The organism is Evansella halocellulosilytica (assembly GCF_002335745.1).
GTDB lineage: Bacteria > Bacillota > Bacilli > Bacillales > Salisediminibacteriaceae > Bacillus_CA > Bacillus_CA halocellulosilytica.
Genome location: NZ_NIST01000001.1, coordinates 456761 through 572103 on the forward strand (window position 1 = coordinate 456761; position 115343 = coordinate 572103).

The window sequence follows — 115343 nt, forward strand, 5'->3', positions numbered from 1 at the left end:
AAGTTCTCACAAGGCATGTATGGGAAGACAGTAAGGAAAAAGTGAGAGAGCATAGACTTTCCGCAACAGGGAAATTCCTCTATAAAAAAAGAAAAGAAACCATTGAGCGAAGCTTCGCGGATGCCAAACAGCTCCACGGGCTTCGCTACTGCCGGTTACGCAGCTTAAAGGGCGCATCAGAACAAGCGTTGATGACAGCGGCAGCACAGAACATAAAAAAGATCGCAAACCACCTCTCAGCGAGCTAAGAGGTGGTTTCGGCCATTCTTCACCATAGGGTGAGCAAATTCTTCTGACGAAAATAATAAAGAGAAACCCGCACTTCTCAAAAAGTGTGGGTTTCTCGACAATCTGAGCTTTCATTCGTGTGAATGAAAGCTTTTATTGTGCGGACACTGATTCCGTTATGTTGAATAAAGCACCTATTTTTCGCATGTTTACGGACATGGTGGACCTATGTCCGTTTACTTTAAACGTTAGCACTACTACAGTTTAAATGAGCTTTTTAATTCAACGATCCGATTAAATACGAGCTGATCATCCTTCGTTTCTTTCGGATCTACGTTAAAGTAACCGTGTCGGAAAAATTGAAATTTATTTTCAGGCTTAGCATCAGACATATTCGGTTCAACGTATCCCTTTGTGATTTCTAATGAATCCGGATTTACCTGATCGAGAAAATCATTACCATTTTCATCTAAAATAAGTGAATCATACAAACGGAATTCAGCTTCTTTCGCTTGTGAAGCCTCGACCCAATGCAATGTCCCCTTTACTTTACGTCCCGTAAAACCAGTTCCGCTTTTCGTTTCTGGATCGTACGTACAATGAATTTCAACAACATTTCCTTCATTATCTTTAATGACATCATGACATTTAATAAAGTACGCATGCTTTAACCTAACTTCATTACCAGGGAAAAGTCGGAAATATTTTTTCGGTGGGTTCTCCATAAAATCGCTTTGCTCAATGTAAATTTCACGTGAAAATGGAATTTTCCGTTTTCCCATTTCCTCGTTTTCTGGGTTAATATCAGCATCGAGCCATTCTACTTCCCCTTCAGGGTAATTCGTAATGACTACTTTCAACGGATGCAATACAGCCATCGTCCGCGGTGCTTTCAGTTTCAAATCCTCTCTTAAAAAGTGCTCAAGCATTCGCACATCAACGATATTGTCCGCTTTAGCAACACCGATTTCACGGCAAAATTGTTTAATCGATTCCGGTGTATAGCCTCGGCGTCGCAAACCTGCAAGCGTCGGCATTCTTGGGTCATCCCAGCCGTCTACATAGTTTTCATCAACGAGCTGCTTTAGTTTCCGTTTACTCATGACCGTGTTCGTTAAGTTTAATCGCGCAAACTCAATTTGCTGTGGCTGTACATCCATTTCACAGTTTTCAACTATCCAATTATAAAGGGGACGTTGATCCTCAAACTCAAGTGTACAAATTGAGTGTGTTACACCTTCGATTGCATCCTCGAGAGGGTGAGCAAAAGAATACATCGGATAAATGCACCATTCATCTCCTGTATTGTGATGAGTCGTATGAGATATTCGGTATAAAACCGGGTCACGCATATTAATATTAGGTGAGCTCATATCGATTTTGGCACGAAGGACTTTTTCACCATCAGCAAATTCGCCATTTTTCATTTGCTCAAATAATGTTAAATTTTCCTCAACAGAACGGCTTCTTGATGGACTTTCTTTCCCTGGTTCTGTTAAATTACCTCGGTATTGACGAATCTCCTCTTGGGATAGATCCTCTACGTAAGCAAGTCCTTTTTTAATAAGCAGTTCGGCTCTGTCATACATTTCACCGAAATAATTTGATGCGAAATGCAGTCCGTCCCACTCATACCCTAACCATGCAATATTTTCTTTAATTGAGTCAACAAATTCCTTATCCTCTTTTAAAGGATTGGTATCATCAAAACGAAGATTTGTTTTCCCGTTAAATTCATCAGCTAATTCAAAGTTCAACACAATCGACTTTGCGTGGCCAATATGTAAGTACCCGTTTGGTTCTGGAGGAAATCTTGTGATGACTTCATCCCGTTTTCCCGTTTCTAAATCTTTTTTTACGATATGTTTTATAAAGTTAGATGATGTGTGATTGTTTTCTGTCATCATAATTCACCTTTCTTACCGGCAGATTTCGCGCGTTTCTCATACTAGTTGTTATATCATAAATAATGCTATATATCCATGCATCAAGTATATTTCGTACAGAATATTTCCTTCCCATTCTTTTACGGTGGCATATTCTCCATTATGAGTCAATGATAGCTGATTCATTCATGAATCATTCTGATGCATCATAGAATCAATAATGGATGTTACTTTGATGTGAAAGGGTGAAAAAATTGCGTGAGGAGATCATCTTTGAATTAGAATTTTGGATGCAAATTTTAGGAGATCACAGCCGGTTTATTTATAACTCACTATCCCCTCGTGAAAGGGAGTATGCCGAAGACGCTGAACAGTTTATAAATATTTTTGATGATTTGTTAAACCGATCAAGACAGCAGCTAGATAACGAGGCATTAATGGCTTTGTTAAATGAAGCAAATGAAGAAACGAAAAGACTGAGGGAATTTAAACTATCGATCATACGGGAACATTTAGTTGGGGATATAAGTATTAACCTTCCGCCATCGTTTTTAAATCATATGGTGAATGAGCTAGACGAAGCACTCAGGCTGTTTTCATATTATGTGAAAGGAGAACGACCTCCTAAGGTCCATCCTCTTCACCATGACTTAATTTGGCTTCTTGATGCAGCTGGCCATGCCGCAGCAATTAGCGGTGATATGGATCACGTTGAATATGACCTTCGCCAAAAAAGTGACAAATTTAAAGACGAGTGGGAAGAATTTTATATAAAAGCAGTCGAAATGGCCGGTTTCCTAAGAGCGAATGTTTCGCAATTTCCTGCGCTAAAAAAATTCCACCGTGATATAGAACTTGAACTCGTTTTATTCAAAAGTTTCTTAAATGAGCTTGAGGAAATGGAATTAACAAAGGAAACACTTAGTACGTTCACACCGCTCATGGCAGACCATATGTTTAGAGAAGAATGTTATTATTTAATGAAATTAGCTGAAACGACTGATGCAGTGAACATGCCGGATTGTGACCCTACGAAACCAAGAACAGAAGACTAACGAAGGACTCATAAGTGGCTGGCTGAATTCCAACATGCAGTTTTTAGATTGGATTAAAAGCACACTTATGAGTCTTATTTTATTGGATAGAAACGTTCATACTTCTATTAAAACATCTTGTTAAAGATTACAAAACAAGCTCAATTTCTAGCATCTTGGCAGTTTGGTGCCTGGTTCTTCTGTGCCTAGCACTTTGATAGCTTATCTGTTAATTTTGTTTACTTTTATATTCACGTTCCAGCTTTTCTATCGGCAGCTTATACAATTGTGTATCTTCAATTTTATAGATACCTAATGCGAGCAGCTTTTCAATAATTTTCTCTTTTCTTTCCTGTTGATCTTGTTCCATGTTGCTTTTCCTCCCTTGAACAGTTATTCCACAAAAGAGGGCAATAAAAACCCTCTTCTTGCAAGAAGAGGGTTCTTTTACATCGTCTATTCATAACCACTCTTCTCATTTTCCGGCTTGTGCCGCAGGAATTAGCACGGTGTTTTCTTTTTCGAAAATCCGTTGCCGAGGCTTCAAAGGGCCAGTCCCTCCACCTCTCTTAATAAGAAGTAAGTATATATTTGTCTATATCTACGATAATTCATGTAAATGCTAATGTCAATCAAACGACCATGATAAAAATAGATTTTTATACCACATCATTCGACAAATATCGTCTGTGATCTAGCTAATTTCTGTCTCTAACTCTTCAATTCTTCTCTCTACATACTTCGTATCCTTTTGCGCATGAAATGTTTCGGCTTTTTCGACGATTACTGCTGTATTATATTCTGGAATTCCAGCAAATTGCTCGTAAACTCCTTTTGGAATAAGAACGTTTCCTTCCGGCCAGTAAACAGAGATATTTCCCATTTTAGTTCGATCGAATTTTGCTCGCCCATGAAACGTACCATACTTGTTGTAAACGACGATCGCTTCCCCTTCAGTAATCCCTATCTGTTTTGCATCTTTTTCATTTATTAACACGTCATACCGATCTGCATTATTGTTTGGGTCCCTTTGATCATAAATCATTGAATTAAACTGTTTTCCACGCCTCGTTGTTACATAAAAATGCCCTTCTGGTTTACGAAGTTCCGGAAGCTCAACCGGCAGCAATTGACCTCGTCCATCTTCTGTCGGACAAAAGCCATCCTCACATAACCACGCTCCGCCCCATTGAAAGACATCACCTTTATTTTTCAAATGTTGAATGCCTTCGTATTTCGGGTGAGCAAGTGCAATTTCTTCACGAATTTGCTTACACGTCTTGAAGTCAATCATATCACTGCTGTTCGGCTTTACACGCTTAGCAAGGTCTACATAAATCTCCCATTCAGATCGTGCTTCTTCGATTCTTGGACCTTCAATTTCAGGTGAAAAATAAACCATCCGTTCGGTCGAAGTAGACGTTCCTCCACCAGGCTGTTCATATCGAGTCATCGCGGGCAGGACGATCACTTCCTCTTTTGCATCTACAAGTGTCGACGTATTCAAAATAATGTCTTGATGAACACGTATGTCGACATTTTCTAAACATTCTTTAATAAATTCTGGGTTTGGCATCGTCTCTAAAAAATTCCCGCCCGACGTGTAAAATACTTTCAGCTTTCGTTCATGCTCCTCTGGCAGCATCGCATTTTCCAGTGATACCCCGACAATGTCTCCTTGCCAGTCCGGAATGTCGAAGTTCCATATGTTTTCGATTCGTTTTTTATTTTTTGGTTCAAAGTCCCCTCCCGGGAGGACGAATGGGTCTGCTCCCATTTCACCTGAACCTTGTACACCTGAGTGTCCGCGAATTGGCATGACACCGCAATTTTTCCGGCCTAGAAAGCCTCTCAGCATTGAAAGATTTGCAACTTGTGAAATGTTATCGGTCCCGAACCTGTGTTGTGTTAAGCCCATCGACCAGACAAAGACCCCGCTTTTCGACTTCGCGAGCAGCTTCGCAAATTCCATCATTCGCTCTTTCGTTAATCCTGATGACTTTTCTAACGTTCCCCACTTTTGTCTTTGAACATGCTCTTTTAGTTGTTGATAACCTTTCGTATGCTCATTAATGAACTGATGATCAATGGCTGATCCTCGTTCTTGTTTTTCCATTTCGAACCAATGCTTCATGACTCCGTTCATAAATGCAATATCTCCACCGATGTTAACTTGATAAACATCATCTGCCATTTTTGTCCCGAACAATGCACTTTCTGGTACGGATGGAACCCAGTATTTATCCATCGACGGCTCGTGGTAAGGGTTAATGACGATAATTTTTGTCCCTTTCCGTTTCGCTGCATACATATATTTCGTTGAAACTGGCTGGTTATTCGCTGCGACTGACCCCCAAAATACGAGGACATCTGTCCCAATCCAGTCCTGATAGTTACAGCTTGATGCACCAATGCCTAGTGAACGCTTTAACGCTGTTTTACTCGGTGAATGGCAGATTCGAGATGCGTTGTCAATGTTGTTCGTTCCGAGATACCTTGCCACTTTTCCTGCTACATAATAGGATTCATTTGTAATACCTCTTGCTGTTAAAAAGAAAGCAAGCTGCTTCGGGTCGATTGTGTTTATTTTATTTGAAATACGGTTTAACGCCTCATCCCAAGAAATTCTCGTAAACGTCTTTTCTCCTGGCTTGCGTGACAGCGGATAAGGTATTCTTCCGAGCTGACGGAGTTCTGAGCTGCTCAGCTTTCTTAGCTCATCGATATTTTGGTGGAGCGTTTTTTCTTTTATAGCAGGCATCGTATTTAAACGTAATACATTCAGCCTTGTTGTACATATATGAGGTCCGGCAAGCGTCTGATCTTTCAGCCCTGCAACTCCTAAAGCACAACCGTCACAAACACCTTGTGTTAAAATTCTTGTCGCATAAGGCAAGTTATCTTTATTTTCCCAAACGACTTTTGCTGTATCTCGAATATGTTTCGGCTTCACCTTTCCAAGTCCAAAAGGGACCCAGCTTGCCCAATGCTTCGGATCAGGTGATTTGGGAAGCTTCATCGGTCCCCGGTGCTCTGTTTTCCCCATTGAATATTCCTCCTCTAAACAAAACTTAGCTGCTCGCTAAAAAGCTTCTCAACAAGCGAATAGTACATGCCTAGAAACTCGTATGCTTTCGTTCAACTCTTTTGGTGAAAGTCATTATTCACGTTGTGTCATCTTATTGTCAAACGTAATTAAAGCGCTTACATTTTTAAGTTTGGTAAAATTAACTATTTCATAGCATTCATTCATATTATAACATCAATTCATAAATATGAGGGAGGTAGAGCTGGATTTGTGCTCGTATCATTCTGATTTTATATGTGCGTGCCTGACCTGAATGAATCTGGAAGGAAATGTACTTAGATTCCCTTTTTCTGTACCTCCTTTATCCTCCAAAACATAGAATTCGAAAATCGCTATAGGTCTACACTATCACTCCAGCGCACAAGTGCGACATCTACTCGTGCTGCACTTCGTTTGCATTCGTAGTGTCTTCTTTGCAGTCGGCACTACCACAACTTCCTAGGTGCCACACTGTGTGTACCTAAGGGATTTTCCGCTCCTGCGATTACTCGTTGCAAGAATAGATGAAGATTGCTTTTCCCGTTGAGTCGCCGCCTCGCGTTCTTTCGAGTACATGATGATATTTAAAAAGAAAAAGCCGACCACTGCAATGGCCGACTTTCGCTCCGGTTTATTTTTGACTGACGGTTTCTCCGACAGTTTGTCCTTGTTTGTAGACAGCTTTTGAAATAAGTGTCTGTAAGATTAAGAATAGCCCCCCGACACTCCAATAGAGTGGTAATGCTGCCGGGACACTGAATGAAAAGATCCCCATGATGACCGGAGTGATATATCCTAATACTGCGAGTTGCTTTTGCTGCTGGCTGTCCATTCCAATTTGCGAGATTTTAAATTGGACCAAGTATACAGCTCCAGCTATGAACGGTAAGATGAAGTCCGTGTCACCTAAACTAAACCAAAGGAATGAATGTTCCGCAATTTCCGGCGTTCTCATGATCGCATAATAGAAGCCTATAAGAATCGGAAATTGTATGAGCATCGGTAAGCAACCCATTGATGCAATTGGGTTAAAGTTGTGTTTTTGATAAAGCTGCATCATTTCCCTTTGAAATTTTTGCTGGCTTTCTGGATCTTTTTTATCTTTATATTTTTCTTTCAGGTCGTTCATTTCTGGCTGAATAACGCTCATTTTTTCACGCATGATCGTCTGATTTTTATACTGCTTCATCATAAGCGGCATAAGAGCTACTCGAATAATTAATGTCATTAAAATTATTGACAAGCCATAATTTCCGTCAAATAAGCTTGCAAAAAACTTAATCAAGTACGAAAACGGATATACGACGTAATGATTAAAAACTCCTGCAGTATTTGCATCGATTGGCTCAGATGATGCTTGACAGCCGCTTAAAAATAATAAACTAACGATTATCGCGAGAATGCCAAAGCGTTTAAAGAATGTGAATACAGATGATTGTTCCATTGTTGTCCTCCTTGTTTTTCGAAGTGAATAAACGCGGAGGAACGATAGTCGTCATCATCTTCAGGGGCATCCTTTCGTTTTGTCATACACGTAAGCCAAGCTTGCCGCTGATGTAAACAATTTTCTGCATCTGAATTTGCAGGCTGAGCGAGTTCTACCGTTTGTAAACTTCTTTTTGTCAGCATGCGCTGCTTTATAAAATATGATACTTTTAAATACTCAGCAACCTTTAAGCCGACAATGGTCAAAAAGATACTCATTGAAAACAATAATGGAATCATGTCATGAAATAATTCGAATAGCATCTGTATTCACCTCCTTTTATATATGTCTCTTTTTTAATCTGCTTCCTCTATCTTCGGTCATTTCTAGAGCAAAGTCAAATAGATCAAGCAATTTGGAAATATTTTAACAGCCAATTCGTATACTATACGTTTATTTTAAATACGTCATAATCTAAAGACTTTTTAAATCCGACTCCTTCAGCAACGACAATCGATGAGACGTTTTCATCATCACAATTCCATAGCGGCTGTTTTCGCTTTTCTTGACAGTACTTTATACACGCGAAAGCAACTTGTTTAGCATAACCTTTTCCACGAAAATCTTCTTCTGTTATTACCGCTAGTTCAATCTGGTCGTCTACTGCAAATGTAGATAAGCACCAACTTGCGATTGTACCGTTCTCAATGATACAATATCCAACTCCATTTTTTAAAAATTGTTCCACTGATGGCCAAGAAATGTGAATCTAGATGCTCCTATACTTGCAAGTAAGTCTTAGTTTTAGTTGTAGGGTCATCGATAGGTTTTATAAATTCTTAATAGTAAAAAAAACAAAGCAGCACCCTTTTTAAAAGGTACTGCTCGTCATTTACTTTATTAATACGTGCCCATTTCTATTGCTCTTTATTTTCAATACTTATTCCTTCTGGACGGTAGTGTAATTTTACATTTGTGATTACTTCAGTTGCCCCATCTTCGATTGCAATCTTTTGAGTTTTTTCAAGCAGCGTCAATACGTCTGCCATCGATCCTTCAACGACTGTTTCCATCGGTCCAACCTCATGCTTTAACCCTGAATCTTCAATGACCTTGACGATATGAGGCAAGATCCCATTCGTTTCCATATCCTTTCCATTTGGCAGCACTTGAAAACCAGCCATTACTGTTGTCATCATTCACCCTCCATTCAACGTTTGCTATTCTCGTTCCTTTTCAAAATGAAAATTAAACATTCAATTAACCAACCTTGAATACAATCGCACACACATAAGGTTGTACAGTTCACTCATTGAAGTGGTATATCCACACATAGAGCTTCGAAATCACACATAGTACTTCGAAACGTCCTCATTAGATCAACCTCTCCCCAAAAGTCAACCCATTCACCGAAAAGTTCGGGGACCTGGTACCCGAATATTTTTGGGTGGTTGGGTGGATGTTAAGGGATAGATGTTTTATGTAGCTTTTGATCATGCTTGATAGAAAGGGGTTTTAGTAATGAAAAAGCGTTGGTGGATTGTCGGTAGTATTGTTTTTGTCGGTATTATTGCTGTCGTTGTCCTTTCACAATTAGAGTTTGAGTATGCATACATCCCTGATGAAAGTGAACTATTGAATGATCAACGTGGCTTTTTCGATGGCTATGATGTGTGGGGTGAACGAGTTCCTTTGGATGAGTCTGCATCGCTCGCCCATTCAAATATCGATAGTCACCAGCTGTCTCCTGACGAAGGGGCTGTTAGAGTTGATGAAGAATTCATTCAATTTGGACGGGAACAATTTTATAAAGAGACTTTCAATAATGAAGAATATATGACAGATGTTCTAGGTGTGATCGATGGAGGAATTACTCTTCCGAAGATGATGAAGGCTTTAATAAAGTTACGGGGACAAGGAACAAACAATTTACAAGTTGAACTCGATAAAGACGTCACAATTGGTGATAAAACGTATAAAAAAGGAGAATTAATTGACACAGGATTAGATGTTCCAAAAGGGGCATATACACCTTTAGGAATGCCAGTCAGCTATTCAAAAGGGAAAGTACGAGTTGGAGCGAGCTGTGCCTCGTGCCACGCGACCGTTGACCGTGATACCGGAAAAGTCGTTGAAGGAGCACCGAACAATAATTTTAATGCCGGGATGCTCCTCGCTTTGGCACCTAATACAACTGCCTTTTTTCCAAATACGGAGGTCGAAGTATTAGAAGCTTATATCAATGATCAAAAACGAACGGTGAAGACGAGTAAAGGAGGCGACGAGCCGTTGCCTGATCCAGAAAAAATCGAAGCTGATGTGGACCAGACAATAGCAAGCTGGCCGAAAGGAACCTTCGACTCTACGATAGATTTAGAAAGTAACCCGACGCAAATCCCTGATTCTTTTACACTTGAAGATCACCCGTATGGTTGGAATGGATTTGCTACAATTGGACCATTTAAAGGGTTGAGTTCTTTAAATAATAATGTTCATGCGCAAAACTCAGACTTACTCGCTCAATATGAGCAAAGTAATGAACTGTTTGATATTGACAAAGAAGTGTATATTGGAACCATTTTGCAAAATGCAGCTGATGAGGAGCATCGTTATGATCCTCAATCTGGAGAAAAACCATCTGAATTTTTTGCTAAAGTCGATGATACTCCAGAAGTTCCTGGGGTGAATGAGATGGTCAAGCCACCACACTTTCCAAAAATATCATTGTTTTCACCTAACGGAACTGTCATTAATTCACCTGGGTACCACTTCGGAGAACAAATAAACGCACTATCTGCCTATCAAAATACATTAAGACCACCATCGCAAGCTAGGGGAGCAGAAAGCAGCTCTCTTGAAGGAGAAAGAGTGTTTAACGAAGCAGGATGTGCGTCTTGTCATGCCGGAGAAGCTTATACGAATAACCAGGTGATCCCTGTAGATGAATTAAAAACCGAAAAGTCAAGGGCGAAAGCATTCCGGGATACGGTGAAAATCATGGAAGAGCCGTGGGTTTATACACCGGATACACCCGTCCCTATTCCAAACGGGGCAAAAAAGATTAAAGTGCCAACAGATAAGCTCGATCGAGAGCAATTAAATCTCACATTAGCACAAGGAAACGAAGGCGGTTATAAAGTAAAAGGATTGATCGGGCTTGCGTGGTCACCTCCATATTTGCATGATGGCGGGGTCTCAGTCGGACCAGACGAATCAAAAGACTTAGGCATTCCAGGAACATTACGCAAAGCCATCGACCCTGACGCACGCAACAGCTTACGTGCACTCGTAGACCGTAACCTCCGGCAAAAGGTCATTGAAGCCAATAAACAAGATCCTTCATTGCAGCACGTTCACGTGACAGGTGAAGGGCACGAATATTGGGTAGATGAAAAAGCAGGCTTTACAGAAGCAGAAAGAGAAGCACTGATCGACTACCTCATGACACGCACCTCAATTGAAGAGTAATGTTCACAAAATTGTGCGGGACCAGGTCCCGCACAATTTGTGCTTAGCTATTGATTTTTTTATGATTTATGGTAGAGTGTTTTAGTTAGCGGAGTTCGAGACCCTCCTTCGCTATATAAACGAAAACTAGGAGATGATTCATAATGAACAATTCAATAGGTGTCAATACAAATGATAAGCAAAGTAAGCTGATCTTGCTTGTCGCGATCTTTTTTACCGCTTTATTTGTTTCAAATGTTATTTCTGCTAAGTTATTTACGATTGGCAGTATCGTATTAACTGCAGGAATTATCACATATCCACTTACTTTTTTAATTACAGATTCGATCTCTGAAGTATATGGCAAAATGACTGCAAGACGAGTCGTCCTCATCGGGTTATTAACGAACGTGCTTATGATCGGGTTTTTCTATATTGCGATTATGCTGCCACCCGCAGGATATTGGCCGATGCAGGAAGAGTTTGAAGTAATTTTAGGCGCTGTACCACGTATCGTTGCAGCTTCCTTGTTAGCGTACAGCATTTCCCAATTGTTTGATGTCCATCTTTTTCACAAAATAAAAGAAATGACACAGGGTAAACATTTGTGGCTGAGAAACAATGCAAGTACGTTAGCAAGCCAGCTGCTTGATTCGATCATTTTCGTTCTTGTTGCCTTTTATGGAACAATGCCATTTTCGGCAATTCTTGTGATGATCGGAACGCAATACGTTGTCAAACTACTCTTTGCAATAGCAGATACACCATTTATTTATTTGACCGTGAAATGGTTAAATAAAACATCAATAAAGACGAATAAGGAGGCTGTCACCGATGTCTCATGACCGCAGTAAAGAAGTTTCTCTTTTAGGTGAAGCTGGTACTCAATATAGCTTTAACTATGATCCATCTGTACTAGAAAGCTTTGAAAACCGTCACGCTTATCGTGATTATTTCGTAAAGTTTAATTGTCCAGAATTTACGAGCCTTTGTCCGAAGACGAATCAGCCTGATTTTGCAACGATTTATATTAGCTACATTCCGGATAAAAAAATGGTAGAAAGCAAATCACTAAAGCTTTATTTATTCAGCTTTCGAAACCATGGCGACTTCCATGAAGATTGCATGAACATTATTTTAAATGATCTCGTCGACCTCATGGACCCGCGCTATATCGAAGTATGGGGCAAATTTACACCACGCGGTGGAATTTCGATTGACCCATATACAAACTACGGAAAGCCAGGAACAAAGTGGGAAAAATTTGCTGAACAGCGACTTCTTCAGCATGACCTTTATCCAGAGAAAGTCGACAACCGATAATTCTTTCAATCAACACCGTACAAAGTTGTATCTCCTTCTTTGTACGGTGTTTTTTGTCTCCTCCTTCCTTCATTCCCCATATAAGCTCACAGCATATCGTTCAATAGCAGACGATTTATAACAATATGCTAGGATCTAAGTGCTAATACACGCTGAAGATCATATTTTATTCATTATTTAATTGTTTCAATTTTGTGCATTTCTGAAATTTCCGTTAAACTATGTATACTTTGAAAAAGCTCGAAAAAAGTCGAATGGAGGTGAAAAATTGATCTTAGTCACTCTTGAAGACATAAAAAACAAAGAACTTAACCAAATACAAAATATTTGTGCCGACAGACAAGTAATCTATTCTCCCTCTATTGACACGTTAAAAGAGGAACAACTTGGACACGTAGATATTCTCATTACATATGGTGATGAGTTATCACTAGAAAACCTTGAACTGCTCCCAAAATTGAAGTGGATTCAGCTATTTCAAGCTGGAGCAGAAAAGCTGCCTTTAGAGGCTATTAATAAGCGGAACATCAAGTTAACGAATATGAAAACCATTCACGCAATTCCGATGTCAGAGTTTGCTCTAGGGGTGATGTTAAGACACTCCTTAAAACTAGAAGTCTTGCGTAAAAATCAAGAGAAGAGACATTGGGATACAACCGCAACAATTGAAGAATTATCCGGTAAACAAGTAGCAATATTCGGGGCAGGTGAAGTAGGTTCAGCGATTGCAACGAAATGTAAGCTCATGGGTATGCACGTCATCGGGGTAAATCGTTCCGGACGTATTCGTGAACCTTTTCACGAAATGGAAACGTTAGCCAATCGACAACATGTCATTCCACGGTGCGATTACATTATTTTGACAATGCCGGTAACTGATCAGACTAAACACTGCTTCTCCACAGCAGAATTTACAAAAATGAAGCAGAATGCCTTATTTATAAATTTAGGAAGAGGACCGCTTGTCGATGATACAGCATTAAAAACAGCACTATTAAACAAAACAATTGGAGGCGCAGTGTTAGATGTGTTTGATGAAGAACCTTTAGATCCTAACCACGACCTTTGGGGCATCGACCGTTTATTTATTACCCCGCACATTGCGGCAAAATCACCACACTACATTAAGCGCTGCCTAGACATTTTTGAAAAACAATACGACGCATTTTTAAAGAATAAAAACCTGCAGTTCGAAATCAGCCTTGATGAAGGGTATTAGGAGGAATTCATATTATGAAGAAAAACCTTACACATTCTGTAGAACAACAACGATTAGAATTAAAACAGCGGTTAGCAGCTGGATTCCGCTTATTTTCAAGATTTGGTTTTGACGACGGATCAGCTGGCCATATCACAGTCCGTGATCCTAAATATAAAGATTGTTTCTGGGTAAACCCATACGGCATCCATTTCAGCCAAATTAAAGCTTCAGATTTACTTATGCTTGATGAAGACGGAAATATCCAGCACGGCGATGGTGAAGTGAACGGCGCTGCATTTGCCATTCATTCAGAAATTCATAAGGCTCGCCCGGATGTCCATGCAGCAGCTCACTCTCATTCAGTGTACGGAAAAGCATTTTCTACACTTGGAAAATTGTTGGATCCAATAACACAAGACGCATGTGCTTTTTACGAAGATCACGCGTTATTTAACGACTATACCGGCGTCGTATATGAAAAGTCAGAAGGACAGCGAATGGCTGACACGCTTGGCAACAAAAAAGCTGTTATACTCCGCAATCATGGCCTTTTGACTGTTGGCGGAACGATTGATGAAGCAGTGTGGTGGTTCGTTTCCATGGAACGTTCCTGTCAAGTTCAAATGTTAGCAGATCGTGCAGGTTCTCCGATTTCGATCGATCCAGAATATGCAAAACATACACATTCACAAGTCGGAACACCTGAATCTGCAAAAGAAGATTTTAAGCCTCTTTATGACCGCATTGTTAGAGAACAGCCCGATTTATTGAAATAATTTCAGTACAGATTTCAGACTAACTGTGCTCAATTCTTTACGAATCAAGAGCATTTTTGTCGAAAAACGGCGATAATACACGGTTTTCCACACTTGCTCTGTACTCAGATAGTGACACAACAAATAATCTTGTCTTAGCACAGTTGTCTTTGTCAGAGAATTCATGAATAATTAAAACTTGTGAAACTCGAAAATATAATAGATATACATTAAATACGATGGAGGAATTTACGTAATGAAAAAGAAAACGATGTTAAGCTTAATCTCATCAGCATTGATCTTGACTGCTGTTGCCTGCGGAAATGGTGATGATGCGAATGGCGGTGCTGATGAAGATCGTGAAATTGATACGATTACGTTAGCAGATGCCGGGTGGGACAGTATCCGTGTTCATAACAGTATTACGCAACGAATCCTTGAAGAAGGCTACGGCTATGACACAGATGTGATGACTGGTTCAACTGCTGCGACAATTCAAGGGTTACGTCAAGGAGATATTCAAGTCTATACAGAAATTTGGACAGACAATATTCAAGAGCTATGGGAAGAATCACTTGAATCTGGCGATGTTATAGAAGTGTCAACAAACTTCGATGACAACAGACAAGGCCTTTTCGTTCCGACATATGTCATTGAAGGAGATGAAGAACGCGGAATTGAGCCAATGGCTCCAGATTTAAGAACGGTAGAAGACTTAAAAAACTATCCTGATCTATTTGAAGACCCTGAAGAAGCTGGTATGGGGCGTATTTATGGGGCACCTTCTGATTGGGCTCTAAGCGAATATATTGAGGAAAAAGTTCATACGTACGGTCTTGAGGATACGATGAACCATTTCCGACCAGGATCAGACGCTGCACTTGTGACTACATTAGTAGATGCATATGAGTCAGGTGAACCTTGGGTTGGTTACTACTGGGAGCCGACTTGGGTAACAGCGGTCTATGATTTAACGTTGCTTGAAGAACCAGCTTTCGATCAAGAAATTTGGGATGAAAATAAAGGAACAGAATTCCCTCCAAACGACGTTGTTGTCGGTGTATGGTCTGAATTAGAAGATATTGCTCCAGAAGTAGTTGAATTTTTGAGTAACTACGAAACGAGTAGTGCATTAACAGACGAAGCATTAGCTTACATGCGTGAAAACGATGCTGAAGCCGATGAAGCAGCTGATTGGTGGATGCTTGAGCACCAGGACATCTGGATGGACTGGCTTCCTGAAGAAGTCGCAGAAGACGTATTAGCATCGTTACAATAATGGCAAGTAGGGTGGTTAGTCAGTAAGGCTGACTGCCCTCATTTCTTTAAAGTGAGGTGAAAGGTCAATGTGGTAGAGCATGTTAAAAAGCTCACACTCAGACAGATTTCCGAACTATCTGGGATCTTTTTAACAGTCTCTGTCATATAAACCAACATTGAATGATAGACTTTCCAGAACAACTAAAATTTGAAGCAGGGCAATATGTCGATCAAATCGTTTCATTTTTAAATGAAAACTTAGGTTTCTTTTTCGATGCGATTCGCTCCCTGTTTACCGTTATATTATTAAACATTGAAAATTTCTTGCTTTGGTTGCCATGGTGGCTTGTTATATTCGCTGTCTTTTTCGTCGGCTGGCGTGTCGTAAAGCTTAGTTCCGGAATTGTATATGGATTCTTAATCTTCCTCGTCGGAGCATTCGGATTATGGGAATTAATGATGATTACCTTTGCGATCGTCTTAACATCCGTCATTATCGCTTTAGTAATCGGAATTCCTACCGGGATTATCATGAGTTATAGTCGGGGTTTTTCAAACTTTATGAGACCAGTACTAGACGCGATGCAGACGATGCCAAGCTTTGTTTATTTAATACCAGCGATCTTTTTCTTCGGGCTCGGGAAAGTACCCGCTGTTTTTGCCACATTGATTTATGCTGTTCCTCCAGTCATTCGGTTAACTGAACTTGCGATTCGTAATGTTTCAAAAGAAATGGTTGAAGCTGCAGAATCTTTCGGCTCTTCAAGAATGAACTTGCTGACAAAAGTTCAATTGCCTCAAGCAATGCCGACCATTTTAGCCGGTGTTAACCAAACGACGATGATGGCTTTAGCCATGGTTGTCATCGCATCGATGATCGGTGCCCAAGGATTAGGGGAAGAAGTACTCATTTCAATAAACCGAATCGATATTGCTAGAGGGTTTGAAGCTGGAATAAGTATCGTATTTATGGCAATCATTATCGATCGAATTACGAATGGAATAGGAAACCGTTTCCAAAGAAACGAGGGACATTAAAGTATGAGTGAAAATGTAAAAATTACGGTTGAACATTTATCGAAAATCTTTGGCCCAAAACCTAAATCTGTTATTCCGATGGTGAAAGATGGTGTTCCGAAAGAAGATATATTAGCGAAAACGAATCATACTGTCGGTGTATATGACGTTTCTTTTGATGTAAAAGAAGGCGAATTATTCGTCATCATGGGCCTGTCAGGCAGTGGAAAGTCAACATTGATCCGTTGTTTAAACTTTTTAAATAAGCCGACTACAGGAAGTATTTTCGTTGATGGCGAAGATATTTCAAAATATAATTCAGCTCAACTAAAAAAGTTTCGACAAAACAAAATTGCGATGGTCTTCCAGCATTTCGGTCTATTCAATCATCGAACTGTCCTAGGTAACGTTGAATATGGCTTAGAAATTCGCGGTGTTCCGAAGAACGAGCGTGAAAAAATCGCGAAAAAGAACCTTGATATCGTCGGATTAAAAGGTTGGGAAGACAAGTACCCTGATGAATTAAGTGGTGGTATGCAGCAGCGTGTTGGTTTAGCAAGAGCACTTGCGAACGACCCAGATATCTTGTTAATGGACGAACCATTTAGCGCACTCGACCCGCTGATTCGTCGTGAAATGCAAATGGAGTTACTTGATATTCAAGAACGCCTGCAAAAACCGATCATTTTTATTACACACGATGTGAATGAAGCGTTTAAGCTTGGAGACCGCGTAGCTGTCATGAAAGACGGGCAAATCGAACAAATTGGTACTCCTGATGAAATTTTAAACGATCCAGCGAGTGACTATATTGATGAGTTCATTAAAGATATCGACCGCTCAAAGATCCTTCAAGCAGAGACGATCATGAAAAAACCAAATGCTGTCGTAACTTTGAAGGAAGGTCTTAAAGCTGCGATTAAAGAAATGAAGACGAATGAAATTTCCAGTGTATTCGTCGTAGATCGTCACCGAAAATTACTCGGCATCGTCGGGATTGAAGATGCTGTCAAGGCGTTGGAAAATGGACAAACATTGGAAGAAATCCTTCAAAAAGATGTGAAAACAACATCGAAAGATACGTACATTCAAGATTTAATTCCCGATGCAATCGAAACTAAATATCCGATTGCTGTCGTTGACGAAGATAATCGCCTCGAAGGAATTATTTTAAAAATTCATGTCTTATCAGGGTTAATATAAGAAAAACGCAAAAAGCCTTTGTAATAAAAGGTGGGTGGAGTCTTCAAAATAATTTTGAAGACTCCGCCCACTTTCTCATTTACGACTTTTACAGTCTCTTCGCTTTAGTCAGTTCTACTTAACAGTTCATAACGAATAATTTTTAATCATGATAACAATCTTTATATCACTTTCATGTAAGCGCTCTTATAAAGTCGCCCAATTTACAATAATCTGATTTTTCCCAAATTAACTATTGACCTCGCACTCCTTTTAGTTGTATCATAGTCGACAATTATTCATTACTTTGAGTCTTTGAATTGGCCAATGTAATGAGTGCCTTCAAAACAAGCTAAACAGTGAAGGTTCTCTTTTTTATCAATTTTAGTTTAGTACTTTAACGCGTTTAACTTTTACAGAAAGGAGTGGTTATGTATGAGCAGTCAATGGATTTTCCTTAGCGGCCGTTTCGTAAAGAAAGAAGAAGCTGTCGTGTCCGTTTATGATCATGGTTTTTTATATGGAGACGGGGTGTTTGAAGGGATTCGTGTCTACAGTGGTAATGTGTTTAAACTTGATGAGCATCTAAAACGTTTATACGAATCTGCACAATCAATTATGCTAGACATCCCATACACAAAGGAGGAGATGGAACGAATTATTGTCGAGACAGTAAGGAAAAACGAGTTGCAAAGTGCGTACATTCGTGTTGTTGTCTCACGAGGAGCGGGAAATCTCGGGCTTGATCCAGCGTACTGCTCACAGCCACGAGTCGTTGTCATTGCAGAAGAACTCGCTCTCTATCCAAAAGAACTATATCAAAAAGGAATTAAAGTCGGTTCTGTTGCAAGCAGGAGAAACCGTCCAGACGTATTAAGTCCTCAAATTAAATCATTAAATTATTTAAATAATATTCTCGTCAAACTTGAAGCAAATCAAGCTGGCGTTGACGAAGCGTTAATGTTGAATGACCAAGGATATGTTACCGAAGGGTCTGCAGACAATATTTTTATTGTGAAAAATGGAACGATCTATACCCCTCCTATTTATCTAGGGGCACTTGAAGGGATTACCCGGAACGCGATCATCGATTTAGCGAAAGAAAAAGGGTATGAATTAGTTGAGTCGCCATTTACCCGACATGATGTTTATGTAGCAGATGAAGTCTTTTTAACTGGTACAGCTGTTGAAGTCATCGCTGTTGTGGAAGTTGATGGCCGTAAAGTCACTGACGGAAAACCTGGTAAAGTCACAAACCACCTTTTATCCGAATTTCGCAAGCTAGTGACGAGTGATGGAGTTCAATGTTACCCTCCTTCAAAGTCAACAGCATCCGGATCACAAACGGTTTCCTAGTTAACCCCCCTTACGAGACGGACTCAACATAAAGTGCCTGGCACTGATGAGTCCGTCTCATTTTTTTCAAATGCATCAACAAAGAATTTAGGAGGAGTATGATGGTTACATTTCTACTTGCAGTTACATTACTTATTATTGGTTACCTCGTTTATTCGAAAGTCGTTGAACGTGTATTTGCCATTAATGATCAACAAGCAACACCTGCCTACTCAAAGAACGACAATATTGATTATGTGCCGATGAGCTGGTGGAAGGGCAGCTTAATTCAGCTTTTGAATATTGCTGGACTAGGACCGATTTTCGGAGCAATTATGGGAGCACTTTACGGTCCTGTAGCTTTTATTTGGATTGTATTCGGAACAACCTTTGCCGGAGCCGTTCACGATTATTTTTCCGGTATGCTTTCCCTTAGACATAAAGGCGCACAGTTTCCAACGATCGTCGGAAAATATTTAGGGAGCGGAATGAAAGTGTTTATTAACCTTACATCCATTATTTTAATGATTTTAGTTGCCGCTGCATTTACTGCAGGACCTGCTCAGTTGATTTCTGAGATTACATCAATTAGCTTCTTAGCTGCATTAGCACTTATCTTTCTTTATTTTCTCATTGCAGCAATCTTGCCAGTGAACAAAATTATCGGGAAAATTTACCCTGTTTTCGGTGCCGTTCTCATTTTTATGGCTGTTGCCATTGCTGTCGCTCTACTCTTTACCGAACAGCAAATTCCGAATTTAACGTTTTCAAATTTACATCCGGACGAGCTACCATTATGGCCACTCATGATGGTGACGATCTCTTGTGGAGCAATTTCAGGTTTTCATAGTACGCAAAGCCCGATTATCGCTCGTACGTTAAAAAAGGAATCAGATGGACGAAAAGTATTTTACGGCGCAATGGTCGCTGAAGGGGTTATTGCTCTCATTTGGGCTGCTGCTGGGATGACATTTTTCGGGAGCACAGGAGGATTAGCAGACTCTTTAGCATCTGGTGGTCCTGCCGGAGTCGTGAATGAGATCTCTACGACGCTTTTAGGCACACTCGGAGGTATTCTTGCGATTTTAGGTGTCATTCTTTTACCTGTTACAACTGGTGATACTGCACTACGCTCCTCAAGAATGATGCTGACAGAATTGTTTTCAACCGTGTTTAAATCGATTCACGGAAAAAAGAAAGTTTTACTTGCTACGATTCCTGTTACAATTCCTACCGTTTTTCTTGCAACAATTGATTATTCTTTTTTATGGCGATACGTCGGTTGGACAAACCAGCTTGTTGCAACGGTCATGTTATGGACTGCTACGATGTATTTATTAAAACAGCGGAAGGCACACTTCATTTGTGGCGTTCCAGCCATGTTTATGACAGGAGTCGTTACGACGTATATCTTTTATGCACCTGAAGGGCTGAGCTTGCCTTACGTTCCATCACTCATCATTGGCGGTAGTCTGACAATGCTCGTATTCGTGTGGTATGCGAAACAAATCATTTCTCATCGCCGTACGGATAAAGCCCACATCCCCCCAAAAGCAGCTTAATATGAATATGTAAAGCAGGATGTCTCACAGATGGGCATCCTTTTTTCTTAGCAAAAAACGTTTAATGCGCTAGTCTATGCCTATGTGAAAAAGCGTAATAAACACAAAATGACTGTTCATAATTACAGAAAATTGTAGAAAGATATAAAAGAAGTGGTTTGGATATAAATAGAAGGAGATAAAAACGAATGAATACAGCGATCGACTCAATTTTAGTTATAGGGCGGATCTTAACGATTTTACCATTACTTTTATTTATCACTCTTTTCATGGGTAAACGTGCGATCGGACAATTGCCAATCTTTGATTTTCTCATCACTATTACACTCGGATCTGTTGTAGGTGCTGACATTGCCGATCCAGACATTAACCATATTCATACTGGGGTTGCAATTATTGCACTTGCATCACTCCAACGCCTCGTTTCCTACATAAAAATTAAATATCGAAAAGTTGGTAGACTAATCACGTTTGAACCGACAATTGTTGTCTACAACGGGAAAATCATTCGGGAAAACTTAAAAAGGAACCGCTTTTCCCTAGATAATCTCCTGCAAATGCTTCGTGAAAAAGACATTTTTCAAGTGAATGATATTCATCTAGGAGTGTTAGAAGCAAATGGATCGTTGAGTGTCGTAAAGAAAGGAGAAAAAGAAGCCATATTTAAAGAGGATTTAAACATTAAAAAGACGGCGCTTGACCTCGCTTATCCAGTCATCGTCGAAGGTAGTGTTTATTCATCCGTACTTAAAGAATTATCTTTAAATGAAGTTTGGTTATTTGAACAGCTTCATGCACGAGGAATTCATGACCTTAACACGATCTTCTATGCGTCAGTAAATGACAAACATGAACTTCACATCTCGATGAATAATGAAAAAATGGATAAACACATTATGCCTCACTAATCGAGTCAATACTATGGTGATGCATAAAGCCCTCGAATTCAACCATTCAAGGGCTTCGCTCACCAACCATGAGCTGTGATTACTTCAGTAATTTCCGCCAAACGATTAACTGAATAATTAGGAGCAATACTAAATAAAAGTAAACATGATATTCCATTGTAATCACGTAATAATGAACAGCACTGAAAATCAAAATGAGTCCCATTAATATAAACACTTTATATCCATCACTTTCACTCACTGCATTAAATGAAGCTGAAAATGGAAGGACCGATTTAAATGTGGCTTTAAAACAAATAACAATATATATGGAGGCATTGATAATCACAATGAATAAATCAATGAGAATATGTGTGCCAAACATAATGATGAATACGACACTTAACAATAAGTATATCGGCAAGAACAGCCGATATAAAAATGCTTTTAATGTCCCTTTATAAATAGCACTCTTTTCACGTATCGGGGTCACGCCGTATATCCATGATCCTTTATAAGCTCCCGAAAATTTCAAACTACTAATAACAGTCGGAATCATCATGAGAGAAAAATAAATCGATAAGTGATAGTTTGTGCTGGCAAGCTCCTCAAGCGAAAGATCCCTTAAAATGTTAAACATAAATAAAAACGGTATGACGAGAGAAAAGCCTAAAGTTGGATAAACTTTTAATTTAAACTGGCGTTCATTTTTCATCATAATACTTGCAAAGTTGTAAAAAGCCCGTTCTTGTTTCGTTAGGTAGACAATGGCAGATAGTTTGCTTTGAAAAATATTTTTCCGATTTCCGTCACTGCCCCCTTGTTCTGATAGCTTCTGTAAGTTCCTTTCAAAAACAGGAGTAAGCTTACTATATAAAATAATCGATATAGGTGGGATAAGAATCCCAATTAAAGATAATGCAATCAATATGGGGTCAATGTTTCCATTAAGAAGCACTTCAAAGGTCGCTCCATACCAAATTGGTGGGATGATAAAATGCCACCATTCCAGTTGAAAGACGATATTAAAATCAACGTATTCAAACGAACGAATTAATACTTGATACCCTATCAAAATGGAAATAGATAACCCAATTTGTACGTAATTAATGATATCTTTTAATCGCTCACCATCAAAAAATTTTAGAATAAGAATATATAGCACAGCTGTCATGACAACAATAAGTAAATCAATAAAAATAATGTTAACAAGAAAAATGATAGCAAATAACGGTCCTTTGGCAAAAACACTGACGATTAGTGGTACAAGCATAATTGCTGCTGTTAAAAACAGCATATATATGAACACATGAATAACTTTGGCAGCTCCGATTGTCTTACCTGACACTGGCTTTGTATGTAAAATGTTTCGATCGCGAATATCTAGCAATACAGATGAAAAGTCAGATATCATTGTAGTCATAATGATGAACATGGAAATCCCATAAACGATACTCATTTGAAAGAGAAAATACTCACCAATAAGCATAAAAGGAATGAGAAATAGGCCTAACAGGGCATAAAACCATAATAATTTTATAAACTGGTTTGAATCATTTTGCTCTTTTTTCTTGTTTTGCTGAAACACAGTTGGCACACGACGGCGATCCATCGTCAATTTTAACTGCAATATTTTTCTCATAGCTGGATAATCAATATCCGCCTTCTTAAAGAGTGATCGGAAACGGTCGAGTATTTGTAACGATTTAAAATCATTCATATAATGAATCTCCTTGAACGACCGCTACAAATTCTTCAGCGACTCCTTTATATTCATCAAATCCAGTGAGTTCATTAAAGATTTCTTCAAGAGACCCTTCTAGATTTTTCCCCTTTAATTGTTCAAAGCTTCCATCGGCAACAATTTCTCCTCCATTGAGCAAAACAATACGATTACTTATTTTCTCGACAACATCCATAATGTGCGAAGAATAAAATATCGTTTTTCCTTGAACAGCTAGCTGAGCCAAAATGTCTTTCACAATCATCATACTATTCGCATCAAGACCGCTTAATGGTTCGTCAAGGAAAAGCAAGTCAGGATTATGTAATAAACTTGAGATTAACAGCACTTTTTGCCGCATTCCTTTTGAGTATGAAGAAATCCGTTTTTTGTATACGTCATCGATTCCTAGCAATTTAACAAGTTTTCTTGCTTTGTGGTCGATTTCCTTTGAATCCATTCCATAAAGCTCGCCAACGAAAGATAAATACTCTTGTGCAGTTAAGTTTTCATACAACTCTGCTGTTTCAGGTACATAGCCAATTCGTCTTTTATAGTCAACTGTATCCGTCGTCAGCTCTTCACCAAATATTTTCACTGACCCACCATAGTCATCAACTAGACCGAGCATAATTTTCACAGTCGTACTCTTCCCTGCTCCGTTCGGCCCGATATACCCGATAATCTGACCTTCATATACTTGTAAATCTATACTTTTTAAAATCTCTTTACTTCCAAATCGTTTCGTTAAACCTTTTAATGAAATAACCGGCTGCTTATTTTGTTCGATTACGATCACCCTCCCGTTCATTAACCATATTTTAACATAATTTTCATTGAAACTGGCTCATACATGGTTTATCGAATGGAACTTTCCAAGAGCCACTTATATTGCATGTTTTCATGTTTAAATTGTTAGTTGTCATTATATTCCATCTGTTTTATTCATTCCGGTAGTATATGAAAACAGCTCATAAACGGGAGTTTCCGCTTATGAGCTGTATTTCTTATTTAATTGATTGCTTCTTGGATTTCACTGACCATTTCAGAAACAGATGTTAGTCCGCCACCTGCTAAGTACCAATATGCAGGGTCAAGGTATATAATATTCCCTTCTTCATATGCTTTCGTGTTCATGACAAGTTCATTTTCAACGATTGATTGGCTTCCAGCATCCTCATCTTCGCCGATTGCCTGGTCACGGTCAATCACGAAAATGTAGTCAGGATCTGTTTCAACAATATACTCAAAAGAAATATTTTGACCGTGCGTAGAAGCCTCAATTTGCTCATCTGCTGGTGATATCCCAAAGTCTTCATGGATGACACCAAATCTTGACCCTGGACCGTATGCACTGACACTACCATCATTTGCTAAGATGATCAGACCGTTTTTGTCACTTTCAGACGCTTCACTATTAAGCGTCTCAATCGCTCCCTCAATATCCGCTAATGCGCCTTCAACAACATCTTCTTTTTCAAAGATTTCTCCTAAAACACGTGCATTTTTTTTGAAAGACTCTACGTAATTTTCTGTATCAACACCCATATAAATCGTTGGTGCAATATCGTTCAATTCATCATACGCCTCTGAGGATCTGCCAGAAATAATAATCAGCTCTGGCTGGATATCATAAATTTTTTCAAAATCAGGCTCAAACAATGTCCCTGCGTTTTCATATGCACTGTCTTCGAACTCATCTAAATAGTGAGGAATGTTTCCTTGTGGCACTGCCGCAATATCTGCCTCTAATTCTCTTAATGTATCAAGTACACCATAGTCAAATACGACGACGTTTTCAGGGCTTTTCGTTACAGTTGTTTCTCCTAATTCATGCTCAACAACGACTTCACCTGATTGTTCTGCTTCATCATCTGTAGCTTCAGTATCGTCAGTTGCTTCCGTTTCTTCCTCATTCGTCTCGTCAGCAGCAGTCGCGCCACTTGCGTCTTCTTCAGTCCCGCATGCCACTGCAGCCATTGTTAATAAAAGAATCATGAATAATAATGTTAATTGTTTTTTCATTTTCGTCACCCCATTATTTTTCTATTATTCTAGTTAAGTAAAATACACGCATATTCGATTACAATTTATATCTTTCACTTCAATGTCGAGATCATAAATCTCTTTTAAAACTCCGCTTTTAATAATGTCATCTGTCGGGCCTTCTTTGACAACTCTTCCGTCTTTTAGCGCTACGATGTAATCAGAGTAACAAGAGGCAAAGTTGATGTCGTGTATGACAATAACGACTGTTTTTCCAAGCTCTCTCACCATACGCTGGAGTACTTTCATAATTTGAACGGAATGTTTCATATCTAAGTTATTTAATGGCTCATCGAGTAAAACATATTCAGTGTTTTGAGCGACAACCATTGCGATATATGCCCGCTGCCTCTGACCGCCACTAAGCTGGTCGAGGTATTTGTCTTGAATATCTTCTAGCTCTAAGTAACGGATCGCTTGATCGACGTGCTCCCAATCCTCATCTGTTAAATTCCCTTGAGAATAAGGGAAACGCCCAAAGGATACGAGCTCACGAATCGTTAATCGTAAACTAATGTTGTTCGTTTGTTTTAATATGGAGACTCGCTTTGCTAGCTCTTTGTTTTTCCAGTGGTCTACGCCTTTATTATCAATAAGAACCTCTCCATCATCCCTTGAAATAAGACGGCTGACCATCGAAAGAAGTGTACTTTTCCCTGCTCCGTTCGGTCCGATGAACGTCGTGATCTTACCTTTTTGAATCGAAACAGAAATATCATCAACGACACGTTTATTTCCATATTTTTTGAAGATATTCTTAACCTGGATCATACTTTTCGCTCCCTTAATAAAAGATACAAGAAGTAAACGCCACCGATAAAGTTCACAATAACACTTAACGTCGTGGAAAATGTGAAGACCCTTTCTACGATGAGTTGTCCTCCGACTAGTGCGATAATACTGATCATAATTGATGCAAGAATCAACTGATGATGTCGATATGTCTTCATAAATTCATACGTTACATTCGCAACGAGCAAGCCAAGGAAGGTAATCGGCCCAACTAATGCCGTTGCAACAGATACGAGAACCGCGATAATAAAAAGCATTCGTTTCACTACAAAGTGATAAGGAACACCAAGATTAATGGCGTGCTCTTTTCCTAAGGCAATCACATCTAAGTATTTGAAAAACCGATAAAAGTAACAACTTACTAAAATGATGACAACAATCGAAATCGTCAGAAGATCAGTATTCACATTGTTAAAGCTTGCAAACATTCGATTTTGAATTGACATAAATTCATTCGGATCAATTAACACTTGCATAAAAGTTGATAAGTTCGAAAATAACGTTCCGAGTACGAGCCCAATTAGTAGTAGAAAATAAATATTATTTTCTTCACTCGAGAAGAGCACTTTATAAAACAGGGCAGCAAACAAAATCATAAACCCTACAGAAATTAAAAAGTTAACATTCGCATTGGTCATCGCAAAACTCATTGAACCGAACGTAAAAATAATGAACGTTTGGATGAGCATGTATAATGAGTCAAGTCCGATAATACTCGGTGTTAAAATGCGATTATTTGTGATCGTCTGGAAGATCACCGTTGAAAAAGCGATTGCCCCACCCGTAATGATAATCGCTAATACGTTAGAACCTCGTCTCGGTAGCACGTATTCCCAGTTCCCGCTCGATTGGATTGTCATATATATAACCGTGACAGCTAATGCGATGATTGTGAGTATCGTTATTTTCGCTTTATAACCCATGTGACTTTCTCCTTAGAAGCATATAAAGAAATATTCCGCTGCCAATGACACCGACTGTCAAACCAATCGGAATTTCATACGGGTAGATGATAACCCTGCCTAATATGTCACAGAAGAGAACAAAGACGGCCCCTAACAGTGCTGTATGAGGCAAATTTTTACGAATGTTATCTCCTTGAAAGATCGTTACGATGTTTGGAACGACAAGTCCGAGAAACGGAATGACACCGATTGTTAATATAACCGTCGACGTAATCATCGCCACAATGACTAACCCGAGGTTCACGACTTGTCGATAATTGAGCCCTAAGTTTTTTGCAAAGTCCTCTCCCATACCAGCGACCGTAAATTTATTGGCATAAAGATATGCAAGAAGAACGAGCGGTACACTAATATAAAGCAATTCATAGCTTCCGGTCATCACCGTTGCAAAATTCCCTTGAAGCCAAGCTGAGATGTTTTGAATCAAATCGTGCTGGTAAGCGAAAAATGTCGTAATCGACCCGATAATGTTCCCAAACATAATTCCTACAAGCGGTATGAAAATAGCATTTTTAAATTTTATTTTTTCTAGTATTTTCATAAAAATAAAGGTTCCGGCTAACGCAAATAAGAAAGCGACAAATACTCTCGTAAATGGACTAGCTGTTGAAAATACTAATAGTGAAACGAGAATGCCTAATCTTGCGGAATCCATTGTTCCCGCTGTCGTTGGAGAAACAAATTTATTCCTCGTCAGCTGCTGCATAATGAGACCACAAATACTCATACTTACCCCAGCAATAATAATACTGATGAGACGTGGCACTCGACTGGTCCAGAATATGTTTGCCTGATGCTCACTCATATTGAACAGTTGCATCGGTGTTAATTCGGTGACACCAATAAATAATGATGTCACTGAAAAGATGATTAATAGAATAATTAAGTATTTAAGTTTCATACGTTTCCCCCGCCAACGACAAAATACAGCATCTGTTTCAAAAATCGAACCACCTTGTTCATCTCGTCTATGAAACTTTGATTGAGAAACAAGGTGTTATTTATTGAAGTTTTATTGAACATTCGAAGAAGTGAAAGGTGGTGACTCCCGCGAAAAGCGTCCGTCAATAACGGATTCGACGATCTAAAAGGTTCAATCTTTAAAAGTACAGCCTATTTAGATGGTGAATTCAATTATATTAGGAAGCTGCTGCACCTTTAACTGCTTTAACTTCATATACTGATTGACTAGATTCAATAATATGTTCCGGCTTCGGCTTCCCTCGATTTTGCTTATGCATGTTCAAGTGATCGTCACTCTTCTCCCATTGCTTCCAATGCATTTCAGATTCCCAACGGATGAGAACGATTACTTCCTCTGCACCTCTTCGTTGTTTTTTTACTAACACACTTAAGTCAATGAAGCCGTCTTGGTTCTCAATTAGACCTTTGCCGCTAAATCGATCTACAACTAACTGAGAAGTACCTTCTTTGACAGTGATAGTCTTCGTCTGTACAAACATCGTTCCCCCCCATTTCATTCCAATTAAATGATTATCATTCTCATTTAATGTTAATTGAAAGTGATTCTCATTGTCAACAAGAAAAGTGGAAAGTTTTGCGTTTTCATTTTTAAAATAAGGGGTAAATCTGTTTGTTTTCTCATGCAATTCGTGAAAGAATATGAATATTGAATCGTAAAGGAATGAGAATGTCGTGAGTGAAATTCAATTAATCATTAAGCAAAAACACGCAAATAAATATAAATCTGGCTACCCGCTCCTTCTTAAAGATGCTATTGCCAATCCTGATTCATTAAAGGTAGAAGGGCAGCTGTTATACGTAACAGACGAATCTGGCAGCTTTCTTGGCCGTGGGTACTATGGCAGGCAAAACAAAGGGTACGGTTGGATCTTGTCACAAAAGCTAAATGAACAGATCGATGACCGTTTTTTTGAAAAAAAGCTAGCAAAGGCCTTGCAAAAAAGAACCCGTATATTTGATGATGTGAACACAACGGCCTTTCGTGTCTTTAACGGTGAAGGAGATGGCATCGGAGGAGTAACGATTGATAACTTTGACGGCTATTACCTTTTAAACTGGTACAGTGAAGGAATCTATTCGTTTAAACAGCAAGTCGTCCGAGCACTGGAGACGGTAACAGATTTTAAAGGCATTTATGAAAAAAAGCGGTTTAAAACAGGCGGCAAATACATAAATGATGATGATTTTGTTACTGGTAAACGTGGAGAATTTCCACTCACCGTAAAAGAAAATGGGATAAACTTCGCTGTCTATTTAAACGAAGGAGCAATGGTGGGCGTATTTCTTGATCAACGAGACGTCCGCCGTTCGATTCGTGATAAATATGCCAATGGAAAACGTGTCCTTAATACGTTTTCCTACACAGGTGCCTTTTCTGTCTTCGCTGTAATCGGCGGTGCTGAGAAAACAACGAGTGTCGACCTTGCAAACCGAAGCTACGAAAAAACAATCGAGCAATTTAGTATGAACAGCCTTGATTACGAAGCACATGACATTGTTGTTCAAGATGTCTTTGATTACTATAACTACGCTGTGAAGAAAGGATTATCGTTCGACTTGGTCATTCTTGACCCACCAAGCTTTGCTCGTTCAAAAAAGAAAACGTTCAGTGCCGAGAAGGATTATAAAGATTTGTTAAAGCAAACGATTGCGATAACAGAGAAAAACGGGGTTATTGTTGCTTCAACGAACGCCGCTAAAGTCCCAATGGAGAAATTTAAACGTTTTATCGATCAAGCTTTTCACGAATCGGGAAATAAATATAAAGTGCTTGAAGAGCATTCACTTCCAGAGGATTTTGTTGTCGCACCGCAATTTCCTGAGGGAGATTATTTAAAAGTCGTCTTTATACAGGTGCAATAGGCTTGTCGTATGAAGTGGCTAGAGCAATCTGCCTTAATAAGAAAAGCGGAAGGCGTCCGCCTATCGGCAAAAAGCGCTGCCTCTTCCTCTTCTAGTATCACTTTGAAGCTAGATCCGTAAACCCGGCAATACGCCACGTTCTGTGGCATGCCCAGCACGAAGAAAATGCCTCCTGTATAAAGGGGGGGCATTTTCCTGTTATACGCATCTAAAGGTTATATTTTTTCCAAACTAATTTAGAAGTTAAAATGCTAGATCTTCTTGATCCACGTTTAGTTCAATCAAGTTACCATCTGGGTCAGCACAGAAAATTTGTGCAAATCCACTTTTTCCGTGTCGTTTTTCAAGGATTTCAACTTCATTCTGTTCTAACCATTTAAGAACGTCAAAGTAGTTCTGAACTCTCAAGGCAAAGTGTCCTTCCCTGCTGGATAAGCTTTTATCCTGTCGAATAGTCTGTGATGAGGGGGCGACGATCAAGTGGAGTTGCTGTCCCTCTATGTCATACCAAGCACCAGGAAAATCAAAATCAGGACGCGGGATTTCTTTTAAACATAAAGTTTTCCCATAGAACTCTTTTGCCCTTTCTAAATCTGTAACAGTAAGACTCACATGATGGAGGCATTTATATTTAATCATAATCATCCCTCTTCCCTTTCAATTATTTTTGGCCTTCGTTGTTTTGTAAATCAAATGTACACAATGAAACACGACTCAACCTCTTAATCGGGGAAATAAAACAATTCGGTAACGAGATCAATAACTTTTTTAACTTTATTGCTCCGTTACTTTAAGTTCTTTTCATCATAACTCACAATCTCTAACCTAATTTTAGCATATTTCTCTATCTTTATTGATTACCCGTATAGAGGTGATAAGCTGGGTTGCGCCTAAACTTGGAGAAGTTGCGTTCATTCGAAGTGAAGTTGCGTCTAAACTAAGAGAAGTTGCGTTCATTCGAAGTGAAGTTGCGCCTAAACTAAGAGAAGTTGCGTTCATTCGAAGTGAAGTTACGTCTAAACTAAGAGAAGTTGCGTTCATTCGAAGTGAAGTTGCGCCTAAACTAAGAGAAGTTGCGTTCATTCGAAGTGAAGTTACGTCTAAACTAAGAGAAGTTGCGTTCATTCGAAGTGAAGTTGCGCCTAAACAGTATTACACCCCATAAAGGTTTATATTCACACGGGCAAAGCATGTGGTTACTAAGAATGTAATAAATAACGACCTGTGACTGCTAATTTCATAATTAGTCGATCACAGGTCGATCAGTTATTTTTAAAGCATGGAAATTGAGTCAATTTGTATCGTTTAAATCATACATAATTGAACGATCTAATGAGAATAAAAAACCTAATTAAATAACCAAATCAACTCCATTCACTTCCACACCCTCCTATGCTTTTTGGAATTGTTCTTCTTCGGTAGAATTTTTTAACGCTAATGTAGAGGATGAACCACCTGAAATTGCTTGAGATACTTCATCAAAATAGCCCGTGCCGACTTCGCGCTGGTGTCTCGTTGCTGTATACCCGTCACTCTCTGAAGAAAACTCAGCTTGCTGGAGCTTGGAGTAAGCTGCCATTCCTTGATCTTTATAGTCTAATGCAAGTTCGAACATGCTGTGGTTGAGTGCATGGAATCCGGCAAGAGTGACGAATTGGAATTTATAACCCATTTCCCCTAACTCTTTTTGGAATTCGGCAATCGTTTGTTCATCAAGCTTCTTTTTCCAATTAAATGAAGGTGAACAATTATAAGCAAGCAACTTTCCTGGGTATTTTTTATGGATCGCATCTGCAAATTTTTTCGCTTCTTCAAGATTTGGTTCACTCGTCTCGCACCAAAGTAAGTCTGCATAAGGAGCATAAGCGAGTCCTCTCGATATTGCTTGTTCAAGTCCTGGTTTCGTACGATAAAAGCCTTCTGAAGTTCGTTCTCCGGTTAAAAATGAGTGGTCATACGGATCAACGTCACTCGTGAGCAAGTTCGCTGCATTCGCATCTGTTCTTGCGATAATGACAGTCGGTACATTCATCACATCAGCAGCCAGTCGAGCAGCAATTAAGTTTCGGACCGCTGTTTGCGTCGGCTGTAGTACTTTCCCGCCTAAATGGCCGCACTTCTTTTCTGATGATAATTGATCTTCCAGATGAACACCAGCTGCTCCAGCTTCAATCATCGCTTTTGTTAGTTCAAATACATTAAGCGGTCCGCCAAATCCTGCTTCCATATCTGCAACGATTGGGGCAAACCAGTTTGTATCACCTGTTCCTTCGACTTGCTGAATTTGATCTGCCCGCTGAAATGTTTGGTTGATTCTTCGCACGACTTGAGGCACACTGTTTGCCGGGTAAAGACTTTGATCAGGATACATTTGACCTGCTAAATTCGCATCTGCGGCAACTTGCCAACCGCTTAAATAGATCGCTTTTAAACCTGCTTTCACTTGCTGCATCGCCTGATTTCCAGTAAGTGCACCTAATGCAGCGATATAATCTTCGGTTTTCATTAAGTTCCACAGTCGTTCTGCTCCCATACGTGCTAGTGTCTGCTCGACAATGACAGACCCGCGAAGGTTGACGACATCTTCACCGCTGTACGGTCTTTCTACACCTTTCCAGCGCTCCTCCTCCCACGATTGCTCAACCTTCTTCATTTGTTCTTCACGATTTCTCATCGATTATTCCCCTTTCTAATGTTTTATTACAATTATCGTTATATCATTTTGTTATATAACAATATATCTAAAAAATTACTCTAAATACGCACAGCACTCCATAGCCGCTTTTTCATCATCGTATTCCATGCCGCACGCTCTACAAATATTTTCGACGGTCGGTTCTTCTGGTAAGCGGAAAATAACGACGTCATTAACTCCTTTCGATTCTACATTCATACTGCCCCATTCATCCGTTGCTAGATGCAGCAGCTGGTCACCATAAATAAATACCGTTTCATTGAGATCTTCTTCTGTTTTTCCTGCACGGAACTTTTGTTTTACCCAACGATCGATTAACTGTTCAGCCGTCGTCATTTGCTTTGTGTTCAACGTAAACACCCTTTCCATTTAATTTATCTTCTTTGAAACATATTTTTTTAAAGTCTGGAAAAAATCACTTTTGTTTCTCGGTGATTCACGCTTTAACATCATACGCTCCGCGACTCAAAACCTCGTCACATTGTTCTACTTGGTTCTTGTTGTCCTTCTTTTTTGAACAAGCTCTTATACTCTCGCCTTCTTCGATGAAGAATCGGCTCGGTATACCCATTAGGCTGTTCTTTTCCGTCCAACACTAACTCTAATGCTGCTTGAAATGCTACAGACTCTTCGAAACGATTGGACATCGGTACGTAATATGGGTCATGAGCATTTTGTTCATCAACAACTCTCGCCATTTCCTTCATTGTGTCAATTACCTGTTCCTCTGAACAGATTTGGTGATATAACCAATTCGAAATATGCTGGCTTGATATGCGTAACGTTGCCCGATCTTCCATTAGTCCGATACCGTCAAGGTTCGGAACCTTTGAACAACCAATTCCGTGCTCTACCCAGCGGACGACGTAGCCAAGGATACTTTGGGCGTTCGTTTCAAGTTCTTGTTGTACTTCTTCCCTTGACCATGAAGGATCGATTTCGACCGGAACATGCAATAATTCTTGTAAGTAGTCAGTTTGATTTTTCCTTATGCTTTCTTGAACTGCATCAACAATGACTTGGTGATAGTGCAGTACATGTAACGTCGCTGCAGTCGGGGACGGTACCCAAGCTGTATTCCCTCCAGCGATTAAATGACCGATTTTTTGATCCATCATTGCCTTCATTTCATTCGGCATCGGCCACATCCCTTTGCCAATTTGTCCTTGTTCATTCAACTTAGACGCGAGGCCAGTTTGAACATTTGATTTTTCATAGGCGTTGAGCCATGTTGATGATTTCATATCACTTTTGCGCACCATTGGTCCTGCATAAAACGAGGAGTGAATTTCATCCCCAGTGCGGTCCAAAAATCCTGTATTAATGAAAAAAATACGGTCTTTCACCTTGAAAATACATTGTTTTAAATTTAGCGATGTTCTCCGTTCTTCATCCATTACACCGATTTTCAATGTATGTTTTGCCAAACCTAACAATTGTTCTACCCGCTCAAACAATGTATTTGCAAAAGCGACCTCTTCAGATCCGTGCATTTTCGGCTTTACGATATATACAGATCCATTTTGCGAGTTTTTAAACCGGCCATTACTAAGCAAATCATGTTTGGCAATTAAACTTGTGACCACTGTATCAATAATTCCTTCAGGCATTTCTTCACCAGAGTCATTTAAGATGAGGTCTGTTTTCATTAAATGACCGACATTACGTACGAGAAGCAGCGAACGTCCTGATAATATCAGTCGCTCTCCTGTTGCAGTCGTGTACTCGCGATTTTCGTTCAAGGAGCGATCAACAGTTTGATTGCCTTTTTTAAACTGGACTGATAGCGTCCCTTTCATCAGACCTAGCCAATTACGGTAAACGTCAACTTTATCTTCTGCATCGACTGCTGTAACAGAGTCTTCGAAGTCGATAATTGTTGATAGAGCTGATTCGATGACAACATCTTTTACACCTGCACTGTCAGCCTTACCAATTGGATGCTCCCGGTCAATTTGAATGTCAATATGCAGCCCGTTATGTTTGAGAAGGATCGAAGTTGGAGACTTTTCTGTCCCACAATAGCCGATAAATTGTCCTGGAATCTGCAGCTCGGTTAGTTCTCCTCCACTTCGTTCTACTAAAAGCTGTTGATTTGAAACAATGAAATGAACAGCATCAAGGTGACTTCCTTTTTTCAATGGAATAAACTCATCGAGACACTTTTTCGCGTATTGAACAACTTTCTCTCCACGCATCGGATTGTACTTATCTGTTTTTATCTGAGCGCCTTCTGTTTCATCAATAACATCTGTACCATATAAGGCATCATACAAGCTCCCCCATCGTGAATTTGCTGCATTAATCGCATACCTCGCATTATTTGCTGGAACAACGAGCTGTGGTCCTGCTTGCTTCGTCAACTCATCATCGAGGTTTTCTGTGCCAATCTTAAAATTGCCGATCTCGTCCTCTAAATATCGAATCTCTTTTAAAAACTGGACGTAATCGTCTGTATGACCGGAACTTTTATGTCTCATATTCCAGTCGTTTAATTTTTGCTGAATCTCCCCTCTTTTCTTTAATAGGCGTTCATTTTCAGGTGTCAATTCTTCAAGCAACGTTTGTAATCCTTGCCAAAATGAATGAGAGTCAATATCTGTCTTTGGAAGTACGTCATTTTCAATAAATGTAAACAACTGCTCGGCTACATGGATGGTACCGACTTTCACATAGCTATCCATCCTTTCCCTCCTCCATTAAAAGTTTGAATTCTTTTTTGTAATACAACAGTATTAATTTTTCTTAATTTATTATATAACAATTATTGGATAATGCAACCATATTTTTAAAATTTTTAGAAAATTTCTTGCGAAATAGGTTTTGCTAACGATATGTCTTTTTAATTAAGACCCATGTTCTAGAAAGAACTAACCATTATCCTCTAAATGTTTGAAGGTTTTTCCATAAAAACTGCAGAATGTTATAAAATGACTAATGAATGTATTAAGTTGTTTTTAAAATACTAGAAGTGTTTTTATGTTAGAGAGTGAGGAAACTGCGTTGAATCACAAAAGAAAAACGGAAAAAAACAAGGTAAAACGGAAGTACTGGCATGAATATAAGTGGATTTTATCCTTTTTATTACCTTACAAAAAGCACCTTATTTACTTGATCATATGTGGTCTATTTTTAACGTTAGGGGAAATTATCGTACCACGCTCCTTCCAAATTTTAATTGATGACCTCATTCCAACAAACGATCTTGACGGATTTTTTCAATTAATGGGCTTTGTTATTGTCATTATTATTGTGATGATCATTGCAACTGGAGTTAAAAATCTCCAGCAACGAATTATTAGGGAAAAAGCAGCAAGAGACTTACAGTATGCAGCTTTCCATAAATTACGCGCTTTAGGATTTTGCTATATTGAAGGAAATTCAACTGGTGAAATTCTTTCGTTATTAAATACAGATGTGAATGATGTCCAGAAAATCTACCGTCAATACTTTCCTAATATTATTTTATATTCAATTATGATCATTGCTTTAGGAACAATGCTATTAACATTACATGTATGGCTTACATTGCTTATTATCCCTTGTTACCTTTTGTACTATATTTTTGGGCCATGGGTAGAGCGACAGGCTTTTCTATATTTGAAAAAGTACAACGAAGATCGAGTTAAGCTGGAAAACCATGTGTATGAATCAATGTCTTCCATGCAGGAATTGCGGGCATACGGAGCATTAAGGTGGAGAATGTCTCGTTTTCTTAAACATTTTACCTCTTACAACCGGCATTGGTTACACTCAATTTTTTACGCTCATACGAGAGGTTCAATAAGGCGCGTTACTGTATATTTTGCCGTCTTACTACTGTTTTGGTTTGGGGCAGATTTAGTAAGGAGTGACGCACTAACTGTCGGTGAATTTGTGGCATTCTTTTTTTACTTTATGCTCATGATGTTCAACATTACTTTCCTTGTCACTAGTTTGACCGAGCAACAGACGTTAATGATCCAAGCATTGCGACTATATGAGTTTTATCATCAAGATGAAGAGGTGGCAGAGCTCCAAGACCCAATATCTGTACCAGAGGAACAAAGTAGGATTGAATTTAAACGAGTTCAATTTTCATACCCTAACCAACCACCTACTTTAGACAATGTGACACTAACCATACAAGCTGGACAACATGTTGCAATTGTTGGCGCATCTGGCAGTGGAAAAACGACACTCATAAAACTAATAGGAAGGTTTTACGACCCACAATATGGTGAAATTACGTTACATGGCATTCCTTTAAAAAAACTATCCCTGCAATCATTACGAGAAGAGATTGGTTACGTTTTTCAAGAAGGTTATTTGTTCGGGACGTCAGTGAAAGAGAATATTCGCTTCGGTAACCCTGACGCTTCAGATCATCAAGTCATTGGAGCAGCAAATAAAGCCTATGCTCATGATTTTATCGAAGCATTACCGGATGGCTATGATACGAAAGTAGGTGAAAGAGGGTATAAGCTTTCTGGAGGTCAAAAACAAAGGATTGCTATAGCAAGAATGTTTCTAAAGAATCCTAAGATTGTCGTTTTAGATGAAGCAACTTCTGCTTTAGATAATGAAAGTGAAGCTTATGTACAAAAGGCCTTACATGAATTAAGCTGCAACCGAACAATTATCACAGTCGCACATCGACTAACGACAATATTAGGAGCGGATCACATTTTTGTCATGAAAGAAGGTCAAGTTGTCGAGCAGGGGGTTTATGAGGAACTGCTACGTTTACGAGGCACCTTTTATGAATTAGTAAATGCTTCTCAGAAGGAGTTTAGTAGTTATGAAGGCAAATAAGAACTCTGTTAGTCAAAAGAGAAGGTCATGGTTTTGGAAAAATTACTCGAAGGTTACAGTACTTGCCAGTATCTCGATGCTTGTTCTTATCTTATACATGTTAACAAACTTTGTTATTATCGGTGTCCAAAAATGGATCATTGATGATGTGTTTATGGGGCAGCAATATGACCAACTTCATATATTACTCCTCATCTTCGCTTTGGGCTTTATCAGCTTTGGCATATTAAATCCTATAAATGCCATGACACGTGATGCCGTTTATAATAAGTTTTTACTTTCTTTGTCAACTGAATATATGACACATGTTAGTAAATTGCCTTTGCAGATTTTTCAAAAAGAAAGGATAGCCCGATACGTTTATTATTTTAGTCAAGATATACGTGGATTTTCTGAAGCGATCACCAAAGATATCCCAACTGTCATTCAACAAGGGCTGTATATCATCTTACTTATGGGAATTATTGGTTACATAAGCCCTTTGATATTATTCATTTGTGTGACATTCAGCATTCTTTATATTCTTTTAGGTCGCTATTTCAGCCCTAAAATAAAGCAAGTGAATAAACAAGTTCAAGAAGATAAAAGCAGGCTTCTAGTACATATCGAAGAAGGGATTTCCTCGACTAGAGAAGTGATTTCCTTCCAAAGGCAAAATTGGGAAAAGACACTATACGATCGCTTATTTGGCCGCTATTTCACCTCAGTCATGAAGGAAGGAAAGCTAGAAAATAAGCACCTTTTTCTAAGTGATCCAATGAGATGGGGGGCAAACATCGCAATATTAGGCTACGGTGGTTACCTTGTAATTAATGGGGATTTATCGGTTGGGTGGCTCGTCGTCATTTATCAATTTGGATCGGAATTAATGAATGCGATGCAAATGTTATTTCAATTAGTTTTGCAAATTTCGGCAAAAATGTCTTACTATGATCGCTTAAATAAACTATTTCAGCAAGAACGGCTCAGTGACGGTAATCAACAGTTAACTGAGTCGATAAATGAGCTTACTTTTTCAAATGTATCGTTTGCCTATAATAAGTCACAAGGGAATATATTAAAGGGTATTGACCTTTCAATTAGTAGAGGGCAGAAGATTGCCTTTATTGGTACAAGTGGAGGCGGAAAATCAACTTTATTACAGCTGTTGTCGAAAGATAATGTAATGATTGACGGGATGATACAAATTAATCAAACGACACCACTGCAGCATATCTCATCTTCTAGCTGGTCAAACAAAGTCCATATTGTTTTTCAAGAGCCGTACTTATTTCGGGAGTCATTAGAAACAAATATACGCTTAGGTTTAGAAAATGTGTCAATGGATCAAATTATTTCTGCATGCAAGGCTGTCCATATTCATGACTACATTATGCGTTTACCTGAGGGGTACCAAACAGTCATTGGTGAACGGGGGTTGACGTTATCCGGAGGTCAGCGGCAACGTATTGCACTTGCTAGAGCGATTGTCAATAAACCTGATATATTGTTACTTGACGAAGCAACCTCAGCATTAGATATGGAAACTGAACGGAGAGTACAGGAATCACTAGATAGTATAATGAAAGAAGGACTCATGATCGTTGTTGCCCATCGGTTGTCTACTATTGAAAATGCAGATGTTATTTATGTCTTAGATGATGGAGAAATCGTTGAATTCGGCACACATGAAAAATTATTAACGAAACATGGTGTATACGCGAGACTGTATCAACAACAAAGCAACGAAGTCGGATAGATCCTAAGTTTTCACCTACTAAACGTATATTTTCAATTAGTTCAAGGCGTTTTCTCGATTATGAGAACGTCTTTTTATTTGTCTTTACAAAGATCCTTAAGTTAAGTTTGATATCATGTGGACGACATTAAAAATTACTCCCTAAGGAAAACAGCTATTATCACACCTGTCTATCTTTAGGGAGTTCTTCGCTGCTTCTTACGATATTAGACGATCTTTATATAGTCTTACAAAATCTTCTCTAAAAAGTCTTTAGCTCGATCTGACTTCGGCTTTGTAAAAAATTCATTTGGCGGTGCTTCTTCAACAAGACGACCATCGTCTAAAAAGAGAATTCTATCAGCTACCTCTTTTGCAAAACCCATTTCATGGGTAACAATGACCATTGTTATCCCTGACTCCGCTAATGATTTCATCACTTGTAATACTTCTTTTACCATTTCTGGATCGAGCGCTGAGGTTGGTTCATCAAATAACATCGCTTTCGGTTCCATTGCTAACGCTCGGGCAATGGCTACACGCTGTTTTTGACCTCCAGATAATCGGTTCGGGTAATCTTCCGCTTTGTTCTCCAGCCCTACTTTTTTCAACAGTTCTAAAGCTGTTTTCTCTGCTTCAGCCTTTGACTTCCCTCGCACTTTCATCGGGGCGTACATTAAGTTTTCAAGAACATTCATGTGCGGAAATAAATAAAAATGCTGAAACACCATCCCAATTTCTTCACGAATTTTCATAATATCTGTTTTAGGGTCTGTAACATCTTTTCCGGAAATCAATATATGCCCTTCTGAAGGGGTTTCTAATAAGTTTAAGCATCTGAGGAAAGTTGATTTTCCTGATCCAGACGGGCCGACAATTGTGACAACTTCTCCTTCTTCAATCGTCGTCGATATATCGCTTAACACTTGTGTCTGACCGAATGATTTTGATAATCGCTCTACATTAATCACTTTGCTTCAATCTCCTCTCTAACATTTTCCCAAGAAGAGTAAGACCCATTACCATGAGATAATATATAAGACCTGCAAATAATAATGGCTCAAAGAATGAATATGTCTGGCCGCCGACGATGTACGATCTACGCATAATATCTAACACGCCAATTGTCGTGACAATCGCAGATTCTTTCGTTAAGGTAATAAACTCATTCATAAGTGCCGGTAAAATATTTTTCATCGCTTGCGGCAATATGATATCTTTCATCATTTCGCTGTATGGAACGCCAAGCGCCAATGCGGCTTCTGTTTGTCCTTTATCAATTGCTTCAATTCCTGCTCGGATAATCTCGGAGACGTAAGCTCCTGAATTTAATCCGAATGCAGCAACTGCAGCGACAAAGGCGGGGATTTCTACTCCAATGACTTGCGGCATGCCGTAATAAATAATCATCAATTGCAGTACAAGCGGTGTTCCTCGAAAAATCGATGTATAAGCATCTGCCAGCCAACGTAACACTTTCACTTTTCCGATTTTTAGCAAGCTTAAAAATACGCCAATAATAAATCCTATAATTGCTGATACTGAAACAATTTTAATCGTTACCCAAATTCCCTTTAATATATAAGGAAAGGAGGGCACGATTTGCGAAAAGTCCAAACCCATGCCCACTATCATCCTCTCTTTTTTAAAACTAAGCTGTTAAGACCTTAATTGGATTCTTAACGGCCGTAGGAGCCGTTGTCTTTACAAAAAACTACTTTTTAATCGTGAAAATGAGAGACGCTATTTAGGGAAAAACTTGAGATTCCCCTCTCTATCATCGTGCGATAGCGAATCGAATGCCTAGAAAACTTCTATGTGAAGGCATTTACATCGTCATCCCGGATTCAGTGTCCGAAAAATCATTCAAAACACTTTACGCCTCTGGCTGCTCATTATCAAACCATTTCATAATCAGTTCATCGAGTGTGCCATCCTCTTTCAGTTTTTCAATTACTTCGTTAAATTCTTCTGTAAGTTGACTTCCCTTTTCAAAGGCAATGGCATTACCGTCTTCTTCCGCTTCATTTGGAAGTGTAAAACCAACTAGCTCTGGATTTTCATCAATGTAATTGTTTGCAACCGTATCAGCAATAATCGCCGCATCAAATCGCCCTGTATGAATTTCTTGGACGAGCTCCGGGATACGATTTCTTGAATCAATCGTTACACCGTCAACTTGCTCGGCAATTTCCTCTGCTTGTCCTTCTTGAATCGATCCTAATTGCACACCTAACGTTTTTCCTTGAAGATCTTCAATCGTTTCGATGCCATTTTCTTCAGATGTGACAATCATGTGTGCCCCATAAAAATAAATCTCGGAGAAGTCAGCGTTTTCTCTGCGTTCTTTTGTCGGTCTCATCCCTGCTTGAACAAAATCAATTCGCCCTGCATCTAACGCCGGAATTAAACTATTAAAATCCATATCTACGATTTCTAGTACGTAACCTAATTCTTCTGTAATCGCATTTGCGAGATCAACGTCAAAGCCGATGATTTCTTCACTGCCCTCTGTTTCTACGTATTCAAATGGCGGGTAATCTGCTGAAGTTCCCATAACTAATGTATTTTCATCACCATCTTCGCCACAAGCGGTTAAAAATGCAGTTGCAACCAATAACGCTATTAAATATACATATGATTTCATTTTAATTCTTCCTCTCTGTATGCTCTTTATGAATTTTTATTATAAATTATTAATTTTTATTCATAAAAAGAATTCTATCATGCATTAATAAATTTACAACCCATTTATAAAAAGTTTAAATTTTCAGTTTTCAATAACCTTATTAATTCATACTTGAATCTAAGAATCTATGTATTACGAGAATAACAAATGCCTTTATCGCCAAGCATACTAACAGGTGAGAGGAGTGTATAAACATAAGTACTCATGCAATATATGTTTGTATTATCCATTTTGCTGTTCATGCATAATATTTGTATATAAATGAAGGAGATTCGACAAATGCCAGGCACTTGTCGAATCTCCTTTTGTTAATTTTTTATTTAATACTTTGTAAAAATTTGAATCTAATATGATCATCATTTTCTGTCAAAAAAATGTACACACTAAAAAAAATTAAAATTTTTCTATCCCTTGTCCTGACAGCGTGTAACGATATTTCAATAAAATTTATGTTTTGACATTTATTTTCGTTTCGTTACCATAAAGTTTGTAAGAAAAAAATTTAACAAATTTAATATTAACCCAAAGGGGGTTGTTACATGAACCCAAAGGATGATCAAGCAAAGGCTTCAATTGATCATGCAAAAGATCTCGTCATCGAGTCACTTGCAGAAACGATGGATTTATACGGAGTCACTAGAAGCGTTGGAAATTTATACGGCACAATGTACTTCGAAGAAGATATGACATTGGATGAAATGAGAGAAAAACTCGAAATGAGTAAGCCTAGCATGAGTACTGGTGTCAAAAAGCTTCAAGAATTTGATATCGTCAAAAAGACATTTAGTAGAGGCAGCCGAAAGCATACGTATGTTGCAGAGAAAGATTTCTTCCGTTTCTTTAACAAATTTTTTACACAAAAATGGGAACGTGAAGTAAAACTGAACATGGAAGCGATTGAGCGTGCCCAGCAGAAACTGGTAGAGGTCATTCATTCAGAAGATACGTCTGATGAGCTGAAAAATGAAGCTGTTAACATTTTTGAACAACTAGAACACTCAAAGCCTTATTACCATTGGCTGAATGAGTTAGTGAACGGCATTCGTACTGGTAAAATATTTGAAGCCTTTCCTGTGAACAAAGAGGAATAATTTAAAAAAACACGTTGAACGGAACAACAATAAAAACGATGTTGTCCTAAGAAGACGTGTTTGCAAAGACAAAAGACGGAATATTGGTAACAGAAGAACAGATCACTGCCACTGTTAATGCCACATGAACGTGACCGAAACTAACCAAAAGCAGGATAAAAAGAGATTCGACAAGTGCCTGGCACTTGTCGAATTACTTTTATTTGAATAATCATTTGTTACGTGGCAAAACCTATCGATAGTAAAAGACACTTTGGAGTGATGTACATGCATAAAGACCGCATTATGGAAATTTTAGATTCTCCCGATTTGATTGAAGTTACGTACAAAGGAACCCCGATCTTCATTGAACAAGTCGACGAAGACTTGAAACAAGCAAGAGTCTATCCACTCGATGACCCTGCAAAACATTTCGATGTTGAAATCGAACGTTTACAGGAGTGAGATTATTCGACAAGTGCCTGGCACTTGTCGAGTTTTTCTTTGGCGAGCTTGATTTGCTGCTGGACTTGCTCTGGTGCTGTGCCTCCTTGACTATTACGGGCACCGACTACTTGCTCATGAGCTAATACTTCATAAATATCGTCATCAAACAACGGTGAAAATGATTGATAATCTTCTAAATTTAGCTCTAATAAATACTTTCCTTGATCAATCGCGTTTAAGACGATTTTCCCGATAATTTCATGTGCTTCACGGAACGGCATTCCTTTCGTTACGAGGTAATCGGCAATATCTGTTGCATTGGAGTAATCCTGATTAATCGCTTTTCGCATGACTTCTTCATTAACCGTCATCGATTCAATCATCGGTGCTAATAGCTGCAACGTTCCTTCAACCGTCTCAACTGTATCAAACATGCCTTCCTTATCTTCCTGCATATCTTTGTTATACGCTAACGGCAAACCTTTTAACACAGTTAAAAGTCCGACTAAGCTACCATTTACACGACCTGTTTTCGCTCTAAGTAGCTCTGGGACATCAGGGTTTTTCTTTTGCGGCATAATACTTGATCCTGTGCAAAATGAATCGTCTAATTCTACAAACTTAAACTCTTCACTGCTCCAAATAACAAGTTCTTCCGATAGTCGGGAAATATGCATCATTAACATCGAAGAGGCAGACAAAAATTCGACGATAAAGTCTCGATTACTTACGGCATCCATACTGTTCGGATAAATGTTGTCAAATCCTAGTAATTCAGCGACACGTTCTCGGTTGATCGGAAAAGTCGTACCAGCTAACGCTCCAGCCCCGAGCGGAAGCCAATTTAATCGCTCAAGGCTGTCAATGTACCTTTCTTTATCACGCTGAAGCATCCAAAAGTACGCCATCAAATGATGGGCAAATGAGACAGGCTGAGCACGTTGTAAATGCGTATAGCCTGGAATCAACGTATAAATATGATCCTCTGATTGGCTAACGATCGCAGCTTGAACCGATTCGATCATTTCGATAATGTTTTGAGTATGATTTTTTAAATATAAATGCATGTCGGTTGCTACTTGATCATTTCTACTTCGTCCAGTATGCAGCTTCCCGCCTACCGGGCCAATCTCTTCAATTAAAAACGCCTCAATATTCATATGAATATCTTCATTTGAAACGTTGTATTCAAGTTCGTCCTTCTCAAGCTTTTCGCTCACTTTATTTAACCCTGCAATAATTTTTTCCATATCTTCTGTTGAAATTATTCCACTTTCTCCAAGCATTTGAACATGAGCAAGACTTCCTTGTATATCTTCTTTCGCCAGCTTTTGGTCAAAAGAAATCGAAGCCGTTAATTCCTCCACGAGCTTATTCGTTTCCTTTTTAAACCTGCCGCCCCATAGCTTTGACATGACCAGTTCCTCCTTTAAAACCATTAAAAGGATATTCAAAAAGTCCGGGAAAAAAGCTTACGTATCTCAGCGTTGACTCGTTTCTCCGTTACTCACGTATTAATACCATACGCTCCGCTACTCAAAACTTCATCGCCTTGATCTACCCACCTCTTTTTGTCCTCCTTTTTGAACACGCACTTTAAAATACGATTTGTAACGCTATTATCTATTAGGCAGGCGGACGCATTCAATGCCTAAGCTAAATATAGCAATCACCATGTTGGATTTTCGACTATTGCTTTTCCCACCTATTAGACTCGTCACCTTTCAATCTTCAATACATTATCAAAAATGTCGCGCTTGTGCCCTTTGGTGAAAGCAAACACGTTTGGCTGCCAATAAGGAATTTTCATAGTAGTAGCCACCAAAATGAATTATTTCAGTACTTTATCTTTATCATTCACTTCTGAATACACTTTTGTTCTTAATCCCCACAGCTTAATGAAGCCTACTGCAGCATTGTGATCAAATAAGTCTCCTTTTGAATACGTTGCTAGCTCCTCATTGTATAAGCTATTATTCGATTGTCTGGCGACGACAACATGATTTCCTTTATGAAGCTTCACACGAATTTTCCCTGATACGACTTGCTGTGTTTCTTCTACGAAGGCATCTAATGCATTTTTTAGCGGAGAATACCATAAGCCATCATAAACAAGCTGAGTCATCTGTTCATCCACTTCTCGTTTAAACTTCGTCACTTCACTAGGTAACGTTAAAAACTCCAGTTCCTTATGAGCATTGATTAAAATGAGCGCTCCTGGATTTTCATACACTTCACGTGATTTAATGCCGACGAGACGATTTTCAATATGATCAATTCGGCCAACGCCATGTTTTCCGCCGATATCGTTCAGCTGTTCAATCATATCGACTAAAGGCAGCTTCTTACCATTTAACGAAACGGGCTCTCCTTTTTCAAATTCAATGTCTACATACTCTGCTTCATCTGGTGTCATCGAAATCGGTGCGGTCCAGTCAAACGCTCCCTCTGGCGCTTCGTTCCACGGATCTTCCAGTACACCGGCTTCACAAGCACGTCCCCAAATATTCGCATCGATGGAATAAGGGTTGTCGAGGTCAACTGGAATCGGGATGCCTTTCTCCTCTGCATAAGCAATCTCCTCATCTCTTGTCATTCCCCATTCACGTACTGGTGCGATCACCTTTAAGTGTGGTGCGAGTGCTTGAATCGATACTTCAAAACGAACTTGATCGTTCCCCTTGCCAGTGCATCCATGGGCAACAGCCACAGCACCTTCTTGTTCAGCAACTTCAACTAGAAGCTTTGAAATAAGTGGACGAGATAAAGCAGAAGACAATGGATACTTGCCTTCATACAGGCAGTTTGCTTTTAACGCTGGCAGTAAATAACCTTTTGCAAGCTCTTCTTTTGCATTCACAATAATCGCTTTTTCTGCACCAACCTTCAATGCTTTTTCTTTTACTGCTTCAAGGTCTTTCCCTTCACCAACGTCAAGCCCTAATGCAATCACATCATATCCATACTTCTCTTGAATCCATTTAATTGATACGGAAGTGTCCAATCCTCCGGAATAAGCTAAAATTACTTTCCCATTACTCATTTGCCCATCTCTCCTTTGAATGATTATCTACCCACACGGATTTTTATGCACATCTTTCGAAAAAAATTAGTCTCCGATTAAGACTTTTAACAATGCTTTTTGAGCATGAAGCCTGTTTTCTGCTTCATCAAACACGAGAGAATGCTTCCCATCAATAATTTGTTCTGTTACTTCTTCGCCGCGGTGTGCCGGAAGACAATGTAAAAAGATAAAATCATCCTTTGCCTTTTCACATAGACTTTCATTTACTTGATAGGGTGTTAAGCTTTCTATTCTTTTTTTCTGTTCATGTTCCTGCCCCATACTTGCCCAAACATCTGTAATAATAATGTCTGCCTGTTTTGCAGCTTCCTCAGGATCATACGTGAAATTCAACGTTCCTCCATGAAGGTCAGCTGTTTTTCTCGCATTGAGGTAAATGTTGCTATTAGGCTCATATCCTTCAGGACTAGCAACGACCATATTCATTCCGGTTTTCGCCGCACCCTCCATTAAAGAGTGAGTCATGTTGTTATGCCCGTCACCGACGTAGCAAAGCTTCAAACCGTTTAATTTTCCCTTATCCTCATAGATCGTGAGCAAGTCGGCTAATACTTGAGCTGGATGATGCAAGTCTGTTAGTCCGTTAATGACTGGAACCGTTGCTTCTGCAGCAAACTCTTCAATCGTTTCATGTGAAAATGTTCGAATCATCACTCCGTCTAAATACCTCGATAACACTTTTGCCGTATCTGATATCGATTCACCTCTGCCTAGCTGTAAGTCTGTTGCACTTAAAAAACTCGCGTGGCCTCCTAATTGAAACATTCCCACTTCAAACGAAATCCGCGTACGTGTTGAAGACTTTTCGAAGACCATCCCTAACGTTTTCCCCTTCAAATAATCATGCGGGATTCCAAGCTTTTGTTTTTTCTTAAGCTGACTTGCAAGCTTTAATAAATAATGAATCTCTGACGCCGTATAATCGGCTATCGTTAAAAAGTCGTTCCCTCGCATGTTGCTCTCAACAATATCATCCTTGTCTTTCAATTGATTGACATTCATGCTTCCACCTCACTTTTTATCCATGTATCGTGATATTCACGTAATGATCTCGGTTTGCTGGGACGATTCCCGCTTTCATTTGTGAGTAAATCAACGAGCGTCCTCATCGTGTCTATACTCGTAAAGGAAGGAATTTGATATCGAACGGCAAGCTCTCGTATATAAAAGCCTGTTTTTTCACTGTCACGCCCTTGACTCGGGACATTGAAGACAAATGATAGCTTCATATTTTTAAAGCATTCGTGAAGGGCAGCTTCTTCGTTTTTCACGTCTATTGCTGCAATCCGATGCTTTCTTAAAAATGATGCGGTCCCCTCGGTTGCCACAATTTGATACCCTTTTGAAAAAAGCCTCTGAATAACGTCTAAGCTTTGTTCCTTCGAACGATCTGCGATCGAACAAAAGACAATGTCATTGTTATTCATGAATGGTTCAAACGCTTTTCTTAATGATTCTTCCTCTGTTAAACCTAACGTTAATACTTCACCCGTCGATTTCATTTCCGGTCCTAATACATGGTCAACACCTTTTAATTTTTCAGCTGAAAATATAGGTAATTTCAAAGAATAATAAGGAGGTTCAGGATACAACCCAGTATGTTTGCTTAATTGCAGTAATGAATCTCCTAACTGTACGTGCGTTGCCCACTCAACCATCGGGATGCCTGTTAACTTACTCATAATCGGAACCGTTCTTGATGACCGAGGATTCACTTCAAGGACATAAACCGTTTCATCGTGAATGACAAATTGAATATTCATCATCCCTATGACTGGAAGTGCATCAGCTATTTTTTCCGCATAATGAACCATCGTTTGTTTCGTTTTTTCCGTGAGCGTTGCTGGCGGGAATAATGCCGCACTGTCACCTGAATGAACACCTGCCTTTTCAATGTGTTCAAATATACCTGGAATGACAATCGATTCGCCATCACTAATCACATCGATTTCACTTTCTAAGCCTGGTAAATATTTGTCGACAAGCAGCGGCCAAGTGCGTTGATCATCCCATTCAGTCAAGCGTTCAACATATTGCTTTAATTCATGTTCGTTATAGCGAATATACATCGACTGACCGCCAATGACGTAGGACGGCCGAATTAATACCGGATATCCTAGCTCTTCTGCTTTTACAAAGAGCTGTTCCACACAATTTGCTGTTAGACCTAAGATGTGAGGAATCTTTAATTGCTTCAGCAGCTCGTAAAAATGATCGCGGTCTTCGAGCTGATCGATCGCACGAATCGATGTTCCGAGAATTCGTATCCCTTCCTCTTCAAGAGCAGCGGCAATATTGATAGCTGTTTGTCCGCCAAATTGGATAAGCACTCCTTCAACCTGTTCTTTTTCAATGACAGCTAAAATATCTTCAGCTGCTAGTGGCTCAAAATAAAGCCGGTCTGCAATCGAATAGTCTGTACTGACCGTTTCAGGATTGTTATTAATGACGACCGCTTCGTATCCCTTTTTCTGTATTGCTAATGCGGCATGAACCGAACAATAATCAAACTCAATCCCTTGCCCGATTCGAATCGGACCTGAGCCGATGACAAGGATTTTCGGACGATCATGTTGAACAATGACCTCATCATTCCCTTGCCACGTCGAGTAAAAATATGGGGTGACCGCATCAAATTCCGCTGCACACGTATCAACGAGTTTATAGCCACGCTTTATGTTGAGCTGTTTCCACTTTTCCCTCACTTGTTTATCAGGAATGTCAAAGATTTCAGCGATTCGTTGATCACTCATATTCATCCGCTTTGCTTTCATGAGGTCTTCAGCTGGAGCAGATGCCCACGAAAACTGTGCTAATCGCTGTTCTACGTTCAACATGTTTATGATCTTTTTTAAATACCAACGGTCAATTTCCGTTATTTCATGGATCTTGTCAATGCTGCTGCCGCGGGTAAAAGCTTCCGCAATCGCAAATAACCGTAAATCCGTTGGCTCTTTCAAAATGGCATGTAAGGCTTCGTTTGTATATCGGGAAAGTTCCTTTTTATGCAAGCTATGAACGTTCATTTCAAGTGAGCGTAGTGCTTTATTCAAAGCTCCTTCGAATGAACGGTCAATAGCCATTACCTCTCCAGTCGCTTTCATTTGTGTAGCTAACGTTCGATCTCCTTCAGAGAATTTATCGAATGGAAAACGTGGAAGCTTCACGACGATATAATCAAGAGCTGGTTCAAACGAAGCGAACGTATTTCCTGTTATCGGATTTAAAATTTCGTCTAAATGATAACCGATCGCACATTTTGTCGCGATCCTCGCAATTGGATATCCGGTTGCCTTTGACGCTAAAGCCGACGAACGGCTCACCCTTGGGTTTACTTCAATAATGTAATAGTCATTTGAACTCGGGTGTAAGGCAAATTGAATGTTGCAGCCTCCTACGACTTCAAGTGCTCGAATCACTTTTAGTGAAGCATCACGCAGCATCTGGTATTGGACATCTGATAATGTCTGCGAAGGAGCAACGACAATCGAATCACCTGTATGAACCCCGACTGGATCCATATTTTCCATGTTGCAAACGATTGTACACGTGTCGTTTGCATCACGCATGACTTCATATTCTACTTCCTTCCAACCTTTTATGCTTTTTTCGACTAACACTTGATGAATCGGACTTAAGGATAATCCCCTAGTAAGAATCGTCTGAAGTTCTTCCTCGTTCGTTGCAAATCCTCCCCCTGCTCCGCCTAACGTATATGCAGGACGGATAATGACAGGATATCCGATTTCTTGAACGAACTTGATTCCTGCTTCATAGTCTTCAATGATCGCCGACTCGGGAACAGGTTCACCAATTTGCAGCATCAAATTTCGGAATTTTTCTCGATCTTCACCCTTTTGGATGGAAGGCACTGTCGTACCTAAAAGCTGAACACAATGTTTATCGAGAATGCCACTTTCATAAAGCTCAACGGTTAAATTTAACCCTGTCTGACCTCCTAATGTTCCAATCAGGCCATCTGGCTTTTCTTTTTCAATGATCTTTTCAATCGTATTGACGGTTAACGGTTCAATATAAATGTGATCGGCGATCATTTCATCTGTCATAATTGTCGCTGGATTACTATTTACGAGTACAACTTCGATTCCTTCTTCTTTCAAAGCTAAGCATGCTTGCGTTCCAGCATAGTCAAATTCAGCAGCTTGCCCGATCACAATTGGACCGGAACCGATGACGAGTATTTTTTTTATGTCCTTATGCTTCGGCATACCGACGTCCTCCTGATGAAATCACTTCGTGTAGAAATTGTTTAAAAATATATTCGGTATCACTTGGTCCTGGGTGCGCTTCCGGATGAAACTGAACTGATTGAATAGGTAACCACGTATGCTTCAACCCTTCAACCGTTTTGTCATTTACATTTCGAAAAAGAATTTGAAATTCATTCATGTTGATACTTTCATCAATCACGACGTACCCATGGTTTTGTGAGGTCATTTTCACCTTTCCAGTTGTCAACTCTTTTACTGGATGGTTTCCGCCTCGGTGGCCGTATGCGAGTTTTTTCGTTTTTGCCCCAAAACTTAAAGCAATTAACTGGTGGCCAAGGCAAATGCCTAAAGTAGGATAGGCTTCTGCGGTTTTCTTGATTTCCCCGAACCACGGCTCTAATGCCATTGGATCTCCTGGTCCATTACTGAAAAGGACGCCATCAGGCTGTAATGCTTGAATTTGTTCGAATGAATAATGATAAGGAACGATCGTGACAGCACACCCTTCGTGCAGCAATGCGTGTAAAATCGACTTTTTATAGCCGTAATCAATCAATACGATGTGTGAACCCTCATTGTGATAAGTCACTTCCTTTTTGACGGAAACTTTATCGACGAAAAATGAAGATAATGGATCATTCACTTTCGTTTTTATATGATGCGGTTTATCGGTAATCACCCCTGAAACAGTGTGATGCTTACGGATCGTTTGAACGAGCAGCCTCGTATCGACCCCTGTTAAAATCGGAACCTTCGATTCTATGAAAGGTTCGGAAAACTTTTTTGTTGCCTGATAGTGACTAGGCTCATCACATTCATCTCCAATCACTACCCCGGCCAGTGCGGTTTGAAAGCTTTCGTTATCGATTTCGTTTAAACCGTAATTTCCGATTAGTGGATAACAAAACGTTAAAATTTGTCCTGCATAAGACGGGTCGGTAATGATTTCTTGATATCCTGTCATACTTGTATTAAAAACGACTTCACCAATCGTACTAGTGTTTTCGCCTATTAACATTCCTTCAAAAACTTCTCCAGTTTCTAAAACTAAGTACCCTTGTTTCAAAGAGCCCCCTCCCTTACTTCATCCGCTTCATGATTCATGGATTTGATTCATTATTATACTCTCAGATTCATTTTTATGCAAGTATTATAAAAAAAATAATTGCGAAAACATTAAGTGTATTTCCGCAACCAGTATCAATATTTTCGTTAAATAATTTATTAACTTATGTATATGGGCGTTTCCTATGTACACACAAAATAGACTTCCTTTTCCTAACAGAGGACATAAGGGGTTGCCCCTTTATACAACTTATGTATTTTTATACATGTATGCACTTTCTGTGATCAGCTTATGGTACTCGGTTTGCAGTAACGAATAAACGACTGTATCATGATATTCTTCGCCGTCAAAATCGGTTTGACGGAGCGTTCCTTCTTTTGTAAATCCATATTTGGCAAGTAGCATCTCAGACCCTCTATTTTTTGCAAAAATATCCCCGACGATGCGGTTTAACCGTAATTGTTGAAATCCGTAACGTAAAATTTCTTCCAGCACCTCAGACATAACTCCTCGTTGCTGCCATTCTTTCGCGATCACAACACCCATTTCTGCTTTTTTATGCCATAGGTTTAACTTATGAAGCCGGAACATCCCGATCACATTGCCACTTTTCTTATGCACGATCGTCCAAGGAATTTCCTTCGATCGTTGAAATTGATCCAACGACGTTTCAATGTTTTCCTTCATCCCTTCTAATGTTTCAACTGGATGAGGTGTAATATATTTCATCGTTTCCTTGTCTGCCATTATGCTATATAAATAGGTAGTGTCTTCTTCTGTTATCGCTCTTAATAAATATTGATTTGTTTCCAATGTTGGGATTTCAAGTACTTCATTTTCACTCATAAACAGAACACCTCACAATCGTTTAGTTTTCACCTTTCCTAATGACATATTAGACATTGCTGATTGAAACCCTTTAGCCTCACTAAAAATCAAAGTCGAAAATTGAAGAAACGAAATGATGGACGCACTCTTTATTGCTATTCAAATATAATAAAAGAAAACCCTTTCCAAAATATTCAAACTCAACGCATACTTCATATTTGAGGACATACCTATTACAAAAAGGGGGTGTCCACATGAAAAACATTCTTTCTTCCTCTACTCCATTTTTATTCATTGCGGTTATTGTTGCAGCTATACTCATGTTTAGCAGTACAAATGAAGGCGATACGTTAGCTACAGATGAAGATGAATCCTTATCAACGAGTGATTTAGCCCATACCGAGTCCATAGATAAAGAAGTTGATCATGAAGAAATGAGAACAATTGCCAAAACACTTCAAAATATTTTACAAGAAGAGAAAGCAATCGAAAGTGTAGGTGTAGATTATCAACAATTAATTACGATCGAAACGACATTTGATCATTCGGATCCATCTGTAGACAATCAATTAGAGGAAATCAAACATACTGTCGAACACACATTAGCATCACACGAAGATTTGAACTCAATCCCTCATATTGAATTGTATGAGGTTGACGTGCGCAACAGGCGAGGAGATTCGGACGAAGAGGAAATTGATAAAAAAGAACAACTGAAAATGGAAGAAGTGAGTAAGTTAACGTTAGCAATTCTAGACGGTCTAGAAAGAGATGACATTCGAACTGCACGTGTACTTCAAAAACGGAAATTAATTACGATCGGGACTTCATTGGACCATTCAGAGGACAATATCGAAGACATTACTGAAAAGATAGAGTTAGAGGTTAGTGAAACTATCGATTCACTGAATTTTGAAGCTATTCCTAATGGTAATGAGTATCATATTGAAATTGTAGATAAGGATGGGAATGTGATCCATTGATTATTTAAACATCGAAAGCTGCCTATGCAGCTTTCAGATTGTCGAGAAACCCACACTTTTTGAGAAGTGCGGGTTTCTCTTTATTATTTTCGTCAGAAGAATTTGCTCACCCTATGGTGAAGAATGGCCGAAACCACCTCTTAGCTCGCTGAGAGGTGGTTTGCGATCTTTTTTATGTTCTGTGCTACCGCTGTCATCAACGCTTGTTCTGATGCGCCCTTTAAGCTGCGTAACCGGCAGTAGCGAAGCCCGTGGAGCTGTTTGGCATCCGCGAAGCTTCGCTCAATGGTTTCTTTTTTATAGAGGAATTTCCCTGTTGCGGAAAGTCTATGCTCTCTCACTTTTTTCCTTACTGTCTTTCCATACATGCCTTGTGAGATCTTTTTTATGATTTTTGGCTTTCGTACATTGGTTAAGCAGGGGACAGTTTACACATTCTGCAGGGTTTGAATGGTATTGACGACAGCCTTCGCGGTTCGTTGTAGCGTATGATAAGGTACTACCATTAGGGCATGTATAAGTATCCGTCTCTTTGTTATAGGTAAATTTCCACTTTGGAAAATACCCCTTTTTAGGTTTGAAGCGGCGATGTGCGATAACCCCCATAATATGGCGATCTTCTAACCCTTTACATAAGGGAATGGTTAAGTAGCCCGCGTCTAATCCGACAGCTTCCACATTGAAACCAAATGTCTTTATCTGACGATCCAGTCGATTTAAATACGGCAGGGAATCATGGATATTTCCTGGTGTTAAATGAACATCAGTAATAATATTAAATTTCATGTCTGTTGTCCGATGGTCTAAATAAAAGAACCCTTCGGGCTTTCCATCCCTGAACATATAGCCGCTTTCTTTATCTGTCGTACTGACTTTAATCTCTTTTTCTTTTATCTCTTTCCGGTAAGGGCTTTTTTCCATGTGCTTTTCGATCCTCCTCAACCGCTTTATTTAGATCTTCTATGTACACGCGTGTTTCAACTTGAACCGTCTTCTTAGTGAATTTCCGCTTATTTGCGTTGGCTTTAAGGTGGGTAGAATCAGTAAATAAAGCTCTCCCGCCAACCATACGATGCTTCATAGCCAGAAGAACGGTCTCATCAAATATCTCTTGAAAAATGTCTGTTTCTTTAAACCGTTTATGCCGATTGAAGCTTATGGTGGAATGGTGAGGAACCGAATCAGTTAGACTTAATCCTAAAAACCATCGATAAGCAATATTTGTCTCAATTTCTTTTTCTAACTGTCTTTCAAATCGGATACCGTAAAGGTATCCAATAAACATCATTTTAAAAAGCATAACCCGATCAATTGGTGGGCGACCGTTTCTTCACTGTAGTAAGGTTTTACTTTGTCATATATGAAGGAAAAATCAATTGTGGCATCAATTTTTCTTAGTAAGTGGTCGTCTGGGACTAACTGATCGATAGAGACCATTTCGAGTTCAACTTGTTTTGCACGAATGGGGCGTAACACACGATCACCTCACGAGTGGTTTTATCTATATTATACTGTATTTACCTGAATAATCAGATAAAACTGATGAAAAAATAACCATCATTTCTAAATAGGAAACGATGGATGTTCTAGGTTGATTGAAGAACGAAAGGCGGCGGCTCCAATGGGATCAGCGCAGTCTGAAAATCCATTCTGACGATGCTTCGCTGAGTCAGAATTAGTTGAAGACAAGCCCTATGGAAAGCGGCCGCCGGGAGGGATGAGATCGTGAGATATCATACTTTTCTTTTTAAAAAAAGGCTGTTGAGAAAACTTTCTCAACAGCCTGAAAGCTGCCTATGCAGCTTTTTTCCTTATTATTGGAACAATGAGTGTACCGTTACATAAATACATAAAAGCATAGAGGTGAAGATTTACTGCCACTTTTTCAATTTAGCTGCTCATCCCCTCTATGCGTCACTTTTAACGAATCAAAAAATTGTATTAAACCTTAAGTGATGACGGTTGTTCAAGCGGCACTGTCGTCACTTGAACGCCTGATTGATCAACGTTAAGCGTAATGACGTCAAAGCGATCACTATGCCTATTGAGGATTTCCTGCATCGAACGATGCGATTCAATCAAGTTTGTATCGCTCGCGAATAGACCTAAAACGGTTGGACCCGCTCCACTAATGACAAAACCGAGCGTATTCATCTTCGTTTTTTCCGCAACTAATTGATCAAAGCCTGGAATCAGATACTGCCGATAAGGCTGGTGAAGCTGATCTTCTAAACCTGACTTTACCCCTTCGTCATTTCCAGTTAAAAGGGAAGAAACTAAGACACCGTAACGGCTTAAATTAAATACGACATCTGCTTTCGAGTATTTTTCAGGCAAGAGCTGACGTGCTTTATGCGTTGCTAACGAATATGCAGGTATCGCTGCTAACCACACCCAACGACTAGGGAATGGAAAATGAGAGTAATGAACTTTCTTAGCTTCCCAATCGATGGCTCCGATAAACACACCGCCGAACAAAGACGCACCAACATTATCCGGATGACCTTCCCGCTCTGCTGCAATCCAAAGAAGTTCATCTTTTGAAAATGGTTCGCCAAACCACTTATTTATTGCAGTAAGGCCAGCAATAAAAGCTGAAGCACTGCTTCCTAACCCAGCTGTTGAAGGTATATTCGACTGGACAATCACTTTCACGTCCGGAAGGTCTTTATTAAGCAGCAGACAAACTTTTTTCATCGCTTGAAAAATCAAATTTTCATCCTCTAAAAAGGGATACGCCCGTATCGCCCCTTCATCATTTCGCCAATGAAATTCAAGTTTGTCACTCGGGTATATATCAAGCTCGGTATACAATTGAAACGCAACACCGATACAATCAAACCCAGAGCCTAAGTTCGCTGTACTTGCCGGCACCTTAACGTTAACTTTCGTATTCGGAGGCAACAACGCTTTACACCTCCACTTCGAATATATTCTTAACTAACTCTTCTTCTGTCGCTTGAATGGGCTTGAACGGCTCACTGTTTTTTTGCATCGCTGAATCCGGATCCTTCAGTCCATTCCCTGTCAAAATTGCGACAATCGTTGAGTCTTTCGGTATTTCACCTACTTTTGCTTGCTTATATAGCCCAGCAATAGCTGCTGCGGAAGCTGGTTCGCAAAAAACCCCTTCTTTCTCAGCTAATACATAATATGCCTCTCTTATTTCATCATCTGTCACATCATTAATGATTCCACCAGATTCTTCTCTCGCTTTAACAGCAAGCTTCCAGCTCGCAGGATCACCGATTCTGATAGCAGTCGCAAACGTTTCTGGATTAGAAATTTTCCTGTTTCTTACGATTGCTGCAGCTCCTTCCGCTTGAAATCCCCACATTTTCGGTACTGACTGACATAATTGATGCTCGTGAGCCTCTTTAAAACCGAGCCAATATGCGGAGATATTTCCCGCATTTCCGACTGGCAATGCGACGATATGTGGTGAATGGCCAAACTTTTCAATGATTTCATAGGCAGCTGTCTTTTGTCCTTCAAGGCGGTATGGATTAATTGAATTGACGATCTCGACTGAATAATGTTCCCCTAGCACTTTGACCATCTCGAGAGCTTGATCAAAATTCCCTTCTATAGGGATGATTTTTGCACCGTAGAGGACCGCTTGGGCGAGTTTCCCTGCAGCAACATAACCGTGAGGAATGACGACAAAGCAGTTTAAACCAGCTTTGGCTGCATAGGCTGCAGCAGATGCAGACGTATTTCCTGTTGATGCACAGATGACGGCATCCGCTCCATTTTCTTTCGCTTTCGCAACAGCCATCACCATACCGCGGTCTTTAAATGACCCTGTTGGATTTAACCCTTCAAGCTTTAAGTAAACATGTGCCGATAATGCATCTGACAAATGTTCTGCATATACGAGAGGCGTATTGCCTTCACCAAGTGATAACATAGGAGTCTTATCTGTAACAGGGAGATAGTCATAGTATCGTTCAATAATTCCAATGGTCATCGTGAATCGTCCCCTTCTACAGCATAATAGCTAGCAAACTCGATTTTTTCAGAGTAAAGATTCATTTCCTTCTCCCAATTTTCAAAAGACTGCTGCGCTGCTTCGTGTGTAATGATGACAATTTCTGCTTGCTGTTCTTTATAATGTTTTTGAACCATTTTCGATACACTGATATTTTGCTGAGCGAGTGATTGTGTAATGACAGCTAAGACCCCCGGTTCGTCTTCAACAATTAATCGTATAAAATAACGGTGATACCTGTTATCTTTTCGTTTAAACTTTTTTAACCGGTATGGAGCAACTGTCCCTCTTCCATTGACGCCTAATTTAATATTTTTCACAACCGTAACAAGGTCTGACGTAACAGCGGTTGCGGTTGGAAGCTCGCCAGCTCCTGGTCCATAAAACATCGTTTCCCCCATTGCTTCACCTTGGACAAAGACCGCATTGAAAGCATCGTTCACATGTGCAAGAGGGTGCGTTTTCGGAATAAAAGTTGGCTGTACTTCAAGCTCTATTTCATTATTTTTCCGATCTGCGGTCGCTAACAGCTTCAGCTCGTAACCGAATTCTTTTCCATAGTCGATATCCTTTTTACTTACTGAAGAGATCCCACGGACATCGACCTCTTCTAAAGATAATTCTGTATGAAACCCTAGCGTCCCAAGAATCGCGATCTTTCTTGCTGCATCTAATCCTTCGACGTCTGAAGTTGGGTCTGCTTCGGCATAGCCAAGATTTTGGGCTTGCTTTAAGCAATCTTCATATTCAAGTCCGTCCTTAGACATTTTCGATAACATATAATTTGTCGTTCCGTTCAATATCCCAATAATTTTCGTAACCCGATCAGACGAAAAGCCTTCAACTAACGCTCTTAATATAGGAATTCCACCTGCGACGCTCGCCTCGTAAAAAAGATCACACTCATTCTCACTAGCTAATGTAAGCAGCTCACCGCCATGCAGCGCGATTAAATCTTTATTTGCTGTCACGACATGCTTTTTCTCGTTAAGTGCTTGAGCGATATACGTCTTCGTATTGGAAATTCCCCCCATCACTTCAACGATAACATCTATGTCAGGATCCTTGATCAGCTCGTTCGGATCTGTCGTAAGTAAATGTTCGTCTACATGAATATGTCTCTCTTTTGCTACGTTTTGGATTAATATTTTTTGAACAGAGATTTTGCAGCCGGTTTGTTTTTGCAGGTCATCCTGGTGCTGCTCAATTAACCGGAAAACGCCTGTTCCGACAGTCCCGAGTCCAAGCAGGCCAATATTAATCTGCCTTAAATCTTGTTCATCTTCGCGTTCTTCATCACTTGCTGTTTGATCGTCTCTTCTCTCTTTTACTTGTTTCATATATATGTCCCGCTCCTCTCCAGTGAAAACAATCACATGTACGTTTTAGAAGTACATTTGTATTTATATAAAGGACATATTAACAAGTATTTCACAAACTTACAACACTTTTTTTTGAAAAATCTTTTCGACATTTTTTGCTCGTTTTACTAGTCGAACAAAATCATACCTTTTAAATAAAAAAATAAAAAAAGGCATTTCATCAAAAATGCCTAATCTCTTAAATTCGTTCCGTAATCAATAATCTGAACTTCAACCTCAGTATGAATCTTAGCTTGACTGAAAATATCGTCCCATTCATTTTTATTTTTTTCCCAATAAGCTGGGTATTTAATTCTTATTTCTTCTCCGAAATGAATAGGATCTACCTTTAGATCCTCTTGAAGTTTCGTTATGCACCTATTTACTTTATTTTTGATGTCTTCAGATAATTGCTTTTCTAGCTTAGGGAGAAGCTCCTCACTTGAAATATGATGGTAACCTTTGACAACTTCCGGTATTCTCCCTTGAACTTGTATATTTATCCCAAAGCTAAGAACATCATTGCTGATATTAGGAGTTATGTCACGTATTATTGAACCAATTTCGAAAATGAATGATTGGTCATTTTCAGTATTCTTTGACTTTAGGACCCCTCCAGCAGTATCCCCTATTATCCAGTTCACCCCGCTGACTTCCTCAGAGGATAAACTACCGACTTGTTTAAAGGTGTCACCATCTATTACGGAAGCTCCTTGTAGTTTAATCCCTTCATTTGTTGTAACAATTTTTTGGACTAAGAAGCTAGCGTTTGCATTGATAAATGTATTAATTTGAGCTAGTGTCGTTTTTTCGGTCAACTTGTTTGTGATATCATCTTTTTCTGATATCTCAGTAATATGAAATGCCGGAATGTTATCAGCATCCCGAAATTCCAAAACGCTCTCTGCTCTTTCATCGGAAATCATCACTTGACTGCTTGCACGAACCTCAGAGTCACGTATAAAAAAGTCCAACAAGTCTTTCATATTTTCTTCCTGTATTAGCCCTTGATTAATCACGATCAGCCTCTGGTGATGACCATATAGTCGGTTTTCCGTTCTTAAAATAAGGTCATTCGTTGCCTCTAACATAGACTCTCCATGCTGTGATATATTTTTAGAAAATTTTGGTTGATCCAAACCTTGATTTCCTTCTGTCCCTCGATTCGTTTCACCAACATCAACTAATTGGTATGAGAGGAAGCATACATGAAAAAAATAGTATTATGTTTATTTTTATTTAACATATTAATGAATTTATCAAGTTGTTGGAGTTCTCATGATATTGAAAAGCTTGATGTCATTCTCTCAGCAGGGGTAGATAGAGGGAAGAGGATTCTTTATTTTTAATATCGGTCCTCATATATGAAGGTTCATTTTAAGAACTGCAGCATATGTAAAATCATAGAATAATAGATTCTAAAAATGACTCCGGGATTCATCCGGAGTCATCTAATATAATAAAATTGGAACGCACCTCCTGTTCGGTAATCAATGGTAACTCGGATTAAATTTACGATCGCTCCCTTCCTGAGTCTCACTGAATTTGTGCCATACATTCCTCCATTCTTATATATCGATTATTTTTGAGTATCATCAAGGGTATGAATGGAAAAGCCGTCTTCATCTATGATTACCCAGATTTTTATATCCTCTTTAATGAATGTAAATGTTCCTCCCATCCTTTCTTCCTCGAGTTGTTCCCATCCCCACTCTTCAATTTCTTCAATATATGCCAATGGTGGATAAAGTCCTTGTTCTCCCCCTATTTTATTAAGCTTATAAAAAACAGATTCCTTGATTGTTTCATTGTTGGCTTCTCCATTTATCATTTCAGCATTTTTTGGAACTGGAATTTGATCGTGAATCTGAGAAGGTTTGTAGCCGACTTGTTCACTATACTTATCTGTACATGCTATTAATAGCAGAAGTAGAGATATGATTTGGATAAAAAGTAACATTTTTCTAGTAACCATAATATCACTCCCGATTAGGGTCCATTATTTTCACCATTAAATTAAATGATTGAAAACCAATTTTATCATTTATATCCAAATTCTTTTTACAATTCTTTTGATTAGATCAAGAACACTTTGATATTTTAATGGGTTTCCATAAAAACTTCTTTTAACGAAATAAATACATAGTCATGCGCTAATTCATCACTATATTCGTGGGCTAAATAATCTGTATAAAGTGCCATTAAATGCTTACTAACGTGGATTCTTCTCTCTTTTCTTAATTTTATATAACCTTCATTTTCATTAACATCCCTAGGAGTTAGATGAATTTAATTGTCCCAAGTGGCAATATCTTCAATCCTGAATGATAGGACTTCTTCTGATGGTACATAAGTTTCCGCATGTTATAACTTTAGACCCGTACATTCAGTTGTTTGTCAGTTCCGTCCTAATTGAACCATACTCACCATATTCAGTTTGTCAGCCGTATGTCATATCCGTTGGCATACCTTTTCTTATGAGTGGCTTCAACCTTCGTTCTGCCGAATCTACCTGACTTTCGAAACCCGATTGTCTGTCAATCATGGAGCACGCAGAAGTGTTGACGAGGTAGTTTCAGTATACATGGTTACATCATTCCTACCTTCAGTTATAAAGTTAGGATTCCGCTAATAAATCCCTTGTATTTCACGCCAAGTGGCGCTCATAACAAAACTTGTAGGACCTCTCTGTTAGTTCAAAAAGAAAACAAGAGCTCCGCAGCACTCTCTCTTTATCTACGCACCTTTAGTTCATCAAGCACCTTTCTCTTCTATGACACGATTTGATTTAATCTGTGCATTTTAATAAAAATTTACCTATATCCAAGATTTATAAACAAGCGTATAATTAAATTAATATATTTAAGGGTGTGAGACTATTAGACATCTTATATTAATTACTTTTCTTATTTTGTTAATAAGTGTCACTCATTCTTTTGGATATGGACATAGTCTATCAATTGTCACTCAAGAGAATATAATTTCAGATAAATATCACCAGGATTATCAACCTCTTGATAATATTATTAGTGCCAAGCATTTTGTGTTTTTTCACACTTTGTTTTTTAAAATTTTTGTAATTATTAGTATAGCTGAATCTATAAATCTTCTAACTAGACTTAAAAAAAGATATATCAATCTCGTACCTGTTTTCTATCAATCCAATTATGTGGACACTCCTCTTTTTGAAAAAATGAATTAATTAAAAGGAGGAATAACAAATGATGTGGATGAGATTTTTAATTGTAGGCTTTCTTTCTGCAACTGCTTTCTCTATCTTTTCTTATCAAGGTATTGAGTTTTATAAATCTGTTGTAGAGTATTTAAGACAAAAATAATAACTTTTTTTAAGAGTGTAAGGATTATTCTTTACACTCTTTTCTTTTTATTACTGAACAGTATAGAACATGCTATTTAAGGTAATTGGCTTTCAACTGTCTTGTTGCACTATTCTGCTCTTATATACAGTATTTGTTTCAAAACATTGATATGGTGCTAATCCCAGCCCCTAATATCTAAACAAATAAACTCTAGTCAATCCAAACTACATAAACCTTTTGTTAATACTGTTCCATCAAGGTAAGTAGTCGCATGACAACTATACATTCAATAAACATTTCTAAAAGTATATCAATTTTATAAAAGTTTTTAAAATCTTCATAGACACCTAAATTATTCCTACAAAAAACAGCCTATTGAATATTACTTTCCCGTATATTCATAACTATTTAATGAAAAAATAACATCAAATTAAATTATTTAAATTATAAGGAGGAAACGATGGACAAGCAGCGTGCTCAAGAAATTATTGAATCGCAAACGATGATAAATGTGAGTTATCACGGTGTCCCGGTATATATTCAGGAAGTACATGCAAATAATGACAAAGCGATAGTCTTTCCCCTCGATGAAATGGAAAATGAACAAGAGGTTGACTTGAAAGGTTTAGTTGAAGAAGGGCCATAAAAATATTGGAGGTGTTTTTTATGAACAGACTGAGAGCTGAAGAAATTGCCCAATCCCCAGTGATGGCAAATGTGACATATAACGGGACGCGTATATATATCCAGCATGTCGATGAACATAATGATATCGCAAGAGTCTATTCTCTTGATGACCCTCAAAATGAATTCGACGTCCAACTAGCAAATTTAAATGAACACTAAGTGCCAGTCACTTGCCGGTTTTTCTTGTTTCACGACAACTGTTTCACGAACATATAAAAAGCTGTGTATGACAAAACCCGCCTTAAGTCGTGTTCAAGGCTTAAGGCGGTTTCTTCAAAGATTATATTCATGTGTAATTAGATTAAAAAATGCTTTCAAATTTGGTGAGATCCACTTATCCTTATGCACTGCGGCAAAGATCGCCAGCACATTTTCAAATTCTTCTATTTGTGTACTGTCCAGATCTCCTTTCTCGAGCTCATCCTCGATGACGAAATGTGGGAGCATCGACTTTCCTAATCCGCATAAAACACTTTTTTTAATCGCTTCAATGCTTGGCAACTCGACTTTAGCTATACTTGGCTCAAGCTCCTCTTTTATATACGCTTCTATCATTGGCCGCCAGCTGCATGAATATTCGGTAACGAGCATCGTTTCCTGGTTTGATCGGTTCCCTTTTCTTCCTGATTCAATCAATGACAAGCTTTCATCTTTCATTTTATGAATCGATAAGTCATTGGAACGCCAATCATTTTTCTCTACTAATAGTGCAACATCGATTTCACCATTCTTTAATTGAGATGTAACGTTTTCGTACTGAATCGGTTTTAGTGTTAGTGCAACTTTCGGGTACTTTTCTTTATAGTTCATGACGATATTTGGCAGCCAATAAATCATCATCGATTCACTCGCACCAATTGTCAATTGTCCAGCTGGCTCAACACCAGTGTGAATGACCTCTTTTGATTTAGTATACAGTTTGATGATTTCAAGTGCGAAAGGGAGAAAGTTTCGCCCTGCTTCAGTTAACGTAATATTTTTGCCTAATCGATCAAAAAGTGGTTGTCCCAGCTCATCTTCAAGCTCCTTTATATGCCCTGTAACCGATGATTGTGCATAGCCCAATCGATCAGCTGCCTTTTTAAACCCTCCTGCATCGACAATCGTTCTGAACGTCATTAAATGGCGAAGTTCCATCCTCTCTCTCCTTTTATTATCATTTTTACTGAACTAACTTATCAGAACTATCTATTTTACTGAACTTAATGTTTACTTTAAACTGAAAGTAAGATCTTTTCAACTAAAAAAAGTGAAAGAGGCGATTAGATGAAAATATTAACAGTCGTAACACATCCTCGGAAGGATTCATTAACATTTGCAGTTGCAAAACGTTTTACGGAAGGGTTAATTGAAGCTGGTCACGAAACCGACCTGAAAGATTTGTATCGCAGTGACTTCAATCCAGTTTTATGGGAAGAAGATGAGCCTGATTGGACTTCAGCTAAGCAATCTTTCTCCGCTGAAGTTGAACAAGAAATGGAGCTGTTGAATCAATATGACGGATTGGCATTCATCTTTCCGCTTTGGTGGTGGAGTATGCCTGCAATGATGAAAGGATATATTGATCGTGTCTGGAACTATGGTTTTGCCTACGGTCCGAACAAACTTAAACATGACCATGTACTGTGGCTAACATTAGCGGGAGCACCAATTGAACGATTCGAGAAGCGAAAATACGACGACATGATTACGCATTATTTTAATGTTGGGCTTGCTGATTACTGCGGCATTCCAAACTCTACTTTTAAAATGTTATATGAAACTGTGAACGTCCAACCTGGCTACGCGGAAAAATGGTTATCCGAAGCCTATCATTTAGGCTTGAATTATGGTAAAACGGAACAAAAATAACTTGGGGCAACGTGAAAACATCAACGCTCTTATATGTGATTGCGGACATCAGGACCTTTATTTGTGACAAAATCGGTATTTTCGTTGAATAAGCGGACACCAGATTCTTTATGTGTCCTCGAAAGTTGAGAGAAAGCTGTTTTTTGGGTAAATAACGGATCCGATGTCCGTGAAAAAACGAAGTGGAATTATGCGGCCACAGGATCCGCTAAATGCGAAGAAAAGGCAGATATGCAGTGTTAATCGGCCATACGATCCTCTATTGAGTCAAAAAGTCGCTATAATCATGTATTTTAGAGTGAATAACGGAACAGATGTCCTCGAAAGTTGAGGGAAAAGTGTCTTTTGGGTGAATAACGGATCTGGTGTCCGACAAAGTGTCAAATCACGTTTTTTCGTAAATAAGGCACCATATGTCCGCACACAACTTCTAAAATAAAGCGAAACCATCCTTTAAAGAGGATGTTCAAAAAGTCCGGGAAAAATAACTTTCGTATCTCTGCGTTGACTCGTTTTTCCGTTACTCACGTATTAACACCATACGCTCCGTGACTCAAAACTTCGTCGCCATGATCTACTTGGCTCTCTTTGTCCTCCTTTTTGAACACGCACTTAAAGAGATTCCACTTCTCCATATTTATTTCATCCACTCAGTCACTAATTCCTTATTTCTCTCTTTAAAAATTTGATTATGTGAAGAAACCATTCCTTCACTATTCGCATCAGGCTCAACAAATTGCTTCGCCTTGTTTACCGCATTTGCTGCATCTTGAAAAGCACCTGCAATTAAATTTAGTTTTCCTTCGTGCGTTAAAATATCACCAGCTGCATAAAGTCCAGGAATCGATGACTCTCCATTGACACTGCCATGAATAAAGAAATCGTCCTTCATCTCAATGTCAAATTCACTTTCGCTAAGTAAAGTCGAGTCCCTCTCATAGCCATGATTGATGACAACTTCATCAACTTCCAATTCTGTCACTTCTCCTGCCCCTTGATTTGTGAGCTCCACCCGCTCAACCTTTTCTTTATTCCGTGCAGATATGAGCTTTGTAATTTCCGTTTGCAATAGACATTCTACAGAACTATTCATTAGTTGAGAGACTTGTGCCTCATGTCCTTTTAATACATCTTTCCGATACGTTACATACACTTTTTTTGCAACAGGCTCTAGTTCATTTGCCCAATCAATCGCAGAGTTTCCTCCACCTGAAATAATTACCGTTTTATTTTTAAAATGCTTCAATGATTTTACTGTGTAATGTAAATTCGAAACTTCATATTTCTCTGCCCCGTCAACCTCAAGCTTTTGCGGCTTTAAAATACCACTTCCGACAGCTACGATAACCGTCTTTGATCGATGTTGTTGACCAGAAGCTGCTTTTAAAAGAAAATGTCCATCCTCTCCCCTACTAATTGACTCAATTTTTTCATTTAAAATAACAGTCGGATCGAATGTTAATCCTTGTTTTACGAGCTGAACAATAAGTTTCTCTCCAGTAACAGGAGTCAAACCACCGACATCCCATATCATTTTTTCCGGATAAACATGAATTTTACCGCCTAACTGTTGTTGAAATTCAATAATTTTCGTCTTCATCTCACGGAGTCCACTATAAAAAGCAGAGTACAGTCCCGCAGGACCTCCTCCAATAACCGTTACATCAAATAAGTCATCCTTCTCCACGCCGAACAGCTCCTTTCAACGCCCTCTCAATTGATTATCATTCTCAATTAACTATACGATACTTCCCTTCTCTTTGGCAACCGATGATTTTGGCCTTTCTTATCAATTGACCTTTCGAGACTATTTCTGCTCACCATTCTTGCTTTCTTTAAACGAAGCCGAAATTACAACTTTTTGTTGACAGTAAATGAAGCGGCTTTTATAGTAGAGGTATAAATGCGATTGATAATCATTATCAATAATAAAATGAGAGGAAGGATTTTACTATGATACGCCTTCGTACAGCTGATTTAAGCATTGGCTACGGTGAAAACGTCATTGTCAATAATCTGAATATTGCGTTTCCAGATAAAAAAATTACGACTATTATTGGTCCAAATGGATGTGGGAAATCGACTCTGCTTAAAACGATTACAAGAATTATTTCCAGTAACTACGGAACTGTCCTTTTAGACGGTGAAAGTATTTTCAAAGAAAATACGAAAGCGCTCGCTAAAAAAATGGCAATTCTTCCACAAACACCAGAAACCACAAGTGGATTAACAGTTGGTGAACTCGTATCATACGGACGCTTTCCATACCAAAAAGGGTTAGGTAGGCTATCGAAACGAGATTATGAAGTCATTGACTGGGCGCTTGACGTCACAGGTACGATTGACTTTAAATATCGGACGGTCGACGCCCTTTCCGGCGGCCAAAGACAGCGTGTTTGGATTGCAATGGCTCTTGCCCAGGAAACGGAGATTATCTTTTTAGATGAGCCGACTACATATTTAGATTTAGCTCATCAGTTAGAGGTCCTTGAGCTGCTGCAGAAGCTGAATGAAGAACAAGGGCGTACGATCGTGATGGTCCTCCATGATTTGAACCAAGCTGCCCGGTTTGCCGATTATATCATCGCCCTAAAGAATGGTGAAATTATTCAATCCGGCAACTGTGAAGAAGTCATTAATCATGACGTTCTGAAAACAGTTTTTCACATTGATGCGGTTATTGGAAAAGATCCGCGCACAAAGAAACCAATGTGTCTGACATATAACTTATTAAAAGGAGATTATTCTTATGAAAAAGACACTCTTGCCAGTCATTCTTCTGTTAGTATGCCTTATTAGTGCGTGCAGCAATGACTCCTCTGCAGACGGAAACAGCAGTGAAAATACTGAAATGATCACCTATGAATCGGAAAATGGACCGATAGAAGTCCCTGCAGACCCTCAGCGAGTGGTCGTATTATCCTCTTTCAATGCAGGAAGTGTCATGGCACTTGATGTGAACATTGTCGGAGTCGATACATGGGCGAAGATGAACCCGCGTTACGAACCTTATTTAGAAGGCGCGGAGGAAGTAACCGATGAAAGCTTAGAAAAAGTCATTGAACTAGAGCCAGACTTAATTATTGCTGAACCTGCAAGCAGCAATCTTGATCGATTAAAAGAAATTGCCCCTACTGTCACATATACGTACGGAGCTGTCGATTACTTAACGCAGCATTTAGAAGTAGGTAAGCTGTTAAATAAAGAAGAAGAAGCAAAAGAGTGGATTGATGATTACCAGGAGCGTGCCCGAGAAGCTGGTGAAGAAATTAAGGCTGAAATCGGTGAAGATGCGACTGTATCTGTTATGGAAACCTTTGATAAACAGTTATACGTGTTCGGGGATAACTTTGGACGCGGTACAGAACTCCTCTATCAAGAAATGGGGCTGGCAAAGCCTGAGAAAGTTGAGGAAATGACATCAGACGAAGGCTACTATGCTTTGTCTACTGAAGTGATGTCTGATTATGCTGGCGACTTTATCATTTTAAGCTCTGATGGTGAAGACCTTTCATTCCAAGAGACTGAAACGTATAAGCGTATACCCGCTGTAGAAAACGACCGTGTTTTTATCGCTGACGCAGACGAATTTTATTTTAATGACCCCATTACGTTAGAGTATCAGTTAGAATTTTTTAAAGATAACTTCATAAGCAACTAAGCCCTTAGGGGAATTTCATTCGATGAATTCCCCTAATATTTTTTAAAGAAAAGATGAGTGACGAATGAAAAATAAACGAACTGTACCATTTATATTGAAACTATTCATCGGAATTTTCGTTTTATTTGGGATATTTATTGCAGCTATGGTATTTGGAGCAGCAGAGACGACGCTAAAAGATTTATGGCTTGTACTTACGACAAATGGAGCTGGTGACAGCCTTTCGATGATTCGAGAGATTCGCCTCCCTCGTGTGATCGCCGCCATGTTTACTGGGGCTTCCTTAGCTGTAGCTGGTGCGATTATGCAAGGGCTAACGAGAAATCCGTTAGCTGATCCCGGACTTCTCGGCTTAACTGCAGGAGCAAATTTGGCATTAGCGGTTACGATCGTGTTTATTCCAGCTGCCAATTACTTCGGAATTATGATTGCTTGTTTTATTGGTGCTGCTGTCGGTACTATCATGGTGCTCAGTATTGGTGCAATAAAAAAAGGCGGTTACTCTCCGTTTCGAATTGTTCTCGCCGGAGCAGCAGTTACCGCTTTTCTCACAGCAATTGCCGAAGGAATCGGGATTTATTTTAAAATTTCACAGGAAGTATCGATGTGGACTGCTGGAGGGCTCGTCGGAACCACTTGGGGACAGCTTAACATTATCATCCCGTTTATTACTATCGGTATTTTTCTAGCAATCATCCTTTCGAAGCAATTAACGATTCTCAGTTTAAGTGAAGAAGTGGCAGTAGGCTTAGGACAAAAAACAGTCCAAATAAAAATGATTCTTTTCACTGCAATTATCATTCTTGCAGGTGCTGCTGTTGCACTCGTCGGCAACATTGCTTTCGTTGGGCTGATGATTCCTCATATCGTGCGGGCATTCGTTGGAAGCGATTACCGTTTTATTATTCCAATGTCAGCTATTATCGGAGCAAGCTTCATGCTGTTAGCTGACCTTGTTGGACGTACGATTAGTGCACCTTATGAAACACCTGTCGCAGCAATCGTTTCAATTATTGGTCTGCCATTTTTCCTCTTCATCGTCCGTAAAGGGGGGCAGTCATTCTCATGACCCATCCAGACTTACTAAAAAAGCAAAGACTTATTCTCATACTATTAACTGCTTCCATTCTTATTTCTGCCATCATTAGTTTAGGAATCGGTTCTTCATCACTTTCATTAAGTAGAATCATTCCTGCTTTTCTCGGTTACGGAAGTTTCCAAGAGGAATTTGTATTGTTTTCAGTTCGACTACCAAGGGTCATTGTCATTTTACTAGCAGGTATGGCCCTAGCATTATCAGGAGCGATCTTGCAGGGAATTACGAAAAATGATTTAGCAGATCCTGGGATCATTGGCATTAATGCTGGTGCAGGAGTTGGCGTTGCTATTTTCTATTTATTTTTCCCTACACAAGATGGATTCGTCTACCTTTTGCCGATCGTTGCTTTTGCCTCAGCGTTCATCACAGCATGTGCGATTTATCTCTTTTCTTACAGCAAGACGACTGGTGTTGAGCCTGTCCGCCTCATTCTTACTGGGGTAGGATTTTCAATGGCATTATCAGGAGTGATGATCCTTCTGTTTTCCTCAATCGAGCCTTTTCAAGTCGATTTTATTGCCCGCTGGCTGGCAGGAAATGTATGGGGAACGGACTGGCCTTTTATTTTCGCGATATTGCCATGGTTAGTCATTCTCGTCCCGTTTACTTTATATAAAGCGAACCTGTTAAATATTCTCAGTATCGGAAAAGAAGTCGCCATTGGGGTTGGAGTTTCACTTGAGCGTGAACGGATCGCTCTGCTTTTAGTGGCTGTTGCCCTTGCTGCTTCTGCCGTCTCTGTTACTGGCGGCATTGCGTTTATCGGTCTCATGGCCCCACACATTGCAAAAGCATTAGTCGGTCCGAGAAATCAACTGTTCATTCCGGTTGCAATGTTAATGGGGGGCTGGCTGTTAATCGTTGCAGACATCGTAGGACGTAATATTGTCGAACCAGACGGCGTCCCAACCGGCATAATGGTTGCTCTAATTGGAGCCCCTTACTTTATGTATTTATTGTTAAAAAAATAATTACTATTCGTATAATCTTCTACTTTTTGCACTCTCTATCCTTGCGCTTCGAGCGATCATTTATCCTAGAAATAATATGCGAGTATGATGTTATACGACATTTCGTTTATTGGAATCGTTAACCATTTATCTTAGTATGTATGTTAAGATCGGGATATATGTAATGTTCAGAGGTGGTGCGCTTGAAAAAGAAGATTGATCGTATTGTTTTTACTGTTGCCGGAATCTTTTTCATTCTGTTAATTGTCAAAGATTACTTTCCAGATATACGTATAAGCAATACAGTGATTATTACAGCCCTATTACTTTGTGTATTTATTGGCTTATTCACTTATACTAAACCTGCTCAATCTAACCAAAAAACATACTTATACCGGATCTTACTTTTATTATGCTTTCTCTTTTTGATCACGGTTTTGACACTTCTTGACGGGGAATCTCAAAGTAACATCGGATTAATGAATCCGATCATTTGGTCTTTCTTGGCGATAGTATTTTATATTCATATTCTAAATATAGTAAACACACAAAGGACAGCTGAACCTCATACAGCTGTTCTTTTCTATATTTTAAAACAGGGTTTGCCCTAAAATTATTGTTGCTGCTTAAAACACTATCGCTACTTTGCACGGTCGAATTTGTAAAACAATAATTCATTCATTTTCTTGTTCATTGATTAATTCATTCCGATACGAGACAAACTAAAAATTGACGATTATTTCCTACCTTTAAATTAAAAAATTGCACATTTTTTAAGAAGGAGAAGCGCAATGAAAAGTTCTGTAAAGCATGGTAACAGTAGCATTCATACCTTCATAACAGCGATAATATTAGCTGCCAATTGTATCTCAATCTTATTTGGAATCATATACATATGGATCAACCCTTCTTACGGGATGTGGAATGTACTTGGTGTTATTTTGCTACTGACATTATTAAGTAACGTCACCGTTACTTTATACAAAAGTAAGCATAGGTGGTTAGATTATTTCTACCTCAGCGTCACGATTATCGCCATGTTCGTGATCCCGATTATGAATAGACAGGCATCCAACGACTTGTTAAATGTGACCTCTCGCAGCGGAGTTTCGATATTCTCACTATTTATTTTGCTTGTCCTCGGCGCAATCGTATCATACAAGAAGCTGTCATATATGAGAGAAGCAAAAGCGACTAACGATGAGGACGATTCCCCACCTCTTAACCATACGCAAACCGTATTAAAAAAAATGTTAACCGTTTTTCTACTCATCACTCTCGGCCTAGGTGTTTACTTTGCTTTTGCGTTATTAACTGGAAGTAGTGTCAACCTTTTAGAGGTGGTTTTGCCGCAATACGCACTTTTTTTTAGCGTCATTTTCTTGACGATTGCGATATTCATTATAAAAATCTCTTTACATAAGAAGACAGCATTTTATCATTACCTTATTGGAATTGTCGGAGGTATTCTTATGGTCACGTATTGTCTCCCTTTAATTACTACACTGTTTGCGGTCGATGACGTTGAGTCGAACTACACTGACGCTTTTGGTGGAAACTCAAATCAAAATGATGTATTGAGCATCCCATTTTCCCTTCCTAATTATTTTTTTGGAACAGGAACAAACAACTATCGTTTGAAGCAAGATACGCTTTTTTACGAAGGGGAATACGGTGTTGACAAGGGAATTAAGCTTTATTTCGATGCATACACACCACCAGATAATAAGGAAAATTTGCCTGGAAACAACTCTGTCCTTATTCGCATTCATGGCGGTGGCTGGACAGCTGGTGATAAAGGATCATCTAATAATGCCCAAGTGAATAAGCATTTTGCAAGTCTTGGATATGTTGTCTTTGATGTACAGCATGGACTCAGTCACGAAGAAAAATTTTTTAAATATCTCAATGTTCCGGACCATTTAGTTGCAGGCTTTACGATCGATGATATGGTTCGTCATATTGGGATCTTTACAGACTATTTAGTAGAAAATCATGAAGATTACGGGGCAAACTTGGACTCGGTCTTCGTATCTGGCGCCTCTGCAGGCGGGCAATTAGCAAATTCAGTCGGTCTAGGTCTAGTAAGCGGTGAGTATCCTTACTTAAACCCAAATCTTACGATTAAAGGGATCATCTCTATTTATCCAGCGAATGGGTTAGCACCAGTCATTGGGATTTCCGGACCTGAAGAACTAACAGATCCAGCCCTTTTAGTCACAGAAGAAAGTCCGCCAGCTTTAATATACCAAGGGACACATGACCGTATCGTGGATAAAGCGAATGCAATAATGTTTGACAAGGCTTACGATGAAAAAGGCGACTCACAAGCGGCATTAGTGCTGCTCCCTTTTGCCGGGCATGCCAGCAATTCATACTACCCGGGCTACTATAACCAAGTATTCATTTACTATATGGAACGTTTTATGCAGCAATTTCAATAAAAAAAGTGCAAAGGCTCCTACCTTGTATACATAGACACAAGGTGGGAGCTTTGTTTACAATGATGAATCAGATTTAGTTGTTTAGTAATAAAAAACTTCGATCTTATTACACTTCACACATTTTCTATAATACGTGTTCCCTTTAAAAGAGTGGTCACATTGTTGCTGAAGTTCTTTTAAACGATTCTCCAAAAAATCAAGACGAATCTTCGACTGTTTTATTTCTTCTTCGATTTTTTGCATCTTCGATAACATTTCAAACCTCCTAAAATGTTACTGATAAATATTGCCACCAGACTTTTTAAATTCCTCCGCTTTTTCTTTCATTCCTTTTTCGATCTCTTCTTTCGTAAACAGGTCATTTTCCTTTGCATAATTACGGATATCTTGTGAAATTCTCATACTGCAAAATTTCGGTCCGCACATCGAACAAAAATGGGCTGTTTTTGCCCCCTCTGCAGGCAACGTTTCATCATGATATTCCAGAGCACGTTCAGGATCTAAAGATAAATGAAATTGATCTCTCCAACGGAATTCGAAACGAGCTTTGGATAAAGCCTCATCTCTTTTGTGTGCTCCTGGATGTCCTTTAGCTAAATCCGCGGCATGGGCTGCAATTTTATACGTGATCACTCCTTCGCGAACATCATCTCTATTCGGGAGCCCTAAATGTTCTTTTGGTGTCACATAACAGAGCATCGCTGTCCCATACCAGCCAATCATGGCAGCCCCAATTGCTGATGTAATATGATCATAGCCTGGAGCAATATCCGTTGTAAGAGGTCCAAGCGTATAAAATGGTGCTTCTTTACACGTTTCTAATTGTTTATCCATGTTTTCTTTTATGAGGTGCATTGGCACATGCCCAGGTCCTTCTACCATCACTTGAACATCATGCTCCCAAGCAACCTTGGTTAGTTCCCCTAGCGTTTCTAGTTCTGCAAACTGTGCCTCATCATTAGCATCAGCAATGGATCCAGGGCGTAAGCCATCTCCTAAGGAAAATGCAATGTCATACGTCTTCATAATGTCACAGATTTCCTCAAAATAAGTATATAAAAAGTTTTCTTTATGATGGTAGAGACACCACTGCGCCATAATCGAGCCGCCCCGTGAAACAATACCGGTTAAACGCTTTGCTGTTAATGGAACATAACGCAACAGCACCCCTGCATGGATGGTGAAATAATCAACCCCCTGTTCTGCTTGCTCAATCAACGTATCCCGGTAAATTTCCCACGTCAGATCCTCCGCAACTCCATTTACTTTTTCTAATGCTTGATATATTGGAACAGTACCTACTGGAACAGCCGAGTTGCGGATAATCCATTCACGAGTGTTGTGAATATTTTTCCCAGTTGATAAATCCATAATGTTATCTGCTCCCCAGCGTGTTGCCCAAGTCATTTTTTCCACCTCTTCTTCAATTGAAGAAGACACAGAAGAACTACCGATATTTGCGTTTATTTTAACGTGAAAATTCCGGCCAATAACCATTGGTTCTGTTTCCGGGTGATTGATATTAGCTGGAATAATCGCTCTCCCTTTTGCTACTTCATTCCGGACAAATTCAGGGTCCATATTTTCTCTAATTGCGACAAATTCCATTTCAGGTGTTACAATTCCTTGTTTTGCATAATGTAGCTGCGTCACATTCCTCCCTTTTTTTGCTCGCAATGGTTTACGTCTTAAGCCTGGAAAAACATGATGATTCGCCCGTTGGTCACCATCATTACGAAACCCGTTATCTTCAGGTTTTATGTTGCGGCCCTCGTAATGTTCTACATCGTCTCTTTCCTGTATCCAATGACGGCGAATGGGAGGAAGTCCTTTCATAATGTCAGCAGAATAATTAGAATCGGTGTATGGTCCACTCGTGTCATAGACACGGAGTGGGGGGTTTTCTTCATCTCCAAAGCTGCCCATTGTCGGGCTTAGTTCGATTTCACGCATAGGTACTTTAATATCTGGTCTTGAACCTTCAACATATACTTTTTTACTACCGGAAAAACTGGACATAATCGACATGTTTTTTTCATTTAAAGATGATTTGGACATAAAAAAATCTCTCCTTTTCAATTGTTCATTGATAAAAGGACGAGATCTAGAACATAACGAGCTAAGAAAAATTACCAAAATGATGTACACAAAAAAGCCGGTCCTCCAAACGAATGAAGAATGGACCCGGCTTTATATGTAGAAGTTTATACATCTTTGATGAGTTTCTAACTTCCCTACGCTGGCATGATCCAGATCAGGTCCAAAGGGTCAAGAAACTTCAAAGCGTTTCTTTCTCAGCCCAACTCATTGGACTCCCCTAGTTATAAATATTTAATTTGATTCCAGTATAAAGAAATGTGCAGAAAATTCCAATCGTTACATGGAAAAATGATTCTTTTCTACTGATTCATGATCAATCAATATTGACATAGTTAATTATAACTACCTTTCGTTTTTCAAACTGACCTTATATTACTTCGTGTCTTCCGTTTCTTCATCAAGAGACGGCTCAACTTCCCCTTCATCCCAGTCACCACCAGGGTCAGGTGAGACTAAATCTCCGGAAGAATTGTTACTAACCTTAATCTCAACCGTATAAGACATCGGAACAAATTCATTAAAATTGCTCATTTCGACAACGGTTCCCTTTACTTCAGGTGCGTCTACATATTTTACCGTGTACTGTATATTTGCCCCTTTTGACTGATACTCTTCGTAAAACAATCGAGGTAGCTCACCCTCTAACTGACCACGGTAATCGTTTAAAAATGGACGCCCATTTGAATAGACAACAGTCAGCTCTTTATCATCTCTTTCTGTTAACTTTGTTCCTTCTTCAACCGATTGAGAGATTAGTCCCCCATATGAAACATCAGCATGATATCTTTGCTGAACCATTACTGACAAACCAGGGTAACTCGTTGCTTCTTCAATTGTCAGTTCACCAAAATTTGGTACGACAACAGCTTCTCCTAAAGAAACGGTCACTTCCATTGTGTCACGCTTCGCCACTTTCTCTTCGGGCGAGACACTCTGGCTTATAATCATATCCGCCTCGATATTATTTGAGTCTTCCTCTTCATAAGAAATCTCGATTTCATTAGATTCTGCCCATTGTTCGACTTCGGACTTTGGCTGCCCTGTAAAATCGGGTACCTCTATATCTTTTTCAAACACTTCTTCGCCTCTAGAATAATAGACAATTGCATTGTCCCTACGGCGGTATTCTGATTCATCAATACTCGAATCACGAATTTCAAACCGAATAAACTCTCCCTCATCGATATCGTCACTATACTCTGGCACGAGCTGGAGATTCTCAGCCTTATAGTCAGCAATCCAAGTCGCAGCCTCATGCTGACTCATTTCCTCAAAATCCGGTAATGAGATCACTTCATCTGGGTCCGGACCTGTACTGCTTACGAACGTAATCGTTCCACCTTTACGAACATTTTCCCCTGCTGGTACGCTTTGAGACATAATTTGGTTTGAATCATACTCCATCGTGTGCTCATGGGTTAATTCCATTTCTATATTATGCTCACTAGCCCACGCACGAGCATCAGAGACAGCTTCACCGACAAAGTCTTCCATTTTCACGTGAACAACTTGATAATAAATAATGAAAATGAGGATGACTGCTACTAGAGCTCCTGCAATACTTCCGATCATCACCTTCCGCTTTTTCTTATGATAGGAAGGATCATACTCGAGCTCTTCAACCGCATCATTGCGGCGGCTGCTCGGTTTACTTTCATGTTTCGGCGTAAGGATGTCTGTTTCGTCGTGTTCTAATTCTTCCTCTGCTTCTTGCTTCTCATTCGATTGATCGGGTTCACTCGAATCTTTTTGTTCTTGCTCATCCAACAGTTTATCGTACTTATCTTTATTAAACTTTGATAAAAAGTCACTCATGTAAAGATAGTACACCTTTCTTCAGCATATATGTCTGATCCGATTGTTGAGCAATTTCATTCGAGTGAGTGACGACAATGACACATTTATCATGTTCATATGCAAGCTTTTTAAATGTATCAATAATTTCTTGTTCCATTTCTTCATCCAAATTTCCGGTCGGTTCATCGGCAAGAATTAATTCTACATTTGTCGCTAATGCACGGGCAATTGCCACCCGCTGCTGCTCCCCACCAGAAAGCTTATTCACAAAACGATCAGCCTTACTTTTCACAATTCCAATATAGTCTAATAAATTATAAGCAACGGTTTTCTGATCATCAGGTAACTCATTTTCTGTAATCGACATCGGAACGAGTACATTTTCGACCGCCGTTAATGTCGGGATTAAATTATAGCTTTGAAAAATAATTCCGACGTTATTTCGGCGATATTGTTCATAACCGATTTGTTTAATATCTTTTCCGTCAAATAAAACACTGCCATTATGTGGTGAATCTAACGCACTTAGTAATGACATGAACGTTGTTTTTCCAGAACCTGATTGCCCCAAAATCGTATAAAACTTTCCTTTATCAAAGGAAGCGTTCGTTTCCTTTAAAATATATCGGCGATTCTCTCCATCTTGATAGTAATAATCTAAGTCTCTAGCTTCTAGTATCATCATTTTCCCCCTCTATTACATCAATATCTTCTTCGGATTTAAACGAACAATATAAACGAGTGGTATCACGGTCGATAAAAGAATTGTGAAAAGACCGACAGCAAAGAACATCACAATATAACTAGGATCAAGTTGAACTTGATAGGATTCTAATACATCTTCTGTCGTCAAATCTGACTGAAGTTCGCCGTAATAAGCCATATCATCAAAGCCTTGGTTTTGGTTATCTGATTGCATCATCATATCTGAAACACCGTCAGCTAATAAGTTCCCGCTAAATAATGACAATGTAATACCAATGAATGCAACGATCATCACTTCGATTAATACTTGTCCTACAACTTTGCCGCGACGCTCTCCTAAAGATAAGTAAATCCCTAGTTCATGTTTACGATCTCGTAAAAATAATAAGACGACTAAACCAATAATTAATACGGATGCCACAATAGAAACAATTAGGACATAGTTTGAGAGTGTCGACATCGATTGAATCGGTCCAGCAATGTTTTCAAAATGATCACTTACATTTCTGACGACATAAAGTTCTGGTAACAATGGTTGTACTTCTTCTGCAAATGCACTTGCATCGTCTGATGAGTTCAAAATGTATATCGGTGTATAGTGATCTTGATGTTCCTCTCCTTCCATTGCCGCTGCATATTCTTCGTCCATTTCCATATATTGCTCCGTATTATACCTTAGCTCACTTAACACGGTATCGTTAGAAACATAAACTGTATTTTGTAATTCAATATCCATGAAATCCCACATGCCTTGTTCTGATGACTCTTCATCAGATTCACCAACTGACAGCGGCTCAAATATGCCAATAATTTCTAATGGGACATCACGGGAATTGTATACTTCTTCTTGACCTTCCGAGTAATCAAAAACAACATTCGTTAACATAAAGTTATCTCCAACGTGGAGATTGTTTAAATCAGCTAGCTTTTTAGAAATAATCGCTACTGATGAACCATTCTCTAACTCCTCTTCAGTGAAGACCCGACCATCTACTAATTGGCTTTCGCCTTCTTCAAAATCAATGATAGGCGCATAGTTTGTCCCTTTCAATCTGAAGTTCATGTTGAATTCGTCTTGGTAATAGCCATGATCTTCCATTCCTTCGCCTTGGTAGCTATCTAAACTTTCAGAACCTAGATATGTCGAAGTACTAAAGTCATAATACTTAACATAATCCAATTCCCCAACTTGCTTGATCAAATCAAGGTCTAATGGAGAAAATTCAAATTCCATCATTTCTGAGTCGCTCATGTTTGAAATCGCATCATAATCTAGTTCTAATGTCGCTGCGGTTCCCATTCTTTCTTTAATCGTCGTTTCGACATTATCTGTCGCTTGCTGAATTGAAATAGCACCTGCTATTAAATTCCCTAAAATTAAAATAATAGCTAATAAAATAATTGACTTTCCCTTTTTCCTCGTAATATTTAATAAGCCTCGTTTAAAAAAATTCATTGCCGTCCTCCTCAAATATAAAAAATGAACGAACACCTTGTTTCTCCACATGTTCATTTCTATTTTTCTTAAACATGTATCGAAACGTTTTTACACCACCCTCCAAAATTTAACATGACCTTTTATATTTTTCTATAATTATACAATTTTAGTATATTACTAGATTCACAAGGTCACAACACATTTTTCAATATTTGTTATTTTTTAGCTTTTATTTAGTTGGTAAATATTCAGCTCCCATGGTAGGGTAGATGGATGGACGGGCAAAAGAGAGCATGTGGTGCACAACGAGGTGAGGTTGTATCTTTTCGTTCGCGGTCATTGGATCCGTTATTTCTCAAAAACATGTCGATTTCGTATGCTTTGAGGACATCAGATTCGTTATTTCCTATAAAACACGTATCCTCTGTCCGCCTAGACGACCGAGCTCAACCTAGTCAAGTCAAATCCGAACTAAAGAAAAAGGGGACTTAAGGCCGTTTTCCCTTTTAAGTCCCCCTATTTCCCGTATTACAATTTACTCCGAGTCAGCTTATCAATCGATACAACGCTCCTGTTTGTTCGTCTAGCTTTAACAGGATGGGTCATTGCTCGATTAAGCTGTCGACTGAAACACTTTGCTTTTCATTCGGATTATCAAGAGGATGGATCGTCGCAACTCCGTTGTTTTGATCAACATGCTCTATGTAGATTTGCTGTCCGTTATACATGACATTAGCCATTGTTTGTGAATTAGAGATTTGCTGTGCTCTTTGTGCGTCCAAATCAAGCACCTCCTTATGATTTATGGGTGGTCTGTTCCAAAAGGTGCTACAGCTACAACAGAACGGCGAGTACTACATAATGAATAAACTTTGTGTTTGCTCGCCATGATAGTCCAACTGAAGTCTCCCTTTGAAGGAGCCAAGACCTTTTGAACAATTCCCCTTTTACTATTTGTAATGATCATAAAAATATACATATATTTGGAGTTTAATGATAACGTCGACCCGCTTCGCACCATCAGAATCAGACATTAAACCGATTGAAGAAGCAATAAAATTGCCGCGTACGATAGAAACCATTCATATCGCAGTGATTAACGGATCAGGAGACATGAACAATGGTGGAATTGAACGAGAATGTCATTAAACCCTTTCACTTGATCTTTTTAATAGAGAAAAAGTAACATATACCTCCGATCATCCAGTATGGCTCCCAAAACAATAATCTCCATAAAGTAGCGTGTCTGTCTAAATCAAAATCTAAAATACCTACTGGACTTAAAGACTGTTCATAGATAGCGCCTCCTAATGATCTAACACCAATCATGCCACCCATTGCCCAGTAAAAACTCATACCAGCAAATAAAAGAGTCCATATCACTCCTAAAAATATAAAAAATTTATTAATTTTCGTTTCCATGTAGAAAGTTCCTCCAGTTTCATCACTGTAATTTAATTGTCCTTAATAGCAGTCGCAGACTAACCCCTTTCGTGCTCATGATGAAATTAAAATAGCAACAAACAGAAAAACGACGAGCATGAATATGCTAAATCTGTGCGCATTTAAAAAGACTCTCTTCGAAATCAATCGTTAACCTCTGACGTGTGAAGAAGAAACTTTGTCTGATATAACATTATATTATGACTGTTTAAACGAGTTTTCATGGTTTAGCAGCCATTCTTTTCTCCACAATCCCCCTGCATAGCCAGTTAATTTTCCATTTGAGCCAATAATACGATGGCAAGGTACGACGATACTCATCTTGTTTTTCCCATTAGCACTTCCGACCGCACGAATAGCCTTTTCATTTCCTATCGCAGCAGCGATCTCTTTATAAGAGCCTGTATGTGCATACGGGATTTTGGTTAGCTCTTTCCAAACGTTCACTTGAAAATCGGTTCCTTCAAAGAGATAAGGGAATGAGAATGTTTGACGTGTTCCTTTAAAATATTCATCTAACTGTTCGATACATTCGATTAATACTTTAGGAGTTCCATCGTTACGTACATGTTTGACTTGATCTCGTTCAGTAAACAAAATCGAGTGCACCGCTTCAGCTGTCCCTGTGATTTCCAAAATTCCAATTGGTGATTCGTAATCTACTTTTTCATTTATATTCATACGTACCTCCAATGATCATCCGATTTTTGTCTATTATACAAGAGTAAACGAGGCTTTTCGTCCTCATTCTTGCTTTTATATTCAATGCGCTACAAAAAAAGAGAAGTATGTCTATACTCCTCTTTTCCGATCAAATTTATATGATTTTTGCTTTTTCTAACGGCTGTTTTCGTGGACGTCATCTTTATTACTTGTCGTTTGATCATGACGGTCAAGGATGAGTTGTTTAATTTCTTTAATGTCTTGCTTTAGTTCTTGATTCTCTTTATATAGCCTGTCCATCTGCTCTTCACGTTTCGCTTCATCATCCTGGCCTAAATAGCTTAAAATAACAGCAACGACTAAGTTTAAAATGACGAGTGCTCCGATGATAATAAAGGAAACGAAATAAGCCCATGCCCACGGTATTTCATTAATAATCGGTCTTGCAACTTGACTCGCCCAAGATTCAAACGTAACGACTTGCATTAACGTAAAGAGTGATGAATGGAAACTTCCAAAAAATTCATCAGGAAGAACACCGTTAAAAAAGGTAGTTCCGATAATCGCATAAATCGAGAAAATCAACACTGATAACCCTAATATCCCAGTTAAAGCCGGAACTGATTTCATGAGTGAGTCAATTATTTTTCGTAAAGCAGGAATTGCCGGGATCATTCTGATTAACCGCAATACCCTAATTAACCTGAGCACGCTCACGAAAGGAGTTGAGTAAAAGACGATACTTCCGATTACAATTGAGAAATCAAAAATATTCCAACGGTCAGAGAAATAGCCCCTGAAGCCGAGTCCGAATAATTTTAAAATGAGCTCTGCGACAAAGACCCAAACGATGATCTTATCTAATGCGAGCAATACACTATTACCCATCATATACGTCTCAGCGACGATAACCAAACCGTTAAAAAGGATGATCCCAATCACAATTGGTTGAAAATTTTTATGTTCAACGATTTGGCGGCATCGTTCTCTAATCGAACGGTTGTTTATACTTGGTTCTTCTTTATTCTTTAATTCCATTGTGTAACCCCACATGTCCCTTCTATCAATATATGTTTCATTTCTATTATTATATCAGTTTTACATTCCTTTTCTTTCATTATAGCAATAAAATAACGCATAATCATCTATGACAATTTCATTAAAAGTAGGAATTAATTAGAAGAAAATGATGTTTATTCGTTTATAGCGTGTTCATTTTAGTTAATCGGTTATGTATATAGTCATAACCTGCTTTTATTTCCTCTTCGTAATTGCGGTCAATCTCGCAATAAGCGACATCCGATTTTAAGCATCGCTGTTTATTTTCATCGTGCTCACGTATAAATTGAGTGACATGTCGCTCTTCCGGGTAGTTTCGCGTCTCTATCACGTTCCTATGCTTAATCACGTGTGATGTAAAGTGATTTTGTATGTAATCGGTAGAAAAGCCAAGAAACATGGAGATGATACGATCCGGATATGTATCTTTTAATTCCTTTATTTTTTCCGGAAGCAAGTAGCACCCTTCGATAATCATGTGCTGGTTATTTTCGATTATCGTATAAATCATCTCTTTAATCATCGGCCACAATTTCTCGGCAATTACTTCGTTACGATCCGCTTCGATACACCGCCATTTTAAGATGAACAATCGAAAAATAAGGGATATAATATTTTTCAAGGAGCTGTTGAGCCATCAATGTTTTCCCCGTACAGCTAGGACCACATATTAATATGATCATGTTTGATCACCCTCCTCGGATGTTTTATTGTAAATGAAATCCGCAAACCGTTAATAAATTTATTCACCTAAATTGGACATTTTCAACTACCATTATATAAACTTCATGAATTTTCCATCAATTATCTATTATTTTAATTTATGAAAGAACTAAAATGATATAATAGTCCCAAAGTCTATTGGAATAATATAGGAGGTTGTTGATTGATGGATTTATTTAATAAAGTAAGAACGTATTCAAGGGGAAAAGATATACAAAACTCTTCTATCTTTCCATACTATCGACCAATTGAAGAAAACAATGGACCCATTGTCACAATGGGTGGGCAAACGGTCATTATGGCGGGTTCAAATAATTATCACGGATTTTCCCAGGATGAGAGAGTGAAAGAAGCATCAATCAAGGCAATCAAGAAATATGGAGTTAGTAACAATGGTTGCAGATTACATAATGGAACGTTAGATCTTCATGATGAGCTAGAAGAGAAATTAGCCAAGTTTGTTGGAAAAGAATCGGCTCTCACGTTTACAACTGGGTATCAAACGAATGAAGGTACGGTTGTTCCTTTGATTGGTCGGAAGGACGTAATATTTAGTGATCGAGACAATCATAATAGTATTGTTCAGGCTACACTTATATCTCGGGGAATGTCTTTGAATAAAAATCAAGTTGTTCGATACAAACATAATGATATGAATCACTTGACCCGTTGTTTAAGTCATACTTCTATTGACGTTGGGAAATTGATTGTTTCTGATGGTGTATTTTCGATGTCAGGGACGATCGTTGATCTTCCAAACATGGTTCAAGCTGCAAAAGAGGCTGGAGCTAAAATTATGCTTGATGATGCTCATGCCATAGGGGTTATTGGAAAAAAGGGTGCTGGAACAGCAAGTTATTATGGTCTAGATGATGAAGTCGATATGATTGTCGGTACATTTTCAAAAAGCTTTGGCTCCATCGGAGGCTTCGTTGCAGGAAGTAAAGACCTTATTCATTATTTAAAATATAATAGCCCTGCTCATATTTTTTCAGCAAGTTTACCTTCTGCACAGGCCGCAGCAACAATTGCCTCTCTAGACATTCTACTAGCTGAACCGGAACGAATCGACAAACTTCAATATCTTACAAAATTACTTCGAAAAGGTCTGCAAAAACTTGGTTATCGTGTCCCCGAAGGAATCGTCCCCATTATTCCAGTCATTTTAGGTGATGACATGCTCGTATTTAAAACATGGGGAGCTCTGATGGAACATGGCGTATTTACGAACGCAGCAGTAAGTCCAGGGGTAAGGGAAGGACATCAATTAATTCGTATATGCTTGATGTCAACTCATGAAGAAGAACATGTTAACTTAATATTAGAAGCATTCTCGAAGATTAAGAGTCAGGTCATGGTTAATTAAAAGGCGCAAATTGCGTCTTTTTTTACAGTAAAAAAAGTTTTTACACTCTAATTACAATGACTTATACGTCATCAACATTTTCTTTATCATTACTCACTATCATTTTTTTTGATTATGCCTAATTTTTATATAGGTAACGGTTTATACAACCGGTGGTGCTGTTGAATAAATTGTACTACATTAAGGCGAGAGTGTACGAGTAGGTTCACGTCTCCGTTACTCCTATAACTTTTTTCACATTGAAACAATGAGTTTAAACGAAAGCTTTCTAAGAAAGGGGTTAATCTTGTGCAGCAAAGAGGAAATCGAGGTTTTTGTGTTTTTCCAGGCTATAATTGGTGTGGTCCTGGCTGTAGTGGACCAGGTGCTCCAATTAATCATGTAGATGCAGCCTGTAGAGAGCATGACTTATGCTACAGACGGCATCGAAATCGATGTATATGTGATCAGCATTTCATGAACCGTCTCCGCCCGCTTATCAATCCATATACACAAGAAGGCAGACATGCCCGGACACTCTATCAATATATGAAGCTGCAAACTGTATTTACGTGTGCTGGATATAGATGATCTTGTTCTTTTTAATACTGTCGCTTCTCTCCACAAAATAATCGTATTCTCAAAACGTTTATATTAAATAAGCTAGATCGTTTTATAACCAAAAAAATTGCCACCACCTAGAATAATTGAGGTTAGCATACACCCAACCTCCCTAGAAAAGGAAGTGACAAATTGTTCCTTTAATTAACTTAGTTTAATATGCAAATATCAAGTACAAATGATTCGAAAAGCATGGAGAATGAACTTCATGCTTTCTGCTTGTAGGTGAAACTTTACACGAAAATTCAAGCGAATCCTTAAGATTTTTTTAAGAAATACATAATAGGAAGTTAAGAATCATCGATTATGATTGCTTACTAGTGAGGCAAGGACCTGCGTGACCTTTGTTTCAGCTAAAAAATAGTAATCATAAAGGAGCGATGATGATGATCAGAAAGATTACATTTATATCGTTATTATCCCATCTATGGGTTCAATGGATTTTATTAGGAAGTATCTTTTTAGATACATTCATGGTATATCCAAATATATTCCACGACGTTCCTAATTCATTTGAAGTTAGTTTGGAATTTATGGCGGTGACAAGTCCCGGCACATACTTCCCTCCGTTAGGAATGCTAAGTATTGTAACTGGATTGTTAGCATTGATTTTATCATGGAAAGTAAAACCGGTTCGCTATTGGATTTTGTTCAGTACGGTCATGATCATCCTAGAAGGTGCGACTTCAATCGTTTTCGAATGGCCGCGTAATGAAATTATGTTTATTGAAGGGGCGGCAGTTCACTCCGCTGAGTTTTTACAGCAAACAGCACAAGAGTTCTTACTCGTTCACGGCTTCCGTGTTGCCTATAACATCCTTGGTTCGATTTTCATGTTTATCGGTTTTATGAAGTATTACAAGCAAAACCTTCTTGCTAATCTTGAAATAAATCAATAGGCCAAAAATCTCCCAATATGGGAGATTTTTAGGTTTAAGGTTTATACATACCCTTATTTATCCACTAGTAGCAATCATTAAGATACAAAAGAGTGCAATAATTAACATCGTCGATGCAAAAATTCTGTCTGCTCCTTCATCCTCTCCATTCTTAATTTTCTTCGATATTGTGACACAGGTATTAAAAAATGTAACACTAGTTATAATCGCGACACCAAGAATAAACATGTCCAACCTCCAGCAATCATTTTTTACTCAGCCCGCTTGTAAGTGTAACATCTTACCTACTTTCTTTCCTCATGGCACCCTTCATTAAAATGGAGAAGGAATTAAGGAAGAAACTGAGAAATATATACAAACGACTGTGGTCTAGAAAAAAGGTCACAACTACGGAGAGGATAATATGACGAAAAAGTCTTCCACCAATTTCGTATTGCATGCAAAAAGTAACCAATTTTACTGGGAAGGAACAGGTCAACTTTCCATAAAAACCTTTTCTAATGGAAAGGCTCGCTATAAGACGAATCAAGGCTTTTTTGTTGTTGAAGAAAACCGATACCTTCTTCTCAATGAAGGCTCATACACGATTTCAATCGATGAAAAAAAAGTTGTGGAATCATTTTGTGTATTTTTTAAAAGAGGGTTCGCTGCCGAAGTATTTCATTCATTAAATGAGTCAAACGACCGTCTGCTAACTGATCCGTTTAAAGACTTCAGCTCTATTGAATTTTTTGAAAAAACGTATCATAAAAAAAAGACGCTTGATGCTCAATTAGAAACGTTTAAGCATGTCATCCATTGTCTCGAAGTGAATTCTGTTGGTTATGAAGAACAATTTCATAGGCTCATCCAATTAGTTTTGTATGATCATTTCCATTCATATAAAGAAGTTGAATCATTAAAAGCAATTCGCCATTCTACACGAGAGGAATTGTTTAAGAGAATCAGTATAGCCCATGATTATATCCGTGCCTATTTCGATACACCTATAAAACTACATGATATTGCACAAATTGCTTGTTTATCACCGAATCATTTATTACGAACGTATGCTCAATTATACGGTAAAACACCTCATCAACACATATCTAAATTCAGAGTACAAAAGGCTAAACATCTATTAGCAAAACGAGACGATACGATGACCGATATAACGTTTAAAGTTGGTTTTGAAAACCCTGTCTCCTTTAGCAAAATGTTTAAGCAGCATGTCGGTATGTCCCCTAAAGAATATCGAAAAAAGGTGATATTGGATAAGAACTTGTAAATAAAATGGTTTATTCTATCGTTAAGAAGATAATTGAAAGGAGACATGGTCTTTGGAAACGAAAAAGATTAAAAAAATTGGACAAATTGGAGTACCTGTTAAAGACTTAAATCGAGCTGTAGATTTTTATAAAGAGAAACTCGGTCTCTCTCTATTATTTAAGACTGATCATATGGCATTTTTTGAATGTAACGGGCTGCGGTTAATGTTAACACTTCCAGAAAAAGAGGAATTTGCCCATGCAAGTTCAGTTCTTTATTTTGAAGTAAGTAACATTAAGGACTCATACGAAGACTATCTAAATAAAGAAGTGACATTTATCGATGAACCACATATTGTTGCAAAAGTCGGGCAGACCGAAACATGGATGGCCTTTTTTATCGACACTGAAGGGAATACGCATGCCTTAATGAATGAAGTTCAAGTTTAATAAAAGATCGAGACTGTTACGATTACATGTCTCTTTTGACAATAAAAAAGTTCCTTCATCTTGTTGGTTTTGCTGATGAAGGAACCTCTTTTTATGTTTCTTTTCCATTGTTTTTATTTTGTCATGTTTTGTTTTCGTTTTTCTTTCGTGAGTACTAAAACCATATACCATTCCTCTAGATTTCGTTACATCGCGACCGCTATTTCGTAAAATGTGTTCTCGTTTCTTTCTTGCAGTACTTTTTCCCATAATATCACTCCTTGTCGATTATAATTCCCTTTAATAATAACATAAAGACATTTGTTTCCAAGATAAGAATAACATTCGAATGGTAATTTGAAGAATATATTGAGCTAAAGTGAACTAATTGATTCCGAAGCCTTTTGAAACAATTGTCTAACTATAGAAAAGGAAGTATAAAGTGCCAAAACGGCACTTTATACTTCCTGCAATATCCGAGTATCCTCTTTCGTTTGATCCTCTAAACCAAGTGCCCGTGCTGTTGTCGTATGAACTTCTTCGAGAAGCTCTCTGTTATCCATGAGCGACATTCCGTAAGATGGTACCATTTCTTTCATTTTCGGCTCCCACTCTTCCAAATGTTGCGGGAAGCACTTTTTGATGATCTCAAACATGACATGAACAGCAGTAGAAGCACCAGGTGAAGCACCAAGTAAGGCTGCAATCGATCCATCCTCGGCCGTGATCACTTCCGTACCAAATTGAAGCGTTCCTTTCCCGCCTGCTTCAGTATCTTTAATCACTTGCACGCGCTGTCCCGCTACGACTAAATCCCAATCCTCACTTTTCGCATTCGGGATAAACTCACGTAACTCTTCCATGCGCTTTTCTTTCGATAACATCACTTGCTGAATTAAATATTTGGTCAACGACATCTCTTTTGCACCCGCCGCCAACATCGTTAAAACATTGTTCGGCTTGATTGACGTTAACAAATCGAACACTGAACCGTATTTTAAAAACTTTGGTGAAAAACCAGCGAACGGTCCAAATAGCAATGATTTTTTACCGTCAATATATCTTGTATCAAGGTGTGGAACAGACATTGGAGGAGCACCGACTTTCGCTTTTCCGTATACTTTTGCATGGTGCTGCTCGACAACAAATGGATTGTTACATGCCATAAAGATTCCGCTTACCGGGAACCCTCCAATCTGTTTCCCTTCAGGAATACCTGATTTTTGCAATAAGTGTAAGCTTCCTCCACCGCCTCCGATAAAGACGAATTTTGCTTTATGTCGTTCAACTGTACCACTGTCAAGATTTTGTACTCTCACTTCCCATAAGCCGTCACTCGTCCGTTTTACATCCTTCACTTGATGTTTATAATTTATCTCAACGTTTCTGTTGTTTAAGTGGTCAAATAACATCCGCGTTAATGCACCGAAGTTAACATCCGTTCCGGAATCGATTTTTGTTGCGGCTATCGGTTCATTCGATGTCCGGTCTTCCATAATAAGCGGAATCCATTCCTTCAGCTTTTCAGGGTTATCGCTATATTCCATCCCTTGAAACAAAGGATTAGCTGAAAGCGCTTTAAAACGTTTTTCTAAAAAAGTAACATTTTGCTCGCCTTGTACAAAACTCATATGAGGTAATCGCATAATGAAATCCTGTGGATTACGTATGAGTTGGCTATTTACAAGGTAAGACCAAAACTGCATGGAAACTTGAAACTGTTCATTAATATTTATCGCTTTGCTAATATTTATCGAACCGTCCGGTTGTTCGACGGTATAGTTAAGCTCGCACAGCGCTGCATGCCCCGTTCCCGCATTATTCCATTCGTTAGAGCTTTCTTCACCTGCGTTTTCGAGCTTCTCAAACACTTTAATATCCCATTCAGGTGCTAACTGTTTCAAGAGTGTTCCTAAAGTCGCACTCATAATTCCTGCACCAATCATAATGACGTCTGTTTTAGCTGCTCTATTACTCATTTTTATCGTCCCTCATACGAAATGATTTTCAAAAAGATGTAGCATGCTCCTACTTTTATATGAATTAGAAAGCGTTTGCTATTATACATCTTTTCTGAGAATAATAACTATTACTAGTTTATCAGAATTTTTTATAGATTAATACATTTATTTGCTAGAAAAACTTCCTATTATAATGAGGGTCTATATAAGTTTTTTCTTCATGATAAAGTTAATGAATTCTGTATTTTTAAGGTTCTTTTTTTGTTTATCCAATACTTGATAACCTTTCGATTCGAAGAATGGCTTTGCAGTTATACTCGCTTCAGTCAATATTTCTGTATCGCCTTTTGATTTCGCACTATTTTCTAGACAGTCTAGTAGTTGTGCTCCAACCCCCTGTCTTTGATAATCTTTATGAGTAAAAAACAAATCAATTTCACCATTTTTAGTATAGTTTCCAAACCCTACAACTTGTTTATCGATAACTCCTACATATGTAATACTATTTTCAAGACGTTTTTCCCAAGCTTCAATACTTGAGTTAGTATTTGCCCAAACCTCAACTTGTTTCTCAGTGTAGTCTCCGTAATTAACCGTAAGAATTGTTTCTCTAAATAAATTTACAATTTGTTCGGTGTCCTTTTTCTCATACTGTCTAATTAACAAGTTAAACACCTCCTCTTCTTATATAAATAACTATTTTTTCATGATCCTCTCCTGTTAGTGAAAAAGCTTTCCTGCTACCGTTAAAAGAAAACGATCGTTTGATGAAGAAATAGAACTTAACAAACACGACTATCATAAGCGCTAGTCGTATTTCGTTAGTTTTGACAAGAGTATAGCTCCTGAAATGTAATCGAAGACTCCTTTATCATATCTAATCTACCCAATCAGTTCGCTTTATTATATTTGTATAAACAGAATTATTATTCCATGTATTTTTCCATTCAACACTCGTGTCCTAAATAAGCTCTAACATTGATTGAGTTTCTGGCGGAAACGTGATGTTATCCAACCTTTCCAAATCCGTTTCGAAATATTTATCTTCTATGAATGATTAAATTCGTTATTGATTAAATAAGACGTTGATTTCGTTGCGCTTTGAACTCTCGAGTACAATTAGGTTAGACCTCGCTCTACCCATTTTTTCGATTTCATAGCTAATGTGCTCAATTTCTTCAAAACCCTTTATTAATTGCTTCCATTAAGTATAGGGAATTTCATTTTCACCCATGACTTTATTTAAAATGCTAGAAGTCGTAAAAGCCTCATTTGTGATCGTATGGATCATATTTATTAAATGAGGGGGTAAATAGTCTTGTTGATTACTAATTTTGCGATATCTCATAATTATAAAAGTCCTTACGGTAACAATTATATTAGGAGGAGAAAACAGTTTCTAAATCCATCTCCTAGTTGAAGCCTTATACCTCTCGTATTCTGATCCAAATGTTTCCGTTAGCTCTTTTTCTTCGTATTTAATGTACCACCGGTCTGTGATAATAAGAAATAATAAAACGAAAACAGCAGTAGAAATCGCACCCAATACAATAAACAGACCAACTAACGCAACCAAAAAGCCTGTATACATCGGATTTCTACTATACTTGAAAAGGCCCTCGATCACTAATCGATCCGGCTTTTTAAATGTGTGAATGTTAGTCTGATGTTGACGAAATGAATTCGAACCCCAATTCGATACTGCTAAACCTCCCACGACAAGAATAAAACCAATTAGATTATAAGGCATCGAAATCCATAAATAATATGGATAATATATTCTTAACAACACCATTCCAAGACAACAAATAAGAAATAAGTGAGGCGGTAATAACACCTTCATAGACAGTTCCCCCTTATGAATTTACTTACTATTTTAATTGTAAAGTGACAGAGATTCATTAACATAAATTAAGTCCTCACTCTAAATTTTATTTACTAATTCTCCAAAAATGACAAGTTCATACGTACAAGAGCCATATCCATCTGTTTTGTAGAATCTGTAGAGGAGAATTGCTCATCAAATCTTAAAAGACAAATGTCATCATACCTTCAATATTTTTGCCTTTATTTATGGTATGGTTTGTCCAAAGTCATTGATAATATATATGAACATACTTGAAATTCCATTATTATGTATAATATTACTAGGAAAAATAAATTATCTATTATGGAGTTTTTATTATGTCAAAAAGTGATTCTACCAATTTCGTGTTACATGCAAAAAGTGAACAGTTTTACTGGGAAGGAAATGGTCAACTGTCCATTAAAACATTCTTTAATGGTAAAGCCCATTACAAGACTAACAAAGGTTTTTTTGCTGTTGAAGAGAGTAGATACCTACTTCTCAATGAAGGTGCATACACAATTTCAATTGAAGAACCTAAAGTTGTAGAATCCTTTTGTCTTTTCTTTAAAGATGGGTTTGCAGAAGAAGTCCTTCATTCCTTAAAAGAAACAAATGAGCGTCTTCTAAGCGATCCGTTTAAGGATACAAGTACAATTGGCTTTTTCGAAAAAACCTATCATAAAAATAATATTCTATCTTATCAATTGGAATATTTCATGCAGATATTACCCAGTCTTGATATTAATTCCGTTGGTTATGAGGAACAATTCCATAAGATAATGTATTCTATTTTAAATGAACACATAAATACATATAAAGAAATAGAAAGCTTACACGCCATTCGTCATTCTACACGTGAAGAATTATTTAGAAGGGTAAGTATTGCGCATGATTATATTAGATCTTATTTTGATAATCCTATAAAACTAGATGAAATTTCAAGAGTCGCTTGTTTATCACCTAACCATTTATTAAGAACTTACTATCAAATATACGGTAGAACTCCTCATCAGCATATTTCAGAGTTTAGAATACAAAAAGCAAAGCAACTATATATCAAAAGTAGATAAAAATATGACTGATATAACCTTTATACTTGGATATCAAAACCCGGTATCCTTTAGTAAAATGTTTAAGCAACATGTTGGTTTATCTCCTAAAGAATATCGAAAAAAAGTGAGATTGGATAAGAAATTATAAGGGAGATTCTTTATTCTTATTAGGAATAATAAATTTGAAGGGAGAAATGTTTTATGAATACTACCATGATTAAGAATGTTAGGCAAATTGGAATACCTGTAAAAGATATAAATAGGGCACTGGATTTTTATAAAGATAAACTAGGACTTTCTCTATTATTTAACACGGATAGTATGGCATTTTTTGAATGCGATGGCCGACGGCTCATGTTAACACTTCCAGAAAAAGAGGAATTTGCTCATTCAAGTTCGGTTATTTATTTTCAAGTAAATAATATTAAAGATACTTATGAACGCTTAGTAGATAAAGAAGTTCCTTTTATCGATGAACCACATGTGGTAACGAAAATGGGACAAACTGAAACATGGATGGTATTTTTTAAAGATACAGAAGATAATACTCATGCATTGATGAGTGAAGTACAAATTTAAGAAAACCAAAAGGAGACCGTCTGAATCACACGAACGGTCTCCTTCAATTTAAATTAGACTTTTTAATACTTCTTTATCAAGAATTACTTCTACCCTCCGCTTTACCATCATTTGTGGTACGGTTCACCCCGGTTAATCCGAAACGCGCGGTAGATTTGCTCGAGGAGGATGAGGCGCATGAGCTGGTGTGGATAAGTCATTTCTGAAAAGGATAGGTGTAGGTTTGCACGTTTTAGGACGTCTTTACTTAATCCGACCGAGCCACCGATCACAAATGCAATTTTGCTTTTACCGTACGTTGCTAACTGATCAAGCTCCTTTGCAAACCTCTCCGACGTCCACTTTTTCCCTTCAATGGCAAGTGCAATGACATATGTATCTGGATTTATTTTATTTAAAAGTCGTTCGCCTTCTTTTTGCTTTACTTGCAGCATTTCTGCATCACTCATGTTTTCCGGTGCCTTTTCATCCGCAACTTCGATGAGCTGAACGTTCGCATACGATGATAATCGTTTCGAATATTCTTGAATGCCTTCCTTTAAATATTTTTCCTTTAGTTTTCCGACAGAAATGATTGAGATATTCACAGGACAGTCTCCTTTTATCTTGTTATCCACAGAACTTATCCACATATTCACAGGGTGTTTGTGGAGTTATCCACTCACTTTATAACCAGCGGTCTTCTCACACATGAAACATGTTGTGGACAATTTTTCTTCTTCTGATACTTTAACAATTTCAGGTGGCATCTCCCGCTCATCAATTGCCTCTTCTAATGCGATATCAATATGTTCATCACAGCTGTAAAACATCGTCACGTCTCCTTTTATTCGACAATTAATTCGCTTTCTATCATAACATAAACACCTTAACATGATGAAAAACAGTCTGTGGATAATTAAAAGAGCCCTAAGCAAATCGAGATTATTTGTTATCCACAAAGAATAAAAGCCCAAGGCTCCTTCACCTTGGACTTTCGCGAATCAAATTTTATTAAAATACTTGTTCGTCTAATGTGAGTTCAACTTCATCTAATTCACCTTCGCGATAAAAGCCGACTGTCACTGAATCACCGATCTGTTTTTCTGTATATAAGAAGCGTCGGAGATCATGTGTATCTTTTACCTCTTCACCATCTAATTCAACGATCACATCGCCTTCTTGAAGTCCTGCATCTGCTGCTGGCGAATCTGGCGTAACACCATCAATATAAACGCCGCCTTTCACATCTTCAGGAAGATTGAGCACCCCTTGCCAGTATGAGCTTGGAATTTCGTTTAACGAGTGAATCTCAACACCCATTTGCGGTCGGCGGACTTCACCGTGTTGTTCTATATCATCAACGACTGGCTGGACGATCGCAGTCGGGATTGAAAAACCGATTCCTTCAACCGCTTGCTCCGCAATTTTCATCGAGTTAATCCCGATCACTTCACCACGGATGTTTAAAAGTGCACCGCCGCTGTTCCCTGGATTAATCGCTGCATCCGTTTGGATTACTTCGGCATTCCAGTCAGGCTGTCCGTTTCCTGTTAAATCAACAGGAATGCTTCGCTCGACAGCACTTATGATTCCTAATGTAACAGATCCTTCGAACGCGAGCGGATTTCCGATCGCAATCGCGGGCTCACCTGCGCGTAATGCATCTGAATCACCAAATTCAGCAACATCTGTTACATGTTCTGCATCAATCGTTAATACAGCTAAGTCGGTAAACTGATCGCCGCCGATAAGCTCGGCTTCGACTCTTGAACCGTCTGCTAACGTAACTTCAACCTCATTTGCTCCTTGAATGACGTGCTGGTTCGTCACAACATAAGCAATGTCATCTTCGACTTTATAAATGACACCAGAGCCTGTTCCTTCTTGACTCCCTTGAAAAAAGCCAGAGGATTCACGCATATTGATGACGCCAACGACGGCTTCAGACACATTATCGACAGCTTCAATGACTTCTGAAGTCATACTAATATTCGTCACAGAGCCTGGCTCAATTTCTTCTATTTCTGCTGCAGTATCGACAACAGGTTCTGTCCCTTTAGGAACAACTTCATATGGCAGAAAACCATAGTTCGCGAGTACAGGGACTGAGAAAACAACAATGAGTGCTCCGATGGCTGCACTTATAAAGGAAATGAGTCCGTTTCGGCTCGACTTGTTCTTCTCTCTCTTTCTCGTCGTTTCGTATTGACTATCGTAATAACCCATGGCAAACCCTCCTCAACATCTATATTTATTGAGATGCTTAAAAAGATGAAACGAGCCCCGAACAAGCCATCCTTTTGATACATCTCCTAAGAGAAAAGTCATGTGTCATCGATCATGATGCAATTCTATTTTATAAAACTATGATTACTATCGTCTATTATAATGCGGTGTTTTCGATAATTTTTCACACATATTTAGGATTTCCCATCGCGATACCATATTATACATAAACGATCGGTGTCGGTTTTAACGGGTCGGTATCATGCAACTTTACTTGTTTGCCGATCTCAAAGCCTTTTTCTTCAAGCGTCTGTTGAACAGTCATTCGGGCAATGTCTTTCATATTGTTATCAAGACTTAAATGGGCAAGATAGACATCTGCCCCTTTATCGGTCAAAATATCGGCTAACGCTAATCCGGCATCAACATTGGAAACGTGTCCTTCATCACCTAATATTCGGCGTTTTACGTTCCAAGGATATTTTCCCATTCTCAGCATGTCCATATCATGATTCGACTCAAAGACAAACGTATGTGAATCTTTCGTGACCCCTTTTATCCGCTCACTGACGTACCCTGTATCCGTGACAACTGACAACTTCCTTCCTTCATGATGGAAGGAGAAAAACATCGGCTCTGCTGCATCATGAGAAACACCGAACGATTCTACATCTAAGCTACCGAACGCTTTCGTTTCACCAACTTCGAAATGAAATTTTTGATCAAGTATCAATGTCCCTAATGCACTTTCCATAGCATGCCACGTTTTGGCGTTTGCATAAACTGGAAGGTTGTATCGCCTTGCTAAAATACCGACCCCTTTAATATGATCACTATGCTCATGAGTGACAAGAATGCCATTTAAATCTTGTGGAGGAACATTCACTTGTTCAAAACAATGTTCAATTTTCTTCCCGCTTAAACCTGCATCGATGAGCCATTTCTGATCGTCTGTTTCAACATAAATGGCATTTCCTGTACTCCCGCTCGCTAATACACTAAACCGTAAACTCATACTGCTATTCACTCTCCACACGTTGAACATCTGATTCTATCGCACTGACAAGATAGATTTCATCATTTACTTGAATTTGCCACACTGGTGAAAACACTTGAATTTCGACTGTCGTCTGAATTTGACTGTTATACCCGAGCTGAACATTATCTATCACTGTGTTTTCCGGAATTAATTGTTCTCTCAGCAATGTTTTGATCGCTTCCATCGGGGATAGCATCTCTTGCTCTCCTCCTTGAGGGGTAATCTCCATATATTGCTGATTGTACGCGACAACTTGGAAATCTTCGTTTAACGTTAGCACGAGATGGACTCTCGACCGTTTATATTGGTCAATCGGCCTTCCTTCATACGTCTGGTGAAGGGCAATGATGTTTCGTTCTTCATCATAATGAGAAAACTGATATTCATCACCATATAATATGTTCTGCTGTAAAAAAGCATCGACACGTGCTCGTAAGTTGTCATCTGACAGTTGATATGGATCTTCAAGTTCTGAATAAATTTCATATTCATCAATTAATTGTACGTTCTGACCGTCAAGCTGCCGCTGGACTCTCTCCTCACTAAAGGATCTCGTTGTTCCAGATATATAAGATCCGCGCTGTGTTTCTTCGGCATCATCGATGTGAACGTCAATATTCCATTCATTTAATTCTAACTGCAAACTCGTTGGTGACAGAGAACTAATATTGCCTGAAGTTCGTTTTTCGACTAGCTGAAAAGTCAGGAAGATATTTAAGATGAGAAATGTAATAATAAAAATCGTTTTTGTTTTACTAAAGTCCATAGTTAATCAACCTCACGATTCGGTGCGTCCTGTAAAACTTCAGCATGCATATCAACCTGTTTCCAGCTTCCTCTTTCTTTTATAAACCATGATGGCGTTAAATAGATTAACGCACCTTGACGATTCATATAATGACCGATTTTCATATCTTCCACTAAATCCTCATGAATGTTTTCACTCTCTTCAATAAATGACCATACGTCATCAAATGAAGGCATTTCTGTGTTCGTTTCTATTTCAAAGTCTTCTTCGTTTTCATTCAGCTGGAACAATGACCGCTTATACTCAGTAACCTGGTTTCCAACTCTTGTGATTTCCATCGTATAAAATCCGTCCCGATTAATGTTCGAGCCTAAAATTGGCAGCCCTTGAATTTGTAGTCGGAATCGGATCGAATCATTGATGGACGTCTCATTCCAACTATCGATAACATAGTTATCTGTCCAACCTTTATGTGCGTTAATAAAGTTTAGACTTGCTCGGAGAATTGACTGTTCTGTTACATCTTCTTGCTGGTTGACACCCGTTGATGGATGAGCATAATCTAATATGAGTCCGTTCCCAACAATACTCATCATTCTGTTTCCATCGGTATAAATCGTATCATTGTCTTGCGGATAGTTCTTTACAAATTGAGGGTCCGAGAATAATGCACCGATAAAGTCTCGTTCCTCAAGTTTCGTTGACAAATACGTATATGAATTCAAATGAAATTCTTCATTCGGCACATACTTTACATCCTGATAATGATGATCGTCGTCTTCATTAAAAAGATGTTTTTTAGCTGGGACTAGCCGGTCACGATCATTTTCATAAAAGCTCAGCAGTTGACTTAATGGAAGGTTCGTATCCGCTTGGACATTATCCGCTTCAGAGAGTGAAATAAACCTGACCGAGACTTCTGTATCACTGGATTCTTCATTTTCAAAAAGAATAATACGATCAACAGTATCAAGTGGAAATTGTTCTTCTTCAAAATCGAACAGTCTAGTAAGCCAATCACCTTGTACCGGATCATTAAATGAAAGCTCAATGTTTCTTCCATCATAATCCCTGTTCATTGATGGGACTCTGCGGCTGTCACCTGTACGAAGGAACGGAATTGATAGATCAGCGATTTCCTCCATAATGTTATCATAAGAATCCTGACTTGGATTTAGCCAATACACATCTCCTTCTTCGTGGATAGTAATATGATCTGGAATTAAGACGTCTCTTGTAGACTTTTCTTCGCCAATTTCAATCGATTCAAAGTACTCAACGTCTGTTCTTATTACGTCATATTCTGGTTGGTACGCCCAAATTTGCCACGTTAAAATGATACTAGTCAGAACTAAAATCCATAAAATGATCGACTTTATCAGTTCAATCATGATCGTTCACCGCCTTGTCCACTAACGGCAGACTAAAGGAAATCGTTGTTCCTTTCCCCCAGTCACTGCTTATCCAGATCGCTCCGTCATGTGTAAGAACTATTTCTTTTGCGATTGCCAACCCTAATCCTGTTCCGCCTAGATTACGGGAACGCGCTTTATCCACTCGATAAAAACGGTCAAACACGTGTTGGATATTGTCTTTCGGAATTCCAACACCTTCGTCTTTTATACTAATGACGACACGATCCTTTTCTTTTTTCATAATACACGTAATCGCGCCGCCATGAGGTGAATACTTTACAGCATTCGATAAAATGTTATCCATTACTTGCGTAAGTTTATCTCGGTCACCTTTGACATAAATCGGCTCTACATTCGTTTTCCGAATAAATTCAATTGATTCATTTTTCGTAGACATCTCAAACCTGTCGATAATTTGATCGACAAACGCTGCCATTTCAAATTGCGTCATATTCATATGGAAATCTTTACTATCCATTTTAGACAATTGTAATAAATCATTGACGAGTCGAATCATTCGTTCTGTTTCCGTTTGGGTAACATGAATAAACCTCGGCGCTACTTCCTTATCTTCAAGTGCACCATCTGCAAGAGCTTCTAAATAGCTCTTCATTGATGTTAGCGGTGTACGTAATTCGTGTGACACATTCGCAACGAACTCGCGTCTTTCTTCTTCAATTCGCTCTTGTTCCGTTACGTCATGTAACACAGCAATAATTCCGTTATATTCACCATTTTCTTTTTCAATGATCGAGAAATTTGCTTCCAATATAATTTCTTCATCTTCATTGTCAAAATCTAATAAAATCGGATCTTGAATCGCATATAAGTCTTCAAGGTCCATAAATTTGTTCAAGTTCAATATTTTTGTGATTTCTGAATCGAGAACATCTTCTTGTTTTTTATCTAGCATTTCTTCTGCTCTTCGATTCATTAAAATAATGTTCCCGTGCTTGTTCGTTGCAATAACTCCGTCTGTCATATGAGTCAGGACTGAAGAAAGCTTACGTCGTTCTCCTTCGGTTGTTGCATGGGCATCTTGCAGCTTATTTGTCAAATCATTAAAAGCGTTCGCGAGTTGACCGATTTCGTCATCACCGTACACTTTTACACTACGGGAAAAATCACCCTTCCCCATAACGAGGGCTTGTCTTTTCATATCGACGATCGGGCTTGTAATCGTTCTCGACAAAAGAATCCCTAAAATAGCGGTAATCGCTAATGCCATAATCGTACCTGTCATGAGAATTTGATTAATGGATTGCATCTGTTCGTATATTTCTTCCATCGATGCCTCGATATATAAAGCTCCGATAATATCATTGTCAGACTCAATCGGTTCTACTAGAACAAGGAGACGTTCTCCAGTTTCATCATTACGTACTGGTTCTGGCTCTGTTGGTGTACCAATTAATGCTCGTTTTATCCTTACTTCTGTTGTTCGTTGCCCGACAGTCTCACGGACACCCGGGCTTCCTGCAATGACCGTATTATTGCTGTCAATTACTTGAACATCTGTATCACCTATATTGTATAAATCCGCTAGTAACCTCGTTATTTCCCATTGTAAATCTCGTTCCTCTTCTTCAACATCACGAGTTAATTCTTGCTCGACATTGTAAGCAAGCAAATTGGTTTGTTCATTAACCCGCTCTCTAAAGTTTTCGATAAGCTGATCTTCGAGCTGATTTGTGAAATACACTCCGATTACTTGCATGGCAACCAAAATCAATAGCACATAAATAATGACAATTTTTACGTGTATTGATTTATAAAAGCGAATGTTTTTCATTTTTAGGACTCCTGATCAGCATTCCTTAAATAATAGCCAACACCTCTGCGTGTCACGATATACGTTGGATGGCTTGGATTATCTTCGACTTTTTCACGTAAACGACGTACAGTAACATCTACTGTACGCACATCACCAAAGTAATCGTAGCCCCATACAGCTTGCAGTAAGTGTTCACGAGTCATTACTTGCCCAAGATGCTTTGCTAAATAATAAACGAGTTCGAACTCACGATGAGTCAATTCGATCGGTTCTCCTCGTTTCGTCACTAAATAAGCATCAGGCTGAATGTGTAATGCTCCAATGTGTAGATCCTTTTTATCTTGTTCTGGTTCATTTGAACGTTGATTACGGCGCAAGTTCGCTTTCACTCGAGCAATGAGCTCTCTCGTACTAAACGGTTTTGTTACGTAATCATCTGCTCCAAGCTCTAATCCTAATACTTTATCTATTTCTGAATCCTTTGCAGTCAGCATAATAATCGGCATATCATATGTCTTTCTAATTTCTCTGCATACTTCCATGCCATCTTTATATGGCAGCATAATATCTAATAAGATAAGGTCAGGCACATGCTCTTTCGCTTTTTCAAGTGCATCATTGCCATCATTTGCAACGATGACGTCAAAACCATCTTTTTCAAGGCCAAACTTTAATATATCTGCAATTGGCTGTTCATCATCGACGACTAATATTTTTTGTTTATCCATCGTTTACCAGCTCCTATTGTTGAACATAACGTTAATCTATTTGTCAACTGTCTTTTATTTTATCACATAAGAATACAATTAGCTTCTTAGCGGATGTTTTATTAGATTGATAGATTTTTAAACTTACTCACCATTATAACAAGAATATTGGTATTCTTTGTATCAAGTAAAATAAATAATGAAGGGAATTTCTAGAAAATCACCTTCACATTGCCATTTATTATGTGAAAATCCCTCCTAACCATTCAGGTTAAGAGGGATAACGCTTGTTGTTAAACGACTATGAGTTCTCTCTATTAATTTAAATAATCCATCGGATCTTTTAATTGGCCATTTTCATACACTTCAAAGTGTAAATGTACGCCCGTTGAGTTTCCGGTGTCACCCATCTTTCCGATCTCTTGACCTTTAGATACTGATTGTCCAGAACTAACACTAACGTTTTCTAAATGCGCGTACATCGTTTCCAATCCGTTATTATGATTAATTCGGATTGTATATCCGTATCCGTTCTCCCAACCAGCTGATGATACTGTTCCGTTATCTGCTGCTAAGATTTCATAGCTTGATGGACGAGCGATATCAATACCACGGTGAAATCTTCCCCAGCGATTACCTTGATAACTAGAAATATAGCCTCCGACTGCCGGCCATCCTAATTGTCCTGACCCTCGGGATGGAGAAGTTTTCGTACCTTTTACAACAATTTTATTTTGCGGCTCAACGACGGTTTCTTCTGAAACTGTTTCACGATTTACTGATTGGCCATTTTCATATGTTACGGCATACTCAATGACTTTTTCCCCTTCTTTTCCTTCTTGGGCTACGTTCGTTTCGCCTTCCCATACATCACTGTCTTCTTTTGTTTCTGTTTTATATGAAATCGTTTCTTCTTCTTTTCCGATCTTTTCTACAATGACATTGATCATCGGCTTTAACACTGTCACATTCAATTCATCGCCAATTTGCAATAACGTATCTTCATCAATATCTGAATTTAATGAAAGCAATTCACTTGTTGTTAAATCATGGTCTGAAGCAATCGAACCTAATACATCACCTTCATCAACCGTGTAAACCTCTTCTTCTAAAGTACCTTTTTGAATTTTCTCAATGGCCTCTTTTTCACTCAAAATATCCTCTGGGTCAGCTGAAGCTTCTTCCCACTCTATGTCTTCTGAGAATTTAATATCAACGACTTTTGTATCGCCAACTTCTACAGTCAGTTCTTCATCGTCGTCTCTCGCCTCAAATTCTTCTAATTCTTCCTCTGACACAAATTCTAATTTGAATGTTTGTAAAAATTCATCCATATCCGTTTCACTGCTAATGTGACCAACCTCTGTATCACCGATCGTAATGAAGTTAGTCTCTGCTTGTACAGTCACTTTTTCTTCAAGTAATTCTAACGTGACATTGTTTAACGCTCTCAGTTGGAATACTTGTTCTGGAACCATCGTAATTTCTTCTTCAAAAGTGACGTTTAAATCTTCATACTTTGAGGAAGAGTCTTCTATGTAGTCTTCTTTGAAATCTTCTATGATTTCCGTGTCATCAACAATACCGATTCTCGCATCTCCATAATAAACATGATAGATTGTTTGAATTCCTTGGCTTTCATCTTCTTCAGCTGTATCCATATCTGCGCTAGCCAATTGAGCAGAAGCTCCAAAAAACAAGCTAAGCAATAATGTAATCATTGTGATTCGAAAAAGTGAAAGTAATGGTATATTTCCTGTGACCATGATTCTCCTCCTAAAAGTACATTCGTTATTTATATAAACTGTTACAAATCTCCTACTCTATTAACCAAAACTAATTCTATCATATTAAATAAGTCAATTGCGGAATTTATCAAATCGTAAAAAAAATGTATTATTCCTGTTATATTTTGTAATTTAACAGTAGAAAATAGGCATATTTGCGTCATTTATCGTATAATCTTGTAACATTTCTGTAAAGTTGTAACTTTTCCCATTCATTTTGTCATTTTAGTTATTTTGACGGATGTGAATAGAGTAACAAACACTACCGGGACATTTAAATAGGGAAATGGAGATATTGTCTTGCTTGTATTAATAATGATACGGTCTGGCGTGAAAGGAACGTTTGGGTGAAAGATGAGGGCGTACTTTGCAGGACATTCAATCCGTTATTTACAATAATCAAGCTGATTTTGTGATACAAGAGGACACCAAGTTCGCTATTTCATGAATTCGACCGAAAATAGCCCTCTTTTTTGCCGGATAACGGAACTCCTGGCCGTCAAGCTAAACAATGGACCTGTTTTTTGTGAAATAAGGTCTCCTGTGAATATAGAATAAAAAGTGGACACCCCTTTAACGAACATTATAATTGGACATGATGAGATGATAATACAAGGAGGGGTTCCCATGGGTGAACGTCGGCAAAGGTATAGTGAAGAATTTAAACGTCAAACAGTTAAATTTGCTCAAGAGCAAAAGCAAAAGAAAACGATGAGAGACATAGCACAAGAATTAGATATTCCATTAAGTTGCCTACATCAGTGGATGACTCAATATCGAGAATTTGATAATGAACCACTGGCAAGTGAGGAACGTATTCGTAAATTAGAACAACAGTTACGAGATCAAGAACGTCAATTAAGAGAAAAAGACCGCAAACTAGCAGACACTCAAGAAGAGTTGGCAATTGTAAAAAAGGCGGTGCACATCTTCAGCAAACCACGGCCATGAGGTTCGAATTCATTGAAAAGCATAGCTCCGAATTTTCAGTGAAGAAGATGTGTAAAGTACTGCAAGTATCGCGGAGTGGCTATTTCAAGTGGAAAAAACGTGAGGTTAGTCAACAAGAGCTTCGAAAAAGAGAAATTCAAGACCGAATCGAGTACCATTTTAAAGATAGTCATGGGATTTATGGTAGTCCGAAAATCACCCAAATGTTGTGGAAAGAAAACTATCAAGTTAGTCAAAGAACAGTTAGTAAATATATGAATGAGCTAGGGTTACGCTCTTGTGTGTCAAAGAAGTTCAAGGTCGTTACAACAGATTCTAATCATGCAAATCCTATCGCTCCTAATAAATTGGATCAAAACTTTCGTATAGCAGCTCCTAACAAGGTTTGGGGTGCTGATATTACCTATATTCCTTGTCGCCAGGGGAAATTATACTTGGCGGTCATCCTTGATCTTTGTACTCGTGAAATTGTTGGCTGGAGTCTTAAAGGTCACATGGCAAATGAAATCGTGTTAGAAGCTCTGGAAAATGCTTATGAATCAAAAAATCCAAACAAAGACTTAATCCATCATTCAGACCGAGGTACTCAATACGCATCAAAAGAATATCGTCAACGACTCGAAAGTTATGGTATGGAAGCTAGTATGAGTCGTACTGGCAATTGTTATGACAATGCTTGTGTAGAATCATTTTTTAGTGTTTTGAAAAAAGAATTATTAAAAGGTCGTCGGTTTAAAACCAAGGAGCAGGCTTATACTAGTATGTTCCAATACATTGAGTTTTTCTATAATCGCAAAAGAATACACAGTTCTATTGGATACCTGTCACCAATGCAATATGCAAAGCAGTTTGATAGGAAAGCTGCTTAATACGAGTAGTAGTTTGGCCCTTACTTCACCTAACCATCAAACAGATGATGAAGTGGAGGGGTCAAGCGGTTTGGGCTTGACGCTTCCGCTGAATTATCTATACTTTTCGAAAGGTGAACAAAGGCCAACTAGTTAAAGCAACTATAAATCCAAAAATTCGTTATTTAGGTGTCTACTTTCTTGACATAGGTCCACTGTGTCCGCATCCGTATGCAATCCAATTAGCCATCGTCCTTTGGCACCAAAGTGTCCTTTGCAATATTAAACGTAAACTGCCCAAATCCTGGTACGATTTGGGCAGCTAATGTTACTTTTTCTTCTTGTTCATTTCAGACTTCACATCGTTTTCTTCTGCAAATTCAGTCTTGAATTGAGGTTTGAAGCCTGATGAGCGTTCTTGCTTTTCAGTAAATTTAGCAATATAAAATTCATGGTACAGTGCTTCTAAAAACGTAATAAATATCGCCGTTAACATTGCATTCATTCCATTTACTGCGTTATACGTAATAATGAACCAATGCATAAACACCCAAACGGCTAAAGTATAATAAACAAAGTCTCCAATTGAAGCAATTAAGTTTCCGTATTTAGGATATAAAAACAGATCCCCTAATACATAAGCTGGTATGATCAAAATTAAGGTTGTAAGAAGGATGATATATATAGGGACTTCAAACAGTGAGAGTGTAGATAATAGAACAATTGAAACAAATCCAAATTTTATGGCCAAAGCTTTAAGGTGCTTCATTACATACTACTCCTTTGTGCAATCAGACGTTCAATTCATGATTTATTCCTTATTAGGATGTCTCTACCTAAGGAGAAATATGATATGATATTTTATTTCTTTCCTGTAGGGTAGCTAATATAAATATGAAGGATCCATTCCCCTACACAAATAGATACTGCCGAAATTAAAGCAGCCAAAAACGGAACTGCTGTTCCATAAATAAATGGTCCGAATAACCAAATAAAGACGAGTGAGAATAAAAAGTCAACTGCTGTCGCTATCGTGTTATTCGATAATTTCAACAACCAAATATCGCCAATTATATAACTGATTGCAATAAGCAGTATTGAAAGTCCTACTGTATGCAAAAATGAAAAATCGTAAAGGCCAGACAAAATGATTAATAAAATAAAGGTGATGACGATAATTTTTATACTCAATGCAGCTATATGCTTCATGAACAAACCGCTCCCTTTAGCATGAGTAAATGCTTTTTACAACTTAGTTAGGTAACGTTAGTTTCCGCTTTTATGCATCAAGATATTCATATGGAATTTTGTGTAATGAACGTTTACGATGAGGCGCTTTCATACTCAGGGGTTTTGCACTTTTCAACTTATCAGTACTGTGACAGAGTATAGTTATAAAATATGTCGCATTAGTAATTGAAAGAGAGGAAACACGTGGAAAAAATAAATTTACTACTTTTTTTGAAAATAGCAAAATAAAATGAAAAAAACACCTTTTGAAGGTGCCTTTAACGATTAAGTGTATTCACAATGGATATTTCTAATGTTTTTATGCTTTTGATGCTGATCTAGGTTTATCCGCGAATTAGAATAATTCTAAATAAAATACTGATCTTCTAATCCAAGACCCCTTCCATCAGAACTCTCAGAATAAAAAAAACTATCCATTACGGATAGGCTTAACTTTATGTAGTGGTGCTGGCCAGAGGACTTGAACCCCCAACCTACTGATTACAAGTCAGTTGCTCTACCAATTGAGCTAGGCCAGCAATTGTAATCAAAATGGTGGCTTGGGACGGAATCGAACCGCCGACACATGGATTTTCAGTCCATTGCTCTACCAACTGAGCTACCAAGCCTTGAATAAAAGTAATCGAATATATTATGTTTTATAGCTACAATATAATAATGCTCTTCCTCTTCTAGCAAATCATTGAAGCTTATGCGTCGAGGCAGCTTGATGCTGACTCAGCGAAGTATTGCTCGTTGCTCTACCGACTGAGCTACCAAGCCTAATTCGCATTGCGATTAAAATGGCGGTCCCGACGGGAATCGAACCCGCGATCTCCTGCGTGACAGGCAGGCATGTTAACCGCTACACCACGGGACCTTGTCCAAAAATAAAAAACTATGAAAAGTTTATGTATAAAAAGTCACTTTTCAAAGCTAATTGGCATTAAAAATAATTGGTTGCGGGGGGCGGATTTGAACCACCGACCTTCGGGTTATGAGCCCGACGAGCTACCAGACTGCTCCACCCCGCGACGATATGAATGCTTACGGATGATGCTTCGCTCCGAAGCGATTATATAAGACTGTCTCTTCCTCTCCTTGCACCGCTTTGTAGCTTATGCGTCGAGACAACTCGTAGATAATTCGACGATGTTGCGCTCGTTGCTCCACCCCGCGACGATATGAATGCTTACGGATGATGTTTTGCTCCGAAGCAATTATAAGACTGTCTCTTCCTCTTCTAGCATCGCTTTGCAGCTTATGCGTCGAGACAACTCGTAGATAATTCGACGATGTTGCGCTCGTTGCTCCATCCCGCGACGATATGAATGCTTACGGATGATGTTTTGCTCCGCTGCATTTTTGACTCCTTAAGTAGTATGTGAAGTCACCTTAGTAATTATACCTGATTCGGTATGATTTGTAAACAAATATATTTAATGGTGACCCGTAGGGGATTCGAACCCCTGTTACCGCCGTGAAAGGGCGGTGTCTTAACCACTTGACCAACGGGCCACTTGAAATTGATTAATTGCAGCGACAAGAAATATAATAACATCGAATGAAGTATCATGCAAGATGTTTTTCAAAAAAAATTTTTTCATTTGCAATACTTTTCAACAATAACGAAAATGACTTAAAAAATCAATACATTAAAATACAATTAGGAGGTGCGCCTTATTAGGCACTCCCTCCTAACATGTTACGTATTATGCGAATACGCCCCTTACTTGGTTCGTTTGACTGCGATCTGGACCGACAGAGAATACAGACAATGGAATACCCGTTAATTGTGAAATACGCTCGACATAATAAAGAGCATTTTTCGGTAACTCATGCAATGAACGGACTCCAGTAATATCTTCTGACCATCCAGGAAGTTCTTCATATACTGGCTCACATTCTGCAAGTACTTTTAAACTTGCTGGGAACTCTTCAATAATTTCCCCTTTATATTTATATGCAACACAAATCTTTAACGTATCAATGCCTGATAATACATCGATGGAGTTCAGAGATAAATCAGTTATTCCGCTGACGCGACGTGCATGACGGACAACAACACTGTCAAACCAGCCTACTCGTCGTGGGCGTCCTGTCGTAGTACCATATTCATTTCCAACGTCTCGGATTCGATCTCCAATTTCATCTGTCAATTCTGTTGGAAAGGGACCATCACCGACACGTGTTGTGTAAGCTTTTGAAACGCCAACAACGTGGTTAATTTTAGAAGGACCGACACCAGAACCAATCGTTACTCCTCCTGCTATTGGGTTTGATGACGTTACAAATGGATAAGTACCTTGATCGATATCAAGCATGACACCTTGAGCACCTTCAAATAATACTCGCTTGCCGGAATCAAGACTGTCATTAAGTACGACAGATGTATCTGTTACGTATTTTGCAATTTGTTGACCATACTCAAAATATTCGTCTAAAATATCTTCGATTTTAAACCCTTCTACTTCATATACTTTTTCAAACAAACGATTTTTTTCCTTTAAATTAAAGGCTAATTTTTCTTCAAATGTTTCCTTGTCTAATAAATCAGCGATTCGAATTCCAACACGCGCTGCTTTATCCATGTATGCAGGACCGATTCCTTTACGAGTCGTTCCAATTTTATTTTCGCCTTTGCTCTCTTCTTCTACTGCATCAAGCTTTAAATGGTAAGGTAAAATGACATGAGCGCGATTGCTAATACGTAAATTGCTCGTATCAACATCGTGATCGTGTAAGTATTTCAATTCCTCCACTAATGCTTTAGGGTCAATAACCATCCCATTTCCAATTACACACGTTTTATCACTATAAAAGATCCCTGATGGAATTAAGTGCAGTTTGTATTTCTTCCCATCGAATACAATCGTATGTCCTGCATTATTTCCACCTTGATAACGAGCAACAAGCTCAGCTTGCTCTGATAAGAAATCAGTAATTTTTCCTTTTCCTTCGTCTCCCCACTGCGTTCCTACTACTACAACCGACGGCATGTGTGAGCACCTCCATATTATCTATCTCATTATTTTGATCATTAATGATAATTCTTAAAACCATCGTTAGTGTACCAATTCACACCAGCTAAGTCAACCAAAATCCGAACATTATCGTGCAGTACTCATCATTACGTTCGTTTTATTATATCCTATTTTATTAAAGTTGAAATATCCATAAATATCCATGTGCCAGGCACGTGGATATTTATGGATATTTCGTGTATGTTTATAGGTGCTTATGGACGGAGGGTGTGCTTAACGTGTTTACAGTATGTTTTGTCATGTATTTGAATTGTATATAGGTAAATATTGGGAGGAGTGATAAAAAAACTCCATGCAGTTTCATACTGCACAGAGGCTAAGATGGAGGAATATCGCCATCTTCAAATCTTCGTTCGAGGTTTACGAATTTGTTATATTCTTTCACAAATGCTAGTTCAACGGTACCAACTGGACCGTTACGCTGTTTAGCTATAATGATTTCGATAATATCTTTATTTTCACTTTCTCGATCATAATAATCATCACGGTATAAAAACGCAATAACATCGGCGTCTTGCTCAATACTTCCGGATTCACGAATATCAGACATCATCGGTCGTTTGTCCTGACGTGATTCAACCCCACGTGAAAGCTGAGACAGTGCAATGACCGGAACCTCTAATTCACGAGCGAGTCCCTTTAATGAACGAGAGATTTCAGACACTTCTTGCTGTCTGCCTTCACCGCTGCGGGCATCACCTTGAATGAGCTGCATATAGTCAATCATGATCATCCCGAGTCCGCGTTCCTGTTTTAAACGGCGGCACTTTGCACGGATATCATTTACTTTAACACCAGGAGTATCATCGATATAAATTCCCGCTTTTGAGAGGCTTCCCATGGCCATGGTCAGCTTTTGCCAATCTTCATCTTCTAATCCACCTGTACGAAGCTTTTGTGCATCAATATTCCCTTCAGCACAAAGCATACGCATGACGAGTTGGTCTGCTCCCATCTCCAAACTGAATATCGCTACGTTTTCGTCTGTTTTCGTTGCAACGTTTTGTGAAATGTTCAAGGCGAATGCCGTTTTACCAACTGATGGACGGGCCGCAACGATAATTAAGTCATTTCGCTGAAATCCTGCAGTTATATTATCAAGCTCAGTAAACCCAGTTGGGATTCCAGTTACTTCACCAGTTGTGTTTTGCAATAGCTCAATTTTATCAAACGCTTCAACTAATACGTCTTTAATCGATACAAATGAACTCGTATTTTGTTTTTGTGACACCTCAAGAATCGACTTTTCCGCTTCGTTTAAAATTGAATCAACATCTTCATCGGCTGCATATCCTTCAGAGGCTATGTTTGTTGCCACCCTAATGAGACGGCGCAACAGCGATTTTTCCTCGACGATTTGACTGTAGTAACTAATGTTTGCTGCAGTCGGGACAGCATTCGCTAAATCACTCAAGTAGGAGACGCCGCCAATTTCCTCAAGCCATTTCTTCGTCTGCAGTTCTGATGTGACTGTAACTAAATCGACTGGCTCACCCTTTTGTGACAGTTCTAACATAACCGTATATATTCGCTGATGTGCTGCACGGTAAAAGTCTTCGGGAACTAAACGTTCAGAGGCGGTGACAAGGGCGTCATCCTCTAAAAATATAGCCCCTAGCACCGCCTGTTCCGCTTCTATATTTTGAGGTGGTGTGCGATCAGCAAATAAATCACTCATAACGCGCTTCCCCTCGTTTCTACTCTCCGTTTATTGTTCAGTAACGTGAACTTTAATCGTTGCCGTTACTTTAGGATGAACTTTTACGTTCACATTTGTGTAGCCTAGTGCGCGAATTGGCTCATCCATTTCAATTTTTCGTTTATCTATTTTTACTTTCTGTTTTTTAAGCTGCTCAGCAATCTGTTTGTTCGTTACGGCACCAAATAAGCGGCCATTTTCTCCTGCCTTTGCTTTCAGCTCAATGGTCATATTTTCTAAATCGTCTTTTAGCTGCTTTGCTTCTTGCAACTCTTCTTCAGCTTTTTTTTGCTGGCTTTCCTGCTTCTTCTCTAACGTTTTCATGTTCCCTTGGTTTGCTTCGATCGCCAAGTTGTTTTTAAACAAATAATTTCGAGCATACCCTTCCGAAACGTTTTTTACTTCCCCTTTTTTACCTTTACCTTTGACATCTTTCAAAAAGATGACTTTCATGACGATTGTCCCCCTTTGAAATACTCGTTTATTTTTTCTTTTAGTAAACTTTCTGCTTCTTCAATGTCTATACCTTCTAACTGGGTGGCTGCATTCGTTAGATGACCTCCGCCGTCCAGCTTTTCCATAATGACTTGAACGTTCACTTCACCTAGTGAGCGTGCACTAATACTGACTTTACCATCTTCACGCTTAGAAATAACAAAAGAAGCAACGACACCGTTCATCGTTAGTAATGTATCAGCTGCTTGAGCAATCAACACTTGGCCGTATGTTTCATTCGTATCTCCTTTTGCAATAGCCATTCCGCCTTCATGAATATAGGCTTGTTCGACTAGTTTAGAGCGTTTCACATATTGCTCTAAGTCTTCCTTCATCACTTTTTGGACAAGTGTTGTATCAGCTCCTTGACTCTTCAAATAAGAAGCTGCATCAAATGTCCTTGACCCAGTACGGATCGCAAAGCTTTTCGTATCTACAATTATACCAGAAAGTAGCGCTGTTGACTCAAGAACATCGAGCCTTGGATGTGAAGGCTGATACTCTAACAATTCAGTAACTAGTTCTGCTGTTGATGACGCATAAGGCTCCATATAGACGAGCACGGCTTCTTCAATAAACTCTTCGCCTCTTCTATGATGGTCAATCACAATCACCCGATCTGTTAAATCAAACAACTTCGGTTCAATGACGAGCGATGGTTTATGTGTATCGACGACAAATAACAATGTATCTGACGTAATTTCTTCCTTCGCCTCTTCAGGTGTAACAAACTGTGCCCATAAATGATCATGATCCTGAATTTCTTCTAATAATTTATTAACACTTTGGTTTACATCGTTCGGGTCTAAAACGATATAGCCTTCTTTACCATTCGCTTCTGCAATTTTCAACATTCCGATTGCAGCTCCGATTGAATCCATATCAGGATTCTTATGTCCCATCACGAGTATTTTATCACTTTCGACAATAAAGTCTCTTATTGCGTGGGAAATAACTCTTGCTCTCACCCTCGTCCGTTTTTCTACAGCATTCGATTTTCCACCATAAAAACGTACTTTTCCATTCTTTTGTTTAATCGCTACTTGGTCACCACCACGTCCTAAGGCCAAATCTAAACTTGACTGAGCAACACTGCCGAGTTCTTTCAAGGAATGGTGGTCGCTGCCAATCCCAATACTTAACGTAAGCGCCACTTTTTCCTTCGAGGACTCATCTCTTACAGTATCTAATATCGTAAATCGGTCTTCCTCTAATTTTTTTAACGTTTCTTCATTAAATATCGCAATGAACCGGTCCGCTGCCGTCCTTCTTAATAAAATATCGTATTCACTCGACCAATGATTTAACGCGTCAGTCACACGTGTTAACAATTTACTGCGTAATTGATCGTCCATCCCTTGTGTTACTTCATCATAATTATCTAAATACACAAGTCCGATAACAGTTTTATCTCGTTCAAATAAATCTTTTATCTCCTGTTCTTCAGTTACATTAAAAAAGTAAAGGAGTCGTTCATTCGGTTCATGGACTACACGGTATTTTTTCTCCGAGATTGTATGCAAAAACGTGTTATTGTCATCTTCAAGGTTTTCTTTTAACTCTTTACCAAAAAAACTTAAAGGTTCACCGATGCAATCACTTTCTAACAGGCCTGCAATATAAGGATTCGCCCATTGAATTTGACGTTCTTCATTATAAAGGATGATTCCTATTGGCAAATTCGTAACCGCTTCTTCACCCGCTTTATTAACTCGGTAAGTTAATGTTTCAATGTATGCGGCCAGCTCACGTTCAAATTGGCTTTTTGCTCTAGTCATAAAGTATAGAACAATCGCTAAGCTAATCATTCCTAATAAGCCAATTTGCCATTGATAATAGGTAAGAATCCCAATGAATAAGATGGCGACGCTAAATAGTGATATGACGTGGTATCCATGCCACCGTTTTAACAGGAAGTTAGGCATATTTTCACAACTCCTACTTCTTTGTGTTCAATCGTTTTCTAAGGTCAAAACCTATATCAATTATACCTAAGACCCGGACGATAGGAAGGAAAATTGGTAAAACAAAAATAAAGATCGTTAACACAATTGGTAATATAATGTGCAATTTTTTATGATGGAAAAAGAAATATATAAAGGAAAGTCCTTGAATAATCATAACAATTTCTAATACAGGTCTTAAGTTAGCGACAACTGTAAAGAGGGCTGTCCCTTCTTCTACTCCGACCATAATAAATATATATGTCAGTAAATAGTACCAAATAAAAGCTTTCGGAAAAACCCACGTTCTAAAAGGTGGAAATAAAGAAATCTCATATTTCTTGTTCCTCATATACAATGAAGCTAACCACTGCACGACAAACGCAAACCCTACTCCTATGATAATAAATAGAGAGGGTGCCGTATAGGCTATTTGATCAATTAAAGCATTAGCTGCATCTAATGCTTGATCATCTTGTAAGTCCAGTGTGCCGAGTATATCCTCTGACATTTCAACAGATTCAGTTAATATGTTTTGAAATTCCTGAACTGGATCTATATCTAAAATTAATATGCTTCCTACAAAGTTTACCAATAAAGCGCCGATAAATGAAAGGCTTCCTCCAAGTAAGACCGCAAATGCATGCTTTTTTCTCCGATACAGTTCTCCAATCACGATTCCGCCAATGGAAAAACTGATCATTAATGGTATCGCCAAAATTCCCATTAACAAAAACGTTATGACTGATGAGTAAATTGCTAAAAAAACTGCTGGCTTTAATCCGCATTTATAAGTGAAAATAATAAATGGAATCGGTAATAAAAATAATGTAAGCATCCCTGCAAAAGGAACCCAGATTGTTAAAATAACGAGAAGCAAAAAGACTGCTAGAAAAAATGCCCCTTGTTGTATGATTTTGGATCGATCCATGTAATTGTCCCTCTTTCAAACCATTTTCGAAATACCATCGCCCCTTATTGTAGCATGATAACAATTGAAACAACAAAAACATTTGTTATGTCATTTTTTCCATTTGCTCTTATATTTTATTTTTTTTTACATGTTTCATGTGAAACATTGGCCGTTTGACTCACTAAGTTGGACAATATGTATCGTTATCATGCGATAAATAACTTTTGGCCAGTAAAACGAGCGGTTTCAATTTCGCCCTATAAGGACACTTTATCATCAGAATCCCTTACTTGGTCTTGCCAAAAATATTTTGAGGACATCCCTTTTTATAATCAAATAGCATTCGAAATCGCTATAAGGCGGACGCTTTCACTAAATAACGGTTTCTATCTCCTTACATATGACAAAAATGATGTTTTTTGTGAATATAAGGATCTCATGTCCATTTACGTTTACTCCCTCCACATGTTTCGAGATCACATTCGTATCGGAAATAAGAAAAGCGCAAAGCGCCCGCCTATCGGCTACACGCTTTACCTGCGACGAGTAACCGCAGGAACAACGAGCGACTCTTCGCTTATTTCTCTAATTGTACCGTCAAGAGATGATTCCGAATTCCTTGACGGTAGGAAAAGCACTCATTGTACCGCCAAGAGATGATTTCGTGTCCCTTGACGGTAGGAAAAGCACTCAATCTGCTTCGACGCATTCACAACCTCGAATATACTAGAAGAGGAAGAAGCACAGTATACCTTCCAACTATTCGTTACTTTTAAAGAAATCTCACGAATACAACCCTTAAAGGTTTATTTTCGCACAGACATAGCCTGTGGTTTACAAAGAAAATAATAAAACATGAGACGAAACGGTTTCCCCTTTGTCTCATGTTACTTTGATTTTATTTATTAACTTTTCTATTCACTTCATGCTCTACTTTTAAACTTCTTTTATGTTCTTTATCACGCTCTTTTTCAACCTCAATTTTTTTGTCTAAACTTTTTTTCAGTATTTCATGTCCAATTCCGTGGGTTTGTCTCAACCCTTTTTCCATCGGTTCTGTATACTTTAGCTCATTTTCATCAGACATCTAAGCTGATCCTCCTTTTTTCTAGCTATACCCTTTATTTTTCCGAGCGCAGGGCATTTCAAACATCTTTTCTAGAAAATCAGCGGTACATACTTTGGTGAAGGGCAAAATGAGCAGCCTCTCTCAGTCTCTTGCAGTCTTTCTCTATTTCTTCAGCTCTGATCGGTTTACTAAAGAGAAAACCTTGAATATAGTCACATTCTTCGTTTGATAAAAAATCAAGCTGGTTAACGTTTTCAACACCTTCTGCGACAACTTCTAAATGCAAGGCTTTCGCAAGGGAAATGACAGTCCGGACAATCGCTTCATTTTTGGAATCTTTAGCAATGTCCCATACAAAAGACCGATCAATTTTTAACGTATCGATTGGAAAGTTTTTTAAATAACTGAGTGATGAAAAGCCTGTCCCAAAGTCATCAAGAGATAACCTTAATCCTAATTGTTTTAGTTCTTTAAGACACTGTGTTGCTTGGTCAGATTGCTGCATCATAATACTTTCCGTTACTTCTAACTCTAAATATTGAGGGTCGATCTTCGTCTTCACGATTATATCTTCGAGTACCTTCACTAGATCAGATTGATAGAACTGCTT

Annotated in this window: 106 protein-coding genes, 5 tRNA genes, 4 pseudogenes and 2 riboswitches (1 of these 117 cut by a window edge); of the genes and pseudogenes, 40 read left to right on the plus strand and 75 right to left on the minus strand. The window is 38.6% G+C overall.

Features of this window, described 5'->3' with window-relative positions:
* The coding region (locus CD001_RS02035) for a transposase (protein ID WP_179298573.1) at positions 1 to 248 on the plus strand (248 nt) is incomplete at its 5' end.
* Positions 249 to 485: 237 nt separating this feature from the next.
* Here CD001_RS02035 and CD001_RS02040 read toward each other — a convergent pair.
* Complete coding sequence (locus tag CD001_RS02040) at positions 486 to 2132, minus strand: glutamine--tRNA ligase/YqeY domain fusion protein (protein WP_096185972.1); 1647 nt, start codon at positions 2130 to 2132, stop codon at positions 486 to 488.
* A gap of 227 nt (positions 2133 to 2359) precedes the next feature.
* Here CD001_RS02040 and CD001_RS02045 point away from each other — a divergent pair, with 227 nt between their 5' ends.
* Positions 2360 to 3169 (plus strand): DUF2935 domain-containing protein, encoded by an 810-nt coding sequence (locus CD001_RS02045; protein ID WP_407081088.1) that lies wholly within the window; start codon positions 2360 to 2362, stop codon positions 3167 to 3169.
* A gap of 208 nt (positions 3170 to 3377) precedes the next feature.
* Here CD001_RS02045 and CD001_RS02050 read toward each other — a convergent pair whose 3' ends face one another.
* The 6 genes from CD001_RS02050 to CD001_RS02075 all read right to left on the minus strand — a co-directional run bounded on the left by CD001_RS02050 (position 3378) and on the right by CD001_RS02075 (position 8840).
* Positions 3378 to 3518 (minus strand): Fur-regulated basic protein FbpA, encoded by a 141-nt coding sequence (locus tag CD001_RS02050; RefSeq protein ID WP_096185973.1) that lies wholly within the window; start codon positions 3516 to 3518, stop codon positions 3378 to 3380.
* A 102-nt stretch (positions 3519 to 3620) separates the two neighbouring features.
* Positions 3621 to 3727, minus strand: a riboswitch (SAM riboswitch).
* Between the two features lie 115 nt (positions 3728 to 3842).
* Complete coding sequence (locus tag CD001_RS02055) at positions 3843 to 6194, minus strand: FdhF/YdeP family oxidoreductase (protein WP_096185974.1); 2352 nt, start codon at positions 6192 to 6194, stop codon at positions 3843 to 3845.
* A 652-nt stretch (positions 6195 to 6846) separates the two neighbouring features.
* The gene (yidC, locus tag CD001_RS02060; RefSeq protein WP_096185975.1) at positions 6847 to 7659 is read right to left on the minus strand and encodes a membrane protein insertase YidC; all 813 of its coding nucleotides are present in this window, start codon (positions 7657 to 7659) and stop codon (positions 6847 to 6849) included.
* Positions 7605 to 7964: a hypothetical protein gene (locus CD001_RS02065; protein ID WP_096185976.1), complete on the minus strand. Its 360-nt coding sequence runs from the start codon at positions 7962 to 7964 to the stop codon at positions 7605 to 7607. Before CD001_RS02065 ends, yidC begins: the two co-directional genes overlap by 55 nt.
* 122 nt (positions 7965 to 8086) lie before the next feature.
* Entirely contained in the window at positions 8087 to 8389 is a 303-nt protein-coding gene (locus CD001_RS02070; protein ID WP_179298574.1) for a GNAT family N-acetyltransferase, read from the minus strand.
* Positions 8390 to 8558: 169 nt separating this feature from the next.
* Positions 8559 to 8840, minus strand: coding sequence for a thiamine-binding protein (locus tag CD001_RS02075; RefSeq protein WP_257009687.1), 282 nt, complete (start codon positions 8838 to 8840; stop codon positions 8559 to 8561).
* 322 nt (positions 8841 to 9162) lie between these two features.
* On the opposite strand from CD001_RS02075, the gene CD001_RS02080 reads away from it, so the two are divergent.
* From CD001_RS02080 to CD001_RS02130, 11 genes are all read left to right on the plus strand, one after another.
* Positions 9163 to 11109: a di-heme oxidoredictase family protein gene (locus CD001_RS02080; protein ID WP_096185979.1), complete on the plus strand. Its 1947-nt coding sequence runs from the start codon at positions 9163 to 9165 to the stop codon at positions 11107 to 11109.
* A 143-nt stretch (positions 11110 to 11252) separates the two neighbouring features.
* Positions 11253 to 11933 carry a queuosine precursor transporter gene (locus CD001_RS02085; RefSeq protein WP_096185980.1) on the plus strand — a complete coding sequence of 227 codons (681 nt, stop codon included), beginning with the start codon at positions 11253 to 11255 and terminating at the stop codon, positions 11931 to 11933.
* Positions 11923 to 12411 carry a preQ(1) synthase gene (gene queF, locus CD001_RS02090; protein ID WP_096185981.1) on the plus strand — a complete coding sequence of 163 codons (489 nt, stop codon included), beginning with the start codon at positions 11923 to 11925 and terminating at the stop codon, positions 12409 to 12411. Before CD001_RS02085 ends, queF begins: the two co-directional genes overlap by 11 nt.
* Positions 12412 to 12679: 268 nt before the next feature.
* Positions 12680 to 13630, plus strand: a complete 951-nt coding sequence (locus CD001_RS02095) for a D-2-hydroxyacid dehydrogenase (RefSeq protein ID WP_179298575.1) — start codon at positions 12680 to 12682, stop codon at positions 13628 to 13630.
* Between the two features lie 14 nt (positions 13631 to 13644).
* Entirely contained in the window at positions 13645 to 14388 is a 744-nt protein-coding gene (locus CD001_RS02100) for a class II aldolase/adducin family protein (protein ID WP_096185983.1), read from the plus strand.
* Positions 14389 to 14623: 235 nt separating this feature from the next.
* Positions 14624 to 15646 (plus strand): ABC transporter substrate-binding protein, encoded by a 1023-nt coding sequence (locus CD001_RS02105; protein ID WP_096185984.1) that lies wholly within the window; start codon positions 14624 to 14626, stop codon positions 15644 to 15646.
* Between the two features lie 161 nt (positions 15647 to 15807).
* The gene (locus tag CD001_RS02110) at positions 15808 to 16665 is read left to right on the plus strand and encodes an ABC transporter permease (protein ID WP_096185985.1); all 858 of its coding nucleotides are present in this window, start codon (positions 15808 to 15810) and stop codon (positions 16663 to 16665) included.
* 3 nt (positions 16666 to 16668) lie between these two features.
* Positions 16669 to 17847, plus strand: coding sequence for a quaternary amine ABC transporter ATP-binding protein (locus tag CD001_RS02115; protein WP_096185986.1), 1179 nt, complete (start codon positions 16669 to 16671; stop codon positions 17845 to 17847).
* 414 nt (positions 17848 to 18261) lie between these two features.
* On the plus strand, positions 18262 to 19182 hold the full coding sequence (gene ilvE / locus CD001_RS02120) for a branched-chain-amino-acid transaminase (RefSeq protein ID WP_096185987.1): 921 nt from the start codon (positions 18262 to 18264) through the stop codon (positions 19180 to 19182).
* A 101-nt stretch (positions 19183 to 19283) separates the two neighbouring features.
* On the plus strand, positions 19284 to 20723 hold the full coding sequence (locus tag CD001_RS02125) for a carbon starvation CstA family protein (protein ID WP_096185988.1): 1440 nt from the start codon (positions 19284 to 19286) through the stop codon (positions 20721 to 20723).
* 188 nt (positions 20724 to 20911) lie between these two features.
* Entirely contained in the window at positions 20912 to 21631 is a 720-nt protein-coding gene (locus CD001_RS02130) for a DUF421 domain-containing protein (RefSeq protein WP_096185989.1), read from the plus strand.
* 79 nt (positions 21632 to 21710) lie between these two features.
* On the opposite strand, the gene CD001_RS02135 is transcribed toward CD001_RS02130, so the two are convergent.
* From CD001_RS02135 to CD001_RS02165, 7 genes are all read right to left on the minus strand, one after another.
* Complete coding sequence (locus CD001_RS02135) at positions 21711 to 23330, minus strand: hypothetical protein (protein WP_096185990.1); 1620 nt, start codon at positions 23328 to 23330, stop codon at positions 21711 to 21713.
* On the minus strand, positions 23323 to 24132 hold the full coding sequence (locus CD001_RS02140; protein ID WP_407081089.1) for an ABC transporter ATP-binding protein: 810 nt from the start codon (positions 24130 to 24132) through the stop codon (positions 23323 to 23325). Before CD001_RS02140 ends, CD001_RS02135 begins: the two co-directional genes overlap by 8 nt.
* Before the next feature lie 212 nt (positions 24133 to 24344).
* Positions 24345 to 25358, minus strand: a complete 1014-nt coding sequence (locus tag CD001_RS02145) for a siderophore ABC transporter substrate-binding protein (RefSeq protein ID WP_096185991.1) — start codon at positions 25356 to 25358, stop codon at positions 24345 to 24347.
* A gap of 33 nt (positions 25359 to 25391) precedes the next feature.
* Positions 25392 to 26150 (minus strand): iron ABC transporter ATP-binding protein, encoded by a 759-nt coding sequence (locus CD001_RS02150; protein ID WP_096185992.1) that lies wholly within the window; start codon positions 26148 to 26150, stop codon positions 25392 to 25394.
* Complete coding sequence (locus CD001_RS02155; protein ID WP_096185993.1) at positions 26147 to 27094, minus strand: iron chelate uptake ABC transporter family permease subunit; 948 nt, start codon at positions 27092 to 27094, stop codon at positions 26147 to 26149. Before CD001_RS02155 ends, CD001_RS02150 begins: the two co-directional genes overlap by 4 nt.
* Positions 27084 to 28037 (minus strand): ABC transporter permease, encoded by a 954-nt coding sequence (locus tag CD001_RS02160; protein WP_096185994.1) that lies wholly within the window; start codon positions 28035 to 28037, stop codon positions 27084 to 27086. The genes CD001_RS02155 and CD001_RS02160 overlap by 11 nt, the downstream gene beginning before the upstream one ends.
* Before the next feature lie 238 nt (positions 28038 to 28275).
* Positions 28276 to 28599, minus strand: a complete 324-nt coding sequence (locus CD001_RS02165; protein ID WP_096185995.1) for an antibiotic biosynthesis monooxygenase family protein — start codon at positions 28597 to 28599, stop codon at positions 28276 to 28278.
* Positions 28600 to 28792: 193 nt separating this feature from the next.
* On the opposite strand from CD001_RS02165, the gene CD001_RS02170 reads away from it, so the two are divergent.
* Positions 28793 to 29983: a class I SAM-dependent rRNA methyltransferase gene (locus CD001_RS02170; protein ID WP_096185996.1), complete on the plus strand. Its 1191-nt coding sequence runs from the start codon at positions 28793 to 28795 to the stop codon at positions 29981 to 29983.
* A gap of 243 nt (positions 29984 to 30226) precedes the next feature.
* Here the strand turns inward: CD001_RS02170 and CD001_RS02175 are convergent, their stop codons facing one another.
* Positions 30227 to 30622 carry a VOC family protein gene (locus CD001_RS02175; RefSeq protein ID WP_096185997.1) on the minus strand — a complete coding sequence of 132 codons (396 nt, stop codon included), beginning with the start codon at positions 30620 to 30622 and terminating at the stop codon, positions 30227 to 30229.
* A 214-nt stretch (positions 30623 to 30836) separates the two neighbouring features.
* Between CD001_RS02175 and CD001_RS02180 the strand changes: the two genes are divergently transcribed.
* A complete protein-coding gene (locus CD001_RS02180) occupies positions 30837 to 31148 on the plus strand; it encodes a hypothetical protein (RefSeq protein WP_142303535.1) in 312 nt (103 codons plus the stop codon).
* A 225-nt stretch (positions 31149 to 31373) separates the two neighbouring features.
* Here the strand turns inward: CD001_RS02180 and aceA are convergent, their stop codons facing one another.
* The 3 genes from aceA to CD001_RS02195 all read right to left on the minus strand — a co-directional run bounded on the left by aceA (position 31374) and on the right by CD001_RS02195 (position 35362).
* Complete coding sequence (gene aceA, locus CD001_RS02185) at positions 31374 to 32657, minus strand: isocitrate lyase (protein ID WP_096185999.1); 1284 nt, start codon at positions 32655 to 32657, stop codon at positions 31374 to 31376.
* Positions 32658 to 32732: 75 nt separating this feature from the next.
* The gene (locus CD001_RS02190; protein ID WP_142303536.1) at positions 32733 to 33029 is read right to left on the minus strand and encodes a hypothetical protein; all 297 of its coding nucleotides are present in this window, start codon (positions 33027 to 33029) and stop codon (positions 32733 to 32735) included.
* A 125-nt stretch (positions 33030 to 33154) separates the two neighbouring features.
* On the minus strand, positions 33155 to 35362 hold the full coding sequence (locus CD001_RS02195; protein ID WP_096186001.1) for a malate synthase G: 2208 nt from the start codon (positions 35360 to 35362) through the stop codon (positions 33155 to 33157).
* Positions 35363 to 35681: 319 nt separating this feature from the next.
* On the opposite strand from CD001_RS02195, the gene CD001_RS02200 reads away from it, so the two are divergent.
* The gene (locus CD001_RS02200) at positions 35682 to 37472 is read left to right on the plus strand and encodes an ABC transporter ATP-binding protein (RefSeq protein ID WP_179298577.1); all 1791 of its coding nucleotides are present in this window, start codon (positions 35682 to 35684) and stop codon (positions 37470 to 37472) included.
* A complete protein-coding gene (locus CD001_RS02205) occupies positions 37459 to 39210 on the plus strand; it encodes an ABC transporter ATP-binding protein (protein WP_179298578.1) in 1752 nt (583 codons plus the stop codon). The genes CD001_RS02200 and CD001_RS02205 overlap by 14 nt, the downstream gene beginning before the upstream one ends.
* A gap of 227 nt (positions 39211 to 39437) precedes the next feature.
* Here CD001_RS02205 and CD001_RS02210 read toward each other — a convergent pair whose 3' ends face one another.
* The 3 genes from CD001_RS02210 to CD001_RS02220 all read right to left on the minus strand — a co-directional run bounded on the left by CD001_RS02210 (position 39438) and on the right by CD001_RS02220 (position 41836).
* The gene (locus tag CD001_RS02210) at positions 39438 to 40160 is read right to left on the minus strand and encodes an amino acid ABC transporter ATP-binding protein (RefSeq protein ID WP_096186004.1); all 723 of its coding nucleotides are present in this window, start codon (positions 40158 to 40160) and stop codon (positions 39438 to 39440) included.
* Positions 40153 to 40812, minus strand: coding sequence for an amino acid ABC transporter permease (locus CD001_RS02215; protein ID WP_096186005.1), 660 nt, complete (start codon positions 40810 to 40812; stop codon positions 40153 to 40155). Before CD001_RS02215 ends, CD001_RS02210 begins: the two co-directional genes overlap by 8 nt.
* A gap of 253 nt (positions 40813 to 41065) precedes the next feature.
* A complete protein-coding gene (locus CD001_RS02220; RefSeq protein WP_096186006.1) occupies positions 41066 to 41836 on the minus strand; it encodes a transporter substrate-binding domain-containing protein in 771 nt (256 codons plus the stop codon).
* Positions 41837 to 42417: 581 nt separating this feature from the next.
* Between CD001_RS02220 and cudC the strand changes: the two genes are divergently transcribed.
* Together cudC and CD001_RS02230 are read left to right on the plus strand one after the other, a co-directional pair.
* Complete coding sequence (cudC, locus tag CD001_RS02225) at positions 42418 to 42969, plus strand: choline uptake/conversion transcriptional regulator CudC (protein ID WP_096186007.1); 552 nt, start codon at positions 42418 to 42420, stop codon at positions 42967 to 42969.
* 267 nt (positions 42970 to 43236) lie between these two features.
* Positions 43237 to 43413 (plus strand): H-type small acid-soluble spore protein, encoded by a 177-nt coding sequence (locus tag CD001_RS02230; protein ID WP_096186008.1) that lies wholly within the window; start codon positions 43237 to 43239, stop codon positions 43411 to 43413.
* Positions 43414 to 43415: 2 nt separating this feature from the next.
* Here the strand turns inward: CD001_RS02230 and argH are convergent, their stop codons facing one another.
* The 6 genes from argH to CD001_RS02260 all read right to left on the minus strand — a co-directional run bounded on the left by argH (position 43416) and on the right by CD001_RS02260 (position 52624).
* On the minus strand, positions 43416 to 44810 hold the full coding sequence (gene argH / locus CD001_RS02235) for an argininosuccinate lyase (protein WP_096186009.1): 1395 nt from the start codon (positions 44808 to 44810) through the stop codon (positions 43416 to 43418).
* 416 nt (positions 44811 to 45226) lie between these two features.
* Positions 45227 to 46438 (minus strand): argininosuccinate synthase, encoded by a 1212-nt coding sequence (locus CD001_RS02240; RefSeq protein ID WP_096186010.1) that lies wholly within the window; start codon positions 46436 to 46438, stop codon positions 45227 to 45229.
* A 66-nt stretch (positions 46439 to 46504) separates the two neighbouring features.
* Positions 46505 to 47482, minus strand: coding sequence for an ornithine carbamoyltransferase (argF, locus tag CD001_RS02245; protein WP_407081090.1), 978 nt, complete (start codon positions 47480 to 47482; stop codon positions 46505 to 46507).
* Positions 47479 to 50709, minus strand: a complete 3231-nt coding sequence (gene carB, locus CD001_RS02250; protein WP_096186011.1) for a carbamoyl-phosphate synthase (glutamine-hydrolyzing) large subunit — start codon at positions 50707 to 50709, stop codon at positions 47479 to 47481. Before carB ends, argF begins: the two co-directional genes overlap by 4 nt.
* Positions 50696 to 51778, minus strand: coding sequence for a carbamoyl phosphate synthase small subunit (locus tag CD001_RS02255; protein ID WP_096186012.1), 1083 nt, complete (start codon positions 51776 to 51778; stop codon positions 50696 to 50698). The genes carB and CD001_RS02255 overlap by 14 nt, the downstream gene beginning before the upstream one ends.
* Before the next feature lie 249 nt (positions 51779 to 52027).
* A complete protein-coding gene (locus CD001_RS02260; RefSeq protein ID WP_096186013.1) occupies positions 52028 to 52624 on the minus strand; it encodes a GNAT family N-acetyltransferase in 597 nt (198 codons plus the stop codon).
* Positions 52625 to 52860: 236 nt separating this feature from the next.
* Here CD001_RS02260 and CD001_RS02265 point away from each other — a divergent pair, with 236 nt between their 5' ends.
* Positions 52861 to 53589 carry a hypothetical protein gene (locus tag CD001_RS02265; RefSeq protein WP_096186014.1) on the plus strand — a complete coding sequence of 243 codons (729 nt, stop codon included), beginning with the start codon at positions 52861 to 52863 and terminating at the stop codon, positions 53587 to 53589.
* Between the two features lie 140 nt (positions 53590 to 53729).
* Here CD001_RS02265 and CD001_RS02270 read toward each other — a convergent pair.
* The 5 genes and pseudogenes from CD001_RS02270 to CD001_RS02290 form a co-directional block, all read right to left on the minus strand.
* Positions 53730 to 55065: pseudogene (locus tag CD001_RS02270) on the minus strand (IS1182 family transposase).
* A gap of 465 nt (positions 55066 to 55530) precedes the next feature.
* Positions 55531 to 56496 (minus strand): homoserine kinase, encoded by a 966-nt coding sequence (thrB, locus tag CD001_RS02275; RefSeq protein ID WP_179298579.1) that lies wholly within the window; start codon positions 56494 to 56496, stop codon positions 55531 to 55533.
* A 4-nt stretch (positions 56497 to 56500) separates the two neighbouring features.
* On the minus strand, positions 56501 to 57559 hold the full coding sequence (thrC, locus tag CD001_RS02280) for a threonine synthase (RefSeq protein ID WP_096186016.1): 1059 nt from the start codon (positions 57557 to 57559) through the stop codon (positions 56501 to 56503).
* Positions 57556 to 58920, minus strand: coding sequence for a homoserine dehydrogenase (locus CD001_RS02285; RefSeq protein WP_096186017.1), 1365 nt, complete (start codon positions 58918 to 58920; stop codon positions 57556 to 57558). Before CD001_RS02285 ends, thrC begins: the two co-directional genes overlap by 4 nt.
* Positions 58921 to 59132: 212 nt before the next feature.
* Positions 59133 to 60125, minus strand: a pseudogene (locus tag CD001_RS02290) (Ger(x)C family spore germination protein); the annotation flags it as partial.
* A 24-nt stretch (positions 60126 to 60149) separates the two neighbouring features.
* Here CD001_RS02290 and CD001_RS26215 point away from each other — a divergent pair.
* Positions 60150 to 60290 (plus strand): hypothetical protein, encoded by a 141-nt coding sequence (locus CD001_RS26215; RefSeq protein ID WP_179298580.1) that lies wholly within the window; start codon positions 60150 to 60152, stop codon positions 60288 to 60290.
* Positions 60291 to 60520: 230 nt separating this feature from the next.
* Here CD001_RS26215 and CD001_RS02295 read toward each other — a convergent pair whose 3' ends face one another.
* Positions 60521 to 60916 (minus strand): hypothetical protein, encoded by a 396-nt coding sequence (locus tag CD001_RS02295; protein WP_096186019.1) that lies wholly within the window; start codon positions 60914 to 60916, stop codon positions 60521 to 60523.
* A gap of 72 nt (positions 60917 to 60988) precedes the next feature.
* A pseudogene (locus tag CD001_RS02300) lies at positions 60989 to 61278 on the minus strand (tyrosine-type recombinase/integrase); the annotation flags it as partial.
* A 1443-nt stretch (positions 61279 to 62721) separates the two neighbouring features.
* Between CD001_RS02300 and CD001_RS02305 the strand changes: the two are divergent.
* Positions 62722 to 62907, plus strand: a complete 186-nt coding sequence (locus CD001_RS02305; RefSeq protein WP_096186020.1) for an H-type small acid-soluble spore protein — start codon at positions 62722 to 62724, stop codon at positions 62905 to 62907.
* A gap of 20 nt (positions 62908 to 62927) precedes the next feature.
* Entirely contained in the window at positions 62928 to 63107 is a 180-nt protein-coding gene (locus CD001_RS02310) for a small acid-soluble spore protein H (protein ID WP_096186021.1), read from the plus strand.
* Positions 63108 to 63221: 114 nt separating this feature from the next.
* Here CD001_RS02310 and CD001_RS02315 read toward each other — a convergent pair whose 3' ends face one another.
* Positions 63222 to 64085: a LysR family transcriptional regulator gene (locus CD001_RS02315; protein WP_096186022.1), complete on the minus strand. Its 864-nt coding sequence runs from the start codon at positions 64083 to 64085 to the stop codon at positions 63222 to 63224.
* 129 nt (positions 64086 to 64214) lie between these two features.
* Between CD001_RS02315 and CD001_RS02320 the strand changes: the two genes are divergently transcribed.
* Positions 64215 to 64799: an NAD(P)H oxidoreductase gene (locus CD001_RS02320; protein ID WP_096186023.1), complete on the plus strand. Its 585-nt coding sequence runs from the start codon at positions 64215 to 64217 to the stop codon at positions 64797 to 64799.
* Between the two features lie 637 nt (positions 64800 to 65436).
* Here CD001_RS02320 and CD001_RS02325 read toward each other — a convergent pair.
* On the minus strand, positions 65437 to 66486 hold the full coding sequence (locus tag CD001_RS02325; RefSeq protein WP_096186024.1) for an NAD(P)/FAD-dependent oxidoreductase: 1050 nt from the start codon (positions 66484 to 66486) through the stop codon (positions 65437 to 65439).
* 266 nt (positions 66487 to 66752) lie between these two features.
* Between CD001_RS02325 and CD001_RS02330 the strand changes: the two genes are divergently transcribed.
* From CD001_RS02330 to CD001_RS02355, 6 genes are all read left to right on the plus strand, one after another.
* Complete coding sequence (locus tag CD001_RS02330; RefSeq protein ID WP_096186025.1) at positions 66753 to 67598, plus strand: ABC transporter ATP-binding protein; 846 nt, start codon at positions 66753 to 66755, stop codon at positions 67596 to 67598.
* Positions 67549 to 68460: an iron-hydroxamate ABC transporter substrate-binding protein gene (locus CD001_RS02335; protein WP_096186026.1), complete on the plus strand. Its 912-nt coding sequence runs from the start codon at positions 67549 to 67551 to the stop codon at positions 68458 to 68460. Before CD001_RS02330 ends, CD001_RS02335 begins: the two co-directional genes overlap by 50 nt.
* Before the next feature lie 64 nt (positions 68461 to 68524).
* The gene (locus CD001_RS02340; protein ID WP_096186027.1) at positions 68525 to 69529 is read left to right on the plus strand and encodes a FecCD family ABC transporter permease; all 1005 of its coding nucleotides are present in this window, start codon (positions 68525 to 68527) and stop codon (positions 69527 to 69529) included.
* Positions 69526 to 70530 (plus strand): FecCD family ABC transporter permease, encoded by a 1005-nt coding sequence (locus CD001_RS02345; protein ID WP_096186028.1) that lies wholly within the window; start codon positions 69526 to 69528, stop codon positions 70528 to 70530. Before CD001_RS02340 ends, CD001_RS02345 begins: the two co-directional genes overlap by 4 nt.
* Before the next feature lie 182 nt (positions 70531 to 70712).
* Entirely contained in the window at positions 70713 to 71120 is a 408-nt protein-coding gene (locus tag CD001_RS02350; RefSeq protein ID WP_096186029.1) for a hypothetical protein, read from the plus strand.
* A 180-nt stretch (positions 71121 to 71300) separates the two neighbouring features.
* Positions 71301 to 72953, plus strand: a complete 1653-nt coding sequence (locus tag CD001_RS02355) for an alpha/beta hydrolase (protein WP_096186030.1) — start codon at positions 71301 to 71303, stop codon at positions 72951 to 72953.
* A gap of 81 nt (positions 72954 to 73034) precedes the next feature.
* Here the strand turns inward: CD001_RS02355 and CD001_RS02360 are convergent, their stop codons facing one another.
* The 6 genes from CD001_RS02360 to CD001_RS02385 form a co-directional block, all read right to left on the minus strand.
* Entirely contained in the window at positions 73035 to 73208 is a 174-nt protein-coding gene (locus tag CD001_RS02360) for a serine protease (RefSeq protein ID WP_096186031.1), read from the minus strand.
* Positions 73209 to 73226: 18 nt separating this feature from the next.
* Complete coding sequence (gene thiC, locus CD001_RS02365) at positions 73227 to 75011, minus strand: phosphomethylpyrimidine synthase ThiC (RefSeq protein WP_096186032.1); 1785 nt, start codon at positions 75009 to 75011, stop codon at positions 73227 to 73229.
* Positions 75012 to 75167: 156 nt separating this feature from the next.
* A riboswitch (TPP riboswitch) is annotated at positions 75168 to 75282 on the minus strand.
* A gap of 143 nt (positions 75283 to 75425) precedes the next feature.
* Entirely contained in the window at positions 75426 to 76868 is a 1443-nt protein-coding gene (locus CD001_RS02370) for a PASTA domain-containing protein (protein ID WP_096186033.1), read from the minus strand.
* Positions 76861 to 77532: an ABC transporter ATP-binding protein gene (locus CD001_RS02375; RefSeq protein ID WP_218839272.1), complete on the minus strand. Its 672-nt coding sequence runs from the start codon at positions 77530 to 77532 to the stop codon at positions 76861 to 76863. The genes CD001_RS02370 and CD001_RS02375 overlap by 8 nt, the downstream gene beginning before the upstream one ends.
* 15 nt (positions 77533 to 77547) lie before the next feature.
* The gene (locus CD001_RS02380) at positions 77548 to 79011 is read right to left on the minus strand and encodes an ABC transporter permease (protein ID WP_096186035.1); all 1464 of its coding nucleotides are present in this window, start codon (positions 79009 to 79011) and stop codon (positions 77548 to 77550) included.
* 584 nt (positions 79012 to 79595) lie between these two features.
* Positions 79596 to 79775, minus strand: coding sequence for a small acid-soluble spore protein H (locus CD001_RS02385; protein WP_096186036.1), 180 nt, complete (start codon positions 79773 to 79775; stop codon positions 79596 to 79598).
* A 211-nt stretch (positions 79776 to 79986) separates the two neighbouring features.
* Here CD001_RS02385 and CD001_RS26220 point away from each other — a divergent pair, with 211 nt between their 5' ends.
* Positions 79987 to 80142, plus strand: coding sequence for a hypothetical protein (locus CD001_RS26220; protein WP_179298581.1), 156 nt, complete (start codon positions 79987 to 79989; stop codon positions 80140 to 80142).
* Positions 80143 to 80148: 6 nt separating this feature from the next.
* On the opposite strand, the gene CD001_RS02390 is transcribed toward CD001_RS26220, so the two are convergent.
* The 5 genes from CD001_RS02390 to CD001_RS26765 form a co-directional block, all read right to left on the minus strand.
* Positions 80149 to 80415, minus strand: coding sequence for a hypothetical protein (locus tag CD001_RS02390; protein WP_096186037.1), 267 nt, complete (start codon positions 80413 to 80415; stop codon positions 80149 to 80151).
* A 219-nt stretch (positions 80416 to 80634) separates the two neighbouring features.
* Positions 80635 to 81117 carry a methylated-DNA--[protein]-cysteine S-methyltransferase gene (locus CD001_RS02395; RefSeq protein ID WP_096186038.1) on the minus strand — a complete coding sequence of 161 codons (483 nt, stop codon included), beginning with the start codon at positions 81115 to 81117 and terminating at the stop codon, positions 80635 to 80637.
* A 156-nt stretch (positions 81118 to 81273) separates the two neighbouring features.
* Positions 81274 to 82137, minus strand: a complete 864-nt coding sequence (locus tag CD001_RS02400; RefSeq protein WP_096186039.1) for an ion transporter — start codon at positions 82135 to 82137, stop codon at positions 81274 to 81276.
* 163 nt (positions 82138 to 82300) lie between these two features.
* A complete protein-coding gene (locus tag CD001_RS02405; protein ID WP_257009688.1) occupies positions 82301 to 82681 on the minus strand; it encodes a hypothetical protein in 381 nt (126 codons plus the stop codon).
* A gap of 28 nt (positions 82682 to 82709) precedes the next feature.
* Positions 82710 to 82841, minus strand: a complete 132-nt coding sequence (locus CD001_RS26765; protein WP_257009689.1) for a P-loop NTPase family protein — start codon at positions 82839 to 82841, stop codon at positions 82710 to 82712.
* Between the two features lie 206 nt (positions 82842 to 83047).
* On the opposite strand from CD001_RS26765, the gene CD001_RS02410 reads away from it, so the two are divergent.
* From CD001_RS02410 to CD001_RS02420, 3 genes are all read left to right on the plus strand, one after another.
* Entirely contained in the window at positions 83048 to 84247 is a 1200-nt protein-coding gene (locus tag CD001_RS02410; protein WP_096186040.1) for an aminotransferase class I/II-fold pyridoxal phosphate-dependent enzyme, read from the plus strand.
* 288 nt (positions 84248 to 84535) lie between these two features.
* A complete protein-coding gene (locus CD001_RS02415; protein WP_096186041.1) occupies positions 84536 to 84817 on the plus strand; it encodes a phospholipase in 282 nt (93 codons plus the stop codon).
* A 416-nt stretch (positions 84818 to 85233) separates the two neighbouring features.
* On the plus strand, positions 85234 to 85746 hold the full coding sequence (locus tag CD001_RS02420; RefSeq protein WP_096186042.1) for a hypothetical protein: 513 nt from the start codon (positions 85234 to 85236) through the stop codon (positions 85744 to 85746).
* A gap of 57 nt (positions 85747 to 85803) precedes the next feature.
* On the opposite strand, the gene CD001_RS26225 is transcribed toward CD001_RS02420, so the two are convergent.
* The gene (locus CD001_RS26225; RefSeq protein WP_179298582.1) at positions 85804 to 85974 is read right to left on the minus strand and encodes a hypothetical protein; all 171 of its coding nucleotides are present in this window, start codon (positions 85972 to 85974) and stop codon (positions 85804 to 85806) included.
* A gap of 175 nt (positions 85975 to 86149) precedes the next feature.
* Here CD001_RS26225 and CD001_RS02425 point away from each other — a divergent pair, with 175 nt between their 5' ends.
* Together CD001_RS02425 and CD001_RS02430 are read left to right on the plus strand one after the other, a co-directional pair.
* Complete coding sequence (locus CD001_RS02425) at positions 86150 to 87013, plus strand: helix-turn-helix domain-containing protein (RefSeq protein WP_096186043.1); 864 nt, start codon at positions 86150 to 86152, stop codon at positions 87011 to 87013.
* Between the two features lie 52 nt (positions 87014 to 87065).
* Positions 87066 to 87443, plus strand: a complete 378-nt coding sequence (locus tag CD001_RS02430; protein ID WP_096186044.1) for a VOC family protein — start codon at positions 87066 to 87068, stop codon at positions 87441 to 87443.
* Here CD001_RS02430 and CD001_RS02435 read toward each other — a convergent pair.
* The 4 genes from CD001_RS02435 to CD001_RS02450 form a co-directional block, all read right to left on the minus strand.
* Entirely contained in the window at positions 87420 to 87692 is a 273-nt protein-coding gene (locus tag CD001_RS02435) for a hypothetical protein (RefSeq protein ID WP_096186045.1), read from the minus strand. The two genes, CD001_RS02430 and CD001_RS02435, sit on opposite strands and share 24 nt — an antisense overlap.
* Positions 87693 to 87880: 188 nt before the next feature.
* Positions 87881 to 89401, minus strand: coding sequence for a malate:quinone oxidoreductase (locus CD001_RS02440; RefSeq protein ID WP_096186046.1), 1521 nt, complete (start codon positions 89399 to 89401; stop codon positions 87881 to 87883).
* A gap of 183 nt (positions 89402 to 89584) precedes the next feature.
* Positions 89585 to 90049 (minus strand): GNAT family N-acetyltransferase, encoded by a 465-nt coding sequence (locus CD001_RS02445; RefSeq protein WP_179298583.1) that lies wholly within the window; start codon positions 90047 to 90049, stop codon positions 89585 to 89587.
* Positions 90050 to 90782: 733 nt separating this feature from the next.
* The gene (locus tag CD001_RS02450) at positions 90783 to 91226 is read right to left on the minus strand and encodes a methyltransferase family protein (protein ID WP_096186048.1); all 444 of its coding nucleotides are present in this window, start codon (positions 91224 to 91226) and stop codon (positions 90783 to 90785) included.
* A gap of 341 nt (positions 91227 to 91567) precedes the next feature.
* On the opposite strand from CD001_RS02450, the pseudogene CD001_RS02455 reads away from it, so the two are divergent.
* Both CD001_RS02455 and CD001_RS02460 read left to right on the plus strand, forming a co-directional pair.
* Positions 91568 to 92432: pseudogene (locus tag CD001_RS02455) on the plus strand (helix-turn-helix domain-containing protein).
* Between the two features lie 53 nt (positions 92433 to 92485).
* On the plus strand, positions 92486 to 92863 hold the full coding sequence (locus CD001_RS02460) for a VOC family protein (protein WP_096186049.1): 378 nt from the start codon (positions 92486 to 92488) through the stop codon (positions 92861 to 92863).
* 107 nt (positions 92864 to 92970) lie between these two features.
* Here CD001_RS02460 and rlmH read toward each other — a convergent pair whose 3' ends face one another.
* The 9 genes from rlmH to CD001_RS02505 all read right to left on the minus strand — a co-directional run bounded on the left by rlmH (position 92971) and on the right by CD001_RS02505 (position 102520).
* On the minus strand, positions 92971 to 93450 hold the full coding sequence (gene rlmH / locus CD001_RS02465; RefSeq protein ID WP_096186050.1) for a 23S rRNA (pseudouridine(1915)-N(3))-methyltransferase RlmH: 480 nt from the start codon (positions 93448 to 93450) through the stop codon (positions 92971 to 92973).
* A 66-nt stretch (positions 93451 to 93516) separates the two neighbouring features.
* On the minus strand, positions 93517 to 93675 hold the full coding sequence (locus CD001_RS02470; RefSeq protein WP_096186051.1) for a CxxH/CxxC protein: 159 nt from the start codon (positions 93673 to 93675) through the stop codon (positions 93517 to 93519).
* Between the two features lie 181 nt (positions 93676 to 93856).
* A complete protein-coding gene (locus CD001_RS02475; RefSeq protein WP_096186052.1) occupies positions 93857 to 95071 on the minus strand; it encodes a S1C family serine protease in 1215 nt (404 codons plus the stop codon).
* Positions 95072 to 95291: 220 nt separating this feature from the next.
* Entirely contained in the window at positions 95292 to 96086 is a 795-nt protein-coding gene (locus tag CD001_RS02480) for an MBL fold metallo-hydrolase (RefSeq protein WP_096186053.1), read from the minus strand.
* Between the two features lie 4 nt (positions 96087 to 96090).
* Entirely contained in the window at positions 96091 to 96876 is a 786-nt protein-coding gene (locus CD001_RS02485; RefSeq protein WP_096186054.1) for a two-component system regulatory protein YycI, read from the minus strand.
* A 2-nt stretch (positions 96877 to 96878) separates the two neighbouring features.
* Positions 96879 to 98249, minus strand: coding sequence for a YycH family regulatory protein (locus CD001_RS02490; RefSeq protein ID WP_096186055.1), 1371 nt, complete (start codon positions 98247 to 98249; stop codon positions 96879 to 96881).
* Positions 98242 to 100065: a cell wall metabolism sensor histidine kinase WalK gene (walK, locus tag CD001_RS02495; protein WP_096186056.1), complete on the minus strand. Its 1824-nt coding sequence runs from the start codon at positions 100063 to 100065 to the stop codon at positions 98242 to 98244. The genes CD001_RS02490 and walK overlap by 8 nt, the downstream gene beginning before the upstream one ends.
* Positions 100066 to 100067: 2 nt before the next feature.
* Positions 100068 to 100775, minus strand: coding sequence for a response regulator YycF (gene yycF / locus CD001_RS02500; protein WP_096186057.1), 708 nt, complete (start codon positions 100773 to 100775; stop codon positions 100068 to 100070).
* Positions 100776 to 101071: 296 nt separating this feature from the next.
* A complete protein-coding gene (locus CD001_RS02505; RefSeq protein WP_096186058.1) occupies positions 101072 to 102520 on the minus strand; it encodes a peptidoglycan DD-metalloendopeptidase family protein in 1449 nt (482 codons plus the stop codon).
* Positions 102521 to 103168: 648 nt separating this feature from the next.
* On the opposite strand from CD001_RS02505, the gene CD001_RS02510 reads away from it, so the two are divergent.
* On the plus strand, positions 103169 to 103492 hold the full coding sequence (locus CD001_RS02510; protein WP_096186059.1) for a transposase: 324 nt from the start codon (positions 103169 to 103171) through the stop codon (positions 103490 to 103492).
* Positions 103489 to 104361: an IS3 family transposase gene (locus CD001_RS02515; RefSeq protein ID WP_096186060.1), complete on the plus strand. Its 873-nt coding sequence runs from the start codon at positions 103489 to 103491 to the stop codon at positions 104359 to 104361. The genes CD001_RS02510 and CD001_RS02515 overlap by 4 nt, the downstream gene beginning before the upstream one ends.
* A 307-nt stretch (positions 104362 to 104668) precedes the next feature.
* Here CD001_RS02515 and CD001_RS02520 read toward each other — a convergent pair whose 3' ends face one another.
* The 14 genes from CD001_RS02520 to CD001_RS02585 all read right to left on the minus strand — a co-directional run.
* Complete coding sequence (locus CD001_RS02520; RefSeq protein ID WP_096186061.1) at positions 104669 to 105109, minus strand: DUF2512 family protein; 441 nt, start codon at positions 105107 to 105109, stop codon at positions 104669 to 104671.
* Positions 105110 to 105201: 92 nt separating this feature from the next.
* On the minus strand, positions 105202 to 105549 hold the full coding sequence (locus tag CD001_RS02525; protein ID WP_096186062.1) for a DUF2512 family protein: 348 nt from the start codon (positions 105547 to 105549) through the stop codon (positions 105202 to 105204).
* A gap of 484 nt (positions 105550 to 106033) precedes the next feature.
* A tRNA-Thr gene (locus CD001_RS02530) sits at positions 106034 to 106109 on the minus strand.
* A gap of 14 nt (positions 106110 to 106123) precedes the next feature.
* A tRNA-Phe gene (locus tag CD001_RS02535) sits at positions 106124 to 106199 on the minus strand.
* 175 nt (positions 106200 to 106374) lie between these two features.
* Positions 106375 to 106450: transfer RNA gene (locus CD001_RS02540), tRNA-Asp, on the minus strand.
* A gap of 77 nt (positions 106451 to 106527) precedes the next feature.
* Positions 106528 to 106604, minus strand: a tRNA-Met gene (locus tag CD001_RS02545).
* 409 nt (positions 106605 to 107013) lie between these two features.
* Positions 107014 to 107088 (minus strand) — tRNA-Glu (locus CD001_RS02550).
* A 194-nt stretch (positions 107089 to 107282) separates the two neighbouring features.
* Positions 107283 to 108569 (minus strand): adenylosuccinate synthase, encoded by a 1287-nt coding sequence (locus CD001_RS02555; RefSeq protein ID WP_096186063.1) that lies wholly within the window; start codon positions 108567 to 108569, stop codon positions 107283 to 107285.
* 361 nt (positions 108570 to 108930) lie between these two features.
* Positions 108931 to 110292, minus strand: a complete 1362-nt coding sequence (gene dnaB / locus CD001_RS02560) for a replicative DNA helicase (protein ID WP_096186064.1) — start codon at positions 110290 to 110292, stop codon at positions 108931 to 108933.
* Positions 110293 to 110322: 30 nt separating this feature from the next.
* Positions 110323 to 110766 carry a 50S ribosomal protein L9 gene (rplI, locus tag CD001_RS02565; RefSeq protein WP_096186065.1) on the minus strand — a complete coding sequence of 148 codons (444 nt, stop codon included), beginning with the start codon at positions 110764 to 110766 and terminating at the stop codon, positions 110323 to 110325.
* Positions 110763 to 112733, minus strand: a complete 1971-nt coding sequence (locus CD001_RS02570) for a DHH family phosphoesterase (RefSeq protein ID WP_096186066.1) — start codon at positions 112731 to 112733, stop codon at positions 110763 to 110765. The genes rplI and CD001_RS02570 overlap by 4 nt, the downstream gene beginning before the upstream one ends.
* Positions 112734 to 112746: 13 nt before the next feature.
* Complete coding sequence (locus CD001_RS02575) at positions 112747 to 113682, minus strand: YybS family protein (protein WP_096186067.1); 936 nt, start codon at positions 113680 to 113682, stop codon at positions 112747 to 112749.
* 880 nt (positions 113683 to 114562) lie between these two features.
* The gene (locus CD001_RS02580) at positions 114563 to 114751 is read right to left on the minus strand and encodes a hypothetical protein (RefSeq protein ID WP_096186068.1); all 189 of its coding nucleotides are present in this window, start codon (positions 114749 to 114751) and stop codon (positions 114563 to 114565) included.
* Between the two features lie 79 nt (positions 114752 to 114830).
* Positions 114831 to 115343: the final stretch of an EAL domain-containing protein gene (locus tag CD001_RS02585; RefSeq protein ID WP_096186069.1), read on the minus strand. 1983 nt of this gene lie beyond the right edge of the window; 513 of the gene's 2496 nt are visible here — the last part of the coding sequence; its start codon lies beyond the right edge, outside the window; the stop codon is at positions 114831 to 114833.

Coding starts and splice junctions, on each gene's coding strand:
- CD001_RS02340 (WP_096186027.1), top strand. CDS start 68,525: ATGAAAAATAAACGAACTGTACCATTTATATTGAAACTATTCATCGGA.
- queF (WP_096185981.1), top strand. CDS start 11,923: ATGTCTCATGACCGCAGTAAAGAAGTTTCTCTTTTAGGTGAAGCTGGT.
- carB (WP_096186011.1), bottom strand. CDS start 50,709: ATGCCGAAGCATAAGGACATAAAAAAAATACTCGTCATCGGTTCCGGT.
- CD001_RS02345 (WP_096186028.1), top strand. CDS start 69,526: ATGACCCATCCAGACTTACTAAAAAAGCAAAGACTTATTCTCATACTA.
- CD001_RS02110 (WP_096185985.1), top strand. CDS start 15,808: ATGATAGACTTTCCAGAACAACTAAAATTTGAAGCAGGGCAATATGTC.
- CD001_RS02335 (WP_096186026.1), top strand. CDS start 67,549: ATGAAAAAGACACTCTTGCCAGTCATTCTTCTGTTAGTATGCCTTATT.
- cudC (WP_096186007.1), top strand. CDS start 42,418: ATGAACCCAAAGGATGATCAAGCAAAGGCTTCAATTGATCATGCAAAA.
- CD001_RS02315 (WP_096186022.1), bottom strand. CDS start 64,085: ATGGAACTTCGCCATTTAATGACGTTCAGAACGATTGTCGATGCAGGA.
- CD001_RS02085 (WP_096185980.1), top strand. CDS start 11,253: ATGAACAATTCAATAGGTGTCAATACAAATGATAAGCAAAGTAAGCTG.
- CD001_RS02505 (WP_096186058.1), bottom strand. CDS start 102,520: ATGGTCACAGGAAATATACCATTACTTTCACTTTTTCGAATCACAATG.
- dnaB (WP_096186064.1), bottom strand. CDS start 110,292: ATGAGTGATTTATTTGCTGATCGCACACCACCTCAAAATATAGAAGCG.
- CD001_RS02410 (WP_096186040.1), top strand. CDS start 83,048: ATGGATTTATTTAATAAAGTAAGAACGTATTCAAGGGGAAAAGATATA.
- CD001_RS02165 (WP_096185995.1), bottom strand. CDS start 28,599: ATGTTTGTACAGACGAAGACTATCACTGTCAAAGAAGGTACTTCTCAG.
- CD001_RS02080 (WP_096185979.1), top strand. CDS start 9,163: ATGAAAAAGCGTTGGTGGATTGTCGGTAGTATTGTTTTTGTCGGTATT.
- CD001_RS02105 (WP_096185984.1), top strand. CDS start 14,624: ATGAAAAAGAAAACGATGTTAAGCTTAATCTCATCAGCATTGATCTTG.
- thiC (WP_096186032.1), bottom strand. CDS start 75,011: ATGTCCAAATCATCTTTAAATGAAAAAAACATGTCGATTATGTCCAGT.
- CD001_RS02370 (WP_096186033.1), bottom strand. CDS start 76,868: ATGAGTGACTTTTTATCAAAGTTTAATAAAGATAAGTACGATAAACTG.
- CD001_RS02065 (WP_096185976.1), bottom strand. CDS start 7,964: ATGCTATTCGAATTATTTCATGACATGATTCCATTATTGTTTTCAATG.
- thrC (WP_096186016.1), bottom strand. CDS start 57,559: ATGACCATTGGAATTATTGAACGATACTATGACTATCTCCCTGTTACA.
- CD001_RS02075 (WP_257009687.1), bottom strand. CDS start 8,840: ATGATGACAACAGTAATGGCTGGTTTTCAAGTGCTGCCAAATGGAAAG.
- CD001_RS26215 (WP_179298580.1), top strand. CDS start 60,150: ATGAAAAAAATAGTATTATGTTTATTTTTATTTAACATATTAATGAAT.
- CD001_RS02510 (WP_096186059.1), top strand. CDS start 103,169: ATGGGTGAACGTCGGCAAAGGTATAGTGAAGAATTTAAACGTCAAACA.
- CD001_RS02355 (WP_096186030.1), top strand. CDS start 71,301: ATGAAAAGTTCTGTAAAGCATGGTAACAGTAGCATTCATACCTTCATA.
- CD001_RS02320 (WP_096186023.1), top strand. CDS start 64,215: ATGAAAATATTAACAGTCGTAACACATCCTCGGAAGGATTCATTAACA.
- CD001_RS02240 (WP_096186010.1), bottom strand. CDS start 46,438: ATGAGTAATGGGAAAGTAATTTTAGCTTATTCCGGAGGATTGGACACT.
- CD001_RS02215 (WP_096186005.1), bottom strand. CDS start 40,812: ATGGGTTTGGACTTTTCGCAAATCGTGCCCTCCTTTCCTTATATATTA.
- CD001_RS02050 (WP_096185973.1), bottom strand. CDS start 3,518: ATGGAACAAGATCAACAGGAAAGAAAAGAGAAAATTATTGAAAAGCTG.
- CD001_RS02395 (WP_096186038.1), bottom strand. CDS start 81,117: ATGAATATAAATGAAAAAGTAGATTACGAATCACCAATTGGAATTTTG.
- aceA (WP_096185999.1), bottom strand. CDS start 32,657: ATGAGAAATCGTGAAGAACAAATGAAGAAGGTTGAGCAATCGTGGGAG.
- CD001_RS02375 (WP_218839272.1), bottom strand. CDS start 77,532: ATGATACTAGAAGCTAGAGACTTAGATTATTACTATCAAGATGGAGAG.
- CD001_RS02480 (WP_096186053.1), bottom strand. CDS start 96,086: ATGAGTTTACGGTTTAGTGTATTAGCGAGCGGGAGTACAGGAAATGCC.
- CD001_RS02470 (WP_096186051.1), bottom strand. CDS start 93,675: ATGTTTTACAGCTGTGATGAACATATTGATATCGCATTAGAAGAGGCA.
- CD001_RS02390 (WP_096186037.1), bottom strand. CDS start 80,415: ATGGAAACGAAAATTAATAAATTTTTTATATTTTTAGGAGTGATATGG.
- CD001_RS02305 (WP_096186020.1), top strand. CDS start 62,722: ATGGACAAGCAGCGTGCTCAAGAAATTATTGAATCGCAAACGATGATA.
- CD001_RS02515 (WP_096186060.1), top strand. CDS start 103,489: ATGAGGTTCGAATTCATTGAAAAGCATAGCTCCGAATTTTCAGTGAAG.
- CD001_RS02380 (WP_096186035.1), bottom strand. CDS start 79,011: ATGAATTTTTTTAAACGAGGCTTATTAAATATTACGAGGAAAAAGGGA.
- CD001_RS02195 (WP_096186001.1), bottom strand. CDS start 35,362: ATGGATAGCTATGTGAAAGTCGGTACCATCCATGTAGCCGAGCAGTTG.
- CD001_RS02520 (WP_096186061.1), bottom strand. CDS start 105,109: ATGAAGCACCTTAAAGCTTTGGCCATAAAATTTGGATTTGTTTCAATT.
- CD001_RS02145 (WP_096185991.1), bottom strand. CDS start 25,358: ATGAAAAAACAATTAACATTATTATTCATGATTCTTTTATTAACAATG.
- CD001_RS02260 (WP_096186013.1), bottom strand. CDS start 52,624: ATGAGTGAAAATGAAGTACTTGAAATCCCAACATTGGAAACAAATCAA.
- CD001_RS02450 (WP_096186048.1), bottom strand. CDS start 91,226: ATGAAGGTGTTATTACCGCCTCACTTATTTCTTATTTGTTGTCTTGGA.
- CD001_RS02490 (WP_096186055.1), bottom strand. CDS start 98,249: ATGATTGAACTGATAAAGTCGATCATTTTATGGATTTTAGTTCTGACT.
- CD001_RS02150 (WP_096185992.1), bottom strand. CDS start 26,150: ATGATCCAGGTTAAGAATATCTTCAAAAAATATGGAAATAAACGTGTC.
- CD001_RS02425 (WP_096186043.1), top strand. CDS start 86,150: ATGACGAAAAAGTCTTCCACCAATTTCGTATTGCATGCAAAAAGTAAC.
- CD001_RS26765 (WP_257009689.1), bottom strand. CDS start 82,841: ATGATCATATTAATATGTGGTCCTAGCTGTACGGGGAAAACATTGATG.
- CD001_RS02160 (WP_096185994.1), bottom strand. CDS start 28,037: ATGAAACTTAAATACTTAATTATTCTATTAATCATCTTTTCAGTGACA.
- CD001_RS02100 (WP_096185983.1), top strand. CDS start 13,645: ATGAAGAAAAACCTTACACATTCTGTAGAACAACAACGATTAGAATTA.
- CD001_RS02405 (WP_257009688.1), bottom strand. CDS start 82,681: ATGATTAAAGAGATGATTTATACGATAATCGAAAATAACCAGCACATG.
- argF (WP_407081090.1), bottom strand. CDS start 47,482: ATGAATGTCAATCAATTGAAAGACAAGGATGATATTGTTGAGAGCAAC.
- CD001_RS02555 (WP_096186063.1), bottom strand. CDS start 108,569: ATGCCGTCGGTTGTAGTAGTAGGAACGCAGTGGGGAGACGAAGGAAAA.
- CD001_RS02475 (WP_096186052.1), bottom strand. CDS start 95,071: ATGGGTTATTACGATAGTCAATACGAAACGACGAGAAAGAGAGAGAAG.
- CD001_RS02155 (WP_096185993.1), bottom strand. CDS start 27,094: ATGGGTTATAAAGCGAAAATAACGATACTCACAATCATCGCATTAGCT.
- CD001_RS02055 (WP_096185974.1), bottom strand. CDS start 6,194: ATGGGGAAAACAGAGCACCGGGGACCGATGAAGCTTCCCAAATCACCT.
- CD001_RS26225 (WP_179298582.1), bottom strand. CDS start 85,974: ATGTTTATTCTTGGTGTCGCGATTATAACTAGTGTTACATTTTTTAAT.
- CD001_RS02580 (WP_096186068.1), bottom strand. CDS start 114,751: ATGTCTGATGAAAATGAGCTAAAGTATACAGAACCGATGGAAAAAGGG.
- CD001_RS02285 (WP_096186017.1), bottom strand. CDS start 58,920: ATGAAACAAGTAAAAGAGAGAAGAGACGATCAAACAGCAAGTGATGAA.
- CD001_RS02460 (WP_096186049.1), top strand. CDS start 92,486: ATGAATACTACCATGATTAAGAATGTTAGGCAAATTGGAATACCTGTA.
- CD001_RS02125 (WP_096185988.1), top strand. CDS start 19,284: ATGGTTACATTTCTACTTGCAGTTACATTACTTATTATTGGTTACCTC.
- CD001_RS02135 (WP_096185990.1), bottom strand. CDS start 23,330: ATGAATGATTTTAAATCGTTACAAATACTCGACCGTTTCCGATCACTC.
- walK (WP_096186056.1), bottom strand. CDS start 100,065: ATGAAAAACATTCGCTTTTATAAATCAATACACGTAAAAATTGTCATT.
- CD001_RS02115 (WP_096185986.1), top strand. CDS start 16,669: ATGAGTGAAAATGTAAAAATTACGGTTGAACATTTATCGAAAATCTTT.
- CD001_RS02230 (WP_096186008.1), top strand. CDS start 43,237: ATGCATAAAGACCGCATTATGGAAATTTTAGATTCTCCCGATTTGATT.
- CD001_RS02360 (WP_096186031.1), bottom strand. CDS start 73,208: ATGTTATCGAAGATGCAAAAAATCGAAGAAGAAATAAAACAGTCGAAG.
- CD001_RS02265 (WP_096186014.1), top strand. CDS start 52,861: ATGAAAAACATTCTTTCTTCCTCTACTCCATTTTTATTCATTGCGGTT.
- CD001_RS02400 (WP_096186039.1), bottom strand. CDS start 82,137: ATGGAATTAAAGAATAAAGAAGAACCAAGTATAAACAACCGTTCGATT.
- ilvE (WP_096185987.1), top strand. CDS start 18,262: ATGAGCAGTCAATGGATTTTCCTTAGCGGCCGTTTCGTAAAGAAAGAA.
- CD001_RS02570 (WP_096186066.1), bottom strand. CDS start 112,733: ATGCCTAACTTCCTGTTAAAACGGTGGCATGGATACCACGTCATATCA.
- CD001_RS02175 (WP_096185997.1), bottom strand. CDS start 30,622: ATGATTAAATATAAATGCCTCCATCATGTGAGTCTTACTGTTACAGAT.
- rplI (WP_096186065.1), bottom strand. CDS start 110,766: ATGAAAGTCATCTTTTTGAAAGATGTCAAAGGTAAAGGTAAAAAAGGG.
- yidC (WP_096185975.1), bottom strand. CDS start 7,659: ATGGAACAATCATCTGTATTCACATTCTTTAAACGCTTTGGCATTCTC.
- CD001_RS02575 (WP_096186067.1), bottom strand. CDS start 113,682: ATGGATCGATCCAAAATCATACAACAAGGGGCATTTTTTCTAGCAGTC.
- CD001_RS02525 (WP_096186062.1), bottom strand. CDS start 105,549: ATGAAGCATATAGCTGCATTGAGTATAAAAATTATCGTCATCACCTTT.
- CD001_RS02420 (WP_096186042.1), top strand. CDS start 85,234: ATGATCAGAAAGATTACATTTATATCGTTATTATCCCATCTATGGGTT.
- yycF (WP_096186057.1), bottom strand. CDS start 100,775: ATGGATAAACAAAAAATATTAGTCGTCGATGATGAACAGCCAATTGCA.
- CD001_RS02130 (WP_096185989.1), top strand. CDS start 20,912: ATGAATACAGCGATCGACTCAATTTTAGTTATAGGGCGGATCTTAACG.
- CD001_RS26220 (WP_179298581.1), top strand. CDS start 79,987: ATGATAACGTCGACCCGCTTCGCACCATCAGAATCAGACATTAAACCG.
- CD001_RS02440 (WP_096186046.1), bottom strand. CDS start 89,401: ATGAGTAATAGAGCAGCTAAAACAGACGTCATTATGATTGGTGCAGGA.
- CD001_RS02040 (WP_096185972.1), bottom strand. CDS start 2,132: ATGACAGAAAACAATCACACATCATCTAACTTTATAAAACATATCGTA.
- CD001_RS02310 (WP_096186021.1), top strand. CDS start 62,928: ATGAACAGACTGAGAGCTGAAGAAATTGCCCAATCCCCAGTGATGGCA.
- CD001_RS02485 (WP_096186054.1), bottom strand. CDS start 96,876: ATGGACTTTAGTAAAACAAAAACGATTTTTATTATTACATTTCTCATC.
- CD001_RS02295 (WP_096186019.1), bottom strand. CDS start 60,916: ATGGTTACTAGAAAAATGTTACTTTTTATCCAAATCATATCTCTACTT.
- argH (WP_096186009.1), bottom strand. CDS start 44,810: ATGTCAAAGCTATGGGGCGGCAGGTTTAAAAAGGAAACGAATAAGCTC.
- CD001_RS02330 (WP_096186025.1), top strand. CDS start 66,753: ATGATACGCCTTCGTACAGCTGATTTAAGCATTGGCTACGGTGAAAAC.
- CD001_RS02435 (WP_096186045.1), bottom strand. CDS start 87,692: ATGGGAAAAAGTACTGCAAGAAAGAAACGAGAACACATTTTACGAAAT.
- CD001_RS02220 (WP_096186006.1), bottom strand. CDS start 41,836: ATGAAATCATATGTATATTTAATAGCGTTATTGGTTGCAACTGCATTT.
- CD001_RS02205 (WP_179298578.1), top strand. CDS start 37,459: ATGAAGGCAAATAAGAACTCTGTTAGTCAAAAGAGAAGGTCATGGTTT.